This is a genomic window from Roseibium sp. RP-7 (genome assembly GCF_053005225.1).
Genome location: NZ_JBRKQA010000002.1, coordinates 1,140,143 through 1,255,485 on the forward strand (window position 1 = coordinate 1,140,143; position 115,343 = coordinate 1,255,485).

At 60.2% G+C, this 115,343-nt stretch carries 107 protein-coding genes (2 of these 107 running past the window's edge); 54 read left to right on the top strand and 53 right to left on the bottom strand.

All coding sequences use genetic code 11. The annotated features are described in order from the left end of the window. A protein-coding gene (locus ACVDG9_RS19915; RefSeq protein WP_075282361.1) for a GcvT family protein crosses the window boundary here: on the top strand, positions 1-876 show its 3' end. 1,686 nt of this gene lie to the left of the window's left edge; 876 of the gene's 2,562 nt are visible here — the last part of the coding sequence; its start codon lies beyond the left edge, outside the window; it ends in the stop codon at positions 874-876. 135 nt (positions 877-1,011) lie between these two features. On the opposite strand, the gene ACVDG9_RS19920 is transcribed toward ACVDG9_RS19915, so the two are convergent. From ACVDG9_RS19920 to ACVDG9_RS19940, 5 genes are all read right to left on the bottom strand, one after another. Then, positions 1,012-2,247 (bottom strand): Tm-1-like ATP-binding domain-containing protein, encoded by a 1,236-nt coding sequence (locus ACVDG9_RS19920; protein WP_152505714.1) that lies wholly within the window; start codon positions 2,245-2,247, stop codon positions 1,012-1,014. Between the two features lie 8 nt (positions 2,248-2,255). Then, on the bottom strand, positions 2,256-3,743 hold the full coding sequence (locus tag ACVDG9_RS19925; protein WP_447238782.1) for an aldehyde dehydrogenase: 1,488 nt from the start codon (positions 3,741-3,743) through the stop codon (positions 2,256-2,258). An 8-nt stretch (positions 3,744-3,751) separates the two neighbouring features. After that, on the bottom strand, positions 3,752-5,272 hold the full coding sequence (locus ACVDG9_RS19930; protein ID WP_447238783.1) for a tripartite tricarboxylate transporter permease: 1,521 nt from the start codon (positions 5,270-5,272) through the stop codon (positions 3,752-3,754). A gap of 7 nt (positions 5,273-5,279) precedes the next feature. Further along, the gene (locus ACVDG9_RS19935) at positions 5,280-5,819 is read right to left on the bottom strand and encodes a tripartite tricarboxylate transporter TctB family protein (RefSeq protein ID WP_447238784.1); all 540 of its coding nucleotides are present in this window, start codon (positions 5,817-5,819) and stop codon (positions 5,280-5,282) included. Positions 5,820-5,885: 66 nt separating this feature from the next. Then, positions 5,886-6,821: a tripartite tricarboxylate transporter substrate binding protein gene (locus ACVDG9_RS19940; RefSeq protein WP_447238785.1), complete on the bottom strand. Its 936-nt coding sequence runs from the start codon at positions 6,819-6,821 to the stop codon at positions 5,886-5,888. Between the two features lie 269 nt (positions 6,822-7,090). Here ACVDG9_RS19940 and ACVDG9_RS19945 point away from each other — a divergent pair, with 269 nt between their 5' ends. From ACVDG9_RS19945 to ACVDG9_RS19980, 8 genes are all read left to right on the top strand, one after another. Further along, positions 7,091-7,876 (top strand): IclR family transcriptional regulator, encoded by a 786-nt coding sequence (locus tag ACVDG9_RS19945; protein WP_447238786.1) that lies wholly within the window; start codon positions 7,091-7,093, stop codon positions 7,874-7,876. After that, positions 7,866-8,546 (top strand): HAD-IA family hydrolase, encoded by a 681-nt coding sequence (locus tag ACVDG9_RS19950; RefSeq protein ID WP_447238787.1) that lies wholly within the window; start codon positions 7,866-7,868, stop codon positions 8,544-8,546. Before ACVDG9_RS19945 ends, ACVDG9_RS19950 begins: the two co-directional genes overlap by 11 nt. Next, complete coding sequence (locus ACVDG9_RS19955) at positions 8,543-9,898, top strand: aminotransferase class III-fold pyridoxal phosphate-dependent enzyme (RefSeq protein WP_447238788.1); 1,356 nt, start codon at positions 8,543-8,545, stop codon at positions 9,896-9,898. Before ACVDG9_RS19950 ends, ACVDG9_RS19955 begins: the two co-directional genes overlap by 4 nt. A gap of 842 nt (positions 9,899-10,740) precedes the next feature. Then, on the top strand, positions 10,741-11,883 hold the full coding sequence (locus ACVDG9_RS19960) for a helix-turn-helix transcriptional regulator (RefSeq protein ID WP_447238789.1): 1,143 nt from the start codon (positions 10,741-10,743) through the stop codon (positions 11,881-11,883). A 25-nt stretch (positions 11,884-11,908) separates the two neighbouring features. Beyond that, on the top strand, positions 11,909-14,164 hold the full coding sequence (bcsA, locus tag ACVDG9_RS19965) for a UDP-forming cellulose synthase catalytic subunit (protein ID WP_447238790.1): 2,256 nt from the start codon (positions 11,909-11,911) through the stop codon (positions 14,162-14,164). An 11-nt stretch (positions 14,165-14,175) separates the two neighbouring features. After that, positions 14,176-16,458 carry a cellulose biosynthesis cyclic di-GMP-binding regulatory protein BcsB gene (locus ACVDG9_RS19970; protein ID WP_447238791.1) on the top strand — a complete coding sequence of 761 codons (2,283 nt, stop codon included), beginning with the start codon at positions 14,176-14,178 and terminating at the stop codon, positions 16,456-16,458. A gap of 1 nt (position 16,459) precedes the next feature. Beyond that, entirely contained in the window at positions 16,460-17,557 is a 1,098-nt protein-coding gene (locus tag ACVDG9_RS19975) for a family 8 glycosyl hydrolase (protein WP_447238792.1), read from the top strand. Then, positions 17,536-19,329, top strand: coding sequence for a hypothetical protein (locus ACVDG9_RS19980; RefSeq protein WP_168684981.1), 1,794 nt, complete (start codon positions 17,536-17,538; stop codon positions 19,327-19,329). The genes ACVDG9_RS19975 and ACVDG9_RS19980 overlap by 22 nt, the downstream gene beginning before the upstream one ends. A gap of 175 nt (positions 19,330-19,504) precedes the next feature. On the opposite strand, the gene hpaR is transcribed toward ACVDG9_RS19980, so the two are convergent. Then, entirely contained in the window at positions 19,505-19,957 is a 453-nt protein-coding gene (gene hpaR, locus ACVDG9_RS19985; protein ID WP_447238793.1) for a homoprotocatechuate degradation operon regulator HpaR, read from the bottom strand. 102 nt (positions 19,958-20,059) lie between these two features. Between hpaR and ACVDG9_RS19990 the strand changes: the two genes are divergently transcribed. From ACVDG9_RS19990 to hpaI, 8 genes are read left to right on the top strand one after another with little or no spacing between them, the layout of a single operon-like run. Further along, a complete protein-coding gene (locus ACVDG9_RS19990) occupies positions 20,060-20,446 on the top strand; it encodes a 5-carboxymethyl-2-hydroxymuconate Delta-isomerase (protein ID WP_023003266.1) in 387 nt (128 codons plus the stop codon). Positions 20,447-20,449: 3 nt separating this feature from the next. Continuing rightward, positions 20,450-21,961 (top strand): 5-carboxymethyl-2-hydroxymuconate semialdehyde dehydrogenase, encoded by a 1,512-nt coding sequence (gene hpaE, locus ACVDG9_RS19995; RefSeq protein ID WP_447238794.1) that lies wholly within the window; start codon positions 20,450-20,452, stop codon positions 21,959-21,961. A 41-nt stretch (positions 21,962-22,002) separates the two neighbouring features. Next, entirely contained in the window at positions 22,003-22,857 is an 855-nt protein-coding gene (hpaD, locus tag ACVDG9_RS20000) for a 3,4-dihydroxyphenylacetate 2,3-dioxygenase (RefSeq protein ID WP_447238795.1), read from the top strand. 20 nt (positions 22,858-22,877) lie between these two features. After that, positions 22,878-23,858, top strand: a complete 981-nt coding sequence (gene hpaD, locus ACVDG9_RS20005; RefSeq protein ID WP_447238796.1) for a 3,4-dihydroxyphenylacetate 2,3-dioxygenase — start codon at positions 22,878-22,880, stop codon at positions 23,856-23,858. 29 nt (positions 23,859-23,887) lie between these two features. Beyond that, positions 23,888-25,306 carry a pyridoxal phosphate-dependent decarboxylase family protein gene (locus ACVDG9_RS20010; protein ID WP_447238797.1) on the top strand — a complete coding sequence of 473 codons (1,419 nt, stop codon included), beginning with the start codon at positions 23,888-23,890 and terminating at the stop codon, positions 25,304-25,306. After that, a complete protein-coding gene (locus ACVDG9_RS20015; RefSeq protein ID WP_447238798.1) occupies positions 25,303-26,157 on the top strand; it encodes a fumarylacetoacetate hydrolase family protein in 855 nt (284 codons plus the stop codon). Before ACVDG9_RS20010 ends, ACVDG9_RS20015 begins: the two co-directional genes overlap by 4 nt. After that, positions 26,154-26,960 carry a 2-oxo-hept-4-ene-1,7-dioate hydratase gene (gene hpaH / locus ACVDG9_RS20020; protein ID WP_075282345.1) on the top strand — a complete coding sequence of 269 codons (807 nt, stop codon included), beginning with the start codon at positions 26,154-26,156 and terminating at the stop codon, positions 26,958-26,960. Before ACVDG9_RS20015 ends, hpaH begins: the two co-directional genes overlap by 4 nt. A gap of 11 nt (positions 26,961-26,971) precedes the next feature. Beyond that, positions 26,972-27,760, top strand: coding sequence for a 4-hydroxy-2-oxoheptanedioate aldolase (hpaI, locus tag ACVDG9_RS20025; protein ID WP_209169901.1), 789 nt, complete (start codon positions 26,972-26,974; stop codon positions 27,758-27,760). A 352-nt stretch (positions 27,761-28,112) separates the two neighbouring features. Here the strand turns inward: hpaI and ACVDG9_RS20030 are convergent, their stop codons facing one another. From ACVDG9_RS20030 to ACVDG9_RS20040, 3 genes are all read right to left on the bottom strand, one after another. Continuing rightward, a complete protein-coding gene (locus tag ACVDG9_RS20030; protein WP_023003258.1) occupies positions 28,113-28,775 on the bottom strand; it encodes a L,D-transpeptidase in 663 nt (220 codons plus the stop codon). Between the two features lie 171 nt (positions 28,776-28,946). Then, complete coding sequence (locus ACVDG9_RS20035; RefSeq protein ID WP_447238799.1) at positions 28,947-29,891, bottom strand: sugar kinase; 945 nt, start codon at positions 29,889-29,891, stop codon at positions 28,947-28,949. After that, positions 29,888-30,580 carry a GntR family transcriptional regulator gene (locus ACVDG9_RS20040; RefSeq protein ID WP_055656081.1) on the bottom strand — a complete coding sequence of 231 codons (693 nt, stop codon included), beginning with the start codon at positions 30,578-30,580 and terminating at the stop codon, positions 29,888-29,890. The genes ACVDG9_RS20035 and ACVDG9_RS20040 overlap by 4 nt, the downstream gene beginning before the upstream one ends. Before the next feature lie 92 nt (positions 30,581-30,672). On the opposite strand from ACVDG9_RS20040, the gene uxaC reads away from it, so the two are divergent. From uxaC to uxuA, 9 genes are all read left to right on the top strand, one after another. Continuing rightward, positions 30,673-32,115 carry a glucuronate isomerase gene (gene uxaC, locus ACVDG9_RS20045; RefSeq protein ID WP_023003255.1) on the top strand — a complete coding sequence of 481 codons (1,443 nt, stop codon included), beginning with the start codon at positions 30,673-30,675 and terminating at the stop codon, positions 32,113-32,115. 23 nt (positions 32,116-32,138) lie between these two features. Further along, complete coding sequence (locus tag ACVDG9_RS20050; protein ID WP_023003254.1) at positions 32,139-33,119, top strand: TRAP transporter substrate-binding protein; 981 nt, start codon at positions 32,139-32,141, stop codon at positions 33,117-33,119. 152 nt (positions 33,120-33,271) lie between these two features. Beyond that, on the top strand, positions 33,272-33,769 hold the full coding sequence (locus ACVDG9_RS20055) for a TRAP transporter small permease (RefSeq protein WP_088665314.1): 498 nt from the start codon (positions 33,272-33,274) through the stop codon (positions 33,767-33,769). A gap of 1 nt (position 33,770) precedes the next feature. Next, positions 33,771-35,051, top strand: a complete 1,281-nt coding sequence (locus tag ACVDG9_RS20060) for a TRAP transporter large permease (protein WP_055656087.1) — start codon at positions 33,771-33,773, stop codon at positions 35,049-35,051. A 10-nt stretch (positions 35,052-35,061) separates the two neighbouring features. After that, on the top strand, positions 35,062-35,379 hold the full coding sequence (locus tag ACVDG9_RS20065) for a cupin domain-containing protein (RefSeq protein ID WP_447238800.1): 318 nt from the start codon (positions 35,062-35,064) through the stop codon (positions 35,377-35,379). A gap of 27 nt (positions 35,380-35,406) precedes the next feature. After that, a complete protein-coding gene (gene kduI / locus ACVDG9_RS20070) occupies positions 35,407-36,231 on the top strand; it encodes a 5-dehydro-4-deoxy-D-glucuronate isomerase (protein ID WP_055656091.1) in 825 nt (274 codons plus the stop codon). Next, positions 36,228-36,956 carry a 2-dehydro-3-deoxy-D-gluconate 5-dehydrogenase KduD gene (gene kduD, locus ACVDG9_RS20075; RefSeq protein ID WP_447238801.1) on the top strand — a complete coding sequence of 243 codons (729 nt, stop codon included), beginning with the start codon at positions 36,228-36,230 and terminating at the stop codon, positions 36,954-36,956. Before kduI ends, kduD begins: the two co-directional genes overlap by 4 nt. Then, positions 36,946-38,400: a mannitol dehydrogenase family protein gene (locus tag ACVDG9_RS20080; RefSeq protein ID WP_447238802.1), complete on the top strand. Its 1,455-nt coding sequence runs from the start codon at positions 36,946-36,948 to the stop codon at positions 38,398-38,400. The genes kduD and ACVDG9_RS20080 overlap by 11 nt, the downstream gene beginning before the upstream one ends. After that, a complete protein-coding gene (uxuA, locus tag ACVDG9_RS20085; protein ID WP_447238803.1) occupies positions 38,397-39,584 on the top strand; it encodes a mannonate dehydratase in 1,188 nt (395 codons plus the stop codon). Before ACVDG9_RS20080 ends, uxuA begins: the two co-directional genes overlap by 4 nt. On the opposite strand, the gene ACVDG9_RS20090 is transcribed toward uxuA, so the two are convergent. Continuing rightward, the gene (locus ACVDG9_RS20090) at positions 39,581-41,137 is read right to left on the bottom strand and encodes a COG3904 family protein (RefSeq protein ID WP_447238804.1); all 1,557 of its coding nucleotides are present in this window, start codon (positions 41,135-41,137) and stop codon (positions 39,581-39,583) included. The genes uxuA and ACVDG9_RS20090 overlap by 4 nt on opposite strands. A gap of 254 nt (positions 41,138-41,391) precedes the next feature. Between ACVDG9_RS20090 and ACVDG9_RS20095 the strand changes: the two genes are divergently transcribed. Then, on the top strand, positions 41,392-42,060 hold the full coding sequence (locus tag ACVDG9_RS20095; protein ID WP_447238805.1) for an OmpA family protein: 669 nt from the start codon (positions 41,392-41,394) through the stop codon (positions 42,058-42,060). Between the two features lie 147 nt (positions 42,061-42,207). Here the strand turns inward: ACVDG9_RS20095 and ACVDG9_RS20100 are convergent, their stop codons facing one another. Further along, entirely contained in the window at positions 42,208-43,419 is a 1,212-nt protein-coding gene (locus ACVDG9_RS20100) for a caspase family protein (RefSeq protein ID WP_447238806.1), read from the bottom strand. A 280-nt stretch (positions 43,420-43,699) separates the two neighbouring features. Here ACVDG9_RS20100 and ACVDG9_RS20105 point away from each other — a divergent pair, with 280 nt between their 5' ends. The 4 genes from ACVDG9_RS20105 to ACVDG9_RS20120 all read left to right on the top strand — a co-directional run bounded on the left by ACVDG9_RS20105 (position 43,700) and on the right by ACVDG9_RS20120 (position 49,318). Then, the gene (locus ACVDG9_RS20105) at positions 43,700-44,686 is read left to right on the top strand and encodes an OmpA family protein (protein ID WP_447238807.1); all 987 of its coding nucleotides are present in this window, start codon (positions 43,700-43,702) and stop codon (positions 44,684-44,686) included. Positions 44,687-44,695: 9 nt separating this feature from the next. Beyond that, positions 44,696-46,300 (top strand): caspase family protein, encoded by a 1,605-nt coding sequence (locus ACVDG9_RS20110; protein ID WP_447238808.1) that lies wholly within the window; start codon positions 44,696-44,698, stop codon positions 46,298-46,300. Next, positions 46,297-47,742 carry a caspase family protein gene (locus tag ACVDG9_RS20115; protein ID WP_055656105.1) on the top strand — a complete coding sequence of 482 codons (1,446 nt, stop codon included), beginning with the start codon at positions 46,297-46,299 and terminating at the stop codon, positions 47,740-47,742. Before ACVDG9_RS20110 ends, ACVDG9_RS20115 begins: the two co-directional genes overlap by 4 nt. Positions 47,743-47,818: 76 nt before the next feature. Beyond that, the gene (locus ACVDG9_RS20120) at positions 47,819-49,318 is read left to right on the top strand and encodes an SH3 domain-containing protein (protein ID WP_447238809.1); all 1,500 of its coding nucleotides are present in this window, start codon (positions 47,819-47,821) and stop codon (positions 49,316-49,318) included. Between the two features lie 52 nt (positions 49,319-49,370). On the opposite strand, the gene ACVDG9_RS20125 is transcribed toward ACVDG9_RS20120, so the two are convergent. After that, complete coding sequence (locus ACVDG9_RS20125; RefSeq protein ID WP_055656110.1) at positions 49,371-50,477, bottom strand: YeeE/YedE family protein; 1,107 nt, start codon at positions 50,475-50,477, stop codon at positions 49,371-49,373. A 125-nt stretch (positions 50,478-50,602) separates the two neighbouring features. On the opposite strand from ACVDG9_RS20125, the gene ACVDG9_RS20130 reads away from it, so the two are divergent. Next, the gene (locus ACVDG9_RS20130; RefSeq protein ID WP_447238810.1) at positions 50,603-51,541 is read left to right on the top strand and encodes an MBL fold metallo-hydrolase; all 939 of its coding nucleotides are present in this window, start codon (positions 50,603-50,605) and stop codon (positions 51,539-51,541) included. A gap of 24 nt (positions 51,542-51,565) precedes the next feature. Here the strand turns inward: ACVDG9_RS20130 and ACVDG9_RS20135 are convergent, their stop codons facing one another. From ACVDG9_RS20135 to ACVDG9_RS20145, 3 genes are all read right to left on the bottom strand, one after another. Further along, complete coding sequence (locus ACVDG9_RS20135) at positions 51,566-52,672, bottom strand: YeeE/YedE family protein (RefSeq protein WP_209169981.1); 1,107 nt, start codon at positions 52,670-52,672, stop codon at positions 51,566-51,568. A gap of 144 nt (positions 52,673-52,816) precedes the next feature. Beyond that, the gene (locus ACVDG9_RS20140; protein WP_023003236.1) at positions 52,817-53,167 is read right to left on the bottom strand and encodes an ArsR/SmtB family transcription factor; all 351 of its coding nucleotides are present in this window, start codon (positions 53,165-53,167) and stop codon (positions 52,817-52,819) included. Between the two features lie 91 nt (positions 53,168-53,258). After that, positions 53,259-53,633 carry a thioredoxin domain-containing protein gene (locus tag ACVDG9_RS20145; RefSeq protein WP_152509759.1) on the bottom strand — a complete coding sequence of 125 codons (375 nt, stop codon included), beginning with the start codon at positions 53,631-53,633 and terminating at the stop codon, positions 53,259-53,261. Positions 53,634-53,725: 92 nt separating this feature from the next. On the opposite strand from ACVDG9_RS20145, the gene ACVDG9_RS20150 reads away from it, so the two are divergent. The 11 genes from ACVDG9_RS20150 (at position 53,726) to ACVDG9_RS20200 (ending at position 63,493) form a co-directional block, all read left to right on the top strand. Next, positions 53,726-54,460, top strand: coding sequence for a cytochrome c biogenesis CcdA family protein (locus tag ACVDG9_RS20150; protein ID WP_023003234.1), 735 nt, complete (start codon positions 53,726-53,728; stop codon positions 54,458-54,460). Positions 54,461-54,492: 32 nt separating this feature from the next. Further along, positions 54,493-55,086, top strand: coding sequence for a SoxW family protein (locus ACVDG9_RS20155; protein ID WP_023003233.1), 594 nt, complete (start codon positions 54,493-54,495; stop codon positions 55,084-55,086). Positions 55,087-55,263: 177 nt separating this feature from the next. Beyond that, positions 55,264-55,743, top strand: coding sequence for a sulfur oxidation c-type cytochrome SoxX (soxX, locus tag ACVDG9_RS20160; protein WP_075282328.1), 480 nt, complete (start codon positions 55,264-55,266; stop codon positions 55,741-55,743). Positions 55,744-55,766: 23 nt separating this feature from the next. After that, the gene (soxY, locus tag ACVDG9_RS20165) at positions 55,767-56,216 is read left to right on the top strand and encodes a thiosulfate oxidation carrier protein SoxY (RefSeq protein WP_023014500.1); all 450 of its coding nucleotides are present in this window, start codon (positions 55,767-55,769) and stop codon (positions 56,214-56,216) included. Between the two features lie 97 nt (positions 56,217-56,313). Beyond that, the gene (gene soxZ / locus ACVDG9_RS20170; RefSeq protein WP_023003230.1) at positions 56,314-56,640 is read left to right on the top strand and encodes a thiosulfate oxidation carrier complex protein SoxZ; all 327 of its coding nucleotides are present in this window, start codon (positions 56,314-56,316) and stop codon (positions 56,638-56,640) included. Between the two features lie 173 nt (positions 56,641-56,813). Then, on the top strand, positions 56,814-57,644 hold the full coding sequence (gene soxA, locus ACVDG9_RS20175) for a sulfur oxidation c-type cytochrome SoxA (protein WP_082809675.1): 831 nt from the start codon (positions 56,814-56,816) through the stop codon (positions 57,642-57,644). A 212-nt stretch (positions 57,645-57,856) separates the two neighbouring features. Next, positions 57,857-59,551 (top strand): thiosulfohydrolase SoxB, encoded by a 1,695-nt coding sequence (soxB, locus tag ACVDG9_RS20180; RefSeq protein ID WP_447238811.1) that lies wholly within the window; start codon positions 57,857-57,859, stop codon positions 59,549-59,551. Positions 59,552-59,584: 33 nt separating this feature from the next. After that, on the top strand, positions 59,585-60,859 hold the full coding sequence (gene soxC / locus ACVDG9_RS20185; RefSeq protein ID WP_023003227.1) for a sulfite dehydrogenase: 1,275 nt from the start codon (positions 59,585-59,587) through the stop codon (positions 60,857-60,859). Beyond that, on the top strand, positions 60,843-61,964 hold the full coding sequence (locus tag ACVDG9_RS20190) for a c-type cytochrome (RefSeq protein ID WP_447238812.1): 1,122 nt from the start codon (positions 60,843-60,845) through the stop codon (positions 61,962-61,964). Before soxC ends, ACVDG9_RS20190 begins: the two co-directional genes overlap by 17 nt. Positions 61,965-62,057: 93 nt before the next feature. Continuing rightward, positions 62,058-62,495, top strand: coding sequence for a DsrE family protein (locus tag ACVDG9_RS20195; RefSeq protein ID WP_447238813.1), 438 nt, complete (start codon positions 62,058-62,060; stop codon positions 62,493-62,495). A gap of 251 nt (positions 62,496-62,746) precedes the next feature. Then, complete coding sequence (locus tag ACVDG9_RS20200; protein WP_447238814.1) at positions 62,747-63,493, top strand: Crp/Fnr family transcriptional regulator; 747 nt, start codon at positions 62,747-62,749, stop codon at positions 63,491-63,493. Positions 63,494-63,551: 58 nt separating this feature from the next. Here ACVDG9_RS20200 and ACVDG9_RS20205 read toward each other — a convergent pair whose 3' ends face one another. Further along, a complete protein-coding gene (locus tag ACVDG9_RS20205; protein WP_051990105.1) occupies positions 63,552-63,914 on the bottom strand; it encodes a response regulator in 363 nt (120 codons plus the stop codon). Positions 63,915-64,100: 186 nt separating this feature from the next. Here ACVDG9_RS20205 and ACVDG9_RS20210 point away from each other — a divergent pair, with 186 nt between their 5' ends. Further along, positions 64,101-64,406, top strand: coding sequence for a hypothetical protein (locus ACVDG9_RS20210; protein WP_055656123.1), 306 nt, complete (start codon positions 64,101-64,103; stop codon positions 64,404-64,406). Between the two features lie 321 nt (positions 64,407-64,727). Here the strand turns inward: ACVDG9_RS20210 and ACVDG9_RS20215 are convergent, their stop codons facing one another. The 4 genes from ACVDG9_RS20215 to ACVDG9_RS20230 form a co-directional block, all read right to left on the bottom strand. Then, the gene (locus tag ACVDG9_RS20215) at positions 64,728-65,861 is read right to left on the bottom strand and encodes an AI-2E family transporter (protein ID WP_075282323.1); all 1,134 of its coding nucleotides are present in this window, start codon (positions 65,859-65,861) and stop codon (positions 64,728-64,730) included. A 42-nt stretch (positions 65,862-65,903) separates the two neighbouring features. Continuing rightward, entirely contained in the window at positions 65,904-66,332 is a 429-nt protein-coding gene (locus ACVDG9_RS20220; protein WP_023003219.1) for a hypothetical protein, read from the bottom strand. Then, complete coding sequence (locus ACVDG9_RS20225) at positions 66,332-66,676, bottom strand: ElaB/YgaM/YqjD family protein (protein WP_023003218.1); 345 nt, start codon at positions 66,674-66,676, stop codon at positions 66,332-66,334. Before ACVDG9_RS20225 ends, ACVDG9_RS20220 begins: the two co-directional genes overlap by 1 nt. Positions 66,677-66,877: 201 nt before the next feature. Next, positions 66,878-67,138 (bottom strand): DUF7218 family protein, encoded by a 261-nt coding sequence (locus ACVDG9_RS20230; protein ID WP_075282322.1) that lies wholly within the window; start codon positions 67,136-67,138, stop codon positions 66,878-66,880. Positions 67,139-67,495: 357 nt separating this feature from the next. Here ACVDG9_RS20230 and ACVDG9_RS20235 point away from each other — a divergent pair, with 357 nt between their 5' ends. Beyond that, positions 67,496-68,011, top strand: coding sequence for a Dps family protein (locus tag ACVDG9_RS20235; protein ID WP_055656126.1), 516 nt, complete (start codon positions 67,496-67,498; stop codon positions 68,009-68,011). Between the two features lie 112 nt (positions 68,012-68,123). Beyond that, positions 68,124-68,360, top strand: coding sequence for a hypothetical protein (locus ACVDG9_RS20240; protein ID WP_023003214.1), 237 nt, complete (start codon positions 68,124-68,126; stop codon positions 68,358-68,360). A gap of 66 nt (positions 68,361-68,426) precedes the next feature. On the opposite strand, the gene ACVDG9_RS20245 is transcribed toward ACVDG9_RS20240, so the two are convergent. Beyond that, on the bottom strand, positions 68,427-70,229 hold the full coding sequence (locus tag ACVDG9_RS20245; RefSeq protein WP_075282321.1) for a sensor histidine kinase: 1,803 nt from the start codon (positions 70,227-70,229) through the stop codon (positions 68,427-68,429). Between the two features lie 179 nt (positions 70,230-70,408). Here ACVDG9_RS20245 and ACVDG9_RS20250 point away from each other — a divergent pair, with 179 nt between their 5' ends. Further along, a complete protein-coding gene (locus tag ACVDG9_RS20250; protein ID WP_023003212.1) occupies positions 70,409-70,606 on the top strand; it encodes a CsbD family protein in 198 nt (65 codons plus the stop codon). Positions 70,607-70,761: 155 nt separating this feature from the next. On the opposite strand, the gene ACVDG9_RS20255 is transcribed toward ACVDG9_RS20250, so the two are convergent. After that, positions 70,762-71,562: a response regulator gene (locus ACVDG9_RS20255; protein ID WP_035908044.1), complete on the bottom strand. Its 801-nt coding sequence runs from the start codon at positions 71,560-71,562 to the stop codon at positions 70,762-70,764. A gap of 185 nt (positions 71,563-71,747) precedes the next feature. On the opposite strand from ACVDG9_RS20255, the gene ACVDG9_RS20260 reads away from it, so the two are divergent. The 3 genes from ACVDG9_RS20260 to ACVDG9_RS20270 all read left to right on the top strand — a co-directional run bounded on the left by ACVDG9_RS20260 (position 71,748) and on the right by ACVDG9_RS20270 (position 73,976). Beyond that, on the top strand, positions 71,748-71,954 hold the full coding sequence (locus tag ACVDG9_RS20260) for a NepR family anti-sigma factor (RefSeq protein ID WP_023003210.1): 207 nt from the start codon (positions 71,748-71,750) through the stop codon (positions 71,952-71,954). Then, the gene (locus ACVDG9_RS20265; protein WP_023003209.1) at positions 71,951-72,505 is read left to right on the top strand and encodes a sigma-70 family RNA polymerase sigma factor; all 555 of its coding nucleotides are present in this window, start codon (positions 71,951-71,953) and stop codon (positions 72,503-72,505) included. Before ACVDG9_RS20260 ends, ACVDG9_RS20265 begins: the two co-directional genes overlap by 4 nt. Before the next feature lie 160 nt (positions 72,506-72,665). Beyond that, positions 72,666-73,976, top strand: a complete 1,311-nt coding sequence (locus ACVDG9_RS20270) for a DUF2254 domain-containing protein (protein ID WP_447238815.1) — start codon at positions 72,666-72,668, stop codon at positions 73,974-73,976. 141 nt (positions 73,977-74,117) lie between these two features. Here the strand turns inward: ACVDG9_RS20270 and ACVDG9_RS20275 are convergent, their stop codons facing one another. Then, entirely contained in the window at positions 74,118-74,288 is a 171-nt protein-coding gene (locus ACVDG9_RS20275; RefSeq protein ID WP_023003207.1) for a DUF1328 domain-containing protein, read from the bottom strand. Between the two features lie 158 nt (positions 74,289-74,446). Here ACVDG9_RS20275 and ACVDG9_RS20280 point away from each other — a divergent pair, with 158 nt between their 5' ends. After that, the gene (locus ACVDG9_RS20280; RefSeq protein ID WP_023003206.1) at positions 74,447-74,632 is read left to right on the top strand and encodes a PLD nuclease N-terminal domain-containing protein; all 186 of its coding nucleotides are present in this window, start codon (positions 74,447-74,449) and stop codon (positions 74,630-74,632) included. 126 nt (positions 74,633-74,758) lie between these two features. After that, on the top strand, positions 74,759-75,688 hold the full coding sequence (locus tag ACVDG9_RS20285; protein WP_168685037.1) for a PRC-barrel domain-containing protein: 930 nt from the start codon (positions 74,759-74,761) through the stop codon (positions 75,686-75,688). A 264-nt stretch (positions 75,689-75,952) separates the two neighbouring features. Here ACVDG9_RS20285 and ACVDG9_RS20290 read toward each other — a convergent pair whose 3' ends face one another. The 26 genes from ACVDG9_RS20290 to ACVDG9_RS20415 form a co-directional block, all read right to left on the bottom strand. Further along, positions 75,953-76,540, bottom strand: coding sequence for an exopolysaccharide biosynthesis protein (locus ACVDG9_RS20290; RefSeq protein ID WP_447238816.1), 588 nt, complete (start codon positions 76,538-76,540; stop codon positions 75,953-75,955). A gap of 119 nt (positions 76,541-76,659) precedes the next feature. Beyond that, entirely contained in the window at positions 76,660-77,145 is a 486-nt protein-coding gene (locus tag ACVDG9_RS20295) for a DUF992 domain-containing protein (protein ID WP_447238817.1), read from the bottom strand. Positions 77,146-77,253: 108 nt separating this feature from the next. After that, on the bottom strand, positions 77,254-78,537 hold the full coding sequence (locus tag ACVDG9_RS20300; RefSeq protein WP_296601868.1) for a TRAP transporter large permease: 1,284 nt from the start codon (positions 78,535-78,537) through the stop codon (positions 77,254-77,256). Then, a complete protein-coding gene (locus tag ACVDG9_RS20305; protein WP_447238818.1) occupies positions 78,537-79,085 on the bottom strand; it encodes a TRAP transporter small permease subunit in 549 nt (182 codons plus the stop codon). The genes ACVDG9_RS20300 and ACVDG9_RS20305 overlap by 1 nt, the downstream gene beginning before the upstream one ends. A 17-nt stretch (positions 79,086-79,102) precedes the next feature. Then, a complete protein-coding gene (locus tag ACVDG9_RS20310; protein ID WP_447238819.1) occupies positions 79,103-80,140 on the bottom strand; it encodes a TRAP transporter substrate-binding protein in 1,038 nt (345 codons plus the stop codon). 25 nt (positions 80,141-80,165) lie between these two features. After that, positions 80,166-80,987 (bottom strand): putative hydro-lyase, encoded by an 822-nt coding sequence (locus ACVDG9_RS20315; protein ID WP_447238820.1) that lies wholly within the window; start codon positions 80,985-80,987, stop codon positions 80,166-80,168. Between the two features lie 73 nt (positions 80,988-81,060). Continuing rightward, positions 81,061-81,969 (bottom strand): LysR family transcriptional regulator, encoded by a 909-nt coding sequence (locus ACVDG9_RS20320; protein ID WP_447238821.1) that lies wholly within the window; start codon positions 81,967-81,969, stop codon positions 81,061-81,063. Between the two features lie 193 nt (positions 81,970-82,162). Further along, the gene (locus ACVDG9_RS20325) at positions 82,163-83,737 is read right to left on the bottom strand and encodes an acyl-CoA dehydrogenase family protein (protein ID WP_447238822.1); all 1,575 of its coding nucleotides are present in this window, start codon (positions 83,735-83,737) and stop codon (positions 82,163-82,165) included. A 214-nt stretch (positions 83,738-83,951) separates the two neighbouring features. Next, positions 83,952-84,407 (bottom strand): DUF3237 domain-containing protein, encoded by a 456-nt coding sequence (locus ACVDG9_RS20330; protein ID WP_447238823.1) that lies wholly within the window; start codon positions 84,405-84,407, stop codon positions 83,952-83,954. Next, the gene (locus ACVDG9_RS20335; RefSeq protein WP_447238824.1) at positions 84,404-85,276 is read right to left on the bottom strand and encodes an amidohydrolase family protein; all 873 of its coding nucleotides are present in this window, start codon (positions 85,274-85,276) and stop codon (positions 84,404-84,406) included. The genes ACVDG9_RS20330 and ACVDG9_RS20335 overlap by 4 nt, the downstream gene beginning before the upstream one ends. Positions 85,277-85,292: 16 nt before the next feature. Beyond that, a complete protein-coding gene (locus tag ACVDG9_RS20340) occupies positions 85,293-87,107 on the bottom strand; it encodes a feruloyl-CoA synthase (RefSeq protein WP_447238825.1) in 1,815 nt (604 codons plus the stop codon). Positions 87,108-87,132: 25 nt separating this feature from the next. Continuing rightward, positions 87,133-87,603, bottom strand: coding sequence for a MarR family winged helix-turn-helix transcriptional regulator (locus tag ACVDG9_RS20345; protein WP_370198883.1), 471 nt, complete (start codon positions 87,601-87,603; stop codon positions 87,133-87,135). A gap of 19 nt (positions 87,604-87,622) precedes the next feature. Further along, positions 87,623-88,390, bottom strand: coding sequence for a crotonase/enoyl-CoA hydratase family protein (locus ACVDG9_RS20350; protein WP_031270371.1), 768 nt, complete (start codon positions 88,388-88,390; stop codon positions 87,623-87,625). Positions 88,391-88,400: 10 nt separating this feature from the next. Further along, complete coding sequence (locus ACVDG9_RS20355; RefSeq protein ID WP_447238826.1) at positions 88,401-89,165, bottom strand: SDR family NAD(P)-dependent oxidoreductase; 765 nt, start codon at positions 89,163-89,165, stop codon at positions 88,401-88,403. A gap of 88 nt (positions 89,166-89,253) precedes the next feature. After that, the gene (locus ACVDG9_RS20360; RefSeq protein WP_023003190.1) at positions 89,254-90,570 is read right to left on the bottom strand and encodes a TRAP transporter large permease; all 1,317 of its coding nucleotides are present in this window, start codon (positions 90,568-90,570) and stop codon (positions 89,254-89,256) included. Then, positions 90,567-91,154 (bottom strand): TRAP transporter small permease, encoded by a 588-nt coding sequence (locus tag ACVDG9_RS20365; protein ID WP_023003189.1) that lies wholly within the window; start codon positions 91,152-91,154, stop codon positions 90,567-90,569. Before ACVDG9_RS20365 ends, ACVDG9_RS20360 begins: the two co-directional genes overlap by 4 nt. A gap of 66 nt (positions 91,155-91,220) precedes the next feature. Beyond that, positions 91,221-92,261, bottom strand: coding sequence for a TRAP transporter substrate-binding protein (locus ACVDG9_RS20370; protein WP_023003188.1), 1,041 nt, complete (start codon positions 92,259-92,261; stop codon positions 91,221-91,223). A gap of 563 nt (positions 92,262-92,824) precedes the next feature. Then, positions 92,825-94,471 carry a dihydroxyacetone kinase subunit DhaK gene (locus ACVDG9_RS20375; protein ID WP_055656154.1) on the bottom strand — a complete coding sequence of 549 codons (1,647 nt, stop codon included), beginning with the start codon at positions 94,469-94,471 and terminating at the stop codon, positions 92,825-92,827. Positions 94,472-94,482: 11 nt separating this feature from the next. Beyond that, a complete protein-coding gene (locus tag ACVDG9_RS20380; protein WP_023003185.1) occupies positions 94,483-95,478 on the bottom strand; it encodes an ABC transporter ATP-binding protein in 996 nt (331 codons plus the stop codon). Further along, complete coding sequence (locus tag ACVDG9_RS20385) at positions 95,471-96,568, bottom strand: ABC transporter ATP-binding protein (protein WP_055656157.1); 1,098 nt, start codon at positions 96,566-96,568, stop codon at positions 95,471-95,473. The genes ACVDG9_RS20380 and ACVDG9_RS20385 overlap by 8 nt, the downstream gene beginning before the upstream one ends. 5 nt (positions 96,569-96,573) lie before the next feature. Then, entirely contained in the window at positions 96,574-96,765 is a 192-nt protein-coding gene (locus ACVDG9_RS20390; protein WP_023003183.1) for a hypothetical protein, read from the bottom strand. Next, the gene (locus ACVDG9_RS20395; RefSeq protein WP_023003182.1) at positions 96,762-97,703 is read right to left on the bottom strand and encodes a carbohydrate ABC transporter permease; all 942 of its coding nucleotides are present in this window, start codon (positions 97,701-97,703) and stop codon (positions 96,762-96,764) included. The genes ACVDG9_RS20390 and ACVDG9_RS20395 overlap by 4 nt, the downstream gene beginning before the upstream one ends. Beyond that, on the bottom strand, positions 97,700-98,647 hold the full coding sequence (locus tag ACVDG9_RS20400) for a carbohydrate ABC transporter permease (RefSeq protein ID WP_031270370.1): 948 nt from the start codon (positions 98,645-98,647) through the stop codon (positions 97,700-97,702). Before ACVDG9_RS20400 ends, ACVDG9_RS20395 begins: the two co-directional genes overlap by 4 nt. A 199-nt stretch (positions 98,648-98,846) precedes the next feature. After that, positions 98,847-100,166, bottom strand: a complete 1,320-nt coding sequence (locus ACVDG9_RS20405) for an ABC transporter substrate-binding protein (RefSeq protein ID WP_062487385.1) — start codon at positions 100,164-100,166, stop codon at positions 98,847-98,849. Positions 100,167-100,391: 225 nt separating this feature from the next. Continuing rightward, positions 100,392-101,420 (bottom strand): LacI family DNA-binding transcriptional regulator, encoded by a 1,029-nt coding sequence (locus ACVDG9_RS20410; protein WP_447238827.1) that lies wholly within the window; start codon positions 101,418-101,420, stop codon positions 100,392-100,394. Positions 101,421-101,763: 343 nt separating this feature from the next. Beyond that, positions 101,764-102,723: an NAD-dependent epimerase/dehydratase family protein gene (locus ACVDG9_RS20415; protein ID WP_447238828.1), complete on the bottom strand. Its 960-nt coding sequence runs from the start codon at positions 102,721-102,723 to the stop codon at positions 101,764-101,766. 411 nt (positions 102,724-103,134) lie between these two features. Between ACVDG9_RS20415 and ACVDG9_RS20420 the strand changes: the two genes are divergently transcribed. Beyond that, positions 103,135-109,446 (top strand): beta strand repeat-containing protein, encoded by a 6,312-nt coding sequence (locus ACVDG9_RS20420; RefSeq protein ID WP_447238829.1) that lies wholly within the window; start codon positions 103,135-103,137, stop codon positions 109,444-109,446. A gap of 49 nt (positions 109,447-109,495) precedes the next feature. Then, positions 109,496-111,469, top strand: a complete 1,974-nt coding sequence (locus ACVDG9_RS20425; RefSeq protein WP_447238830.1) for an O-linked N-acetylglucosamine transferase, SPINDLY family protein — start codon at positions 109,496-109,498, stop codon at positions 111,467-111,469. 31 nt (positions 111,470-111,500) lie between these two features. Here the strand turns inward: ACVDG9_RS20425 and ACVDG9_RS20430 are convergent, their stop codons facing one another. The 4 genes in view from ACVDG9_RS20430 to ACVDG9_RS20445 are tightly spaced (each overlapping or abutting the next) and all read right to left on the bottom strand, a layout consistent with a single transcriptional unit that may run on beyond the window. Next, complete coding sequence (locus ACVDG9_RS20430) at positions 111,501-112,619, bottom strand: DegT/DnrJ/EryC1/StrS family aminotransferase (RefSeq protein WP_447238831.1); 1,119 nt, start codon at positions 112,617-112,619, stop codon at positions 111,501-111,503. Further along, positions 112,616-113,533, bottom strand: a complete 918-nt coding sequence (locus ACVDG9_RS20435; protein ID WP_447238832.1) for a Gfo/Idh/MocA family protein — start codon at positions 113,531-113,533, stop codon at positions 112,616-112,618. Before ACVDG9_RS20435 ends, ACVDG9_RS20430 begins: the two co-directional genes overlap by 4 nt. After that, entirely contained in the window at positions 113,530-114,861 is a 1,332-nt protein-coding gene (locus ACVDG9_RS20440) for a glycosyltransferase (protein WP_447238833.1), read from the bottom strand. The genes ACVDG9_RS20435 and ACVDG9_RS20440 overlap by 4 nt, the downstream gene beginning before the upstream one ends. Continuing rightward, a protein-coding gene (locus ACVDG9_RS20445) for a beta-keto acid cleavage family enzyme (RefSeq protein WP_447238834.1) crosses the window boundary here: on the bottom strand, positions 114,851-115,343 show its 3' portion. It continues 350 nt past the right edge of the window; the window shows 493 of its 843 coding nt (coding positions 351-843); its start codon lies beyond the right edge, outside the window; its stop codon occupies positions 114,851-114,853. The genes ACVDG9_RS20440 and ACVDG9_RS20445 overlap by 11 nt, the downstream gene beginning before the upstream one ends.

The window sequence follows — 115,343 nt, forward strand, 5'->3', positions numbered from 1 at the left end:
ACGGTCTTCCGCATGGCAGACCGCTGCCGCATCGTCGACGGTGCAGACGCCGGCCCGCGCGACTATCACTATGTGAAGCGCATCGCCGAGGACAAAGGCTTCGACGTCACGGTGACCGACGTCAGCGAGCAGTACACCACCATCGGCATCTGGGGCCCGAACGCCCGTGAGAACCTGAAGAAAGTGGTTGCCGATCCGGCAGCACTCGATCCGGAAAACTTCCCCTTCGCGGGCATCCGCCAGATCGAGATCGCCGGCAAGTCCGTCATGGCCCTGCGCCTGTCCTATGTCGGTGAACAGGGCTGGGAACTGCACATGAAGTACGAAGACGGCCTGGCGGTCTGGGACGCTCTGCGGTCCACAGGTGTCATCGCGGTCGGCGTCGAAACCTACGCCAACTCGCGCCGCATGGAAAAATCCCTGCGCCTGCAGAACGCCGATCTTCTGACCCAGTACAACCTCCTGGAGGCTGATCTGGCCCGTCCGAAGGTCAAGGAAGCGGATTTCCGCGGCAAGGCAAAGCACGTCGAGTACCGGGAGCGCGACAAGCAGCCGGCCATGCTCTGCACGCTGGTGATGCTTGAAAACACAGATGCAAGCGGCGTCAAACGTTACCCGGTCGGCGCAATGCCGGTGCAGGATCCGGACACGGGCAAGACGCTGGTCGACAGCCTGGGCCGTATTTCCTACACGACCTCGGTCGCCTATGGCCCGACCATCGGCAAGAACATCGCTCTTGCCTACCTGCCGCAGGAGTATTGCCAGGTCGGCCGCAAGCTGAATGTCGAGTATTTCTCGGAAACCTACCCGGTCGAGGTCGCCGGTGTCGGCTATCAGCCGCTCTACGATCCGGAAAACCAGAAACCACGGTCCTGATGACCAAGGCCCGTGACAGGCAACGACGTGCCACGGGCTGACCTCAGATCACAAGAACAAGCTAAAGCCCCATCTCACGACCCCAAAAAGCGCCGCTCGCCGGCGCTTTTTCCTTTCGTGGCACGCGCAGCGGCCTTAGCCACCCCGCATGACAATCCCTTCTTCGACCCATCTGTCGAAAACGCCAAGCGCAGCATCCGCAAACGCCTTGTCGTTGATATGCGCCGAAACCTCGGTCGTCTCGATACGGCCCGGGAAGACTGTCCTGACTTCGTCGATGAAGGCCGCCAGCCCCTCCGGATCGTGGGCTTCCTCGCCCTCCTTGTCCCAGGCCTCGATACCGCCAAGCGGCAACAGGAAATGGGTCGGCCCCTTGGCCGCCTCCAGCCGGTCGGCGAGTTCATTGGCCCACTGACGGCGCTCCTGCGGGTTGAAGACGGAGCTCTTGATCAGACGATTGTGCTCGTGAAACGGCCTGTCGGCATATTGCGCCGGGATTTCCTGCCAGCCGGCAAAATCCACCAGATCAAGCGCGCCCGGCGCCACGATCTGCGGCGTGCCCAGCCTGCCTGCATTCTGCAGCCGGTCCGGCCCGCTGCTGACCAGCGACCCTGCCAGGAGATTGCCGAATTCCTGCAGGCAGAAATCCATGACGCAGCAGAACGCCCCTTCCCGCGCCAGGCTTTCGAAGGCCATGCCGCCCATGCCGGTGGAATGGAAGACAGCGACTTCATACCCCCTGTCTTCAAGTGCCGGTTTCAGAAGCTTCATATAGGACAGGCAACTGGAGCCAAGCGATGTCATGCCGACCAGCGGCTTTGAGCGATCCGGCATCTGCGCGGCCCTGGCGGCACCCAGCACGGCGCCTGCGGCCTGCGCCAGCGACGACTTGCAGATTTCGTTGAGGCCATAAAGGCCACCGGCCCACAGGATCATCTGGATATCGGGCGCCAGCCGTTCCGGCGGGATCAGAGACGAGAAGCTGACCGTGGACACGATGAATTTCGGTACGCCCATCGGCAGCGCCTGGGCACAATCAAGTGCCAGGTCCGTCCCCATGGTTCCGCCAAGCGCGATCATGCCGTCGATGCGGCCTTGCGCATAAAGGTCGGCGACAAGCTTTGCCGCCCCCTGCGCCATCACCTGAAACGCCTTGTTCTCGTCGCCTTGCGCAATCACGTCCTCAATGGACATGCCGCCTGCCCTGGCGACCTCATGCTTGGAAATGCCGGTCGGCCTGGCCGGATCGCCCAGTACGCTGACATCCATCGTCAGCACCTCGCCGCCCTGGTCGCGTATGGTCTGCTCGATGAATTCCAGTTCGGCATTCTTGGTGTCGTAGGTCCCGATGGACAGGATTGTCTTGGTCATGGATATCCTCAGAGCTGGATCCAGGCTGTCTTCAGGTCGACATACTTGTCGAGCGCGTGCAGCGACTTGTCGTGGCCGTTGCCGGACTGCTTCATCCCCCCGAGCGGGACGGACATGTCCGAGCCGCCATAGGTGTTCACATGGATGACGCCGGACCGGACTCCGGAAATCATCCGATGCGCCCGGCCGAGATCGGACGTCCAGATACCGGCGGCGAGACCATATTCGGTGCCGTTGGCGATCCGGATGGCCTCTTCCTCGTCCTTGAAGGCGGTTACGGCCAGTACGGGTCCGAACACTTCCTTCCGGGCAATCGTATCGCCCGGCTTGACACCACTCATGACGGTCGGAGCCATGTAGTAGCCGCCGGTCTCAGTCAGGATCCGCTCACCGCCGGTGCGGCGCTCGGCACCTTCGGCTTCCGCGGTCTCCACGAATTTCAGGTCGGCTTCCAGCTGGGTCAGCGAGTGAACCGCGCCGATCTGGCTGGAAAGATCCAGCGGATCACCCACCTTGAAAGCTTCCGCTTCCCGGCAGATCGCGGCAACGAAGTCGTCGTGAATGTCCTCCTGCACCAGGAGGCGCGAACCGGCGACACAGACCTGGCCGGAATTGCGGAAGATCCCTGCCGCCGACACCTTGGCAGCTTTCGCCAGATCAGCCGCATCATTGAAGACGATGTTGGGGGATTTGCCGCCCAGCTCCAGATAACAGCGCTTCAGGTTGGATCTGGCGGAATATTCAAGAAGCCGCCGCCCCGTCGCGCCGGAACCGGTGAAGACCAGGATGTCGACGTCCATGGAGAGGGCCAGGGCTTCGCCGACAACGGCACCGGGACCGGTCACGACGTTGAAGACACCGTCCGGAACTCCTGCCTCGGACGCCAGTTCGGCAATCCTGAGCAGGCTGAGCGAGGCGGATTCCGCCGGTTTCAGCACGATGGAGTTCCCCATGGCGAGCGCGGGAGCAATCTTCCAGGCGCCGATCATCAGCGGGAAGTTCCAGGGAACGATGGCCCCCACGACACCGACCGGTGCCCGGTGAACAAGCCCCAGCACATTGTCTGCCGTCGGCGCGATCTCGCCATAGATCTTGTCGAGTGCTTCTGCGTAGTACCGGAAGGTCCCGGCCGCGGACAAAGCCTCGGCCTTGAAGGCCATGTTGATCTCGGTGCCGTTGTCGCGCACGCCGAGAACCGCAAGCTCAAGCGCTTTCGCCTCGATCAGATCCGCCAGCTTCAACAATACCTTCTTGCGGTGGGCCGGGGCGGCTTTCGACCAGCGGCCATCCTCGAACGCCTTGCGCGCGCCCTCAACTGCAACTCCCACATCGGCGGCCGTTCCGCTTGCGATCCTTGTCAGCGGTTTTCCGTCAATGGGGGAAAGCACCTCCAGCGTCGCCCCCTCCCGGGACGCGGCAAAGGCGCCGTTTATAAAATGCCCCTGCTCGGCAACGGGCTGGTTGCGCAAAACGTCGATTGCGGCCTGGTCAAGCATCTTGGTTCCTACCCTTGCTGGGTTGAGGTTTCGGAAGTGTCCTCTTCCCGATCCCGTCGCGCCTTTTGCTCGCGAATGACCGTACGTACGTGCAGGACGAGAATGAGAATGATCGCTGTGAAGAGGATTGCGGCGATCGGCCTGTCGATGAAATCGAGCGGGGAATTCACCCGCGCCATGGCGCTGCGAAGTTTCACCTCCATGATCCCGCCAAGCACCATGCCGAGGATGATCGGCACAATGGGCAGGTTGAGACGCTTCAGCACCAGGCCGAAGACGCCGAAGCCGGCGGCAATCGCGCAGTCGGTCACCGAGTTGCGCAGCGAGAACACGCCGACAAAGGAGAGCGTCATGATCATCACACCCAGGAAACGCGTCGGGATCTGAATGATCTTGAGCAGCAGCCCCGTGGAGGACAGGAGGAAGATCAGGACGATGATATTCAGGAGGATCAGCGCCAGATAGAGCGCGACCACAAAGTCGAGTTGCCCCTGGAACAGCTGAGGCCCCGGGATGACGTTATGAACATAGAACACAGACAGCATCATTGCCGTCAGCGCTTCTCCCGGAATGCCGAGAGCAAGCAAAGGGATCATCGCCGCACCTGGAACCGCATTGTTGGCAGCTTCTGAAGCGATCAGCCCTTCCGGCGATCCCTTGCCGAAAAGGTCCGGGTCCTTCGAGGATTTCTGCGCATAGGTGTAGGACAGGAACTGGGCAGTGAATTCACCCACGCCGGGGATCATGCCCATGAGAACACCGAAGCCGGAAGAAACGGTCGCCACCCGTTTGTACGCGAACAGCTCCTTGAGCCCGGTAAAGAGGTTGCCCTCGACCTTGGCCGATCCGGGTTGATGTTCCTTGTCGACCAGCAACAGCAACGCTTGCGAGATCGCAAAGAGACCGAGCACCACCACGATGAGATCGACACCGGAGGTGAGCCAGCTCTGGTCGAAGGTGAAGCGCTTGGTGTATTTGGCAGGCTCCAGGCCGATGGTGCTGAGGAAGATGCCGAAACAGGCCAGCATGCCGGCGGCAAAAACCTGTCCGCGGTGCGCAACCACAACCAGGATGATGCCCATCAAAGCCGCCAGGAAGATCTCGCGGCTGCCGAAATGCGGTGCGATCATCGCCAGCACCGGCGAGAGGACGATCAGGCACAGGATCGAAAACATGCCGCCGAAGAAAGAAGCCGAATAGGCGAGCGACAGCGCCCGATGCCCCTGCCCCTTCTTGGTCATGGGGTAGCCGTCATAAGTGGTCAGCGCATTGACCGCCGTACCCGGTGTGTTGATCAGCACCGCCGGAATGGCACCGCCATACATGGATGAGCCATAGACGCCGAGCAGCAGGGTCAAGCCGACGATAGGCTCGAAGGAAAAGGTTGCCGGCAGCAGGATTGCGATGGCAACGGCAGCTCCGACACCAGGAATTGCGCCGATGATGACACCACCGATGGAGCCGATCACCAGGGCCGCAAGAACGTCCCATTGGGCAAGCATGGACAGGCTGGAGAGGATCAGTTCCATTCTCGCCTCATAGATAGGTCAGGGCAAAGGCGCGGATGCCGTCAGGCAGCGCCTCGTAGATGTGGCCGGCGGGAACCTTGACCTGCAAAAACGCGCGGAAGATCACCACCACAGAAATGCTGAAGGCAACCGCGGCACCCAGGTTGAGAGGCGTTGCCTCGCCAATCCGGACACACAGAAACAAGGTGAAGGCGAGTGTCGCCGGCAGGTAGCCGATTTGCGGCACCAGGAGCACGTAGATCAGGAAATAGGCCACGAACTCGAACGACTTCAGCCAGAAGCCGACCTCGCGCCATCGACCCGGTATGCGCTTGGAGCAAAGCGAGCCTATGAAATGCAGGCTGGCGAACAGCACCATGCCGCCGATAGCGACTGTGGGCCAGAACCTTGGCTGTGCGTACCACTTGGTCCGCTTGGCCCAGACCGTCTCATCCGGGATCTGCGACAGAAGAAATAGGGAAAATGCCAGGAACAGGATTGCAAACACGATGTCGCCGGGCCGGCGATAGCGTTTGAACAGTTCCTGCAGCGTCTTGATGCGCGCCAAGCCGAACCCTCCTTGGAACCCGAAAGCAACCGGCCGGCGCGAGATGCGCCGGCCGAAATAGTCGCCTTATTGTTCGATCAGCTCGGAGATTTTCTGAAGCGCCGCCGCATCAGCCTCGATCTGCTGTTCGGACTGAACCGGGTCCTGCCAGTAGATCAGGACGCCGGTCTGGCCGATCAGCTCGAGCGCCTGCGGCGACTTGAGCGCAGCTTGCGCAGCTTCGGAAATCTTGATCCGTGCATCTTCGGGAACGTCCTTGTGAACGAACAGCCCGTTCCACAGCGCAACCGACAGATCCGGGTTGATTTCCTGCATGGTCTGTACGTTCGGCGTCAGGGACGTCCGTTCCTTGCCGATGCTGGCCAGGATCTTGACCTCGCCGAGGCACGGCTGGATCTGCTGCAGTGTCGTGTTGATGACGTCGACATCGCCAGAGGCCAGCGTGTTGCAGTTCAGCTCGTCAAAAGCCGCTTCGCTGGCAAAGTCGAAGCCGGAGTTCTTGGCGGCAGCGAATGTGATCTGGGTGGGCGGCAGGAACGAGCCGAAATGGCCGAGCGCGATCTCGTTTTCCTTGGCGTAATCAGCCAGCTCCGCCCACGTGGCGTAGGGCGCGTCTGCGCCAGCTGCAATCACGAACGGATAGGTCATGAAAATGCCGATCGGCTCGAACGGGTTCGGCGAAAGTTCGGGAATTCCGATCTGCGGACCACCAATCGGCACGTCGGTCACGAAAGAGCCGACCGTATAACCGTCGGCAGGCGCCGTTGCGACTTCCACTGCACCAGGGAACGGACCACCGCCGCCACCCGGCTTGTTCACGACCGCTGCCGGCACGCCGTACATTTCCTGGAACTTGTCCGCGATCAGACGGGTCAGCACGTCTTCCAGGTCCCCCGGAGGCCAAGGAACGATGAACGATACAGGCTTTTCCGGATATTCAGCCAGAGCGGCCGTTGCCGACATCAATGTCGCGGCCGTCAGGGCGATCACTTGCTTCTTCATTTCAACAGTCCCTTTTCTGGTCAGGTGACAGCCGGACTTCGCGCCGGTCTTGGTCATTTTTTATTTGCTTTGTTAATTATTGTGATCTTAAATAACAAGATGTCAACCTTCAATCGAAGCGCTGACGCTTTTGTTTACCTCGCAAAACGGTTCAAATAACAAACCATCGGTTTAAAAATATATTGTTTCAAATGAAACTACATGTCAACATCGTCCCGTCGAATGCCGGAGCTTCAATCCGGCGCCTGCGGGAAAGGAACTGCTGAAGCATGGGCACGATCACAAAAGCGCTGAGCCTGCTGAACCACTTTTCCGCCAGCCGTTCGGAAATTGGCCTGACCGAGTTCCGCAACCTTTCGGGCCAGGACAAGGCAACGGTTCACCGGCATCTTACCGAACTCACAGCCAACGGTTTTCTGGAGCAGAACCCGGGCACCAAAGGCTATCGCCTGGGGCCCGCCATCCTGCGTCTTGCAGCAGTCCGCGAACGACTGTTCCCGGCAAGAAGGCTTGTCGCTCCATTGGTGGAACAGTTGGCTGGAGAACTCGGAGAGCTGGTTCATGTCTCCTTGCGGGAAGGCAATCACCTGTCACCGCTCTATCATCATGACGCACTCATTCACGGCACGCGGGTCTATTTCGACGAAGCTGAATTGCTGCCGCTGCACGCAACTGCCTCCGGTCTCGCCATGCTGGCCTTCGGTCCGATCGATCTGCTGCCGAAGCTTCTGAAGACGAAGCTCAAACCCTCCACCGGCTACACGATCATCGACACCGAGCTTTTGAAACAGACTGTCGAACAGGTTCGAAACGACGGCATTGCCTTTATCGACCAGGGTTTTGAAGAGCACGTCTCTTCCTTTGCCTCGCCGATCTTCGGCGACTTGCCAGAGGCAGTCGGCACCATTGCCGTTGCCGCCCCCACCGTTCGCATGACCGATGAGTTGAAAGCAAAAATCCGAATTTCCCTGCCGATCGCGGCGACGGAAGTCACTGAAAAACTCGGCGGCGTTGTCCCGGTCGATTTGAGAAGGATCTGGCGCGATGCCGCATGACACGAAGGCTCTGGTGCTCGATTTCGGCGGGGTTGTCACTCGCACGATGTTCGAGACCCACGACCTGACCGAACGGGCCCTCGGGCTCGCCCCCGGCAGCCTGACCTGGCGCGGCCCGTTTGATCCGGCAACCGACAGTCTTTGGCAGGCAATGCAGCGGGACGAGATTTCCGAACGCGACTACTGGCACCGGCGCACGCAGGAAATTGCCGAATTGACCGGCAACGACTGGACGGAAATGGCCCAATTCGTGAAGGCTGCGCGCGGCGCTGATCCCGATGCCGTCATGCGCCCGGAAGCCCTGGCCGCAATCGAAATTGCCCGGCAGGCAGGCTGCAAGCTTGCGATCCTGTCCAATGAGCTGGACCTTTTCTACGGTGCGGACTTCAGGAAAAAGCTCGCTTTTCTGGATGATTTCGACGTCATCGTCGATGCCACCTACACCAGGATCCTGAAGCCGGATCCGCGTGCATATCAGCTGTGCCTGGACGAACTCAGCCTGCCCGCATCCGCCTGCGTCTTTGTCGACGATCAGCTGCGCAACATTCGCGGCGCGGAGACGACCGGTCTGCAGACGGTTCACTTCGACGTTCTTTCCCCCCGATCTTCCTATGACCAGGCACTTTCGTTGCTCGGCCTGCCAAGTTTACTCCAAGGAGACATGACATGAAGGATTCCAACTTCCTGAAGGAAAACAACGCCCGCCATGTCTGGCATCCGATGGCTCATCCGGCCGACAGCCAGACCAATCTGCCGACGATCCTGACAGGTGGCCGCGATGTTTTCATCACCGACGTTGACGGGCACGAAGTTCTTGATGCCGTCGGCGGGCTGTGGAACGTCAACCTCGGCTACTCCTGCGAACCGGTGAAACAGGCAATCTCCGACCAGCTGAACGCCCTGCCCTACTACTCCATCTTTCGCGGCACATCGAACGACAAGGTGATCGAGCTTTCCTACGAACTGGCCGATTTCTTCGCCCCGGACGGGCTGACGCGCGCCTTCTTCACCTCCGGCGGCTCGGATTCGGTCGAAGTCGCCCTCAAGCTCGCCCGCCAGTATCACCGCATTCGCGGCGAAGCCGGCCGCACCAAGTTTCTCAGCCTGAAGAAAGGCTATCACGGCACCCATTTCGGCGGCGCCAGCGTCAACGGCAACGGCAAGTTCCGCAACGCTTACGAGCCTCTGCTGCCGGGCTGCTTCCACATTCCGGCTCCCTACACCTACCGCAACCCGTTCAACGAGAGCGATCCGGCGAAACTTGCCCAGCTCTGCGCAGCCGCCCTCGAAGACGAGATCGCCTTCCAGGGAGCCGGCACCATTGCCGCCTTCATCATGGAGCCCGTCCTCGGCGCCGGTGGTGTCATGCCTCCCCATCCGAGCTTCATGCCGATGGTGCGCGAGATCTGTGACCGCAACGGCATCCTGCTAATCTCCGACGAGGTCATCACCGCCTTCGGTCGCACCGGCAGCGAGAGCGGTGCACGCCACTGGGGCGTCCAGCCGGACTTCATGTGCACGGCAAAAGCCATCACAAACGGCTATTTCCCGTTCGGTGCGTTGATGATCGCCGGGCATGTGGCCGAAGTCTTTGAAAACGACACCAGCGGGATCGCGTCCATCGATACCGGCTACACCTATTCCGGCCACCCTGTCGGCGCGGCAGCCGCACTGGCTGCCCTCGCAGAGATCCGACGTTTGAAGGTCCATGAAAACGCCGCCGCACGCGGCAAGGAACTTCTTGGTGGCCTGAAGGGGCTCCAGGAACGTTTCGAGGTGATCGGCGACGTGCGCGGCGAAGGACTGATGTGCGCCATCGAACTCGTCTCCGACCGCGCCAGCAAGAAACCTTCGGCAAAGGATGTCCCGCTGAAACTGCAGCAGGCCGCCTATGAGGACGGCGTCATGATCCGGGTCTCCGGAAACAATGCCATCTTCTCGCCGCCGCTGATCGTGACATCGGACGATGTGACAAAAATCCTGTCGGCGGTCGAGACCGGACTGAAAGCCGTTTCCGGCTAATCCCTCGGAAGCATCTCCGTAACGCTCAAGCCTCAACGGCCGGCACCACCACGTTGCCCTGAAGCCCTCTCAAGACCTCGAGGGCTTCGGATCCTCTAAAGGCCACTTGCCATCAGAAGACCAGCACGCGGCGCGCAAACAGCCAACGGGATTTGCGCGCCCTGGCTCTTTTGTTTGTCCCAAGAGCAAGCTACCCGCCAATTTCAGGTCGAATTTTCCTAACGTTTTCAACCGCTGCGCGACATTTCTGGCCGCCGCGTATCAAGTTTCGAAAAATTCGATCACAAATTCGGGCAGGCAAAACGCTCAATTCCTGAGCCTGAACTCAAATTAGCCAAGTCCGCCTAATTTGTCGGCAATCTGAATAGTTAAATCAAACAAGACAAAATTTTATCTCAAACAGATTTCACCGGGAATTTCGCGACATCGCCTCGGGACATTTCGACGCAAACAGTAAAAATCGAAAAACACGACAAATGCTGCAGCGCAGCAATACACGCAAGCACACCACCTTGACTTGCATTTTTCAAATTCAACGAAAACCATCTCCTGAATACAACCCGATGATCTTAATGTATTCATCGATATATCTCATTTAATACTGAAGCATATTCTATAATTATCTTAGAGTTATAAATTAACCAAGACTGTAGTTGCTTTAAAATTGATGCAATTGCACTAGAGCAACGGCATGAAGTTTCCGGTATAAAAGGTTTAATAATTTATTAACCCCCTAAGAAACCAATCGATCGATTTAGATAAAATTCAATTTCAGAGAATGAATCGAGCCAGAACTTAGATCGTCACCACGAATAAAATCCATTTCTACCTGGGAGCAAAAAATGTATTTTGCAGGAAGGGACTTTAACGAAAGTGTTTTATACGGTGGCCAGACAAAAGAACGCCGCAACCGAAGCAATTTAGACTTTCCGTATGCACTGGCCAAACGCTTTGAATTTCTTCTCTTCAGCATCTTTGTTCTGGATGCAAGAAGGAAGAAGATCGAGATTTGCTATACAATTGATGACAATCGTCAAGCCTGGGAAGCCGAACATCTTCTCGGGAACGAAATAGACACGTTCTCCCAAGTAAAAGCCAACTCCTGCACCCCCGTTACACACGACACCGAGATCCTGCATTGCACCGCAACAACACCCGATGGTTTGTCGCGCGATACAACCCTTGAAACCAACCGTGCGGCTGTTCTCATGGTCGAATTGGGAATGGGTTTGCAGCTCTATCTTGCCGCCCACGTTCCAGTCGGCTTTTCAGACAGTCTTTTCCAAGGTGTTGTTGCTTACGCGGATGACATCTTCGGCGGCTTCGAGGCTTATGCCGAGGATCTCGTTTACGGGCGAAACCGCACCGAACTGACAAGCGCGCAATACTGGATCAAACACATCAAGTCGCCAGCGCTTGTGTTCTTCGGCAATGGCTCAGTCCTTGTCAAAAACCCGGCGATGGAAAAGGTCCTGCAGAAAGGCGGCGATCTTCGCCTCATCGACGGCAGGATCCAGGCACCGCTAAGCCTGGCACCGTTCTTTGCCCGCAACTCTCGCGACTTGCCCGTCGATGCCCCGGCAAACACCGGATCAACTCGGCAGGAACAGGCACGCGTCATGAGCATTGCCGGTGGCCCCCGCTACTTCGTGGAGGCCATCCCGTCCCAGGTGTCCGACGAAGAAACCCGGGATCCCGTCAGATCCTATTTCCGCAAGAAGGTCCTGATCACCGCGGACACCACCTCCAGCGAGGTAAGCCCCGAGACGATCAAAGCCGCGACCGGGGTCACGCATCAGCAGGCGCGCATCATCAAGAAAATAATAGACGGCAAAACCGTAAGACAAGCCGCCGAGGAAATCGGGATCAGCTACAACACTGCAAGAAATCACCTTGCGATGGCACAGCAAAGAACCGCAACAAGCTCACAAATAGAGCTCGTTAACTCGGTGACGAAAGCAATTCAAATAGCACCAGACCAATAACGTACAAAGTACAGGAACTTAGGCTATGCTGAACTTACTTTTATACGTATTCGCGACGATAGCGACCATCGCTACATTTTTCATCGTCACGCTGCCGCTTTCGGTTGAAGTTCAACTCTTTCTCGGCCTCTTCGTTCTGGTTGCGATGCAATTCACGAAGGTCTTGCCGGGCACTCTGGGACGCGTCACGTTTCTGACCCTCGGAGGGGTGCTCGTCGGCCGTTACGTTTACTGGCGCGTGACACAGACGGTTCCGCCGATTGAGAACTTTTACGATTTCGTTCCCGGCGTCCTGCTGCTTGTTGCAGAGCTCTTCTGCATCTTGATGTTCTTCCTGTCGGCGCTCATCGTCTCCGACCGTTATGAGCGTCCCCGCAAGGTGCAGAACTCAGACGCCGATGCTCCGACCGTCGACGTGTTCATTCCCAGCTACAACGAGGATCCGGGCCTCGTCGCCTGCACCATCGCCGCCGCCAAGAACATGGACTATCCGAAGGACAAGTTCCGTGTGTTCCTCCTGGACGATGGCGCCACGCTTCAGAAGCTGAATTCCACGGACCAGAAGGCCGCCCTTGCCGCCTATGAGCGCAGCCAGGAATTCAAGCGGATCTGCGAAGATCTCGGTGCGACATATCTTGCTCGTGAGCGCAACGAACATGCCAAGGCCGGAAACCTCAACTACGGCCTGTCGCGGTCGGAAGGTGATCTCGTGGTGGTCTTCGACGCCGATCACGCACCGTCACGGGAGTTCCTGCGCGAAACCGTCGCCTACTTCAAGGACCCCGAACTGTTTCTGGTTCAGACGCCGCACTTCTTCCTCAATCCGGATCCGATCGAGCGCAATCTGCGCACCTACAACATCATGCCCTCGGAGAACGACATGTTCTACGGCATGATCCAGAAGGGTCTCGACAAATGGGACGCCACCTTCTTCTGCGGCTCCGGCGCCGTCCTGCGGCGTGCAGCCCTCAATGAAGTCGGCGGTTTCTCGGGCGTCTCGATCACGGAAGACTGCGAAACCGCTCTCGAGCTGCATTCGCGCGGCTGGAAGAGCGCCTATGTCGATCGTCCGATGATCGCCGGCCTGCAGCCTGACACTCTCGCCTCGTTCATCGGCCAGCGGTCCCGCTGGTGCCGGGGCATGCTGCAGATCCTGATGCTCAAGAACCCGATGTTCAAGCCGGGCCTGAGCTTCATGCAGCGCGTCGCCTACATGTCCAGCGCCATGTTCTGGCTGTTCCCGTTCCCGCGGCTGGTGTTCCTGCTGGCGCCGCTGATGTTCATCCTCTTCAACATGAAGATCTACATCGCATCGCCCCAGGAATTCCTGGCCTACACGATGACCTACATCCTTGCGGTGGTGACGATCCAGTCCGGCCTCTATGGCAAGCTCAGATGGCCCTGGATCTCGGAACTCTACGAGTACATCCAGTCAATCTACCTGTTCCCGGCGATCTTCTCCGTGCTGATGAACCCGCGTGCGCCGAAGTTCAACGTCACGACCAAGGGTGAAACACTCGAAGAAGAACAGCTGTCGGTCATCGCATGGCCCTACATCATCGTCTTCGCGGTCATGCTCCTCACGACCGGCGTGCTGGCCTGGCGCCTGCAGAACGACACCGGCCAGACTGCCCTGCTTGGTGTTGTCGGCATCTGGCATGTCTTCAACCTGATCATTGCCGGTGCAGCCCTTGGCGCCATCCTGGAACGGAAGGAAGTCAGAACCGCACCGCGTATCCGGGTCCATCGCAAGGCGACGCTCCGCCTTCGTGACGAGACCATCCCGGTCAATCTGGTGGAATCCAACACCAACGGCCTGCTCCTTCAGCTTGAAAGAGCACCAGCTTGGGGGAACGTGCTCGGCGACAACGGCCACCTGACATTCCATCCCCGTCAATCTCTGGACCGGTCCGCCGATGCGACGCCAGAACCTGACGCCGCGCTTGCCGACACAGGCATCAACATTCGTGTCGCCTCCCAGCGGGCCGGCTCGAAGGGAATTCTGATCGGCGCCGCCTATCTCGACACCGTCGCAACGCGAGCGATCGTTTCCAGCGACGTGATGTTTGCCGACCTGACAATACCGAGAGCCCTGCACAACAGGAAGCTGACGGGATCCTCGGTCGTCGCGGGCATGATGCGCCTGACCAGATGGGCACTTTACTACGGCATTCGCGTCCCGGTCCTCGGCCTCATGACAGCCCTGCGGTCCGGCCTGAAACGCAAGCCGGCACCTGTCGAGCAGGACCTGCCTGAATCCGTCCTCGCACCTGCAGAATGAGGATTGAAGCAATGAAAACTCTGTATCACCTCAAAGCCGCAACCTGCCTCAAGGCAGCGGTTGTCGCCTCAACCTTGGTTGCTCTGCCCGTTTCGGCAGTTGCCCAGCAGCTCGACGTATCGGTGCTCGACACCAAGACCGAAGACCGCAGCACCATCCGCCGACTGACGGCAACCGCCGACCAGCTCCGGATGGAAGGCGAACAGGCAGAAATCCGGCTGGCCGTCTACGCTCCCCGGGACGAGGTCCTTCTCTATCGCAAGCTGCAGGTGGACTACCTGACCGCGGTTTCGACCGCCCCGGAACATTCCAGCATGAGCATCATGGTCAACGGTCAGCCCGTTGGCGACATTGAACTCAACGCAGGCGCTCAAAGCTCCATGCGCAGCTTCGATCTCCCTCCCGGAATGATGGTCGAGGGGTTCAACGAAATCCGGTTCATCGCGAAACACAAGCACCGCGTGGACTGCACGATCCCCGCCACCTATGAACTGTGGACGGTGCTGAACCCGGCAAACACGGGTATCGTGTTCGATCCGGGCCCGGACAACTCACCGAAGGTGTCGGCCAGCCTTGAACTGCTGCGCGCGGTCCCGAACGACAAGAGCGGCGCCACCAACATGCGCCTGCTGCAACTGGGTACGGCGAGCGCCGGAAATCTGGACCGGGCCCTGGCAGTTGCACAGACTGTCGCGGCTTTCGGGAAATACCATAACCCGGACATCCAGATCAGGAACGAGCCGGGCAACGATGCCGGCCTGGATATCATTGTCGGCACTCGGGCCGAGCTTTCGCACGCAGGCTTTGCCGTTGGCGACACCGGCTCGGAAATCCCTGGCCTTGCTATCGTCCACCGGCCGGATACGGGCAGGGTTTCCCTGTTTCTCGCGGCAGAGAACCGCCCGGCTCTGGACAAGTCCATCGAAGCCTTCAAACAGGCCCTGCAGGCCAAGCCGATGCTGGGAAGCCGCCGGGGTATTGCCGCCTTCGAAAACAAGTTCGGCTACGAGATCGAACCCGGCGAAACGGTTTCCCTGGCAAAGATCGGCGTCAGCAGCAAACGCTTCGACGGCCGCCTTCTCCGGCAGGACTTCTCGATCCGCCTGCCGGACGACTATTTCGTCGGAGACTATGGCAAGGCCAAGCTCAGCCTGAACATCGATGCGCTGGCAAACCTGTCCAATGCCAACCGGCTGCAGGTTTTCGCCAATGGTGCCGCACTTGCGTCTGCGGAACTGACGCGTGACGGCATTTCTTCCCGCAATCCACTCGATATCCCGCTTGGCGGCTTCTCGCCCGGCTTCAACGACCTGCGCATCGAAGTGTCTTCCCTGACAGAAGATGATGCCAGCTGCGACGTCGCGACCGGCCTCAACGGCGACCGGCTGTCGCTTGATGCGGACACATCGACGATCGAGTTCGATGCACTTGCCAGAATGCGCGTGACACCGAGCCTGTCTCCTTCCGACCTTCTGCCGAAAAATCCTGCAGAAAACCGGCCGACCACCATTCAGGTGCTTGCCGACGACCCGAAAAGCCTGGAGGCCGCTGCACAGCTTGCCGTGGCAACGGCAGCAATCACACAGCAGGTCCGGCCGATCGCCATCACGACGGCCTCCGCCTCGGTCGGCAATCAGCCGGGGCTGATTGTTGCCCCGGTCAATCGCCTGTCGGGCATGGCCAAGGAAGCCTATCTGGACACGCTCGACCCGGAAAGAACGCAGGGCTCGCGCAGTCAGGTGGGCCGCTTTTTCGGGCTGAAGTCTGTTGACGAAAACGACACCAGCCTGATGGCAAGCATCCAGCGATACGCCGGATCCGCCTGGCGCAGCGTCGGCTTCAAGCTCAATTCCGAAGTTAGTTCCGACCGCAGCTTCGCGCTGCAGGGCAACAGCATCCTGATCGCACAGCGCACCAAGACGCTGACATCCAAGGAAAGCTGGGTTGCCTTCATGGGAGCCCCGGTCAAGCAGGACACCTGGACCGTCGTGACCGGCCTGACGAGTGACGACATCAAGGCCAGCACGGAAACGATGCTGCGCGAAGGCAAGCTTGCCTGGCTCACCGGCGACACGTCGCTCTATAACGCGACCACCAACCGGTTTGCGTCCGAACGCCTGTCCGATCCGAACTACTTTGCTTCGCTGGCAAACCCGTCCGAGTTCAGGAACAGCCGGCTCGTCGTGGCAGGATTGGTCTCGCACAACATGCTCGACTTCGTCGTGTTCATGCTGGCGTTCTGCCTGATCCTCGGCTTCAGCTACTACGTCTCCCTCAAACGGTCCGGACGCTGACATGCTGAGGCTTTGCATGACAACCGGCATGGCACTTTTCCTGTCGCTTGCCCCCGCTCACGCCGAACCGGTGTTCGGCGCCAGCGCGCGCAGCAAGGAAGCCGTGTCGCTCTGGCTGGGGTCGGCGTGGCGGGACTATACGAGCCGCCACATGACCCCGGAAGGAGCCGTCATCGACGATGCCAATGAAGGCATCAGTCACAGCGAAGGCCAGGGTTACGGCATGGTTCTGGCCGTCGCGGTGGATGACCGCGAGACCTTCAAGCTGATCCGCGACTACACCTACGAGAACCTGCAGGTGCGCAAGGATCACCTGTTTGCCTGGAAGGTGCTGCACACGCCGGAAGGTCCCAATGTCGCCGACACCAACAACGCGACGGACGGGGACCTGCTGATCGCCTGGGCGCTGATCGAGGCCTACAAGAACTGGGGAGACCCTGAAGACCTTGCCTCGGCAAAGGTCGTTCTGGCGGATATCGCCGCAACGCTCCTTCAGCAAACCGCTCTCGGACCGGTTCTTGTTCCCGGCAGTGAAGGGTTCGTCTCCGGCGATCATCAGACCGTCACGGTCAACCCGTCCTACTGGGTCTATCCGGCCCTGGAAACCATCGCCGAGTTCGATACGTCCGCGAACTGGGGCGAGATTGCAGTTGTCGGAGAGGACGTCCTGGACCTTTCCCAGAGGGCTCCAAGCTACCTGCCACCGGATTGGGTCGATATCGGCGGTCTCAAGCTGGTTCCTTCCGATAAGTTCACACCTGAATTCGGCTACAATGCCATCCGGGTTCCGCTCTATCTCGCGCTGTCCAGAAATGCCCTGCGCGTGAAAAAGGCGGCGGATTTCTCAACGCTACGCGGCTTTGCCGATCCCCGCGGCCCATCAGTTACGCAGATCGTCACGGGCGAGCCGAAGAGTGTCATGGGTGGTATCGGTTTTCGCGCAATTGCCGCCCTGACCAGATGCATGGACAAAGCCGAGCCATTCCCGTCCGAACTGCTGCAGATCGGCACCGACGACTATTACTCCACAACACTTCAGATCTTCACGATTCTCGCAATTGCAGAGAGGTATCCGCAATGTCTTTCACCAGAATGGTAATTGCCTCCTTCGCGCTGGCGTTTGCGACCAACGGTTCCCTGGCGCAATCCGCTCCGTGGGAAGCCGCGCCGCAACAACAACTGCCCGGCGGCTCTCCGTTTGTCCTGCAGGCACCTGAAACCGGTGTTTTGCCGGTCCAGCAGGCCAATGTTTCGCCTTTCGCGCTTTCGGTCACCCAGCCAGGAGCCGCACAGTCCGCCGCCCCGGCAGCCCCCGCGACTGCCAAGGTCGATGAAACGGCTCTGCGCTACTACGCACAGAACGGTGAGATCGGCCGTGTGTCTGCGGAAATCAAGCGGCTGAAGTCCCTTCATCCGGACTGGCAACCGCCGGAAAACATTTACGACCGCAACCGGATCGAGGTGAACGAACAACCGCTCTGGGATCTTTTCGCCACCGGCCGGACCCAGGAGCTCTACGCCAAGATCCGGGAATACATAAATCTCTACCCGGGCTATGAGCCTTCAGCCGAATTGCGCCGACAGATCATCAATGCCGAAGCGCGAAAGACCCTCATTCAGGCGTCCGAACTGGGCAACGCCCAGGAGGTCATCAAGATCGCGGTGAAGAACTCCGATCTTCTGACCTGCCAGGAAATCGACATTATCTGGCGGACAGCCAGGGCTCTCAACGAGACCGGTCAGGACGTCAAGGCGCTCGAAGCCTACAAGTACATCCTTGCCAACTGCGCCAATGAGGACGAGCGCAAGGCCACCGTGCAAAAGGCTGCCGAAGTGCTGCCGCGCAACGCGGTGGAGCAGCTTGTCGCCTACGGCAGAACCGGATTGGACGGTCGCTCGGAATTCAACGAAATCTACCTGGACCTGTTGCGTGGTGAAGTTGGCGAAGGCGCCACCGATCCCGCCATGCTGGTCGACAAATCGGATCTGGACGCGCTCGCCAATTCGGCTGCAAAACTCCAGAACCCGAACGATGCCGAACTTCTGGGCTGGTATTACTATTCCCGCGAAGAGTTCAAGACCGCCACCAAATGGTTCCAGACAGCCTACAAGCTTCGCCCCTCGCCAAAGGCCATCGAAGGCATGGTTGTTTCCATGAAGGAAGATGGCGAATACGAGGAAGCCGAGGAACTTGCCTACAAGAACCGGCGCAAGGATCCGCTCATCCTCAAGGCATATCTGGAAGTCGTTTCGATCCAGCTTCTGGAAGGCTACGGCACCGAGATGGATTTCAAGCGCCTGTCGAGATTTGCGAACGTCGTCCAGGATGCGCAGTCACCGATTGCCGCCCAGGTGTTCGGCTGGCACTTCTACAACATGCTTGAACTCGATGAAGCTGAAATCTGGTTTGCCAAGTCGATGGAGTTCCAGCCGAACGAATCCGCGGCCGTCGGCCAGATCGTGGTTGCTCAGCGCAAGAAGCAGAAAGCCCGCGAACGACAGTTGATCGCGCAATGGTCAACCAAATTCCCGGCGATCAAGACCCTCGGCGGCGCACAGCTTGCGTCCGCTTCCGAAGAACGCAGCCGCTCCTCTGGCGGATCGCGCTCCTCCGGGTCTTCCTACCTGCGCTCTGCCGAACAGGAGATCAGCACCGGAGATTATGCAGGCGCTCTGCCGTACCTTGAAAGAAACGCAATGAGCGGGCGCGAAAGCCGCAAGGCAAAACTGCTTCGGGCCTGGGCGCTGTATCACACGGGCCGGTCGAAAGAGGCGCACAAGCTCTTCGCGGAAGCCGACAAGGCGGGGTCCACGACAGAAACCCGGCAGGGCAAGTGGTTCTCTGAAAAGAAGATGTACCGCTACAACTAAAACAACTGGTCTCTTCCCGCACGAGACCAGAAGCCCGGGCTCCTTTCCAGCTACACAGGCTGAGGGGAGCCCGGGCCGTTTCCGGCCCATAGCCGGCATCCAGTGCCGAGCCTTTAGCGCGAAAAGCGGCCTCAATCCGAAATCCGGCCCAGCCCCAGGCTCAGTCCCAGGCCTCTTACAGCTTCTGGAAATCCTCCAGAATGTCGAGCAGCTGTGCCAGTTTCTCCTTGCCGATGACCTCTTCTATGCGCGCCGCGATTGCCTTGGCGTCATCGAGCTTATCCTCGATGATTGCCTGTCCGGCCGGCGTAATCGCCACCGTTTGCTTGCGCCGATCCTTCTCGTCCGCCTGACGGGTTACCAACCCCTTTTCCAGAAGCGTCTGTACGATCCGGGTCTGACTGGGCAACAGAAGGCAGGCGCGGTCGGCCAGGGTCGAGGCATCCTGTGGACCGAATTCTTCCAGCACTCGCAGGATGCGCCACTGCTGTTCGGTGATGCTGCAGTCGGAGAGCATCTCGCGGATCGGGCCCATCACCTTCTCGCGCGCCCGGATCAGCGCAATCGGGATGGAGCGTCTTGTGGACGGCAGCGCCGGGCCGTCAGCGGGTTCAGTGTCGTCGATCATGCAAGGTCCATAGCGAATTGGCAGATTATTAGACACAAAAAGTTTGACAGTTTCGATCTCATATATTTAACATAGCAAATATTGCACTGTTAAGGAAATCCCATGCCGCACATATCGCTGGAATATTCCGCCAATCTGGAACAGCGGGCCGACATAAAGGCCCTGTGCGAGCATCTGCGTGCGCAAGCCGCGACCATCGATGCTCTTCCCATGCCCGGTCTGCGGGTGCGGGCTATCCGGTGCGACCACTATGCAATCGCCGACGGCGACCCGAAACATGCCTTCATCGACATTTCCGTACGCCTTCGCGCCGGACGGCCGGACGACGTCAAGCGCGACGCAGCGGAGCGTCTGTTCAAGGCCGCAAAGGCTTTCCTGGAACCGGTCCTGGCCACCAGTTCGCTCGCGCTATCGCTTGAGATGCGCGACATCGACCCGGACCTTTCGCCCAAGACGGGCACCATTCGCGACCATTTGGGGACTGTCTGACCCATGTCTGACCTTCAGAACAACATCGAAAAACTTGAGACCTACCTCGCAAGGTTCCGGGAGACCGGCGTGCTGAACCAGATCGGCGGCAAGGCCTGCCCCGCGGCCTCCGGCGCGACATTCGAAACCACATCCCCGGTGGACGACAGCCTGATCTGCAAGGTTGCCAGGGGGAACGCTGCCGATATCGATGCTGCAGCCAGGGCCGCCAAGGAGGCCTTTCCGGCATGGCGCGATTTGGCTGCGACGGAGCGCAAGAAAATCCTTCACAAGATTGCCGACGGCATTGTCGCCCGCGCCGAAGAAATCGCCTTTTGCGAATGTTGGGATACCGGTCAGGCCCTGCGTTTCATGTCGAAGGCCGCCCTGCGCGGCGCCGAGAACTTCCGCTTCTTCGCTGACAAGGCGCCAAGTGCCCGCGACGGTCAGGCCCTGCCATCACCGACCCTCATGAACGTCACGACGCGTCTTCCGATCGGACCGGTCGGTGTGATCACGCCCTGGAACACGCCTTTCATGCTGTCGACCTGGAAGATCGCACCGGCGCTCGCTGCAGGCTGTACCGTGGTCCACAAGCCGGCGGAATTTTCTCCAGTCACTGCACGCATCCTGATGGAAATTGCAGAAGAAGCCGGCCTGCCGAAAGGTGTCTGGAACCTTGTCAACGGCCTCGGCGAAGAAGCCGGCAAGGCCCTGACAGAACATCCTGACATCAAGGCCATCGCCTTCGTCGGCGAGAGCCGCACCGGGTCCATGATCATGCGACAGGGGGCGGAAACCCTGAAGCGGGTGCATTTCGAGCTCGGCGGCAAGAACCCCGTGATCGTTTTCGACGATGCCGATCTCGACCGGGCGCTGGATGCGGCAATCTTCATGATCTATTCGCTCAACGGAGAGCGCTGCACCTCGTCCTCGCGCCTTCTGGTGCAGGACACGATTGCCGAGGAATTCGAGGCAAGGCTCATCGAGCGGGTGAACAACATCAGGGTCGGTCATCCCCTCGACCCAAAGACCGAAATCGGCCCGCTGATCCACAAGACCCATTTCGACAAGGTGACCGGCTACTTCGAAACCGCCCGCCAGGACGGCGCAACGATTGCCGCTGGCGGCAGCCGCGTCGGGACGGAAGGCTGCTTCGTACGCCCAACCCTCTTCACCGGCGCGAACAACTCCATGAAGATCGCCCAGGAAGAAATCTTCGGCCCGGTCCTGACCTCCATCCGCTTCAGTTCGGAAGACGAAGCACTTCAGATCGCCAATGACATTCCCTACGGCCTGACCGGCTACGTCTGGACCAACGACCTGACGCGGGCGCTGAGGTTCACCAACAGTCTGGAAGCGGGCATGATCTGGGTGAACTCGGAAAACGTCCGCCACCTGCCCACCCCCTTCGGCGGCGTCAAGGCCAGCGGCATCGGCCGCGACGGCGGCGACTGGTCGTTCGAATTCTACATGGAACAGAAACACATCGGCTTTGCGACCGGCCAGCACGCCATCCCGCGCCTTGGTGCGTGAGGAATGTGAACGACATAAGATCGCAGTAACGAGAGGAGACTATGGGAGAAATCGTTCTCGCGGCCAAGGTCACGCATGTGCCGACCATGCTGATGTCGGAACAGCCCGGACCTGTGGAGGGCAAGCGTCAGCCGGCTATCAACGGTCATTACGAAATCGCGCGCCGGGCAAAAGCGCTCGGCGCGACGACGGCGATCGTCTGCGACACGCATTGGGTGATCAACGCAGGCTTTCACATCAATGCCAACAATCGGTTCGAAGGCCTGTTCACCTCGAACGAATTTCCGCATTTCATCCAGAACCTGCCTTACGCCTACGAGGGCAACCCGGAGATGGGAGATGCCATCGCAAGAGAGGCAACCGAGCGCGGCGCTTTCACGCTCGCCCATCATCTCGACAGCCTGGAACTTGAATACGGCACGCTGGTGCCGATGCGGTTCATGAGCCGGGAACACGACATGAAGGTCGTCTCGGTCGCCGCCTGGTGCACGGTGCACGGCCATGACGAGAGCCGCATCGTCGGCGAAGCGATCCGGGCGGCAGTCGAAGCCAGTGACGAGAAGGTGCTGCTGCTTGCCTCGGGATCCTTGTCTCACAAGATCTGGGCCAACAAGGACTACGCCGCCAACAACGGCACTTTCACCATCTCGTCCGAGTTCAACCGGCAGGTCGATCTGCATGTCCTCGACATGTGGCGGAGGGGCGATCATGCCACCTTCCTGAAGATGCTGCCGGAATATGCCGACCATTGCTGCGGCGAAGGCTCCATGCACGACACCGCCATGCTCTACGGCGCGCTCGGCTGGGACAGCTACACCGCCGAATGCGAGGTCGTGACCGACTATTTCCCCAGTTCCGGCACCGGACAGACCAACGTCATCTTCCCGGTCCAATAGGTTTATCGCAGGAGCCTTCCATGCCCATTCCGGCCCCCAATCTCTATCCGCCCTTCAACATCATCCGGCTCAGCCATGTGGAACTGGGCGTCACGGATCTGGCCAAGAGCCGGGCCTTCTATGTCGACACGCTCGGGCTTCATGTCACGGACGAATCCGATGAGGCGATCTATCTGCGCGCCATGGAAGAACGCGGCCACCATTGCCTTGTCCTGCGCAAATCGGCAGATGCCGCTGCCCGTGATCTCGGCTTCAAGGTGTTCGACGAGGAAAACCTCGACAAGGCCGCACACTTCTTCAAGGGCAAGGGGTTGCCGGTGGACTGGGTCGAGCGGCCCTATCAGTCGCGCACATTCCGGACCCGCGATCCGCACGGCATTCCGCTGGAGTTCTACGCCAAGATGGACCGCCTGCCGCCAATCCATCAGAAATACGCGCTCTACAAGGGCGTGAAGCCGCTCCGCATCGACCACTTCAACTGCTTCTCGCCGGACGTCGATGCTTCCGTTGCCTTCTACAACGAGCTTGGCTTCCGGGTGACCGAATACACGGAAGACGAGGCAACCGGCCGTCTGTGGGCCGCCTGGACACACCGCAAGGGCGGCGTCCACGACATTGCCTTCACCAACGGCAAGGGCCCGCGCCTCCACCACACCGCGTTCTGGGTGCCGACACCGCTCAATATCATCGACCTGCTCGACCTGATGGCAACCACTGGCTGGGTATCCAATATCGAGCGCGGCCCGGGCCGACACGGCATTTCCAACGCCTTCTTTCTCTACATTCGAGACCCGGACGGCCACCGGATCGAGATCTACTGTTCGGATTACCAGACGGTCGATCCGGATCTGGAACCGATCAGGTGGGACCTGAAGGATCCGCAGCGGCAGACCCTCTGGGGCGCGCCGGCTCCCAAGAGCTGGTTCGAGGAAGGATCCCTGTTCGAAGGAACCGAAGTTCAAGCCCCCAGCCTTGCCGCACAACCGATTGTTGCGCCATAGGTGAAACAGACAATGGTTGGAAGAATGCGATGAACTGGACTGACTTTGCCGGCTGGGGCCGGAGGGTGGCCGACTGGGCCGCAGACTATCACCAGACCCTGCGGCAGCGGCCTGTCCGCGCCCAGGTAAAGCCGGGCGAAATCCTCAACGCCCTCCCCGAGGCACCTCCCGAACTTGCCGAGGAGATGGAGAAGATCTTCGCGGACTTCGAGAAGATCGTGCTGCCGGGCATGACCCATTGGCAGCACCCGCGCTTCTTTGCCTATTTCCCTGCCAATGCGTCTCCACCGTCAATGCTGGCGGAATATCTCGTTACCGCCATGGCGGCGCAGTGCATGCTATGGCAGACCTCTCCGGCGGCAACCGAGATGGAAACCAGGATGATGGACTGGCTGCGCCAGGCCGTCGGTCTGCCCGGGTCCTTTTCCGGAGTGATCCAGGACAGCGCCTCCACCGCAACTCTGGCCGCCGTCCTGACCATGCGCGAGCGCGCCCTTTCGTGGGATGGCAACAAGGTCGGCCTCAGCGGGCAACCGCGCCTTCGGGTCTATTCCTCCAATGAGGTTCATACCTCCATCGACAGGGCAATCTGGATCTCCGGCATCGGCCAGGACAATCTGGTGCGTATCCCTGTTCTGGGCCCACGCCGCTCCATGGATCCGGACGCGCTGCGTGCGGCCATCGAAGCCGATCTTGCCGCAGGTTTCCGGCCCGCCGGCATCATCGCCTGCACCGGTGGCACCGGCGTTGGCGCGTCGGATGATGTTGGAGCGGTCGTCACGGTCGCGAAAGACTTCGGCCTCTATGTGCATCTTGATGCGGCCTGGGCAGGCGCGGCGATGATCGTCCCCGAGTACCGCGAGCTCTGGGAAGGCGTCGACGGCGTCGATTCCATGGTCTTCAACCCGCACAAATGGCTTGGAGCCCAGTTCGATTGTTCCGCCCATTTTGTTCGCGATCCGGAAGACCTTGTGCGTACTTTGGCGATCCGGCCGGAATATCTGAAAACCCACGGCCACGACGGGATCGTCAATTATTCCGAATGGTCCGTTCCACTCGGCCGCCGTTTCCGGGCCTTGAAGCTCTGGTTCCTGATGCGCTCCTACGGTTTGGAAGGCCTGCGAGGGCGCCTGCGCAACCATGTCGACTGGTCGGCCGCTCTTGCCGAGCGTTTGCGTGCAGAACCGGATTTCGAAATCACCTCCGAGCCCGTCCTTTCCCTGTTCAGTTTTCGCTTTTCCCCTGAAGGTGCAAGGGACCTCGACACGCTCAACCAGCGCCTCGTCGATACCATCAACGACGATGGCCGGATCTACCTGACCCAGACCCTGCTGGATGGTGCCAAGGTGGTCCGCTTCCAGGTCGGGCAGTTCGACTGCACACAGGAAGACGTCGCCTTTGCCTTCGACGTCATTACCGAAATTGCCAGAAACATGGAGACCGCATGACCCGGCTCGCAACCTACAGCGCCGACGGACAGGAATTTTACGGAGCCGTCACTGATACCGGCATGATTGCCCTGTCGCCGGACTTTCCGCAGTGGCCGACGCTTTACGACGCCATTCGCGCCGGCGGTCTGCAGGATCTTGTCACTGCCGCAAAGGACAAGCCGGTTAGGCATTCCGAGTTCACTTATGAAATGGTGCTGCCGAACGCGCCGCGGATCCTGTGTGTTGGCGTCAACTTTCCCGACCGCAATGCGGAGTACAAGGACGGCAGCACCCAACCGAAATACATGTCCTTGTTCCCCCGCTTTGCCAGCGGGTTCACCGGCCACGACCGGCCGCTGATCCGGCCGCCCGAAAACCACACGCTCGATTACGAGGGCGAAGTGGCCATCGTCATCGGCAAGACCGGCCGACGCATCAAGGCGGAAGATGCCTATGATCATATCTGCGCCCTGACCCTGTGCAACGAAGGCACCATCCGCGACTGGGTCCGGCACGCGAAATTCAACGTCACCCAGGGCAAGAACTGGGACTGCTCCGGTTCTATCGGTCCCTGGCTCGTGCCTTTCGAAAAGGCGGAGCAACTGGATGAGGCCCGCATTCAGACCCGCGTCAACGGAGAGTTGCGCCAGGACGATTACCTGAAGCGCATGACATTCCCGATCCGTGAGGAAATCGCCTACATCTCGACTTTCATGACACTTCAGCCCGGCGACATCATCGTCACCGGCACACCGACAGGTGCCGGCGCCCGGTTCGACCCTCCCCGCTATCTGAAACCCGGCGACGTGGTCGAGATCGAGGTCGATGGCATAGGCATCTTGCGGAACGGGGTGGAGGACGAAAAATGAGCCTGAACGAAGCAGACATTTCCAAAGCCGCAAATGATCTCCTGAACGCGGAAAAGACGCTCGAGCAGATCGGTCTTCTCACCTTGCGCCATCCGAACCTCGACATGGACGGGGCCTATGCAATCCAGAAAGAACTTGCCAGGGCGAAGCTTGCCGAAGGCCGCAAGATCATCGGCTGGAAGATCGGCCTGACGTCGAAAGCCATGCAGGACGCGCTCAAGATCGACATTCCGGACAGTGGTGTCCTCTTCGACGACATGCTGTTTGAAACCGGAGCCACTGTCCCCAAGGGTCGGTTCATCCAGCCGCGCATCGAAGCGGAAATTGCCTTTGTCATGAAGGCCTCTCTCGGTGGCGCCAACGTCACGCGCGAGGATGTACTTGCGGCAACGGATCACGTGTGCCCGAGCCTGGAGATTCTCGATACACGCATCCAGCGCGTCGATCCGGAGACGGGACAGGCTCGCAAGATCTTCGACACCATTGCCGATAACGCCGCCAATGCCGGCCTGGTTCTGGGCAACGAAAAGCATGATCCCGGAGCAATCGACCTCCGTTGGGCCGGCGCCATCGTCACCAGGAACGGTGAAGTGGAGGAGACCGGCCTTGGTGCGGGCGTCCTCAACGATCCGGTCGAGAGCGTCGTTTGGCTGGCGCGCCGCATGGCCGATTACGGACAGACAATCGAAGCCGGACAGATTATTCTGTCCGGATCCTTCATCCGGCCGGTGGAATGCCCGTCCGGTTCGAAGGTCCACGCCGACTTCGGCCCGTTCGGGTCTGTATCCTGCTCCTTCGCCTAATAGGGAAAACCATGCCAGCGCCTCAAAACGCCTTCAAAGCCGCCTTGAATTCCGGTCAGCCGCAGATGGGCTGCTGGGTCGGGCTTGCCGATGCCTACACGGCGGAGATTACCGCGAGTGCCGGCTTCGACTGGCTGTTGATCGATTGCGAACACGCGCCCAACGACCTCAGATCCATGATGGCGCAGCTGAAAGTGGTCGAGGCCTCTGGCAGCAAGCCGGTCGTGCGGGTACCCATTGGCGAGACCTGGATGATCAAGCAGTTCCTGGATGCCGGTGCGCAATCGTTGCTGGTCCCGATGGTGGAAAGCAAGGCGCAGGCAGAAGAGCTCGTCAGTGCAGTACGTTATCCGCCGGTCGGTGTGCGCGGCGTTGGATCCGCGCTTGCCCGCGCGTCCGGCTTTTCCGCCATTCCCGACTATCTGGCGACTGCCGACGGTGAGATCTGCCTGCTGGTTCAGGTGGAAAACCGCGCCGGCCTGGCAGACCTCGACGGCATCCTGTCGGTCGACGGTGTTGACGGTGTCTTCATCGGACCCTCGGATCTGGCCGCCGATATGGGCCACCTCGGTGACCCGATGCATCCTGAAGTCGTTGCCGCGATCCTCGACGCCATGAAACGCATCAAGGCTGCCGGCAAGGCACCGGGTATCCTGACCACCAATCTGGATTTCGCCCGCACCTGTCTGGAGCTCGGCGCAACCTTCGTTGCCACGTCGATCGACGTCACCCTCTATGCCGCGGCCATCCGCGGTGCAGCCCGGCAGGCAAAGGAGTTACTTGGGTCGGTCGAAGGCTAAAGGCCAGAGGCTCGATGCAGTCTCTTGAACAAGGTGCCCATCCTTCGAGACGGGCCTGAAGGCCTTTCTCTGGATGAGCCTTGGGGCGGAAGTATGAGCTGTCCTTGACTACTCGGATCCGAGACGCCTGCCTGCCAGAATCCCGGTTACTACGTCAGACAGGTCACCATGTCGGACTTTCCACCCCCGGGAGCCCTTTCACCGAAGAGCCTCCCAACCACCCTCCTCATCCTGAGGAAGCGCGAAGCGCTGTCTCGAAGGATGGGCCGCGTGAACGAAAAAGAGCCGCCAGTCCATCTGCGGGGACCTGCGGCTCTTCAAACATGAGGCCGTAGCGGACGGTGCCGAAAACCTAGCCCAGCACAACCACCTTGGCGCCGACATTGACGCGGTTGTAGAGATCGATGATGTCCTGATGCCACATGCGGATACAGCCGCTGGAAGCATTGGTACCGATGCTGGAGGGCTGGTTGGTGCTGTGGATGCGGTAGAGCGTATCCTTGTTGCCCTGCCACAGATAAAGCCCGCGCGCGCCGATCGGATTGCTCGGACCGCCGTCCTGCCCGTCACGATATTTTTCCAGTTTCGGATCCCGTTCGATCATCTCGTCCGGCGGAAACCATTTCGGCCACTCGCGCTTGAAGCGGATTTCCGCCTCACCGTTCCAGGCAAAACCGGCGCGACCGACACCGATGCCATAGCGGATGGCACGACCACCGGGCTGGATCAGATAGAGATACTTGCTGCCGGGATCGACAACGATTGTGCCGGAGGGATATTTGCTCGGATAGAACACCACCTGGCGCAGATATTTCGGGTCGAACTTCTGATACTGGATCGCCGGTATCGAAAACCCGCCATCGGTTCTGGCGGCATAGGCCGTCGCGTAATCCGGTGTCCCGTCGGCCAGCGGGGTCAATCCCGCCTGCACGGTTGAACTTTGCTGGCTCTGGCAGGCTGCCAGCAGCAGGGGTATTGCAGCAACAAATGTGCGTCGGCTCATCGTGGAAGCCATATTCGCGTCCTTTCAGCGGCGTGCTCGAACCGTCAAACTTGCAATAATACGGTTCTGACCGGATCAGAAAATTCTAAAGACACATCACGCGATCCAGGAGCGAAAGCAACATATTTATGGTAAACAGTTGATTAAAATTGGGGCTTTTCTGCCGTTAGGTTACACAAACAATCAGGCGCTCAACCTGTTGCGGCAGGCAATCAGGTCCATTCTTGTGACAGGCACCAGCGCTCCACGGCTGCCGATCACATGCGCGGCAAGGGCACAGCCCGCACGAACAGCCTCACGCGTTCTTGCCCGTTCCATGTATTCGACCAGGAACGCCGCATTGAAACTGTCGCCTGCTGCCGTCGTATCGACGACCGTGCTTGCCGGTTCCGGCTGATACTGAAAACTGTCGCCATCGGCCCCGCGCACAAGGATCGGCCCCGCCCCGTTCTTGACCACGACCAGCCGCGCCCCATTGGCGAGATAGCGCGCCGCGGTCGCCGCTTCGTCAGTATCCTTGAAATGGCTGGCTTCATCTTCAAACGACGGCAGCACGATGCCGGCGACGCTCGCCGCCTTCATCGTCCAGCGGCACATTTCGTCACTGGCCGGCCACAGGCGCGGCCGCAGGTTCGGGTCGAAGACGATTTCCGCGCCGCGCCCGGCAGCCGCCTGCAGGGCGGCTAGCAGCCGGTCCCGGGCTGCTTCGGCAAGAATGGCCACTGTGATACCGGAAAAATAGAGCAGGTCCCCTTCCCCGGCTGTCTCCAGTGCTGTGAGATCGTCGGCAAGATGCCGGGCCGCGGACTGCGAGCGCCAGTACTGAAAGCTTCGTTCGCCTTCGCTCAGGAAAATCATGTACATGCCCGGCGCAGCACCTGGCACCCTGGCCATCACGGGCCTGATTCCTGCAGCTTCGATAAAGTCCGTCAGTTGTCCGGAAAGTGCGTCATCGCCGACAGCACTCAGGTACCCGACATCCAGCTTTTCGGTGTCCGTCAGTTGGCGCGCGTACCAGGCCGTGTTGAACGTATCGCCGGCAAAGCCGACGGCGTAGGTTCCTGACGGTGTCGGTGAAAACTCGACCATGCATTCGCCGATGGCGAGAAACCGCATCGGCATACTCATTCCTCGAAATGGTCCAGGTTCTCGGCGCGGATACGGCCGAGAATAGTGGCAATCCGGCCCAGGTGTTCGGTCAGCATGGATTCGGCCAGTTTGCCGTCCCGCCTGCGAATGGCCGACATGATACGGAAATGGTCGTCCAGTGCGACTTGCGCGCCGGACGCCAGCGACAGGAACCGCACCCGGTCCATATGCGCTTTCTGCTCGCGGATCAGCGCCCAGACATAGTCGTGGCCCGAGATTTCACAGATCCTCCGGTGAAACGTATCGTCAAGCGTGTGAAACAACTGGCGTTCATTCGCATCCACCGCCGCCTGCTGCTGTGCAAGCAGCTCGTCCAGATCGTCGATCTGTGCGTCCGTGATGACTTCGATGGCGGCTCGCATGCAGGCAACTTCCAGCGCCGTTCGCACGAACTTGGCCTTCAGCACCGCAACTTCCGAGATCTTGGAGATAACCGTTGCCCGTTGGGGCCGGATCAAAAGGAACCCGAGTTGCGACAGCCGGTAGAAGGCATCGCGCACGGGTTGGCGAGACACGCCGAAGGCCTTGGCCACTTCCGCTTCCGACATGCGCGTACCCGGCGCCAGGTCCAGTGACAGGATCTGCTGGTGCAATTCCTCGAACACCGTATCTGCGACGGTCGGGATCTTGATCGGCTCGAGCACCTTCAGGGCGCTACTTTCTGACATCAGCGTTGTCTCCGTTGACTCGTCTACTCAACTAGCATATCAGTTTACTAGTAGCAACATCAGCCTGCCCAAAGGCGCCACGGGAGAAACGAATGTCACTGGAAAGAGCGGATGCACCGGATATTTCGGAACAGGGCCTTGACCCGCACCGCCTGTTTCCCGCCGATGCGACCTCGCGCAAGATCGCGACGGAGCTTTATGCCACCGTCAAGGATCTACCGATCGTCAGCCCGCACGGGCACACGGATCCGCGCTGGTATGCCGAAAACGAAGCTTTCCCCGATCCTGCGCAACTGTTCATCGTTCCCGATCACTACGTCTTCCGCATGCTGTTCTCGCAAGGGATCGACCTCAGCCAACTGGGTGTACCGCGCATCGACGGCGGCTTGAGCGAGACCGACAGCCGCAAGATCTGGCGCACCTTTGCCGAAAACTTCCATCTTTTCCGGGCCACACCTTCACGCATGTGGCTGGAGCATTCCTTCCAGGAAGTCTTCGGCTGGACCAAACGGATCTCCGCCCAAACCGCGGATGAAGCCTACGACCACATTGCCGATTGCCTGAGCCGCCCGGAATTCCGGCCGCGTGCGCTGTTCGAGCGCTTCAACATCGAGGTGATCGCAACCACGGAATCACCGCTGGACGACCTGAAATGGCACCGACAGATCCGGGACAGCGGCTGGAAAGGGCGGGTCGTCACGGCTTATCGCCCCGATGCCGTTGTCGACCCGGAGTTCGAGGGATTTAGCGCCAACGTCGAAAAATTCGGCGAGCTCGCCGGTGAAGACACCACAAGCTGGCAGGGTTACCTCAATGCCCACCGGGTGCGCCGGGCCTATTTCAAGTCCTTCGGCGCAACGTCGTCCGATCATGGTCACGCCACCGCACGCACCGAGAACCTGCCGGCTGCGGATGCTGAAGCCCTGTTCCAGAAGGCCCTGAAAGGCAATTGCTCACCAGCGGAAGCCGACGCATTCCGCGGCCATATGCTGACGGAAATGGCACGAATGAGCCTCGAGGACGGGCTGGTTCTGCAGATTCATCCGGGCAGCTACCGCAATCATTCGTCCGGCATCATGGCAGCTCATGGCCGGGACAAGGGTTTCGACATCCCAACCCAGACCAGCTACGTCAAGGCGCTCAAGCCGCTGCTGGACGCGGTCGGTCTGGAAAAGGACCTTTCGATCATTCTCTTCACGCTGGACGAAACGGCCTATTCTCGTGAATTGGCCCCGCTTGCCGGCGTCTATCCGACGCTCAAGCTCGGTCCGGCCTGGTGGTTCTACGACAGCCCGGAAGGCATGCGCCGCTACCGGGAACTGACCACGGAAACCGCGGGTTTCTACAACACAGTCGGTTTCAACGACGACACCCGCGCCTTCTGCTCGATTCCGGCCCGCCACGATGTGGCCCGCCGTGTCGATTGCGCTTACCTCGCATCGCTCGTGACATCCGGGAGGCTGGACGAGGACGAGGCATATGAGGTCGCTCACGACCTCACTTACAGGCTTGCCAAGCAGGCCTATCGGCTCTGACGAGCCAATTTCGGGAGGAGACTATGAAAGTATTGAAGACCCTTGCGGCATCGCTTCTGGCTACCGCCGCGCTCACATCCGCATCGCTTGCATGCGAAGTGACACTGAAATCGTCCGACACCCATCCGGACGGCTATCCGACGGTTGAGGCCGTCAAGCAGATGGGCAAGCTGCTGGAAGAGCGCACTGACGGCCGCATCTGTGTCGAAGTGTTCCATTCCGCGCAGCTTGGCGAGGAAAAGGACACCATCGAACAGACCAAGTTCGGCGTCATCGACCTGAACCGCGTCTCCATGGGCCCGTTCAACAACCTGGTCGAGGAAACCAAGGTTGTCTCGCTGCCTTACATCTTCAAGGGCGTCGATCACATGCACACAGTGATGGACGGTCCGATTGGTGACGAGATCCTGGCAGCGTTCGAACCGCACGGCTATGTCGGCCTTGCCTTTTACGACGGCGGGTCGCGCAGCTTCTACAACAAGGTCAAACCGATCAAATCGATTGAAGATCTTGAAGGCATGAAGGTTCGCGTCATGCAGTCCGACATCTTCGTCGACATGATGTCGGCGCTCGGTGCCAACGCGACGCCGATGCCCTATGGCGAAGTCTATTCGTCCATCCAGACCGGCGTTATCGACGGTGCGGAAAACAACTGGCCGTCCTACGAATCTTCCGGTCACTTCGAAGTTGCCGGCTACTACACTCTGGACGAACACCTGATTGTGCCGGAAGTGCTGGTGATGTCGAAGAAGTCCTGGGACAATCTGTCTCCGGAAGACCAGGCAGCAGTCCGCCAGGCTGCAAAGGACTCGGTCCCCTTCATGCGCGAACAGTGGCAGGCCCGCGAAAAGGCGTCTGAAGAAAAAGTCCGCGCTGCCGGTGTCGAAGTCGTCACGGAAATCGACAAGGAGCCGTTCATGGCAGCCATGGACAGCGTCTACGAGAAGCACGTGACCTCCGAAAATCTGAAGGATCTCGTCGCCCGCATCCGCGCGACCGACTGATCTTCGCAAGCCCGCAGCCGGCAAAGCTGTTTCGCGGTCCATCGACCGCGGAACGGCCCGGCTGGCTGCTGGCCGTTTTTCAGGATCCGCCTTGACCCGGTTCCCTGCTTCAGGATCTCGACGTGCAGCCTCATCTCAAGTTCACCGCGCAGATGTTGCGCCATGTCTCCACGGCAGCGCTCTGGCTTGCCGGAGGCGGCCTCATTCTCATGACCGTGTTCATCACGGCGCAGGTCTTCATGCGCTACGTCATGAACGACAGTCTCGTCTGGTCGGAACCTGCTTCCGTCATCCTGATGGGCTGGTTCATCTTCCTCGGCGCCGCCGTCGGCATCCGTGAAGGTTACCATCTCAGCTTCGACGTCCTGCTCTACTTTCTGCCGCAGGGAGCCAAACTGGTGCTTTACAGCATCTCCGATGCCGTGGTCGCCGCCTTTGGCGCGGGCATGGCCTGGTACGGCGCGGAACTGGCGCTGTCGGCCTGGGATGTAAAACTGCCGTCGCTCGGCGTTTCAGGCGCGGTTGATTTCCTGCCGCTCGTTGGCGGCGGTTGCCTGGTTTTTCTCTTTTCCATCGAACGCCTGATGCGTCGCGCAGCCGGTCTGCCGACCGCACGCTTCGGCGAAGATCCCATCGAAGAGGCTGCTTGATATGGAACCCGTAATCCTCTTCGGCACTTTCACGGTCCTGCTCCTGATCGGCACACCCGTTGCCTTCTGCCTGGGCGCAGCGTCACTGGCCACCGTGCTCTACATGGGCCTGCCGCCCGTCGTCGTCTTCCAGCGTCTGAACTCGGGTGTCTCCGTTTTCGCGCTGATGGCGATCCCCTTCTTCATTTTTGCCGGCGAACTGATGGTGCGCGGCGACATTGCCCGAAGGCTGGTGGCGCTCGCCGGGGCCGTGGTCGGGCATATGCGCGGCGGTCTCGGTCAGGTAAACATCACCGCCTCCGTGCTCTTCGGTGGCATCTCCGGCTCCGCCGCGGCGGATGCAACCGCCATCGGCGGCCTGATGATCCCGCAGATGAAGGAAAAGGGCTATTCGGTCGAATACGGTGTCAATGTCACCGTGGTCTCCTCGATCATTGCGCTGATGCTGCCGCCCTCGCACAACATGATCATCTATTCGATCTCGGCTGGCGGGCGTCTTTCCATCGCCGACCTGTTCACCGCAGGCATCCTGCCGGGCCTCTTGCTCGCAGTTTCCCTGATGGTCACAGCCTGGTTCGTTGCCCGCCGTGCCGGTTATCCGACGGAACGGTTTCCCGGCCTGTCGGCTCTTGGTGCGATGTTCATCAACGCCATTCCAGGCCTGCTGTTGATCGGCATCATCTTCGGCGGCGTGCGCTCCGGTGTGTTCACCGCTTCCGAAAGCTCCTGCATCGCGGCCGTCTACGCGCTGCTGGTGACCACGCTTGCCTACCGCACCATGCACTGGCCGGAGTTCGTCGCCGCCACGAAAGCCGCGGTGCGCACCACCGCCATGGTTCTGCTGGTCATCGGCTGTGCGGCTTCCTTCGGCTGGCTGCTGGCCTTCCTGCGCATTCCTGCGGAACTTGTGGCATTCATGAAGGGCATTTCCGAGAACCCGCTGATCATCCTGCTGATGATCAACATTGTGCTGCTCTTCCTCGGCACCTTCATGGACATGTCGCCGCTGATCGTCATCACCACGCCGATCTTCCTGCCGGTTGCCACCGCTTTCGGGGTCGACCCGGTCCATTTCGGTGTCATCCTGGTGCTCAACCTCGGGATCGGCCTGTGCACGCCGCCGGTCGGCACAGTGCTCTTTGTCGGCTGCGCCGTTGGCCGGATATCGGTCTGGGATGCGATCAGGACGATCTGGCCCTTCTATGGTGCCGCCATCTTCACATTGCTCCTGGTGACCTACATCCCGTCCCTGTCGCTGTGGCTGCCATCCCTGTTCCATTGAGGCAAAACCAATGTTCGTGAAATCCTTTCCCGAAGTGACCGCCGACCCGGGCATCCGCCGGCAGGTGCTGTCCGACAGTCCCGACCTGATGGTCGTCGCCTTCCGCTTCCAGCAGGAAGGCGCGGAAGGCAAGCTGCACAATCATCCACACGTTCAATCGACCTATGTCGAAAGCGGCCGTTTCCGCTTCACCATCGACGGCGAGACCTTCGACGTCAGTCCCGGCGACAGCTTCGTCATCCCCTCCAACGCCCTGCACGGGTGCGTGTGCCTGGAACCGGGGACACTGGTCGATACCTTCACGCCGCGCCGCGACGACTTTCTTTGAACACCGCCTGCACCCAAGGACTTTGCCATGTTGACCGTTGAAACCCGCTACGCCATCGACCCGGACACCGCCAAGACCCTCGACACCACGGGTCTTCGCAAACATTTCCACGCCGCCGGCCTTTTCCAGGATGGCAAGATCAACCTTATCTACACCCATTACGACCGGCTGATCCTGGGCGGCGCCGTCCCCGGAACTGGCGAACTCGTTCTGGATGAAGTGAAGGAAGCCGGCACCCCGTCCCTTCTCGATCGCCGCGAACTCGGCATTCTCAATATCGGGGAGGCCGGCACCGTAAAGGCGGGTGGCGAGACCTATCAGGTCGGCAAGGGAGATGTGCTCTACATCGGCATGGGCTCCGGACCCGTCACCTTCTCCGGCCCGGGCCGCTTCTACATCCTGTCAGCGCCCGCGCACCGGGCCTGCCCAAGCAGGCTGATCACCGTCAAGGACGCGCGCCGGGTGGAACTCGGCTCGGCGGAAACCTCCAACGAGCGCGTCATCCTGCAATTCCTGCATCCGGAAGTCGCCGAAAGCTGCCAGTTGCTTATGGGCTACACCCAGTTTGCGCCCGGCTCGGTCTGGAACACCATGCCGGCCCATGTCCATGACCGGCGCATGGAAGCCTATCTCTATTTCGAACTTGGCCCGGACCAGCGTGTGTTCCACTTCATGGGCAAGCCGGACGAGACCCGGCACCTGGTGATGGCCAACGAGGACGCCGTGGTCTCTCCGCCCTGGTCTATCCATTGCGGCGCCGGCACGGGGGCCTACACGTTCTGCTGGGCCATGGCCGGCGATAATGTCGACTTCACCGACATGGACATGGTCGCGATGGGAGACCTGCGATGAGCCCGTTTTCCCTGGAAGGCAAACGCGCCCTGGTGACAGGCGCCAACACCGGCATCGGCCAGGCCATTGCCATCGCCATGAGCAAGGCAGGCGCCGAAGTTCTGTGTGCGGCCCGGCGCGACTGCGACGAAACGCTGGCCCAGATAACCAGGGGTCGCCATGTGCACCTCGATCTGTCCGACCCGATGGCTGCGATGCCACTGTTCGAGGCGGAACAGATCGACATCCTGGTCAACAATGCGGGCATCATCCGCCGCGGCACGGCGGACAGCTTCAGCGAAGACGACTGGGACGACGTGATGGACGTCAACCTGAAGTCCGTCTTCTTTACCTGCCAGGCTTTCGGCAATGCCGCGTTCAACGCCGGCCGGATCGGGGCAATCGTCAACATTGCCTCGCTGCTGTCCTTCCAGGGCGGTATCAAGGTCGCGTCCTATACCGCGGCCAAACACGGCGTTGCCGGCATCACCAAGCTGCTGGCGAACGAGTGGGCGGCGCGGGGCATCAATGTCAACGCCATTGCACCGGGTTACATCGCCACCAACAACACCGAAGCCCTGCGTGACGACCCGGAGCGCAGCCGGCAGATCCTGGAACGCATTCCGGCCGGCCGCTGGGGTGAAGCCAGCGACATTGGAGAAGCCGCGGTCTTTCTCGCTTCACCGGCTGCAAAATACATTCACGGCGCTGTCCTCAATGTGGATGGAGGCTGGCTTGCACGCTGACTTGCCGCGCCTTTCCAGAACAACACCGGCGGCAAAAGCCGGCATCGTTCATCTGGGGCTCGGGGCATTCTTCCGGGCCTTCGGAGCGATCTACATAGAAGAAGCCATGAAGGCCTCTGACGGCACCGGACAGAACAACTGGGGCATTATCGGCGTTAGCCTGCAAAGCCCGCGCATGCATGACCAGCTGGCTCCGCAGGACTTTGTCTACACAGCGCAGGAACTTGGCCCGGAAGGCGAAACCCTTCGCCAGGTAGAGATCATCCGGGATGTGCTGGTCGCACGGGAAAACCCGGAAGCCGTGCTGGCCGCGATGGCGGATCCGGACGTCAGGATTGTCACCCTGACCGTGACGGAAAAGGGTTATTGCCACGATCCGGCAACCGGCAGACTGTATGCCGATCACCCGGACATCACACACGACCTGAAAGCCGCGCTGCCTGTCTCCGCTCCGGGTTACCTCGTGCGGGCGCTCGCAAGGCGGAAGGCCGCAGGCCTGCCGCCCTTCACAGTGCTCACCTGTGACAACCTGCCGGACAATGGCCGCCTGGTCCGCCGGATTGTGCTGGATCTTGCCGGGAAGCTCGATCCGGAACTGGCCGCCTGGATCGAAACCGAAGGCCATTTCCCGGCAACCATGGTCGACCGCATCGTGCCTGCCACAAAACCAGAGGATATCGACGCCCTGGCCTGCAAGACCGGCCGCTACGATGCAGCCCCTGTGCTGCATGAGCCGTTCCGGCAGTGGGTGGTGGAAGATGACTTTGTCCCGGCTTACGGCGCCGATGCCAGGCCAGACCTCGGTGCCGTAGGTGTCGAGCTTGTTGAGAGCGTCACCGCGTTCGAGCACATGAAGTTGCGTATGCTCAACGGCACGCATTCCTCGCTGGCTTACCTCGGCTATCTCGCCGGGCACGAGACGATTGCCGAAACCGTTGCAGATCCGCTGTTCGCCCGGTTCGTGAAAAACCTGTGGCGCCAGGAAATCATTCCGTCCTTCGAGGCTCCGTCGGGTGTTGATCTGGAAGCCTACGCGGATGCGCTTTTCGAACGCTATGCAAATCCCGGCATCCGGCACCGCACCTGGCAGATCGCCATGGACGGCAGCCAGAAACTGCCTCAGCGCATTCTCGGCACCGTGCGCGACAACCTGACGAACGGTCGAAACTGCCCGGGCCTTTGCCTCGCGATTGCCGCCTGGATGATCTATGTCGGCGGCGCCGATCTTGAAGGCAAGCCGATTGACGTGCGCGATCCGCTGAGTGATCGCCTCAAGTCTCTTGTCGGAGAAAGCGATGGCGACGCCGGCAAGGTGGCAGCGCTTCTGGGTGTCACCGAAGTCTTCGAACCCGGCCTCGCCGCTGCCATTCTGGCGCCCGTCACCGCCGCCTATGCTGCCTTGAAGGCTGACGGTGTCGGCAAATCAATCGGAACCCTGTCATGATCGAAGGTTGGCGCTGGTATGGCGGCTATGACCGCATCTCGCTTTCTGAAATCGCCCAGACCGGTGCTGTCAGCATCGTCACGGCACTGCACGAAATTCCCTACGGCCAGATCTGGCCTCGCGAAACAATCGAGAACACCAGGACCCGGCTTCACGCTGCCGGTTTCGACTGGACCGTGGTGGAAAGCCTGCCGGTTCACGAAGCCATCAAGCGCGGGGAAGGCGATCTTTCGGAACTCTTCGCCAACTACCGGCAATCGATGGCAAACCTGGCCGCTGAAGGCATAAAGGTCATCTGCTACAACTTCATGCCGTTGCTCGACTGGACCCGGACAGACCTGGCCGCGCCCGTGGCACGTGGCGGTACCTGCCTTCGGTTTTCCGCTGCCAGGATGGCGGCCTTCGAAATCTACATGGTCAAGCGCCCCAAGGCGGAAGACGATTATTGCGAACAGGTTCTGGTCGAGGCAAAACGCTGGTTCGATGCCGCAAAACAGCCGGACCTCGACCGCTTGACCCAGGCCATCATGGCGGGTCTGCCCGGGGCCTATGATCGTTACGACCCCAACGGCCTGCGTGAGGCTCTGGTGCCCTATCAGGGGCTCGACCGGGCGGCTCTCAGACAAAACCACAAGCGCTTCCTGGAGGAAGTGATCCCGGCGGCCGAAGAGCTTGGCCTGAAACTGGCGGTGCATCCGGATGACCCGCCCCGGGACCTGCTCGGTCTTCCGCGGATCGTCTCGGACGCGGACGACATCGACTGGATCCTGTCAGCGGTGGACAGCCCTTCCAATGGCCTGACGCTGTGCTCGGGCTCTCTTGGCGCCAACCCGAAGAACGATGTCCCTGCAATTGCGGAACGCTTTGCCGGCAAGATTCATTTCGCCCATCTGCGCAATGTCGCGAAAGATCCGGATGGCTCGTTCGAGGAAGCAGCACATCTTGGCGGCGACACCGACATGCCTGCATTGCTCGGCGTTCTTCTTGGCGAAGAAGCCAGACGGCGACACGCGGGCCGTAAAGATGCCGAAATCGTCTTCCGGCCAGATCATGGCCACGAGCTGCTGAGCGATGCCGACCGCGGTGCGCACCCTGGCTATCCCCTGATCGGGCGAATGCGCGGACTGGCGGAACTGCGCGGCGTGATCGCAGGTTTGACGGCTCGCCGCGCTGTCCAGGCCTAGCCGTTACACAGGACGTGCCCGCGGACTTCGTCTTCGGGCACGCCCAGCGCCTTCAGAAGAGACGGATCGATAACGGTTTCGGAGCGGTTCAGCAGATCCTTGTTGGCCCGCCCGATTGCCTTGCGCGTGTTCGGCCCGAGCGACCCGTCCGGAGTGCCCACGTCAATGCCGCTGTTGTTGAGACCGGCCTGCACCAGCCGCACAAGACCGGCATCATATTCATCGACCTGACCGCAGAACTCCCGAGGCACCTCGGCAAAGGCAAGGCTTGCCGGAATGCGTTTGAAGGATGTCTCGAACGTTCCCATGTTTTCAGCGAACAGCTCGACAAAATAGAGCAGCGCCACCCGGTGATTGTACTCCTTCAGCGCCAGACCAACCTCGGTATTGTCGATCCCTGCGGCAATGTTCATCAAGGCCGACGCATCCCGGTCACGAAACCCCGAAAGCTTACCGTTGGCTCCCAGCTCGAACAGCGCCACTTGCCCGAAGTCGCCGAGCAGACATTTCGAACTGCCATCGCAGACGTAGGACCGCCAGCTGTCGCCATTCGGGCTCTTCACGCCCAGACAGACAAAATTCTGCCCGGTGACATAGGTCAGGAAAGTGCGTTCGTTCGATTGCAGATTGGCCAGCAGGTCCGGCGACACGGTGTTGAAACGCCCTTGATACAGGCTGGAACAATAGGACAGCATCTGGCTGCGGCTGAGATTTGACAGATCCTGCGGACGTCCAACGACGAAGATCCCTTCGGCCGCCATTTCCGCCAGGGACAAGTGATACATGGACCCGGGTTTCGTGCCGTACATGTTGCGCATGAAGCCGATGCCGATACCTGTGCTGAGGAAATAGTCCGTAACCTCGTTGACGCCCCGATTGATCAGCTGAACGACCTGCCCGACCTGTTCCGCGCTGTAGTTGCCCTCAGGAAGCTGGATATAAGGCTGATGAATGCCGAGACGGGCGGTTTCATGAGCAAAACGGCGAGGAAAGAAGAACCCCTCGTATCGCGTATAACCCGCCAGAAAGACCAGGGAACAGGCGGACTCGCAGACGGCATTTTCCGGCAGCAGCGTGATGAAGTTCTGCTCCGCGATGTATTTGCCGATTTCCAGCGCCTCGCGCAGGTTGCCGCCCGGGCTGTTGAGCGAAATCACGTTGTTATAGGGGCAGTAGCCGGGCCTCAGGCAGTCCGAAAAGCCGGTGCGTTCCACAAGAGCCTTCAGGTGATCGAGGTCCCCCTTCTGGATCTGTCCCTCGAGGGATATGACCTTGCCCGTCTTGAGCCCACCCCAGGCCGGCACGATATGCAGTGTCTCATAGGTATGTGCGCCATCGCCTGCGATGCCGTTTTCGAAATAAGGCAGTGATCCGTCCTTGACGGCGCTCTTCGATGTGAAACCGTCTTCAAGGCCCTTGGCGTGACCGACGGCTTCTGCGCTCACTGTCCCAAGGTCCAGAAGCTGGTAGCCGGCGGCGGCTGCAGGATTGCTGTCGAGAAGACGCATTTCGGCAGCATGGGCCGCCGAAAAGGCAGGAAAACATACAGCCACCGACGCAAGCGTCTGTATTAGGCTTCGGGCAAAGCCTTTTCCCGCCACCGCTGCTACAGCGTTTCGCAACATGATCAGCCCCTCATTCAATCCGATTGTCTGCAATTTGATTTTGTAAGGCCGCAAATGTGGCAGGGATGATGGGACAGCGTCAAATATCCCACTGACGCAGTGGCCACTTTCATTTTTTGCCAGCCGTATGGTAGAAACGGATCAATCCGTGAAACGACCACGTAACGGTTCGGGATATTGCCATGAAGCCTTTTGCATTTCTTTTGATTTTTATTTCCCTGGCTCTGCCTGCCGCGGCGCAAAGCACTATCACGCTTGAGGATTTCGATCTTGGCGGCGACACCAAGCCTGCAACTTCCGCCTCGCGTGACGCCAGTGCCCCGGCGGAGACCGACATGGAAAAATGCCTGCTTGATCAGGCCGCCTGCAGCAACTCGGAATTCAAGTCAAACACCGCCCTGTCGATGGACGATGTAGTGAATCTCAAGCTTGTCGATCGAGAAGGTGCTGCCTCCACCCCGCCACCAGTCGGCGGCTCTTCGGAAACCACGTCATCGGCACCACTGCCGACGATCGACATGGAAATCCTGTTCGACTACAACTCGGCATCGCTGCGTCCGGACCAGGCCGCGAAGATTACCGAACTCTCGCGCATTCTGAGCCAGGACAAGTTCAAGAACTATCGTTTCCTGCTGCTTGGCCATACGGATGCAAAGGGCAGCGCACAGTACAATCTGGCCCTCTCGCAGCAACGCGCCCAGACGGTCGCAGGTTTCGTTGCAGCCTGGGGTGGGCTTTCAGAGCAGCGTGTTCTGGCAAGCGGAATGGGCGCCTCCAGATTGAAGGACCAGAGCGATCCCTACGGCGAACAGAACCGCCGCGTCCAGCTGGTCCTGCTGCCGGTCAACTGATCCTCACAAGAGGACCTGCCTACACAGTCGCCTCCCCGACGTCCTCCCGGCCAATCGAGGCGCGGGCTGGGATCGGGGATGCACAGACCTGTCGGTTTTAGAGCGCGGGCGCATCTTCGTTGAAAGCGACCCGCCTCTTCTCCTGCGTCAGTTGATCTTGAACTCGGCAAAATGATAGGCGACCCGTTCCGGGTCGGACCCGATGGTCCCGGACATCTCGTTTTGCGCGAGCTGTCCGTTGATCCGCCTGAGCACTTCCTTCTTCTGCTGATCGGAAAGAGCCGGTCCCATTGAGCAGAAGAAGCCGATGCGGTTCGCCCCCTTCTCGTCCGCTTCTTCCACGACCAGCCCATAGCGCGAGCCGGGCGAGATTTCGTAACGGATCTTGCCGCCGCCGAGTTCAACCGTCTTGAAGTACGAAGTCGGGATCGGCGTCACCCGGTTTGACGGTGTTATATTAAAGAAATCCGGTGCGCACTGCTGCGGCACATCCGCCAGAACCGAGACTTCCTCGCCGGCACTGACCGAGCCGGGATAGACTGCCAGCAGGGTCTGCTGATCATCTGTCTCCGGAGCGGCTGCGTTTGTGCGCTTGAAATAGAATTCCGTCTGCATCTGAGACAGCTGCTGCGGCCGCTGCTCGCCGTCGGTCTCAGCCATCACATCACGCGTCACCCGCTTCATCAAGACGGAGACTTCCGCATCCGGTGTGGCAACGTGGCGGGCCAGCGCCTTGGCGAAAGGCGAGTTCTGTCCGGCACCATCCTTTGCAACGGAATTCGGCAAGGTGGCGAAAGTGACCAGCATGTCGCCAACGGTGCGGATGGGGGCAAGCCCGCGGGTGATCCCGGCGGACCGCCCGTCGGAGGAGGACTGCGACAACAGATGTTCGGCAAAGGGGTTGTTGCGGCAGGCGTCAAGGAACAGGAGACTGATCGGCACCTCTTCCATCACCTCCATGAACGAACGCAGACTGACCGTTTCCCGTTCGATCGAGGTCGCAGATTTCAGTTGTGCATCCACGGGGATCAGAAAATTCTCACCATCCTTCTGAATGCCATGGCCTGCGAAATAGAGCACCGCCACATCCAGGTCCGGAGCACGATCGGCAAGATCGTCCAGGACCTTGCCAAGACCATCCTCATCAAGGTCGAAATGAACCGAAACTTCGAATCCGACCCCTTCCAGCGACTTGGCAACAAGATCCGCATCCCGTCCCGGGTTTCCGAGCCGGCCGATCTTCTCATAGGACGAATTACCGATAACGAGCGCAAAGCGGTTTTCGTCTGCCTGCGCCAGACCGACGGCCATCAGAAAAAGACAGCAGAACCCCGTCAGAAACCTGACACATCTCGACATTTGACTGCCCGGCACCACTGCAACCTCATCCTTAGAAATCATCAATTTGAAATACCTCATGACGCCCTGACAATTGACTCAAGCGACCCTGCGTGATGTTGTCTTGCGAACAGATTGAAACGCAATAAGGAACGGAGAAGCAACCGGGATTTTACACCGGTGCGTCAGTTGCAACGTCTGCGAGCCTGGAAACAACCGGCCCTCAACCCTTCGCTGCAAACACCCGCCAGACCGACCTATTTTATAATTTATCATGCAAGAGTTGGAGAGACTTTCCAGCATGCCGCTTATCCGAACTGTTTTACCCGCCCACCTTATGCATCTGGCGGGCCTTGCCGTCTCCGCCGTCATCGCCCTGCCCCTCCTGACCACTGACGCTTCCGCACAACTCGTTTCATGCGAGAGCATTCAGAAGGACTGGCTTGCGATGCCGCTGAGCGCCGGTCACGAAGACCGCGTCAGGATCTACGACCAGGCCTTCAATGACAGCGATTGCGACGGCATGGTGGTGGAAGGCTTCGGCAAGGAAATCATCGATGCGCGGCTCGACGTCATCGCGCCGTTTCAGGATCTTGAAGGCTATACCGGCAACCTTGAAACCCTGAAACAGGACCTGGCCGACCTTCAGGAATTCGGCAGCCACTGGCGTATTTCCTATCTGCTCGGAGAAATTCTGCGCAAGCAGCAGCAAACCCTGCCGGCGTTCCGCGCCTATCAGGAAACCCTTGGCCTGGTGGATGACACCGAGCTGACCCCTGCGGAACCGGCACATGCCATGATCGCCCGGCTGCGCGACCGCCTGGATGAGCTGGCGGTGGTCGTTGCCCAGATTTCAGAGGAACCGGGAGACATCAAGATTCCGGTCACCCGCAGCGGACAGTCGATCTCGCAATACAGCTTTTCCACGCGCGGCTACAAACGCAAGAAGACCCTGGTTCCGATCCAGTTCGTCTACGATCAGGATGTCATGACCAAAGCCGGCCGGACCAGCTTTGAAGACGTGCAGGAAGCCCTGGAAAAGCAGGGTTCCCCGGATATCCAGGTCGTCGGCCATACCGATCCGGTCGGCTCTGATGCCTACAACATGCAACTGTCCATGAAGCGTGCCGAGGCCGTACGTAGCGCCTTGCTGGCAGCCGGATACTCCGGCTCCATCGAGGTGCTTGGCATGGGTGAAAGCCAGCCGTTCCAGTTCGACGATCCATCCCTCTACACCGAGGACGTGCGCAATCAGGCGCACCGGCGTGTTGAATTCGTCCGGAAATAGGCGGCCCGCATGACCAAATCCATTCTGCCGGCCTCCGCGGCTTTCCTGAAAAAGCGGGTGCCGGGATTTGCCCCTGCCCTCGTGCTTGCAGCAGGCCTTGCCGCGCCGCTTCCCGCATTTGCCGGCAATCTCTACGGCCTCGTTATCGGCATTGACGACTATCAGCACATCACTGACCTCAAGGGCGCCGTCAATGACGCGAGAGATGTTGCAGGAACACTGGAAAAGCTGGAGGCCAGCAAGGTCATCCTGCTGACCGATGCCGACGCCACACGGGACAACGTCTTTGCTTCGTGGCGGGAGCTGACGGAACTTGCCGGCCCGGGGGATACGCTGGTGTTTCATTATGCCGGTCACGGTGCCCGGCAGGAAGCGATCCTTCCCGGGCACGAAGAACTCGACAACATGTTCCTGCTGGCGGGCTTCAACGAAACCGGCCCGGGTGTCAACGAGCGCATCATCGACAACGAGGTCGGCCATCTGCTGGCCGAAGAAAAGGAAGCAACCGTCGTCTTCGTCGCCGACAGCTGTTTTGCAGGCGATATGGCCCGGGCAGCCGATTTCCGCGCCGAAGTAAATGTGCGCGTTGCCGATGTTCGGGTCGACAAATCCTCTGACAGAATCGCCGAGCGGGTGAGGCAACTTGGCGAAGTTGAGGAAGATGCACTTCAAAATGTCATCTGGCTTTATGCCCAGGACCGCAACAAGGTCACCCAGGAAGTGCGGATCGGCGAAGAGCTGCGCGGTGCGCTCTCCTATGCCTTTTCCCGCGCTCTTGAGGGTGAAGCGGACGGTGACAGCAACAGCGTTTTGAACACGGCCGAACTGAAGCGTTACGTCAACAGCTCGGTCAAGCGCCATACCGAACGGCGGCAACGGCCGGAAGTCAATGCCGGATCCAGGGACCTGGAAATCCTGCTGCATGATGCTGCCGGCACGCCTGCCCCGAGCGCCGGACTGCCGGAACTGACGCTCTACGCCGCCCCCGGCGAGACAATTCCAGCCCTGTCAGGCATCCGCAAGGTCGACAGCAAGGCTGAGGCCGATCTGATTTATGACGGCGACGGCTCTTCACTGGTCTACAAGACCGGCGACGTGATCGCCTCGTTTCCCGCCCCGCCTTCCGCCGAGGCCCTGCAGGCGACCGTCGACAAATGGCGCTTCCTTGCCTTCCTGATCGGCTTTGCCGAAACTGAAGGTCCGGAACTGGACCTTTCCGACGGCAGCCGGACCTATATCGAAGGTGAGCAGGTGACATTCTCGATCCGCTCGTCCGGCAACGAAAATGTGGTCCTGTTCAACCTCGCTTCAAACGGGGCAGTTCAACTGGTCGGCCCCGTTCGCAGAGGCAAGCGCGGTCTGGCTGCAGGCAAGCTCCGACCTGGCCGGACTGACAGCTTCCGCTCCGCGGTGATCCCGCCCTTCGGCGCCGACCATCTCATCGCCATCACCACACCGTCCCCCATGCCCGATCTCGTGGATGCGGTTCAGGACGCACAACAAAACAACGATCTCGCCGCCCTGGCCAAGGAAATCGGCCACACGCTCGACGGCCAGTCCTTCGGCCTGGACTGGGTCGGGCTTTATACGCGCGCAAAGGGAGACCTTCAGTGAAAACAGGATACCTCAAGGCCTTCGCGGCAACCATGTGCCTGTGCCTGTCCGCCGGCACGGTTCACGCCGCGCAAAAGGCATTGCTGATCGGCGCCGGCGTCTACCCTTATCTGGAACCGGACGCGCAGCTTTCAGGCCCTGCGAACGACGTGCGCCAGATGGCGGATTTCCTCAAGGGCGACTGGGGTTTTGCATCCTCCGATGTCCGCATCCTGGTGGAAGAGGGCGCGGCCAAGAACAACATTCTGGGTTCCATCACCGGTTGGCTCGCCAGTGAGACGCGGCCGGGTGACCGCGTCATCATTTATTATTCCGGTCACGGCTCCCAGGTTCCCGATCGCAACGGCGACGAAGAGGACGGCCTCGATGAAACCTTCGTCCCGACCGATTACGGGCGCAGGGGTGCAAGGGCCGAGGATATGCTCACCGACGACGAGATCGCCTCCGCGCTGTCCACACTGAAGGGCCGCGAAGTGATCCTGATCGCCGATTCCTGTCATTCAGGTACGGTCAACCGCGATGTCGTGCCGGATCTTGTTTCCAAGGGTCTTGATGCGAAAGCGCGTTACCTGCCGTTCTCGGGCGTTTCCAGGTCCCTGCCGGTGGTGCGTGACGAAGAGCCTCTGGCACGCGAAACCAACGTGCACCTGACCCTGTCCGCTGCCCTGCCGCACCAGCTGGCCTGGGAAACCAACGGCTCGGGCATCTTTACTCAGAACCTGATCCGGGGTCTACGCACGCGCGAGGCCGACCTCAACGGCAATGGCCGTGTCACCACCGCGGAACTTCTGAACTATCTGCGTCCTCGCACCGAGCAATGGTGCCAGCGCGTGGAGGATTGCCGTGATCTGCAGTTCACGCCCAACATGTCACCGCGCAACGAAGCCTTCATTCTGCAACCGGCTTCGGCCGAAGGCCCAGTCCAGACGGTAACCGGAAATACCGCCGACGATGTTTCCGACGTGCTTCCGGAACAATCCTCTCAGGAAATCAAGGTTTCCATCCTGCCCGGCTCCGTACACCAGATCGGTGACGAGGTGCAATTCCAGCTCACCAGCGCCGTCGATGGCTACCTGACCCTTTTCGACCTGACCGTCGAAGACGATCTGGTGCTCCTGTTCCCGACCGATGAGGATCGCTCCGCCGGCAAGACCGGCCGCATCCGCGCCAACTCCGCGCTCACGGTTCCCGACCCGTCCTACGGCTTCAGCTTCGAGGCAGAGGCACCGGCGGGCAAGGGCAAGCTGCTGGCGATCGTGACCGAGGATCCGGTGGATCTGGAAAACCTTCTTGCTGCCAACGGTGAATTCGAGCCGATCGGTGACAAGATCGATTTCATGAAGGAACTTTCCGGCCGCCTCAACAAGGTCTGGACCGCGGACAACGCCAATCGCAGTGCCCGTTGGGCGGCCGGTTATCAGGATTATGAAATCCGGCAGTAATCCCTTGGAGGCTGGCACATGCAGGCCTCCAACTTCACTTTCAGGCATCGCAAACGAGCACATTCCCGGACCTCGTTTGGCAAAAATCATCGAGGCGGCCGGCGCCCGCTTCACTCAGCAGTCGACGGTACCCATGTTGCTCAATTCCATCGTTTTCTGTCTTTCGCTGGTTTTCGCGGTTTCGCAGCTTTCCGCCGCCGAGATTACACAGCGGCCCGATCTCGCACCGCGATTGGCACAACTGAAACCGTTGTATCCGGGCAAAGGGTCTGCCGGCAGCGTGGTCAATGAACTGCAGGGAACGATATTCCTGGTTTCCGGCGTCATCGAAAAAGGCGATCTGGAAAAGCTGAAGGCTGCTCTCGACGGCACCTGGGGCAAATACATCGTCTTCGACAGCCCCGGCGGCAGCTTTCTGGAAGGCATCCGCATCGGCCAGTATCTGCAATACAACGTCGGCTCGCAGGACCCGGATCTCAACGGTGTCTTCGTTCTCAACGGTAATGAGTGCCTGTCCGCCTGCGCTCTCGCCTTCACCCTGGCGGCTACCCCGCGCAACGCTGTTTATGGTGGCGACATCCGCTTTCTGGAAGCTGGTGCGGCACTCGGATACCACATGGCATTCCTGCCAGAGGAGAAGGCCAACCAGCTTGTGGCCGTCAAGGAAGCCATGAACCTGGCCTATGAACTGACACAGACCTACGTCAAGCTGATCAAGGGCGGCATTGCCCCGTCCATCTTGTTGCAGGAAGCCCTGTCCCACCGCACTGCCGACAGCTTCTTTTATCTGGCTGGCGGCATTCGGTCCTACGCGATGGGCCTGACGCCGGTTTCTGCCGGCACTATTGCCGACCCGATCAACAAGAGTGCCCTTTACATGGACACGGTTGGCGCCATGTGCACCCAGCTTTTCCAGGCCGACAATTCAATCAGGAAATCTGAAGTCGAATATGAATTCGGCGCAATTGACGGATCTGGCCCGAACCCGCAGGAAACCAAGCTGGAAGATCTGATCCAAGAGTTGGGGTCACGCCGTATCGCCGCCAGCCATAACGGCGTTGCTTATTGCACGGTCGAACTTTCCGAAGACGGCACCGTCGGCATGCGCATCACCTCCGGTTCGCTACCCTGTGCGAAGGGCGGGTATGACGCCCCCACATGGTGCGCAATGCCGGGGCCCTTCGACGATACCCTGCCGAAAGTGACCAACGCGCTGCTTGCCGACGCAGCCAGTTGCCACGGCGGCACGCTGACGACCGAATACGCCTACTGGACGAGCGATGTCATCGACTACGACATCGGCGAGGAAACACCGACCGCTCTGACGGACTGGAATTCGTGGGAGCGCACCATCGCGCGGGACGTCAACGTTCGCCAGAACCCTTCTCTCGACTCGGAAGCCGTTGGCCGGGTGCAGATCGGTGACAAGGTCAAGATTTCCGATTGCCGTATCGTCTCGGGGCCGCAAGGTGTCTGGTATCAACTGTCCACCGGCGGCTGGATCAGTGCCCGCTTCGTTTCCGAATTCGATCAGTTCACCCGTCCGGCAACAGAACAAACCATGATAGGCCGATAAGGGCCTTGAACCCGTCAGCTCCTGGCAGGCAAGGCCCTTTCCTGTTTTGCCTTCAGGCAGCGGTTTTCACCTGTTCTGCTGCAGGAGACCCACCGACTGTCTGCTGCCGGGCGTCATAGCTTGTCAGCAGGCGATCGGCAACACCGGCAGACAGCCAGATGGCGGTCAGGGTGATCCACGCCGTCAGCGCGAAGATGGAAGCTCCCGTGATACCGGCCCCGACGGCACAGCCACCGGCAAGCATGCCGCCGAACCCCATGAGCGTTGCTCCGGTGAGGTAGCGCGCCATCGACTTGCCGCCTTCGAACCCCTGCAGGGCGAGTTCCCGCGTTACGAAAGCCGCCAGGAACGAGCCCAGAAAGACACCGGGCACCAAGCCGACATCGAAATCAAGCAGATCGCCCGGTGGTGACAGAACCAGCATCAGGGCATCGGCGGATGGTCCGGTGAAGGTTACCCCTTCCACCTGCACGGGGTCGAAAGCCTGCCGGGCCATGGCGGATGTGAACCACCAGGCCAGGGGAATTGCCAGCCCAGCGCCCGCTGCCGCCACCAGCTGCCAGACCTTCACCCTCGACCGCCAGGCAAAGACAAGCCCCGCCACCAGCCAGAGCGCCGTGAAACCAAGCGTCACGGATGTGCTCAGTCCCAGCATCTCGGTCAGATTGTTGCCGCCGATATCCCCTGTCGTCCAAAGACCTGCAAACCATTCGCGCACCGGTTTCAACAGGCCGCGCAGGCTCGCCTGGGCGACAACCGCAAAGACGAGTCCTGAGAGCAGCGCCCTCAGATTGCCCGTGGCCGAGAGCACCAGCAGGCGGCTGGCGCATCCGCGCGCCAGCACCATGCCGGTGCCGAACATCAACCCGCCCAGCAAAGCTCCGGAGAGGCTTTGCGGCGATGCCAACTGGCGGGCTTCATTTGCCTGCACTTCGCCCAGGTGGATCAACACTTGCGTGCACAGAACCGCCGCGGAAAAGGTCAGGAGCCAGACAGGCAATCGGTCCTTCGGCGCACCGCGAGAGAATTCCAGGCTGGCAGCGCGCAGGCAAAAGCGGCTTTGCTGGGCAAAGGCGCCAAAAAGGACGCCGACAACCAGCCCGCCGATTGCCAGCAACCAGGGCTCGGAAATTTCGTCCAGAAGAAATGTCAGGTCCATGGGCCCCTCCCGGGCACACTGCGTCCTCGATTGCCACCAGCTTGGAGCCCTTTCGCTTCAACGGGCATTGACCTCTCTCAATGAAACATAGATAAATTCAAAAGTTTGAATATGTGGAGGATGCCATGTCCGGGCAATTTCGGAAAGATCTGACGAGACGCAACGTTCTTGCCGGAGGCCTCGCGTTTGCGACCGCGGGTTTTGCCAGCCGGATAACGCCTGCCTTTGCAACCGCGAACCTGACCCTCGGCGCACACGACATCACCGTCTTTTCCGACGGTCATCTGACCCTGCCGATGAACTTCATTTTGCCAGAGCAAAGCGAAGAAGAGATCGCGGCGCTGCTGAAACCCCATGGCCTTGCCACGGACGCTCTGACGCCGGATTGCAACATCACATTGCTCCGCACCGGCGACCGCACAGTCCTCTTCGACGTCGGATCAGGCGCCAATTTCCAGTCGACGGCAGGTGAGTTGCCGGGCCACCTGGCGGAAGCCGGTATCGATCCGTCGGACATCACCGACATTGTCTTCACCCACGCCCACCCGGACCATCTTTGGGGCATCCTGGACGATTTCGACGATCCGCTTTTCCCGGAAGCGCAGATCTGGATGCCACAGGCCGAATGGGACTACTGGCGCGCCGACGATACGCTGGCCAAGACGCCGGAGGTGCGCAAGAGTTTCGTGGTCGGGGCACAGGCGCGTTTCAACGTGATCGAAGACCGGGTGAACATGATCAAGCCGGGCCAGGAAGTGCTTCCAGGCGTTGAGGCAGTCGACACGGCGGGCCACACTCCGGGGCACATGTCCTACATGCTGCACGGCGGATCCGAGAGCCTGCTGGTGGTGGGCGACGCGATTTCCAACACAGTGATTTCTTTCGAAAAACCCGGCTGGGCTTCCGGCTCCGATCAGGACCGCGACATGGGCATTGCCACCCGCAAGGCGCTGCTCGACCGCCTGGCGCAAGATGGCTCCCGCGTCATCGGATACCACTTCCCCCACCCCGGTGGAGGGCACGTGGAACGCACCGGCGATGCCTACAGTTTCGTCGCAGCCTGAACTGCCGGATGAAAGGTGCCGGTATCACTCCGCCGCCGAGTGATGGGCACTGCCCTGGTTGCGCTGGAAGGCGGCAAGGACGTTGCCTTCCACAAGCCAGGCAAGCCCGACCCGTGCACCGAGTGCCATGGATACCATCACGATGGGCGCAGAAATCGCAAGCGTGGAAAAGCCGGTAATGCCCTGCCCCACCGTGCAGCCCATGGAAAACACCCCGCCGACACCCATCAGGGTGCCACCCAGAAGATGGCGGCCGAGTTCGCGTGCATCGTCGCATGCTTCCCAGCGGATATCCCGTTTCCACATGGCCGCGACCACGGCGCCGACCAGCGTACCGGCAATCAGACCGACACCATAGTCCGGCAGGGTCCCCGTATAGGTGATCAGCTGCATGATGGTGTCGCCGACCGGCACTACGAAGGATCCGGCCTCGATCTGGATCGGATCGAAGGAGCGTCCCGCAAGGAAGGTTGTCGCCCACCAGCCGAAGGCGATCACGCTGCCGATGACAACACCGGTTCCGATCTTGCTCCATTGCCGGCGATAGGACGCCGATTTGAAGATCCAGAACAGACCGGCCAAAGCGAGCGCGATGGCAACCACACCCTGCAGCTTCATGCCCACCAGGGTCGAGACAATGTCGCCCATGGACTGGCTGCCGCTTGCGGTGAAGGAAACGGCAAGATCATCGACGATCGGCACCCGCACGATGCCGACGATGCCCCTTTGGGCGGCCAGTGCCGACAGGCCGATGACCGTCAGCACCACAAGCGCCCGGAGGCTGCCGCCACCCAGACGCAGAACCGCGCCGAAACCGCAGGTGCCGACAAGCGCCATGCCGATGCCGAACATGAAGCCGCCGAGAATGGCGCCCGTCCAGGCAAATTCCGGTGACAGGTAAAAGGAGGCAGCCGTGTCGGCCATGCCGAAGGCGACGAGCAGCTGTGTGCCGATCAGTGCGGATACGGAAGCAAGCACCCAGGTCCTGAGCGCGCTGCTGTCGCCCGCGTACCAGTGCCTTTCCAGGGCCGACAGCGTACAGAAGTGGTTTGACCTGGCAACGAACCCCAGCACGCACCCCGCGAGCACACCGAGAAGCGGTGTCAGCACCGCCGGATCGAGATTGACCATGCGCGTCCTACCCTCCGCCGGTTATTCCGGCCGCGTTTCCCGTACTCGCTCTTTCGGCGATTTTTCAAACCGTAGCAGGCAGCGAAATTTGCAGCAATCGATCTCGTTGCTGCATCGCACGCCCGTATGTTGCGCTACCTGCGTTTATTTTTCAGGTGCACGCACGTCCTTGCAGAACAGCTCGTAAAGGCTCGAAATGATCGAACTTACCTCATCGTTCATGAGGCTGTAGTAGATCATCCGCCCGTCGCGCCGCGACTGCACAAGGCCTTCCAGGCGAAGCCGTGCAAGCTGCTGGGAAACCGCGGCCTGCGGCATTGTCAGGATCTCTTCGAGCTCGGAAACCGACTTTTCGCCTTCAGACAGCAGACACAGGATGACAAGGCGCACTTCGTGCGAAAGGGCCTTGAGCAGATCGCTCGCCTTCCGCGCCTGCTCCATCAGCAGGTCGAGGTCCTTCGCATCCAGGTTCTTGTCAAAGGCCGGCAGTATCATCCGGAACCCACACCCTTTTCAGCATTGCCATTGCAGCGCACAAAACCGCTTTTCAGATTCATGCCTCAACTTCAGCACCGGATCAACAGCATCACTTGCTCGTGTCCGGAAGCTTTCCCAACATATCGGTCAGTAGCGGCCAGAAGAAGTGTTCTCCCGGATAGCCGCGCAGACGGTCGATTTCAACGCCGTCGGCCACCAGAATGAAGGTTGGCGTCATCCGCTCTTTCGGTATGCCGGCCAGGTCCTGCGGCCAGGTGTCGGTAATATCGACGCGGCGCAACGGCGCTTGCCGGCCTTCCGACGTCTTCGGATAGGCGATGCCGATTTCCTCGTTCCAGCGCTTGCACCAGACACACCCCGGCTGCTCAAGCATGACCAGCTCGGCACTCCAGGCGGGCAACGCCTGAAACAGGCCGGAAACCAACACTCCGGCAAGGATCATCGCACGTGTCGCGACGGACATTTTGCAGTCTCCACATTTCTTCCATTGCAATATATAGGAACTTTTGAATATTTTAAAGCAACCGAAGATCGAGTTTCTCTGGGAGGAAATGAATGCTCGATGTTTCTCTGGGCGCTGCCTTTCTGGCAGGGCTGCTTTCATTCATTTCGCCTTGTGTCTTGCCGATTGTGCCGCCCTACCTGTGTTACCTGGCCGGTGTCAGCGTCGATGAACTGAAGGGCGATACGGCCACGGCCGAAACGGGTCGCCGGGTGATTCTGGCGGCGATCGCCTTCGTGCTCGGCTTTTCGCTCGTCTTTGTCGCCCTCGGTGCAACGGCCAGCGTCATCGGCCAGTCGATCGCCCGCTACTACGATATCCTGTCTTATGTTGCAGGCGCGATCATCATCGTCATGGGCCTGCATTTTCTCGGTGTCTTTCGCATCGGGCTTCTGTTCCGCGAAGCCCGCATTCATGTGGAACGCAAGCCCGCGGGCCTGGTTGGAGCCTTCGTCATGGGCCTGGCGTTCGCGTTCGGCTGGACACCGTGCGTCGGCCCGGTTCTGGCGGCAATCCTGTTCGTTGCCGGATCGTCGGACACCACCTGGCACGGCGCCGGACTGCTTGCGGTCTATGCACTCGGCATCGGCCTGCCTTTCATCCTGGCGGCAGCATTTGCCAGCCGGTTCCTGAAACTGGCCGGACGTTTCCGCAAACACATGGGCACGGTGGAAAAGATCATGGGCGGCCTCCTGGTGCTCACCGGCCTGCTGTTCATCACCGGGCAAATGTCGGCAATCGCCTTCTGGCTGCTCGAAACTTTCCCGGTTTTCTCACAAATCGGCTGACCGGCCATTTCCGGTCCAGGGAGGACAATGACATGCGTATCTGGAAACAATTGGTGCTGGCAGTCGAGCTCTTGGCGGCCCTGACCACAACGGCGCTCGCCGCAACGCTCGGTGACGACGGCCTGCACAAGCAGCCCTGGTTCACCGTAACCTTCCGCGACATAGGCGAAGACATTGAAACCGCGGCAGGAGAAGGCAAGCGCCTTGCCATCATCTTTGAACAACGCGGCTGCATCTATTGCCGCCAGATGCACGAAAAGATCCTCTCCGACCCGGAAGTGACCGACTACATCAAAGAGAACTTCATGGTCGTGCAATACAACATGTTCGGCGACGAGGAAGTGATCGACCTGGACGGCGAAGAACTGACCGAAAAGACCGCCGCGCGCAAATGGGGCTATGTCTTCACACCCACTATCGTGTTCCTGCCGGAAGAGGTTCCGAGCGAGGGAACCGTGTCGGAAGTGGCCGTTGCAACGATGCCGGGCGCCTTCGGCAAGTGGACTTTCCTGAACATGTTTCGCTGGGTTCAGGAAAAAGGCTACGAAGGCGACGAGCATTTCCAGAAGTATCATGCCCGCATAATCAACGAGTTGCGCGAAAAAGGCCGCCTCGACGCGGAATAGGAAGAGCGGATAAAACAGGTTTATGCCGGATACGGCAAAAGGCCTATTGCATAACATATGCAAAAAATCATATCTTTTAATATGAGGAGGACAGGCAGGCTGGGGAATCGGACCTGCCGAAGGAACGCAAACGGCACCACAGCCGGCCGTTCCGCACTGAGGAGGAAAGCCGACACAATGTTCAAGGGCGCGACACATTTCAGCCTGCCGGCGGCCTTTGCCGGCCTAGCCGTCCTGGCCGCTTCCGCAGCGGCCGCCGGAACGGTTGCTCCGGACAGCGTTCCCATCGTCGATATGGAACTGTCCGAATCTCTGACGGGCGTTCAGGGAGACCCGCAGGCCGGACGCGAAGCCTTCGCCGATCGCAAGAAGGGCAACTGCCTGGCTTGCCATGCCAATGCCGATCTCAGCGACCAGCTGTTCCACGGCGAAGTCGGCCCCGTCCTCGACGGTGCCGCCGACCGCTGGAGCGAGGCGCAACTGCGCGCCATCGTGGTCAACAGCAAGGACGTCTTCGGCGAACAGACCATCATGCCCGGTTTCTACACCCTGAAGGTGGGCATCAACGTCGACGAGGAATTCGCCGGCAAAACCATCCTGTCAGCGCAAGAGGTAGAGGACGTCGTCGCCTATCTCATGACGCTGAAAGAGAATTGATCTCGGGTTTCAAGGAGCAAGAGATGAGCTTTACAAGACGCCAGGTGTTTGGTCTCACGATCGGAGCCGCTGCATTCGTGGCCGCCGGATCGCGGGTTTCCTTCGCCGCAACCGACCAGACCGAAGAGGCCATCAAGGCCTTCACCGGCGGAGCAGATCCCAAGGAGGGAACAGTTTCCCTCGACACGCCGGAAATTGCCGAGAACGGCAACACGGTGCCGGTCGGCGTATCCGTCGACAGCCCGATGACGGCAGACAGCTTCGTTGAATCTGTCCTGATCCTGGCCGACGGCAACCCCAACCCGGCTGTTGCCACGTTCCACTTCACTGCCATGAGCGGTGTTGCCGAAGCCAAGACCCGCATCCGGCTCGCCAAGACGCAGAACGTCATCGCGGTCGCCAAGATGAACGACGGCTCCACCTTCATCGACCGCAAGGAAGTGAAAGTCACCATCGGCGGCTGCGGCGGCTAATCCGCAACAGCGCAAGCGGCTTGTCCGCAGGACCGGCACCGGCCTTTAGCCGAACCGCCGCCCGGCAAGCAGATCAGGGATACGAAGGAACCAAATCATGGCAGATCCGAAACCGCGCGTGAAAGTGCCCAAGAAGGCAGCTGCGGGCGAAGTCATCACCATCAAGACGCTAATCAGCCACCCGATGGAATCCGGTCAGCGCAAGGACAAGGAGGGCAACCTCGTTCCGCGCCAGATCATCAACAAGTTCACCTGCGAGTTCAACGGACAGGTGGTGTTTTCCTGTGACATGGACCCGGCCGTCTCGGCGAACCCCTACATGGAGTTCAGCGCCAAGGTGAATGAAACCGGCACGTTCAAGTTCACCTGGGTCGATGACGACGGCAGCGTCTACGAATCCGAGAACAAGATCACTGTTGAATAGGCGGCTGCCCTGCATCTGCGGCTGTGACGTCCGCATGGACTGAAAAGCCCGGGACAGGGTGCATCGAGAGTGTCGGGACATCGTATCTGCAGTCGGTTGAAGGCAGGATGTTCCAGGGATCGCTCAAATCGGGAGGAGACGATTTGGCCAATAGAACGAAACGCATAGCCACCATGTTCGCAGTAACGATGGTCGGCACAAGCGCAAGCCTGGCCGGGGGGCCGGTTGACGAAAAGCTCGTTATCGACGGGGAAGTGGAGATCATGACCCGTGTACCGGCGCCGGAAGGGCACCCGTTCGACGAACTGATCTCGGGCTGGCACTACCGCACGGAAGAAACGCGTGATCTGGAGGCCGACAGCTTCCAGAACCCGGGTATGCTCTATGTGGAGCGCGGCGAGGAAATCTGGAACACCGTGGACGGTGCTGCTGGCAAGTCCTGCGCCTCCTGCCACGAGGATTCCGAGGAGTTCCTCAAGGGTCTCGGCGCCAGCTATCCCAAGTGGAATGAGGACGCCGGCAAGCCGTTCAACATCGAGCTTCAGATCAACCAGTGCCGTGAACAGAACATGCAGGCTGAGCCCTACAAGTTCGACGCGGCCGATCAGAAGGCTCTGACGACCTACATCAAGCACCAGTCGCTTGGCATGCCGATGAAAGTCGATCTGAGCGAAGGCGAAATGCAGACCTGGTGGGACAAGGGCAAGGAACTCTACTACACCCGCACGGGTCAGCTGAACCTGTCCTGTGCTACCTGCCACGAGAACTACAACGGCAACTACATCCGGGCTGACCATCTCAGCCAGGGCAGCGTCAACGGGTTCCCGACCTATCGTCTGAAGCAGGCGGACCTTGTCTCCCTGCACAACCGCTTCCGCGGATGTATCCGCGATACGCGGGCAGCCTTCCCGGCCGCCTTCTCCGATGAGCTGATGGCTCTGGAGGTCTATGTGACCTGGCGTGGCTCGGGGCTCGGCATCGAAACCCCGGCGGTTCGCCAGTAGGCTGACCGTTTAAACTCCGGCGCGGTCGCAGCCACCGCGCCGGTTTCTTTCCTGTCGCCGGCGAATTCCCCCCCGGCCACCAGGCGGAAACAAAGGGCTGAAAACATCAATGTCCCGAACGTGGGATAACCGGGGTGTACGGCGTTGTCGTGCCTCAACGGGAAAACTGTGCAACCGGCCGGGCGTCGGCCGTTGGTTTGGAGTAACTGAGGATGTTCTCAAGACGTGAGTTCCTGATGGCGGCAACCGCGACAAGTGCCTTGCTCGGATCGGGCATGGCAGGATCGTGGTCGCGGCTGATGGCCCAGCAAGCCCTGACGGAAGACCAGCTCCTGGGGATGGACCCGAACGGCAAGCTCACGCTGGTGCATATCACCGACATCCACGCCCAGCTGAAGCCGATCTACTTTCGCGAACCGTCCATCAACCTGGGCATCGGCGACGTTAACGGCAAACCTCCACACGTGACCGGTGCCGATTTCCTGAAGCTCTACAACATCGAGGCCGGGTCGCCGGATGCCTATGCGCTGACCTCGGAAGACTTCGTCTCCCTTGCCAGGAGCTATGGCAAGATGGGCGGCATGGACCGGGTCGCAACCGTGATCAAGCGCATTCGCGCCGAACGCGGCGCTGACAACGTTCTCCTGCTGGATGGCGGCGACACCTGGCAGGGCAGCTACACATCCAACGTCACCCAGGGCGAAGACATGATCACGATCATGAACTCGCTCGAGCCCGACGCCATGACCGGGCACTGGGAATTCACCTACGGCACCGACCGGGTTCAGGAAGTCATCGACAGTCTGCCCTTCGCCTTCCTCGGCTCCAACATCTACGACAACGAATGGGACGAGCCCGCCTTCGAAGCCTGGAAGATGTTTGAACGTGGCGGGTCCAAGGTCGCCGTCATCGGTCAGGCTTTCCCGTATACGCCTATTGCCAACCCGCGCTGGATGATCCCCGGCTGGTCCTTCGGCATCCGCGAGGAAGACATTGCCAAACATGTGACCGAGGCTCGCGACGAGGGCGCTGAAATCGTCGTGCTGCTGTCGCACAACGGCTTTGACGTCGACCGGAAGCTCGCCTCGCGCGTTGACGGCATCGATGTCATCCTGACGGGCCACACGCACGACGCCCTGCCGGAACCGGTCATCGTAAACAACACGCTGGTGATTGCCTCCGGCTCCAACGGCAAGTTTGTCTCCCGGGTCGATCTCGACGTTCAGGACGGCAAGCTGGCCGGGTACGCCTATCGCCTGATCCCGATCTTCTCCGACGTCATCACGCCAGATGCGGACATGGCTGCGCTCATCGATGAGGTTCGCGCGCCCTACGAAGCGGACCTCGCCCGCGTTCTCGGCAAGACCGAGAACCTTCTCTACCGGCGCGGCAACTTCAACGGCACCTTCGACGATCTGATCTGCCAGGCACTCCTGACCGAACGAGACGCCGAAATAGCCCTCTCACCCGGCTTCCGCTGGGGGACATCGCTTCTGCCGGGCCAGGACATCACCTTCGAGGATGTCCATAACGCCTGCGCCATGACCTATCCGGCCGCTTACCGTTCATCGATGACGGGCCAGATGCTGAAGGACATTCTGGAGGATGTCGGCGACAACCTCTTCAACAAGGACCCCTACTACCAGCAAGGTGGTGACATGGTCCGCGTTGGCGGCATGGGCTACACCATCGATCCCGGCAAGGAAATCGGCGAGCGCATCTCGGGCATGACCCTGCTTGCCACCGGAGAAGCCATCGACCCCGCCAGGGAATATGTCGTTTCCGGTTGGGCCTCGGTCAACGAGGGCACGGAAGGCCCGCCCATTTCCGAAGTCGTTGAAGCCTATCTCACAAGCAATCCCGTGGTCAGCCTGCCGGACAACCAGTCCGTCAAGCTGGCAGGATGACGCCTTTTCTTCAGAGATCCTGAGGACACGATCATGACTGACAAAACCAACTCCAAGACGCCGGGTCTTTCCAGGCGTTCCCTCTTGAAAGCAGGCTTCGCCGCAGGCGCCGTTGCAGGCACGGCTGGTGCCGCGCGCGCGGCCGGCGATCCATTGATCACCGAGATACAGGACTGGAACCGGTACCTCGGTGACGGTGTGCAGGCGCGCCCTTATGGCACGCCGTCGGAATACGAGGCCCATGTGGTCCGCCGCGACGTGGAGTGGCTGACGGCCTCCACCGAGAGTTCGGTGAACTTCACACCGCTGCACGAGCTGGACGGCATCATCACGCCCAACGGCCTGTGTTTCGAGCGCCACCACGGCGGCATTGCCGACATCAATCCTGCAGATCATCGGTTGATGATCAACGGTCTGGTCGACAGCCCCCTCGTCTTCACCATGGAAGACCTGAAGCGCTTCCCGCGCGAGAACCGGGTCTACTTTCTGGAATGTGCCGCCAACTCCGGCATGGAGTGGCGTGGCTCCCAGCTCAACGGCTGTCAGTACACCCACGGCATGGTCCACTGCGTGATGTACACCGGCGTGCCGCTGAAACTGATCCTGGAAGAGGCAGGCCTGAAGACCAATGCCAAATGGGTGATGCCGGAAGGCGCCGATGCCTCGGCCATGACCCGGTCCATCCCGATGGAAAAGGCCCTCGACGACTGCCTGGTTGCCTTCAAGATGAACGGTGAGGCTCTGCGCCCGGAACAAGGTTATCCGCTGCGTCTGGTCGTGCCTGGCTGGGAAGGCAACATGTGGGTGAAATGGCTGCGCCGGATCGAAGTCGGCGACGAACCCTGGCACCAGCGCGAGGAAACGTCCAAATACACGGACCTTCTTGAGAACGGCAAGGCCCGCCGCTTCACCTGGGTGATGGATCCCAAGTCCGTCATCACGTCACCGAGCCCGCAGGCCCCGATCAGCCACGGCAAGGGACCGATGGTCATCTCCGGTGTCGCCTGGTCCGGCAACGGACGGATCAAGCGGGTGGATGTGTCGCTTGATGGCGGCCGGAACTGGAAAACCGCCCGCCTAGACGGCCCAAGCCTGTCGAAAGCCATGCACCGCTTCTACCTGGACATCGACTGGGACGGCTCGGACATGCTGATCCAGTCCCGCGCGATGGACGAGCACGGCTTCTTCCAGCCGACCAAGAACGAGCTGCGTGCCGCCCGCGGCGAAAACTCGATCTACCACAACAACGGCATCCAGACCTGGTATGTCAAAGCAGACGGAATGGTGGAAAATGTCGAAGTTTCTTAAAGCCCTCAGCCTAGGAACCGTGCTCGCCACCCTGCCCCTGCTTGCCGCGATGGCCCAGGCGGGAGATGCCGAAAAAGGCGAGAAGGTCTTCAAGAAATGCGCTGCCTGCCACGCGGTCGGGGAAGGCGCAAAGAACAAGGTCGGTCCGGAACTGAACGAGATTTTCGGCCGTACCGCAGGATCGCTTGAGGACTACAAGTATTCCAAGGCAATGATCGAGGCCGGTGGTGGCGGGCTCGTCTGGGACGAGGCAACACTGACGACCTATCTGACCAAGCCCAAGGACATGGTCAATGGCACCAAGATGGCCTTTGCCGGTCTGAAGAAGCAGGAAGACCTGGACAACGTGATTGCCTATCTGGCCACCTTCTCCAGTGCTGCTGCTCCCGCCGACCAGCAGGGCGCCGCAGAACCTGCTGCCACTGAAACGGAAACCGCCAGCGCCGACACGGCAGCGGAAGCTCCAGCCGTACCAGTGTCCGAAGTCCGTGAAGGTGGCATCTTCGGCCTTGGCCGCGTGGCGACGGAAGACGAGGTCGCCGCGTGGGACATCGACGTTCGCCCAGACGGCAGCGGCTTGCCTGAGGGCTCCGGTACGGTGGCCGATGGGGAAGTGCTATTCACGGACAACTGCGCCGTCTGTCACGGCGATTTTGGCGAAGGCGTCGGCCGCTGGCCGGTTCTGGCCGGTGGCCAGGACACCCTGACCGAGGAACGCCCGGAAAAGACCATCGGCTCCTACTGGCCGTATCTGTCCACTGTCTACGACTATGTCCGCCGCGCCATGCCCTACGGCAACGCCCGTTCCCTGTCGGATGACGACGTTTACGCGTTGACGGCCTATCTCCTTTACCTGAACGACATCGTCGAGGACGAGGACTTCGAATTGTCGAAAGACAATTTCCTGGAGATCCGTCTTCCCAACGAGGAAAACTTCATCGCTGACGATCGCGCCGAAGAGCCGCATTATGCTGCCAAGGCCGAACCCTGCATGAGCGACTGCAAGGACAGCGCGGTCGAGATCACCATGCGCGCCCGTATTCTCGACGTGACCCCGGGATCCGTCGACGACGACGAGGCCTCCGGCATGGGAGGCGTCGACTGACATCGTTTTGCGGCAACGGCCCGTGAAAGAAAGGCCGCCCGCGCAAGGCCGCCGCAGGATATCCTGCGGCGTTAGGAGGAGGAAACGATGGGAATGTTTTCACGACTGGCAGTGGCCACTTCGGCCCTGCTGATGCTTGGCTCTGCCGTATTGGCAGGCGACGGCATTCACAAGCTTGCCCTGCAGATCAGCGACAATGATCCGCAGAAGATGAACACCGTCTTGAACGTCGCGTCCAATGTGGCACGCCACTACTCTGAAATCGGCGAGGAGGCCGATATCAAGATTGTTGCCTTCAATGCGGGCCTGCACATGTTCCGGGCGGATACGTCTCCCGTTTCGGACCGCATGAAATCCTTCGTGGAAAGCATGCCGAATGTCGCCTTCGAGGCTTGCGACAACACCCGCCAGGCCATGGCCAAGAAGGAAGGCAAGGACATCGAGTTTCTGGAAGGTGTCGACGTTGTTCCCGCTGGTGCCGTCACTCTGATGGAGCTGGACGAAGACGGCTACACCATCCTGCGGCCCTAGACAGTCACAAGACCCGCCGTGCGGACAGTTGCAAGGTCCGTACGGCTTCGTCCCTTTCGGCATGTAGCCCGCCGGAACGCCCGACTTTTGCGTTTCCGCAATCAATTGTCAGCCGTTGTAGGTCTTTCTTTTGCACGAAGCATTCGCGTCCGGCATCGGACGGACTTGCTTTCCCCTGTCCTTCTGCCTCAAATGGGAACCAGCAGCAGTTCTAGGCGTTTTGATGGATTGCCAATGGAGATGCCATTTGAATGACCGAAACAGTCCCGTTTCAAACCAATTGCCAAACCTGCCCCCTGAGACGGAAATCCGTATTCCGCTCGCTGGAAGACAAGGAACTGGACTTCATTTCGGATTTCAAGACCGGTGAACTGACGGTCGAAGCCGGAGCAACCATTGTTCAGGAAGAAAACAAGAGCCCGCATCTCTACACCATTCTGGATGGCTGGGCCTTTCGGCACAAGGCTCTGGCGGACGGCCGACGGCAGGTATTGAACTTTGCCCTTCCGGGCGATCTTGTCGGCCTTCAGCTTGCCGTCCTGAACGAGATGCAGCACACGGTCACCGCCCTTACCGACACCACTTTGTGCGTCTTTCAGCGCGACAGGGTCTGGTCGATCTTCAAGGACTACCCGAGCCTGGCCTTTTCAATGACCTGGATTGCAGCCCGCGAGGAACAGATCCTGGACGGGCACATCATCAGCCTCGGTCAACGTTCTGCGCTGGAACGGCTCGCCTATCTCATCCTGCATCTTTACGACCGTGCAGAGACCATCGGCTATGCGAGCAATCAGGCGCTGGATGCACCGTTTTCCCAAAGCCACCTGTCAGATGCGCTTGGCATCACACCGGTTCACACCAGCCGCACGCTCCGCAAGCTTCAGGAAAAGGGGCTGATCAGCTGGGCCAAGGACCGCATCCGGATCCTGGACAGGGATGCTCTGGAAAAACTTGCCTCATACGAGAACATGGCCGATGAGTGCCGCCCGCTCATCTGAGCGGTGGCCGACATCTTCACGTTTGCTTGAAAGGCATCTTCCAGCGAAAACGAGCGCGTCAGATCAGGGCGCTGATCTGGGCTTTGGTGTAGGGCTTGCTCAGGACCACCTGCCCCTCGAACGCCGTGGGCAGCGGGTCGAGATCGCTGTAACCGCTGGCGAAGATGAACTTCGTCCCCTTTTCCAGCAGCTGGCTGGCGAAAGCCAGGCTGGTATCGTCGCCGATCTTCACATCCAGAATGGCAAAGCTGAACAGCTGAGCTGCCAGTGTTTCCGCCGCTTCCGCAAGATTTGCGAGCGTCTGTACCGGCGAGAACCCGAGCTCTTCCAGCATCATCTGCGTATCGAGCGCGATGATCGGGTTGTCTTCGACAACCAAGGCAGCGCCGCGCGTTGCCAGCACGGCAATAGTGGGTTCCATTGTCACGAGGGTTCTCATCGTCAGACTTGTTGACTGTCCGCACGATGACACGAAATCAAACGCTCCGCATTAACATAAGTTATCGCTGCAGTTAATTTTCCACTTTGATCTCAACCTCCTCCTTTATCGAAAAGAGGTGTGAAACCTTTTCTTAACTCGGGAGTTTACTAGGCGGAGGTAGACACCATGTTCACGCATCGCAAACGAATTCCGACCAACGCTCCTACGGCAATCGCCGTTGCCGCCCTTCTGGCTTCCAGCCTGATTGTGGCAGAACCCCTTTTCACCAACGAAGCGGACGCGGAAACCGCTCACAACAGCAACACGCCCGCACCGGTAGAAGTTGAACAGAAGGCCGCTCCCAAAGGCGACCTGAAGGTTGAGCTTGCCGACGTGCATGGCCGCCCGATGCGCTGCGTCTCCGGAACGCGCGTAACCACCTGTACCGGCTGGCCGATTTCCCACGGCATGCTGGCATTCAATACCGAGTAAAGAGTTCATGACGCAAAATCGTTGAAAAGCCGCCTTTTTCAGGCGGCTTTTATTTTGCCTTGATCCGCGACGAACGACAAACGACCCCGCTGGAAGGGCCCCACCCGGCAAGCATTTTGGCAACTGACAAATTGTCCGTATCACCTGTTGGAACCTGGAACAGGTGCCACCCTCACCCACGGCGTCGGACAATTGCAGCCTGGGTGCCACCTTCCATCCGCTCCTGAAAGAAGAAACTAGCGACAACGTTGAACCCGCGGGCATTGGAACGCCGGCACGGGTGGCCTTTGTCATGTCCGCGGGTTCGCAGGATTGCAATTGTCAGTGAGATGCGCCGGCCTCGGGCTCAGGTTCGGAACGCCCGGGCTCTTCGGACTGAGCTGTGTTGTTGATGATCTCCAGCACACTGACCACAACCAGCAGCAACGGCACGGCTATGAATCCGCCGATCGGTCCCCACAGCCAGATCCAGAAGGCAATTGCCAGGAAAACCGCAAAGGGGTTCAGCGTCATCGTCCGGCCGAGAACGGTTGGTGTGACGAACTGCGCTTCGATCAAGTTGAGAACCAGATAGGCCAGCGGCGGCGTCAGGATCTCCACAGCCGTGTATCCCGTCGCAAGTCCGATGCCGCTCATAACCAGGACCATGATCGCCGGCCCCAGATAGACGACGTAGTTCAAGACGCCGGCAAGCATTCCCCACAACAGCGGCGAGGGAACATCGAGCAGCCACATGGTCAGCGCCACGGCCACGCCGAGCCCCGCGTTGATAACGCTGATGGAGATGAGATAGGTGGAAAGACGCGCTTCGATCGTCCGAAACGCGGTCACGATGCAACGTCTGCCTTCACTGTCGGGAGACAACTGGAGCGCTGCCCTGCGCAGATGCGGGCGTGTCAGCAGAAAGAAATAGAGACTTGCCAGGAACAGGACCACCTGGGCCATGAAGGCCGGTGCGAAATAGAAAACGCTTTCTACAGCGGAATTGTCATCGACACTCACCTGCATGCCGCCCTTCTGGCCCATGGCACTGCGAAGGTCTTCCTGCAGGCTCGCGACAGAGGAAAAGAACCCCTGCCAGCTGACCAGCTGCGCCTGCAGCCGTGACCAGATGAGCGGAAGCCTGTCGAGCCAGTCCGACAGCGGCACGACGAAAGCCGCCCCGGCGGTCAGGATCAACGCAATAAAGACGAGCACCATCCCCCCAGCGGAGAGCCAACTCGGCACGCCCAGGCGAGACAATCTTTCCATGGGAAGTCCGAAGATCGTGCCGACAACCACCGACAGGAAAACCGGTGCGAAAAACACTTGGGCAAGATCAAGGGAAGCAATCACCACGATGCCACACAGGATGGCCGCCGAGTAGCGGACAACCGGGTCCGATCTGACAGCCTCGCCCACTGTTACGGGGGGAACAAGTCCTGTTACTGCGGGTCGGTCTGGCTGCGCTGTCATTACTGTTTGCTCCGGTGGCCGGCAAGAAGGCGCGGCAATGGGTTAGCCGCGCTCTTCGTCACCTCGTGCCTGCGCTGCCAGAAAGGCCAGACCGCCCAAAGCGGCGGTGATCATCAGGCCTTTTGATTTTGTGAGCTGTGGCAGAACGGAAATGGCAGCGGCCAGGCCCAGTCGCTGCGCGGCCTGACTATGCGCCTTGCGTCTTCGGTCCTTGTGCTTCAGGAAGCTGAGCACCGCCACGAAGACCAGTCCCGTTACGGCCATGAAGACGGCAATCAGCAAAGCCGCCATCGCAGGGCCGAACACCGGCGCCAGAAAGGCGCCGGCTGCCACCACGCCGGCCACATAGGCTGTCGCGAAACAGACTGCCGCAATGCCGCCCAACACGGCATTCCGCTTGGCACGGTGAACCATGCCATTGAAGTCTCGCGAAACAGCCCCGAAGGCCAGCGGTAGGGCGCGCAGGAGCATCAGCGGCGCACCAGCGCTGCAATCAGGAAGCCGACACCGGCGGCAATGCCGATCGACTGCAGCGGACGACGGCGCACTTCAGCAACGAAGGCGCGTTCGTAATTCTGCAGCTCAGCAGACAGGTCGCTCAGGGCGTCCTGGGACAATTTGGTCAGATCCTGCCCTGCTTCGGCGGCCTTGGTCTTGTATTCATCCGTCTTGCCGGCGCCGTACTTCTTCAAGGAGCCGGCGAGAGAGGCAATATCGCCGCGAATGCGTTCGATGTTTTCCTCGATCTCACGAGCGCTAACGGTGTCATTGGCAGGATTGGCGGTCGATGCCGTGGCAGTCTTCGCAGTTGCCATCTTGTCGCTCCTGTTTTCAATCGCGTGAAGCCCTGATGACGGGCGACACGCATCGCGTGAATGGGGATCAAGCCCGGAATTCGGACACTTGGACACCGCGCTGAACCAAATTGCGCGGTCTGGCTTGTAAACGGCCTTGCGCTCATTTGGTTCCAGACAACACAGCATGAATTGTTGCAGCGGCGTCTTCACGGCTGCCCGTCAGCCGCGCAAGGCCTCGATCAGATCGGATTTGTTCATTGAAGACCTTCCGCTGATGTCGAGCTCCTGCGCCCGTTCATAAAGCGCATCCCTGGTCCAGGTTTCATAAGGTGCGGCCTTGCCACCCTTGCGCGACGGCGCTTGGTGGTCGCTTGCCTGCGCATTGGCAATTCTTGCCGACTTTTCCTTGCTGTAGCCCTTGTCGCGCAGGGCGTCGTAGGTGTCTTCCTTCTTGATGCTGGAGCTGTTTTTGGAAGCCATGGCCGTGTCCTTTCATTTGTTGTTCCGCTGTTTTCAAAACAACCTCAAATGAAAAACGCCGTCTCGCGCGGGATCGTTCCAATATCTCTTCGATGAAAGGACTGGATAGAGAACTTTATAACGACGTGATAAAAATGAACTATGCCGCCCGGAAGCTCAGACTTATAAAAAATACAAATGCTATTCTTGAAATAATTTCAGATCACATTTTCCATACTGTCAAAAATCGAAATATTTTCAAAAACATGGAACTGAGGACGAGCTGAAGACTTTTCCTATCGAACGTCCGGGCCACGCTCTTGTCAGCAGCACACCCGGACACATCGATCGCCAATCGAAAGCACGAAAGGAAGAACTATGTCGACGTCTCAAGTTCTGAACATCGAAACCCCGAAGGTCGACCCGATCAAGACGGGTGTTTCTGCCGAGGTGCGCGAACAACTGGCGAAGCATCTCTCGGTCATTCTGGCCGAAACCTACATGCTCACGGTGAAATCGCACCTTTATCACTGGAACGTCGTTGGACCGCTGTTCAAGTCGATCCATGACCTCACCGAAGAGCACTATGAAAATCTCTTTGCCGCGACAGACGACCTTGCCGAGCGCATTCGTGCCCTTGGACACCGGGCGCCGGTGAATGTCGACGAAGGCAAATTGAACCTGACCGTCAGCCTGCCGGCCGGCGGCATGCCCAATGCCTTCGAAATGATCGAGGATCTGGTTCGCAGTCATGAAATGATCGCTGCCGAAATGCGCGACATGGCTGCCTACGCCGGCGACAATAGCGACCCGGTGACGGAGGATCTTCTGACCCAGCGCATCACGTTCCACGACAAGGCAGCCTGGATGCTGAGGGCCGTCATTACCGAATGACCGTTCCTCACCGGCATCCCGGATAACTTGCAAGACGACAAAGGTCCGTCTGCCGCGAGACGGCAGGCGGCCTTTGGCGTATGCACCAACTCAGTTTCAACCGTGTGATACCATGATCAGCGTATCGAAACGATTTGCCGGGTTCCGGACGCCTGCAAGCGTCCTGGAAGACCGGCACCTTTCGAATGAGCAAAAGCGGACAGCCTTGCTGGCCTGGCGGGCCAGCCTGCGCAAGGCACCTCGGGCAATTTCTCGGGACGGACGGTCTCCAGCCGAACTGATCGAAGAAATCGACGAGGCCCTGAAGGCGCTTCGCCGCGAAAAGACTTCGCTCGGCAAAGGGTCATAAAGCTTCGCTCGTCGCAGGACGTAACGCACCTCTGTCGGCCCTGCCTGCAGTTAACGGCACGGGCGTCTAAGAAGTTGTCTTCCTGACAGGAAACTCGATGACGCAACTCACGCCTTCGGGAGCGAAGTCGATGTTGACGTCGCCGTCGAGCGCCGGCCCCACCAAACGCTCAAGCAACATCCGCCCGAAGCCGTTGCGCCTTGGCGGCACCACTTCCGGACCGCCACGTTCCTTCCAGACCAGCCTGATCTTTCCGTCTACGGTCGTCCACGACACCGACAGTTTCCCCCCGAGCACTGACAAGGCGCCATATTTGGCGGCATTGGTCGTCAGCTCATGCAGAGCAAGGCCAAGGTTCTGCGCCGCATCCGCCGTAATCGAATGCGGATCGCCCTCGATCTCGATCTGCGGGCTTCCCGGGTCGATCGATTGCGCCAGATGCGCCAGCACGAGTTCTTTCAAGTCAGCGCCGTACCAGGACTGCGACACCAGAAGATCATGACTGGCCGCCATCGCCTGGAGTCGTGCGGCAAAACTTTCGACAAATTCCTCGGTGTTGTCCGAACGCGCTGCTGTCTGGCGTGCCATCGCCTGAATGACCGCAAGCAGGTTCTTGGAGCGATGCGTCAGTTCCCGCATGACGAGATGCATCTGGCGTTCGTTTTCCCGCTTGTGGGTCAGGTCGATGGAGATGCCGATCAGGCCGGCAATCCGGCCTTCCTTGTCGCGCGAAGGCTCCATGCGCATGTTGTAGCTGCGATTGACCCCGTTCATGTCCATGTCGAATTCGATGACGGCGCTTTCACCTGTCTCAAGGACCTTCTTCTTCACCGGAATGAGTTTCAGCTGATCTTCTTCCGGAAACAGCTCATCATCGCTTTTGCCGATGAAGAAATCCGGTTTGAAACCGGGCGACGGATTGACGACATGAATATATTTCAGGTCCAGATCCTGTTCGAACACAGTTGTAAGCGAGCCGTCGAGCGCCTTTTCGAAACGCCGGTTTGCCTCCGCGAGCTGGCTTGCCAGCGAGGCGAGACGGATCTCATAGAGATTCTTCTCGGTCATATCGATGGCCGTGCACAGCACACCATCAATTTCGCCACTGCTGTCGCGTGTCGGATGCACGATCAGGTCCAGTGAAACTGTTCCCGTTTCTTCGCTGTCGAGCGCGAAATAGGTGGAAGCGGTCTCGCCGGTTTCCATTACCTGGCGCTTGACCGGTTCCAGTTCCGCCGCGGTCTCTTCCGGCAGCAGATCCTGATCGGTGCACCCGATGACGTCATCGGCTTCCTTGCCGAACCGCGGATTGTGGATCCACGTGTAGCGCAGATCCTTGTCCTGTGTGAAAACGGAGATGTTGGATCCGGTCAACGCGGTCTCGAACCGCTCGTTGATCCGCCTTATCTCCCGCCGCGATCTGCCGACCTTGTCGGAAAGCTGGAGATTTTCAGCCTTCAGCATATCGTTGGCCCGCTCCAGATCCTTGAGCGAGGGAATGGCCAGCAGCATCGGCCGCACCCGCCAGACAACCACGGCTGTTGCCACCGAGACAAGGGCTGTTACCAGCTTGATCAGACCTTGTGCGCCGTAGATCGGCCACCAGAGCGTTACCAGGGCTGTAAGATGGGTCAGCGCACACGCCAGAATGAAGGCAATGAACAGGTAACCGATCTTGCGGGAATTGCCTTGAATGTCCGGACGCTTGCGCAGAAACCCGAAGATCATCAGGGGAATGGCAATATAGGCCAACGCAATCAGGGCATCGGAGATTGCATGAATGGCCACGAGATCCGGACGCCAGAGCAGGCAGTATCCATGCGGCATGAAGGCGGCCGCACCAAACAGATAGGACACGATTTCAGACATTTCGAATTTGCTCCGTCATCCGGGCATATAAACTTTCGCGGCCGTCCCGCATCGGAAAAGCCGCTCCCGCGCCGGTGCGCCAGCAAACATTCGAAGCTGGCAGCAACCGCAATTCATTCGGAACCTTTGACCTCAGGAACCGTTTTCCAGATGTCAGAAAGACAAGGAGAAAACGACCGATGAATTGGGACCGGATTGAAGGAAACTGGAAAGAATTCAAAGGCAAGGCCATCACCCAATGGGGCAGGCTGACCGACGATGATGTGGATCGTGTTGCCGGCAAACGGACCGAACTCGCAGGTCTGATCCAGCAGAAATACGGCAAGACCCGTGAAGAAGCCGAGCGGGAAATCGATACCTGGATCTCGCGGCACTGATGGAAGAAGGCGGGCAGTGCCCGCCTCTTCCTCCCGCTACGGGATCTGTCGTTATCGCGCACTGAAGGGCAGATGCCGAAAACGGCATCTTGCTTCGCTCTCGAAGAACGAAAGCAGCGGAACACGCCCCCCTTGCTCATCGCGCAGCGCTGCCCTCAGGCAGCTGCCACCTCTTCCGCCCCTTTGAAGAACAGCGCCTGGCTGATCCCCGCCTTCACCGTATTCGGATTGAACGGCTTGGTGATAAGGAACGTCGGCTCCGGCCGTTCGCCTGTCAGAAGACGCTCGGGGAACGACGTGATGAAGATGACCGGAACGGACATTTCAGCAAGGATATCCTTGACCGCATCGATGCCGGACGATCCGTCGGCAAGCTGGATATCGGCAAGCACAAGACCCGGGGCCTGCGCCTTGGCCGCTGCGATGGCATCGCTCGCTGTCCGGGCAACGCTGGTAACGCCATGGCCGAGCGACTCCACGATCTGGATGAGATCCATGGAAATAAGCGGCTCGTCCTCGATGATCAGCACATCCGTCTTGGTCTGCCTGTCAATTTCCGCGATCGCATCCTGGACGAGCTGGGTCACTTCATTTTCGCTACGCTCGATGATGAGGGCGGTTTCGGGAAGCGAAAACCCTTCCAGTGTGGACAGCAACAGGGTCTGCCGGCTTTCGGCCGCCATGGTCGCCAGCCGCTGCTGAGCGGTCTGCTCGAAGATGGAAACCGTCCCGTCATTCGCGATGGGCGGAACGACGCTCGCGTTCCAAAGGACATGGAAAAGCCGGTACAGACCGATTTTCACGCCATGAGATGTATCGATAATGGTCTGATCTGCCACCAGCGCCTGCAGGCAGGCCCTGACATAGGCATCGCCACTTTTCTGACTTCCCGCCAGTGCTCTTGCATATCTACGCAGATACGGCAGGAGCGGCGCGATTTCTTCCGAAAGGCTCACGGACATAAATTAGTTCCTCAATAGTTGCCGCCTGAAAGCGGTCGACGGGCCCGCGTCAAGCGCACCCATAAGTTGGAAATGCATTCGGCAAAAAAAAGTTCCATACTCGAGGAACTTTTTTTTTGCCGCCGCGTTTACGTCGCAAATCAGCCTATCGTCGAAGACGCAAATATCGGGAATCTGCCATGGCAAGCAAGCTTAACCCAAGTCGGCCCAACGCCGGATTTGGTGTAATAACACCGGCCGCCGGAGCCAAGTCCAAAGAAGACTGGATCGGCAACCAGCTCAAGAAGGTTTACGACGAGGCCCTATCGGAAGACATACCGGATGACATGATGGACCTGCTGTCCGCCTTGGACGACAGAGGCTCTGACGAGGAGGCCGCCGAATGAACGTCGCAAAGTTCAAGCAGGATCTGGTCGACGCCATACCGCGATTGCGCGCCTTTGCCAGATCGATCAGTGGTGACCGCGACCGTGCGGACGATCTGGTCCAGGAAACACTGGCAAAGGCGATCGCCAACAAAGACAAGTTCACCGAAGGTACCAACCTCACCGCCTGGCTGATTACCATTCTCCGTAACCAGTATTATTCTGTTGGCCGGAAGATGCAGCGCGAGGTCGCCGACCCTGACGGTGAACACGCCGCCAGCCTGGAAAGCAAACCGCAACAGGCAGGCCATCTGGAACTGAAGGATTTCCTGAGCGCCCTTCAGGTTCTTCCGGACGACCAGCGTGAAGCCCTTATCCTGATCGGTGCCAGCGGCTTTTCCTATGAAGAAGCAGCCGACATCCTCGGCGTGAAGGTCGGCACGGTCAAAAGCCGCGTCTCCCGTGCACGCCTTCGTCTGGATGACCTCATGAACGGGACCGAGAAATTTGAACGGTCCGAAATCGCCGCCGCCGAATCCGCCTCCCTGATCAGGGACGCTCTGTCCGTCTGATCATTCTCTTCTACACCGGAACCTTTCCGCTTCTGCGTCCGTTACAGGCCGGCGCACTGCATCCGGTGTGATCAGGCAAGCCGGTTGGCGCACGATAGCTAACAATGACCGGCAGGGTTCCATCGACGATGGAACCCTGCCGGTTTGAGGGGGAACGGGAATGGATCTGGCCTATCGGGAAAACGCCCGCGAACAAGCCCTCGTCCGTCTGGCCAAGGGCTTTCTGTTCATCCCCGTCTGCATCACACTTCTGGGGGCTGTCCTCGCATTCGCAGCCTTCCTGATCGATGACCTGCAACTCCTGACCGGTGTCTTCGACTTTTTCGGCTACAGCTCCATCAGCATCGATGGTGCCCGCTCGGTTCTGTCGACCATTGCCGGCGCGATGATGTCGGTCATCAGCCTTGTCTATTCCCTGACGCTGGTCGTATTCACACTCGCCGCGGGCAATATTTCGGCCCGCCTGCTGGAAACCTTCGCCAGCAACAGAACCACCCAGATTACCATCGGCCTTCTGGGCGCGACCTTCCTTTATTCCATGCTTGTCCTTTTCGGTGTCGACGACACCAAGGATCTCCGGTTTTCCGTCATCCTCTCGATAATCCTAGCCTCCAGCAGCTTTTTCTGGCTGGTCTATTTCGTCAACGACGTTGCCGGCCGTATCCGGGTCGACGCCGAAATCGGCCGCATTCATGCAGCGTTGCGATCCTCGATCGACGAGCTTCTGGCGCACGAACCGCGTGAAAAGCCGAATGACCGCGAGGAGATACCCGACCTGCCGGTCTGCACCTTCAAAGCCGCGCGCAGCGGCTACATCACCTTCATCGACAGCGAACGGCTGATAAACATCGCGAAGTCTCTCGACGGTTTCATCGAAGTGTCCGTCATTCCCGGAACCTACGTCATCGAAGGCATGCCGATCGCAAAGGTGCGCACGGAGGCCGAAGACCCTGATCTGAAGCCCTTGAACGGTACCTTCAAGATCGAAAAGGCCCGGGCTCCCGAAGGGGATATCCAGTTTTCGGTGCACCTGATGGTGGAGATCGCGCTGCGAGCGCTCTCCCCCGGCGTCAACGACAGCTACACCGCGATAAGCGCGATCGATCACCTGTCGGCCTCCGCCGCGCGGATCCTGCAGCGCGGCGCTCCCAGCTCGCTCATTACGGATGACGACGAGACCCCTCGCCTGTGGTTGACGATCCTGGAAGTGCACGATCTCCTGGACACGGCGATCAGTCCGCTCAGGCAGGCTTCAAGAGGCAACATCCTAGTGCTCGACCACCTCATTTGCGCTTTGGAAAAGGCGTCCCTGGTCTGCCGCAAGGAGCACCTGCACCTTGTCTCGAAGCAGCTATTCAATATAGCCCAGGATGCAGTTTTCTCGATCGAGAGCAGACCGGACAGACACCAAATCGCCCGCCGGCTCTGGACTGCCCGCAATACGCTGCGCATTCAGGCCGAAGCCCGCTAGCCACCGGATACCGGCAAGGCGACTGAATCACCTATTTCATTGAACGAGGAAAGCGTTGTCTTGTCAGGCGTTTGACGTCGCCTGAGTGCCTGTTGGGAAAGGCACAAAAAAGGGCGCCGAAGCGCCCGTTTTGTTCTCGTGTCAGACCCTGCGGCCTCTGATGGCATGTGCGACTGCCGAAATCAGGAACAGCGCAATGGCGACAAAGAAGATCAGTTTGGCAATGGAAACCGCAGTACCGGCAATACCGCCAAAACCAAGTACGGCTGCAACAATAGCAACCACCAAGAACAACAATGCCCAGGAAAGCATAGCAACCTCCGATATTTGAGATACGGAGATGAAACGCCTCGTTTTCGAAATCGTTCCAAATATTTTTGAAAATTATCTCGGAAACTTCAAGACCACCGCAGGGAACCTTCTTCGCGCCCGGCCGTTTCCGTCACAGTCACCAGCATCGGAGATCTGTCATGGAATATGGAATTGTCGGCCTGTTGATCCTCATCCTGGACGTCTACGCGATCATTCAGGTCCTCGGAAGCGGCTCCTCCACCGGGGCAAAGTTGCTTTGGGTTCTCGGGATCCTGATTTTCCCGGTCGTCGGCTTCATTGTCTGGCTGCTGGCCGGTCCGAAAAGCGCAGGCAAACTCGCCTGATTTTTCGCGTCACGGCTCAACGCCCCCCAGGCGCAGCCGTGACGCCTTCTCCCGGAACTTCCCGAAAGTTCAACCATTTACCTACTGCACTTTCAACTTTTCAGAACACGAAAGGGAGATGCTGAAATGCTTCGCCATCTACTCGCCACCACCGCAATCGTAGCTGCCATTTCAACGGCGGCTGTTGCCGGTGAGACCGCTGCGATGAAAGACGGCGGTCAGGCCGGTGCAAGTGATGACACCGGCGTATACGAATTCGAACTCCACACCCTTGCACCGGATACGACCACCGGCATTCTCGCCACCAACATGGTCGGCAAGCCTGTGGTGACCAGCAGAAATGCTGAAGGGGAAGAAATCGGCGACATCAACGACGTGGTCTTCGGCCGCGATGGCTCCGTGCATGCGGTGATTGTCGGTGTCGGCGGTTTCCTCGGCATCGGCGAAAAGGAAGTTGCCCTCGATTTCGCCCGCCTCAACTTCGTGGCTGGTGAGGACAAGCGACTCATCGTCGTCAGTGACGTCTCGCGCCAGGAACTGGAAGCGGCAACCGCCTATGAGCGCCCGGATTACATCCCGTACTGGATGACGACGGAAGGTGCGCGCGAGCAAATGGACAAGGTCACCGAAAACGCCAGGTCCACCTATGAAACAGTTAGGAAAGAGGCCATCGACCCCGCAAGGCAGCAGCTGGATGAAGCCATGTCCACCGGCTGGACCGAGGAAAAGACCGAGGTCGATGCAGCCAGCGTGTCCACCGACGAGCTGATCGATTCAACGGTCTACACCAACCAGGACACAAACATCGGTGAAGTCGCCGAGGTCCTGATCGGCAAGGACGGCAAGGCCCAGGCAGTTGTCATCGATGTCGGCGGTTTCCTTGGCTTCAACGCAAAGCCGGTTGCCGTTGCCTTCAACAGTCTGAAGATGTTCGAAACGGAGAACGGCGACCTTCTGGTCACCGCCCCTTTCACCAAGGAACAGCTAGAAAATGCGCAGACCTATGAGCCTGCCACCTATAAGGCCAATCCTGATGCGGTTCTGCTGAAAGGCTGAACGGCTGTCTGAAAAACACCAAGGAAACGGGTCGCTTCGGCGGCCCGTTTTTTTTTGCGTACCCAGAGGTCGTGGCTCTTCCAGCGAGGAGGAGCTGGCTTCAAGACAGAAGGACAAGGGAAAACTGGCTCACATCGGAGCTTCTTTCGTGCCGTGGACGGACGGATCACACACCTGTCCTGATCCACGCTCCCCCGTTGTCCGTCAAGAGGAGGCCTCGCGGTTTCGGGGCGAACTCATGGACAAGGTCGTCACGAGAAGCCCTCAGGCAAGCCAGTAAACGACGGTGGCGACCGCTGCCAAGGCCACCATCAACCCCACCAGCGTCACGATACCATCGCGCACCAGCAACCCGAGGCTCAGGAGAAGTATTGCCGAGCCGGGCAAGGCGACAGCAAAGGGCAGCAGGGTGGCGGGATAGACAAGAAGAGACAGAAAGATGCAAAACGCCGCGACGATCCGGCTCGCGGTTTCGCCGGCGAAGATGGCCAGGCGTTGCCCGAGGTAACGGTCGGCGCGTTCGGCATAGGGGGTGAGCTTGTCGATGATCGACTTCACCTTCTGCTTGGGGAAACCGCGATTGCGCACGAAAGACGGTAACCAGATCGAGGTTCTGCCAAGCACAAGCTGTCCCGCCACCAGAAGCGTCAATGTTGTGAGAACAATCGGCACACCTGGTATGGCCCCGATGGGAGATATCATCACAAGGGCCGGCAGAAACAGAAGAGGTCCCGCCGCACGGCTGCCAGAAGCATTCAACAGCGAGCCGACATCGGCGCGGCCTTCCTTTTCAATTTCGTCTTCCCAGTTTGTAAGAACTTCCTTGATTGTCTCCGACTGACCTGTCGCCATCCAGGTATCCCTCCAGTTCTCATTGTCGTCGGACGTCCGCACTCTTTTCAGCCCAATCTGCGTCCGGAATGCAAAAAGGGCCGGCAAAGCCGACCCTTCTTGACGTCATGTCACTGTGTTCACTTGATCGCTTCCAGTGACAGCCGACTGACACCCACCGTGATGTTCGTGCCCGTCTGGCTTTCGACACTGAGCGGGTTCAGCGCAATCGACTTGTCGAAGCCGCCAATAAGGGCATTGGCCTTGATACCCGCACCAAGGCTCGCACCTGCGGTCACGCCAGCATATTCACCTTCAAGAGCGCCCACCTCCAGGTCGGCGGTCGGTGCAACGACGCCCCATATCAGCGTGGCCGAGTCGGTGGTCCCGATATCAAGCCCGTACTCGCTTACGGTCGCCGTGTAGTAGCTGGCAGGGCCGTCACCGACCCGGTCGAAGGTGCAGTTCATGACGGCCTTGGAACCGACGATGAAATTGGTTTCCTGCTCGACAACGCATGTCAGTTTGCCAACTTCAACACCAGCAGGCTTGTCCTGGGCCATCACAGGGGTCGCAAGAAGCGTTGCTCCCGTCAGGGCCAGGGCGAGTTTGGTAAACCGTGTCATCAATGTCTCCTTCGTGTATGTGGCCTCCGGATTGCTCCGGTCCGCCTTCATCACGGTGGAAACGTCTGCCCGGTCTGTCAGTTCCAAAATAATTCTGCTCTTGTCCCCTCAGCGCATGGCCATCGGCAGATAAAGCGCAATCTGCGGCAGGGCGATCAGCGCCGCGACCATGGCCAGCATCGCCAACACGTAGGGAATGGCTCCCAGCATCACCTCGGCAATGGATCCGCCGCGCCGCGCACTCTGGACGACGAAGAGATTGAGCCCCACCGGCGGTGTGATCAGCGCCATCTCGATCAGCACGATCATCAGGATTCCGAACCACACCGGATCATAGCCCAGGCTGATGACGATCGGCACAACGATGGGAATGGTGATGACCATCAAAGACAAGGTCTCGATGAAAAAGCCGAGCACGATATACATCGCGACGATCACCAGCAGCGTCTGCAGGGGACCGAAGCCGAGCCCCTCCAGAAAGCCGCGCAATTCCTGCGACAGGCCGGCGGCCGAAAGCGTGAAGTTTAGAAACGACGCCCCGATAACCACCAGCATGATCATCGCTGTGACCCGCACTGTGCCGATCAGCGCTTCGCCGATCATGCGCGTGTTGAGTCCACCGAAAAACGCGGCAATCGCCAGCGCCCCCGCAACCCCGACAGAGGCGGCTTCGGTTGGTGTTGCCCAGCCCTTGTAGATCGAGCCGATGATGGCACTGAACAGAAGAATGATCGGCAGTAGATCCGCGAGCCCGAGTGCCATTTCCCGCAAGGGGAACGTCCGCCGTGCCCCGCCGAGCTTCGGATTGACCAGACAAACCAGCGCAGTCACCGCCAGAAAGGCCATCGCCAGCAGGATGCCGGGCAGAAGCCCTGCCAGAAAAAGCTGCGGGATCGAGGTCTGTGTCAGAAAACCGTAGACGATCAGGTTGATCGACGGCGGGATCATGATGCCGAGCGTACCCCCGGCGGCGATCGCACCGGAAAAGAGCTTCTGATCATAGCCCAGCCGATCAGCCTGCGGCATGGCCACCGTCGCCACTGTGGCAGCCGTTGCCACGGAAGATCCGGACGTGGCCGAGAACATGGTGGCGGTTGCCACATTGGCATGCACCAGCCCGCCCGGCAGCCAGGAGACCCAGCGGTCGAGCGCCGAGTAGGTGCGTGCGGCAATGCCGGTGCGCACCAGGATCTCGCCCAGCAGCACAAAGAACGGAATGGCGATCAGCGCCGCATTTTCCGACGTCGACCAGACCATCGACCCGAGACCGCGTGTCAACGGAAAGGCGCTGAAGAACTGGTCAATACCGAACCCCAGCAGGAACAGCACGATGCCGACGGGAATGGAAAGGCTGAGGAGCCCGAGAAGGCCTACGGAAACGAAGGAAAGCATCAGGCCGTCTCCCCTTCCGGAAAGGCACCGATCGCCTGCTCGGATTTTGCAAATTCACCGCGCAGGACCAGCAGCACACCGGCGACAAAGGTCAGCCATGCGGTGACCGCGAACCACGCCCACCCGGCAAACCAGGGCAATTGCACCAGCGCGAGCGGAGTTTCCAGGGGTGTGTTCGCCCTTGAGGAATTGCGCAGTGTCGTCTCCACCACCGGCCAGCACTTCAGCGCGACGATCGAGACGGTCGAGGACAGGGCAAAGATCGACAGAAGATCCAGCACCGCCCGCCATTTTGGCAGACCGACCGAACGGCGCAGGAAATCGATCCGGATATGCGAAAGTTCGCTCAATCCGAAAGCCATGCCCCAGGCCGTTCCGATGGCCATCACGTAGCCGGAGATTTCGTCGGTGCCGCCGAAGGAGGCACCGACACGGCGGAGACAGATATCAATCAGAACAAGACCTGCACAGGTGAGGAACAGAACGCCGACCGAAATCGCTATCGCCCGGTTGATCCTCGACAGGATTGACAGGAGTTTCTCCGCCACCTCGATGTCTCCCGGGCTTAGTTGGTCTTGATCTGCACACCGACGACGGTGCCGACGCTGTCGTTCCAGCGCGCGGCCCAGTCGCCACCGGCCCGCTCTGCCCATTCCGGCAGAACATCGGTTTCCAGGATCTGGCGTGCCCGCTCGATGTCACCGTCGCTGGCTTCGACAAGAACCATGTCCCGCACGTCGCCCGAGGCGCATTCCCCCTTGCCGGTCAGGCAGGCGATGTCATTGCTCAGCGCACCTTCCGCTGATGCCCAGGCGGGGGCTTCGAACTTTTCGGCAATTTCCTTTTCGATCAAAGCCCGGGTCTCGCCGGACAGAGCGTTCCACTTGTCGAGATTGATCGCCGTCACCACCGGGTCCCAGCCGCCAAGGGGGATCGGCAGAAGATGCGTGCTGACTTCCCACCAACCGGCGCTGTAGCCCGAACCTGCCCCGGTCACCGCACAATCGACGACGCCCTTCTGCAGCGCGCCCGGCACCTCGGAAAAGGCAACCGTAATGCCTTCTGCTCCGAGCGCTTCCAGGAACTTGGCCGTCATGCGGCCGGATGCGCGGATCTTCTTGCCCTTCAGGTCGTCCAGCGAACCGACTTCAGCGTTGCAGAACACCACCTGCGGCGGATAGGGCGCAATGGCGAGCACCTTGGAATTGAAGCGTTTTTCGAAGATCTCCTCGACCATCGGCCGGGCAGCATCGACCGCGGCATGGGCCTTGTCGGCAGACATGGCCACCAGCGGCACATCGAGGCCTTCCAGTTCCGGTGCATCGGCAACTGCATAATCGCCCACCGTCATGCCGACGTCGAAAACACCCTGGCCAAGCAGGCGGAACACTTCGCCAACGCCGAGGTTCATCTGGTTGTGAGTGGTGACGGTTGTGTTGATGGTGCCACCGGATGCCTCAGGCAAGGCGGTCTGCCAGAACGGCGCCTCGTAGTCCTGGTGCAGAGGCAGGCTGGACCAGCTGCCGACGACCGACAGGTCTTCCGCGGCGGCGGCCGAGGACATGGCGGCACCGGCCATGAGGAAAGTCAGAATCTTTTTCATGTGTCCACTCCGTGAAGGTTCGAGCTTACAGCGTCTTTTTTGTTATGATTGGAATTTCAGCGTCATCCGGGATGTCCGTGATCAGCATGTGTCCCGGTTTATGGGTAATCAGCAGCGGCAGGGCAGCGTTCTGGATGATGGCCTGGGGCGTCACTCCGCAAGCCCAGAAGACGGGTGTGTAACCGGCCTCCACCGGCACCGCATCGCCCCAGTCCGGATTGCCGAGATCGGAAATACCGATGGCCGCCGGATCGCCGATATGGACCGGTGATCCGTGCGCCAGCGGAAAGCGGGCCGAAATGGCTACCGCGTCCCGCACCCGCTCATCCGGGATCATCCGCATGGAAACCACCATCGCTCCCCGGAAGGGCCCGGCCGGTGTCGTTTCCATGTTCGAGCGGTACATCGGCACGGTGACATTGTTTGAAATGTGCCAGAGGTCGATCCCCGCCTCGATCAGCGCATGTTCGAAAGTGAAGGAACAGCCGAGCGCAAAGGCGACGAGATCGTCTGACCACAAGGCGCTTATGTCCGTCACCGAGCCTTCCAGCCGGCCATCGCGATAGATATTGTAGGCGGGGACGTCGGTACGAATATCGAGGCAGTGTCCCAGGGTGAACAGGAGGGGGTTTCCCGTGTCCGAAGCACCGATCAGCGGACAGGGTTTCGGATTGCGCTGGCAGAAGCGCATGAAATCCAGCGCATAGGCTTCCGGAATGATCGCCAGATTTGCCTGAAGCAGGTTCTTGCCCAGCCCCGCCGTGTGCGAGCGATAGCTGCCGGACCTTATCTGCGCCCGAAGCGTCTCGATGTTTTCCTGTCGAAGGGTTTCATAAGATTGCAGCACTGGGGCTCTCCTCCATTGGAGAAAGGCTCCCGCATTGCGGTTATAAACTCAAATTGAATGATTTTAGCAGATCTTATAAATGATTTTTATAATCAGAGTAGGCGACCGCAACCTCAAGCGCCTTCTTCGCAGCAGTCGCGACGATGTGGCTGCGCGGGTCACCGAGATAGCTCGCCGAAAACCTCAGGGCATCCGGTACCCATCCCGGATCGAACTCGACGATGCTTCCTCCCTCGACATAGGGCCGTGCCAGCGCCCTCGGCAGTGCCGCGACCCCGAGCCCTGCTTCCACCAGCCTGAAACAGGCAGACAGAGACGAGGACGGGAACATCTGCACGTCCGGCGCAACCCGTTCGAACAACAGTGTTTTCAGCTCGCGGTAAGGCCGCGTGTGCCGGGCGTAGGTGATTACGGGTTTTTCCCGCAAAAGCGCCTCGGCTTGCGCGCCCTTGGCCGGACTGTCCGCCGCCACATACCAGCCGAGGTCGAAACCGGGCAGCTCGATGTTGTCGACCGAATATTCCGAAATCGGCCCCAGCAACAGGGCCAGATCGATTTCCCGGTCGAGCAAACCGGCGCGCAGGTTCACGGAAATATCGACGTTGATTTCCACGATTAGATTGGGAAAGTCGGCCCGCAGCGCGGCAACCAGATCCGGCAGCCAGCACTGCGCAATGGTTTCCGAGGCTCCAATGCGCAGATGCCGGTCAATCCCCTCACGGGAGACTACCGTCTCCTCGACCTTGTCCGACAGACGCTCGAACTGTTCGGCAAATGTCTGAAGCAGCTCGCCGCGCTTGGTCAGCTTCAGCCTGCCGGGCGAGCGTTCAAACAGCTCGGTCCCCAGGGCCTCTTCCAGCCGTTTGATCCGCGTCGTCACCGCCGGCTGCGTCAGGTTCAAACTTCCCGCGGCCTTGTTGACCCCGCCATGGCGGACAACGGCCAGAAAGGCCCTCAGCTGATCGAGATTGAGCGGATGCATGAAACGTCCCGGCGTGATCGGTTTGGGCTACTTTGCGCGAAGCTGCGGACATTGAAAAGGTTTCGGGAACAGACCAGCGTGCAAAAGCAGAACGAGAGAGAACCTCATCCCCGGCCTTTTTCGCGAGACATTGCTGCCCAAGGGGCTCGTGTCCGTTGCCCCTTGAGGAAAAGAATTTTGCTGCTGTGCAGGCTCAGGCGCTCAGCGCCAGTTCCGGCCTTTCAAGCACTTTCACCGCAAGCCGCCTGATCCGCTCAGGGTCTGGATGGAGGTCAGACTTTTCCGCCATGCGTGCCCACAGGACCTTCAACAGGGTCTTGCTCGTCAGTTTCATGAAGTCATGGGCAAGGGCTGTCGGGTCCTCGCTCTGCAACACCCGATCCCTAACCCGGCACCAGTTGGCGACAACCTCGCCCAGTTGCGGGTAAATCTTGTCGTTCCGCAGACATTCGGCCCGCAGGAATTCCTCGAATGCCTCGCTTTCCTTGCCCGGCAACAGACGCGTGACCAGTGCTCTTTCATGAATGGCGTTGGCGCCTTCATAAATCGCGGTGATCCGCACATCCCGGTAGCACTGTTCCAGGACGTATTCCTTCAGATAGCCGTACCCGCCGAGCACCTGCATGCCAAGCTCCGTTGCCTGCATGCCGGCTTGCGTGCAGTAAGCCTTGGCGATCGGTGTCAGGAATTCCGCTAGCGCCCCGTTCTCGCCTGCTTCGACCGTGACCAGCGCAAGGTGCGCGATTGCTCGTCCGCCAAGGGCAAGGGCATCGATCTCGTTCAGCATGCGACGTACGTCGGCATGACCATCCAGCGTCACCGGCTTGCCCGCGGCATCCCTACCCTGCTTGCGTTCCGCCGCATAGGTGCTGGCGATATCCGCAGCGCGGGCGGCATGGGCAACACCCTGCAAGGCCACATCCACGCGGGCATGGTTCATCATCGTGAACATCGCCTTCAGGCCTTCTCCTTCCCGGCCAACCAGTTCGGCGTCGGCGCCGTCGAACGCAAGCTGGCAGGTTGGCGAAGCATGCAGGCCCATCTTTTCCTCAATGCGGGTCACGGTCACCGCGTTGCGGCTGCCGTCCGCGCGGGTGCACGGGCACAGAAACAGCGACAGGCCCTTCACGCCATCGTCTGACGTGCGGGCCAGCACCAGATGATGGATCTTCTCGCTCATGTCCTGATCGCCGCCGGAGATGAAGATCTTCTCGCCGCTGATTGACCAGCCATCACCAGCCTGCACAGCCCGGCAACGGATGCGGGAAAGATCGGATCCCGCGTCCGGTTCGGTCAGGCACATGGTGGCGAGGGCCTCGCCGGAGGCAAATTGCGGGATCACGCGCGCCTGCTGATCTTCCGTGCCAAAGGCCAGCAAGGTGCGGGCGGCACCCGCAGCAAGGCTCGTCACCATCTGCAGACTGTGGTTGGCGCCGGTGAAGATTTCCGAGGTGATTGCAAGTACGCCGGCATCGAGCCCCTGCCCGCCAAGTGCTTCCGGGATCGTCAATCCCGGCCAGCCCTGCTCCGCATAGGCGGCATAGGCTTCGCGAAACCCGTCCGGCATGCGCACCCGCCCCTCCACCAGCCGGCAACCCTGGCTATCCCCCGGTTCGTTCAACGGGGCCAACTGCTCTTCTGCAAAGGCAGCAAAATGACCGCCGATCTCGGCGGCAAGATCCGCATCGAAGTCCGGCAGATCGGCTGCCCCGGCAACATGGGTAAGGCAGAACAGGATATCGTCAAGCGGTGCGGTGAAGGGTTTCATCAGTTCCAGGCTTTCAACAGATACTCAATCGGATAGTCGCTTTGTATTCCCCCTCATCCTGAGGAGGACCTTCAGGTCCGTCTCGAAGGATGGGCCGCTTGCGCCGGAGATTGCCGCCCATCCTTCGAGACGGGCTGTCGCCCTCCTCAGGATGAGGAAGCAGCCGGACAAAGGCTTCTGGCAAAGAGGCGTCCAAGGCCAAGTTGTTGCTCCCTCACCCCACCCGAAACAAGGACACAAGCACGGCGGAGGCAAGCCGCCGGCCGGTGCCGACGAAGAGAGTATTGTTGACCCAGTCATAACGCGGGTCTCCGGTCTCCAGCCGCGCCGCCGTGCGGAAGTAATAGAGCGCAGGGTCGATATCCTCGCCGCGGGCAAGCGCTTGCAGCACGTCCGACGGACCATGGCGAACACCCTTGTTGATGATCTCGATCACCGCGCCGTCGTCTGTCTCGAAGGCGTAGCGGGTGTCGATATCGGCCGAACCGTCCGCCAGGATCGTCTGCCAGTCAGCGCCCATGTCCAGCACCGTTCCGGACACCTGACCTGTCACCCGGCCACCGACAATCGGGATGATCCGCCGCGCACCTGCCCTGCCCTGGCCTAGTTCCCGGACAGGGCCAAGTTCGACCTCAAGGTCGCAGAAATGGGAGAGCTGCGGAGTGATCATGCCAGCCCCAGCAGCCTTGCCGCATTGCCCTTGATGATGTCCGGCCGCAGCTCGTCCTTGATGGCGATCTTCTCGAAATCCGTCAGCCAGCGCTCCGGCGTGATCATCGGCCAGTCGGAGCCGAACAGCACCTTCTTCTTCAGGATCGAATTGCAGTATTTCACCAGGATTTCGGGGAAATACTTCGGCGACCAGCCGGAGAGGTCGATATAGACATTGGGCTTGTGCTGGGCGACCGCCAGGGCTTCCTCCTGCCAAGGGAAGGAAGGATGCGCGAGGATGATCTTCATGTCGGGAAAATCGACCGCGACATCGTCCATATACATCGGGTTGGAGTATTTCAGCCGCATGCCGTTGCCGCCGCGCATGCCGCTGCCGACGCCCGTCTGGCCGGTGTGGAACAGCGCGATGGAGCCTTCTTCCGCAATCGCCTCGTAGAGTTCGTAGGCCATGCGATCGTTAGGGTAAAAACCCTGCATCGTCGGGTGGAACTTGAAACCCTTGATGCCGAAATCCCTCATCAGGCGCCGCGCCTCGCGCGCACCCATCTTGCCCTTATGCGGATCGATGGAGGCGAAGGGGATCAGCACATCGTCGTTTTCGGCGGCAAGCTCCGCCACTTCCTCGTTCTTGTAGCGGCGGTAGCCGGTCTCGCGCTCGGCATCGACCGGAAAGATTACCGCCGCAATGTTCTGTTCGCGGTAATGGGCTGCCGTTTCCGGCACGGTCGGCGGATGGCTCCAGGGCGCGCGGAAGTATTTCGCCATCGTCGCCTGCAAGTCGTCATAGCCATCGTCGGAATGACAGCCGCAGGGCTCTTCGGCGTGAGTGTGGATGTCGATGGCGCGAACCTTGGTGATGTCGACCATTTCAAGCGCTCCTCAATCAGAGTGTGACCACAGCAGGGTCATCGTCGGTGTAAAGCCGTTCCAGCAGGGCCTCGCGGCGCGCCAGAACCTTTCGGATGTTCAGATTGCCCTTGGCGGTCATCTCGCCTTCGGGCATGGAAGCCGGCTGAGACAGCACGATGGCGCGGGACACCAGTGTCGAGCTGCCGCTGATCTCGCGGGCGCGCGCCGAAAGCCGGCGGTGGATTTCGCCCTGCAGCAGCTTGCAGCGGAAAGCACCGTCATCATCGTTGAGGTCAAAGCCTTCCCGGGTCAGCTCCGCGACATTCGGGAAGATCATCACCCCGATCTGCTTCCGATCGGCACCGGTGATGATCAGGTCTGCGGCAAGCGGCGCGAGACGGGACAGCATGTCCAGCTTCAGCTGCGCCGCCCGCACCCAGGTGCCGGACTGCAGCTTGAAGTCCTCCGATATCCGGCCGTCAAAGCGCATGCCCTTGTTTGCGTCTGCTGGATCAAGAAACAGCATCGCATCCCCGGTGATGAAGAACCCTTCTTCATCGAAGGCTGCGGCGGTCTTTTCAGGATCGTTGAGATAGCCGGGCATCACGTTGGGGCCCTTCACGCGGACTTCGCAGCGCATGTCCGCATCGGGTAAAAGCTTGACGGTGACGCCGCTCACCGGAACACCGACAATGCCGGAGTGGGGGGCAGGTTCCTGCTGCATCAGGGCCGAGGGCGCTGTTTCGGTCAGTCCCCAGGAAGACGTCATCAAGGGCACCTCGCCCTTGACCTCCATCGCCATGCGCTCAAATCCGGACCAGACCTCCTGCGGCAGGGAGGCCCCTGCATAGAAGATCAGGTCCAGATCCTCGAAGAACCGCTGACGCAGATCCGTATCTGCTTCCAGTGCCTTCAGCAGCATGCCGAAGCCAAGCGGCACGTTGAACACCAGCGTACCGGTCTTCAACGACAGGTTCTCCACCGTCCGTTCGAACAGGCCCTTCACCGGCTTGCCGTCGTCAATGTAGAGACTGCCGCCGTTGGCCAGCATCATGTTGAAATTATGCGAGCCGCCGAAGACGTGGTTCCAGGGCAGCCAATCGACGATCACCGGCGGGCGCTTGCGCAGGAACGGCATGGAGTCGGCAAGCTGGGCCTGGTTCACGCACATCATCCGGTGGGTGGTCAGAACGCCCTTCGGGCTGGAGGTCGAGCCGGAGGTCATCAGGATCTTGCCGACCGTATCCGGCGTGACGGCCGCGAAGGCACTGTCGACGTCGACGCCGCCGTCTCCCTTCAGAAGGTCGGCGAAGGCGGTAACGTTCCGGCTTCCCGGTCGGCTGGCGACAATCTCGACCGACGCAAGATCTTCCAGGTTCAACGCTTCGCCGTATTGGTCGGCATCCACCACATAGGCCATTTTCGGCTTGATCAGGTTGATCGCCTCGCGCAGGCGGCCATGGGCACCGTGAATGAGCGAATACTGCTCGGCCACCGGCACCACCGGCACTCCGACATACTGGGCGGCAAGCGCAAGAATGCCGTGATCGACGCCGTTGCCGGACATGATCAGGATCGGCGTATTCGCCCCCATGCCTCTTGCCAGGAGCGCAGCACCGATCGCCCGAACCTTTTCCAGGATGTCCGCATAGCTTTCCTCGCGCCAGCCGGCACCGCTGCGTTCGGCCAGAAACACCCTGTCCGGAGCTTCCCCCGCCCATTGGTGCAGCCAGTCTCCCGTCCGCTCGACCACCGGGCTCAGCGGATAGGTGGACCGCAGCAGAATGCTGCCATCCGGGCGGTCTTCCCGCTCGACCGAGTGGCGCAGAAATTCCGTGGTGCGCTTCATGATCGTCTCCTCCCGAAACTTCATGTCAGTCTTCCCGTTGGCGGTTGCTTTCAATCATCTGCATCACCTTGGTGGCGACACTCAACGCGTCCTTGCTGATACCGTTGAGCAGCATCTTCTCGTGCTCCATGACCGCGGCGATTGCCTTTTCACACAGCCGGCGACCGGCCAGTGTCGCCTTCAACGCATAGGCCCTGCGATCACTCGGCAACCGGTCACGGATGATCAGGTCACGCCGCTCCAGTTCGTCGACAATCACGACCAGGTTGGGCCGTTCGATATCCATGGCCTCGGCCAGTTGGGACTGGCGCAAGCCCGGATTGTCGACGATCAGCACAAGGGCGGTATAGGTCAGCATGCGCAGGTCGAACGGCTTCAGGGTGCGGCTCAGGTCCGACTGAATGACGTTGAACGTCCGCTTCATCTGATAGCCGTAAAGCGCGCGCAGGGTCCTGTCGCTGACGTTGACAATTCCGGTCTCGCTCTCCGGTTCCATCGCGGTTTTCCTCATGAGATCACCTGAAGGTCGGGTTGCGCTTTTCCAGGAAGGCGGCAAGGCCTTCCAGCGCGTCCGGGCTGGTCTGTGTAATCGCGGCGCACAGGCTCTCGGTAAAGAGACCGTCCGTCTTGGACATGTCCGCAATGCGCGCCAGCGCCTGGATCATGATGTAGTTGGACAGCGGCGCGTTGGAAGCGATCCGGCCTGCCAGGTCCTGTGCCTTGGCCAGCGCCTCTCCCTCGCCGACAGTGTAATGAGCAAGGCCCAGAGCCAGGCCTTCATCCGCGTTGTACTTGCGGCCGGTCAGCATCATCTCGGTCATCCGGTCCGCTCCCAGAATGCGGCCCACGCGCACGGAAGCGCCACCACCGACGAAGATGCCCCGGCGGCCTTCCGGCAGCTGGAAGAACGCGGAGGTTTCGGCAACGCGCACGTGGGTGGCACTGGCCAGTTCCAGACCGCCGCCGATGACGGCGCCGAACATGGCGGAAACCACCGGCAATCCGCCGAACTGGATCCGGTCCATCACCTGGTGCCAGCCGCGCGAATGGCGCATGGTTCCTTCCGCGTCGCGGGCCACATGCTCGGACAGATCAAGGCCCGAGCAGAAATGCCCGGCCGTGCCGGTGATGACCACGGCCTTCACCTCGGCGGGCGGAGACAGGAAAAAGCCGTCAATGGCCCCAAGCAGCTCGTCGCACATGGCGTTGCGCTTGTCCGGACGGTTCATGGTCAGGGTCGCGACGCTATCGGAAATCTCAATTTTCAGCATCGGTTCTGTCATCGGTGTCTCCTCAGCGCGGCGGCAGACGCACGGCGCCATCCAGGCGGATGGTCGTGCCGTTCAGGAACGGGTTGGTCACGATGTGCCCGGCAAGCAGGGCGAATTCCTCCGGCTCGCCAAGACGTGGCGGGAACGGAATGTTGGCCGTGATCTTGGCTGAGACCTCTTCCGGCAGGCCTTCCATCATCGGCGTTCTGAACAGGCCCGGCGCAATGGCCATCACGCGGATGCCGTGCTGGGCAAACTCCCGCGCTGCCGGCAGGCACATGGCGGCAATGCCGCCCTTGGACGCCGAATAGGCAGCCTGGCCCAGCTGGCCGTCCTCGAAGGCGACCGATGCCGTATTGACGATCACGCCGCGCTCGCCGTTTTCCAGCGGCTCCACGTCCATGAGGCGTCTTGCGGCATGGCTCATGACATTGAACGTGCCGAAGAGATTGACCTTCAGCGTCTTTTCAAAGGTATCGAAGGAGAGCTTCCCTTCTCGGCCGACGATGCGTGCGGCAAAGCCGACGCCGGCGCAGTTGACGACAACACGCGGCGTTTCACCGAGCAACCCGACCGCCTTGTCGAGTGCAGTCCCTACGGCTGCCTCGTCGCTGACGTCGGCCTGAACGGCGAAGCCGCCGATTTCTTCCGCCACAGTGCGGGCCCGGTCGATATCGAAATCAAGGATCGCAACTTTCGCGCCCTGGCTCGCAAAATGACGGGCTGTCGCGGCCCCGAGGCCACTGCCGCCACCTGTCACGAAAGCCGCTTGTCCGGATATCAGCATGGCACAGCCTCTGAATTGGTTTTAGTCATCATTGTTATATCTCATACCTATTTTGATACGCCGAAAGGGCGCACTCCTTCCGGTTGGGTTAGCCAGCCAGAAGGAACAGGGTGATTGACGGAAAGAGGACCAACAGGATCACGCGGACTATGTCGGACGTTACGAACCAGAGAACCGCCTTGTAGGTCTCCTTCATCGGCGTCGACCGATCCATCGCGTTGATGATGAAAAGGTTCATGCCGACGGGCGGTGTTATCAGCCCCACCTCGACAACGATCAGCACCAGGATACCGAACCAGATAGCAACGTGTTCCGGGCTCATACCGAAGTCGAGCACGCTGATCACCGGAAAGAAGATCGGGATGGTCAGAAGGATCATCGACAGGCTGTCCATCAGGCAACCAAAAACCAGGTAGAACAGCAGGATCAGTGTCAGAACGACAAGCGGACTGAAGCCCTGGCCGACGACCCAGCCGGAGAGTTCCTGCGGCAGCTGGCTGAGTGCCAGGAAGCTGTTGTAGAAGCCGGCACCGAGCACGATGAAGAAGATCATCGCCGTGCTCATGGCCGTCTGGATCATGCTGTCGACAAAGACCTTCCAGGTCAGGTTACCGGAAATGAGCGCGATGATGCCCGTTCCGGCCGCACCGACGGCAGCGCCCTCGGTCGGGGTGAACCAGCCCAGATAGATGCCGCCGACCACGAGACCGAAGACCAGCAGCACAGGCCAGACGTCCATCAGCGCACGCATGCGCTCCGCATAAGGCACCGGCTCACGCGTTCCGGCGGAGCCGGGGTTGAGGCGGACATAGATCGAGATGGTGATCATGTAGCCGATGGCCGCCAGAATGCCCGGAATGAAGGCAGCCAGGAACAGCTTGGCGATGTTCTGTTCGGTCAGGATGGCATAGATCACCAGGATGACCGACGGTGGAATGAGAATGCCGAGCGTGCCGCCGGCGGCCAGCGTTGCCGTCGAAAAGCCGCCGGAATAGCCGTAGCGGCGCAGTTCCGGCAGGGCGACACGGCTCATGGTGGCGGCGGTTGCCAGTGACGATCCGCAGATGGCGCCAAAGCCCGCGCAGGCCCCGACCGCAGCCATGGCAACACCGCCCTTGCGATGGCCGAGCCAGCTTTCGGCGGCCTTGAAGAGAGACGACGACATGCCGGAGTGGGTCGCGAACTGCCCCATCAGCAGGAACATCGGAATGATCGTCAGCGAGTAGCTGGAGAAGGTGGAATAGGTCTCCGACTTCAGCTTGGCGAGAATGATGTTGGAACTGCCGGTCGCAAGATAGAGACCACCCAGACCGCAAATCATCATGGCAAGGCCGATCGGCGCCCGCAGGAAGATAAGCAGCAGAAGAACGGGAAACGACAGATAGCCGAGTTCAAGCAGGCTCAATGGACCCCTCCCTCGGCATCGGGCGTGAAACGCCGGCCGGTGATCAGTTCAAGCACCTTGGCGACGGCGCAGTAGAGCGCAACGACGGAGGCAACAGCGGCGGCGGCAAAGCTGAGCGCGAAGGCCCACCAGATCGGAAACTGCAGCAGGAAGGTGGTTTCGTTGTAGCGCATCTTGTCTTCCATGCCGACGAACAGCCGCCAGGTGATCAGGAAGATCAGCAAGCTGAGGAGAACCTCCCACACGACTTCCAGCCACCGGTTCATCCAGCGCGGAAAACTGCCGGCGAAAACGTCCACGGTGGCGTGCCCCCGCTTAAGCTGACAGATGGGCAGAAAGGCGAAAATGGTGAAGCTGATCCCCGCTTCGACCAGCTCGAAATCGCCGGAAACCGGACCGACACCGGTCGCGATCAGCGCGTTGGCGGCGCTTTCGGACAGCGAGGTCATAAATTCGGAATGACCGAATGTGTTCAGCCCGCGGCCAAGCACGCTGACACAGGTCAGCCCGATCAGCGCTGTCAGAACCAGACCGCCAAGGATCGCCATGAAGCGCGCGAGACGCTCCACCAGAGTGAGCAGCATTTTACGTGTATCCTGTCGAAGGATGCCCTCCGGAACACCAGGTTCCGGAGGGCTGCTTCATGACGGTCAGTTGGCCATCAGCGCTTCGGCACGGGCCTGCAGCGCCTTGCCGTCGATGCCCTTGGCATCCATTTCGGCGTACCACTCGTCGATGGTGCCCTGAGCGGCGGCTTCCCACTCGGCAGCCTGCTCGTCCGTCAGCGTGATGATGTTGTTGCCCATCTCCACGGCTGCGGCCCGCGGGCCGGCATCATCGGCCTGCATCTGCTTGCCGGCGAAGGCAGAGAATTCCTCACCGGAGTTTGCGTCGATGATGGCCTTCAGGTCGTCCGGCAGGCTGTCGTACTTGTCCTTGTTCATCCCGAAGATGAAGGACGTGGTGTAGAGCGCCTTGCCCGGGAACTCGGTGTGGTTCTTGACCAGCTCGTTCACCTTCAGCGCGCCGACGACTTCCCACGGAATAACCGTCGCATCGACAACACCCTTGCTGAGCGCTTCCGGAATGGCCGGAACCGGCATGCCGATCGGCGTTGCACCCAGATTGGAGAACAGCTTGTTGGTGACACGGGTCGGTGCACGCAGCTTGACGCCGTTCAGGTCGGACAGTGCGACGATCGGCTTGCTGGAGTGGATGACACCAGGACCATGAACCCAGAGGGCCAGCGGCTTGAAGCGCGCGAAGTCCTCATCCATCATCGTTTCTTCGGCAAGTTTCCAGTAGGCACGGGACATGGTCTCCGCATCCGTCATCGTGAACGGAAGCTCGAACACTTCTGCGCGCGGGAAGCGACCCGGGGTATAACCGGCAACGGTCCAGACGATATCAACGACACCATCGACCACCTGATCGATCAGCTCCGGCGGCTTGCCGCCCAGCTGCATGGCCGGATAACGCTCGATCTTGATGCGCCCACCGGATTCCGCTTCGATCTTGTCGGCCCAGGGGTCGAGAACGTTCTTGGGTACATTGGCCTGAGCCGGCAGGAACTGGTGCAGGCGCAGCGTGACTTCCTGCGCAAGTGTGGACGACATGCTCCCGCCAAGTGCGATTGCGGAGACAGTCGCAGCCACAGCCAGTTTGGCAAACTGCTTATGCAAGTTGATCATGGTTTCCTCCCTGTTCGATCAACTTCAAAACCTGACCGGATTCCTCCCTCCGATCAGATGATGATCTATAATAGTTATATTACATAACTTTTTTCAAGCTCTATTTGGCGACCTGGTTCACTCCCTTCGCCTTGAGCTTTGCATGCAGGCGACCAATCGGAAAGTTATACATTCTGGTCAGCCGCAAAAGCATCACAAGATCCCGTAAAATTTGCCGGAGTTTGTGATGGATCAATCCCGAAGGCAAGGGTTTCCGTGAGAAGAATGGACAGAAAACGTCTTTATCATCAACCCTGCCACTTCCTGCAAAGGAAGACCCGCCAGCCGGCATGACGACAGGCACCTTACCTAACGCAAGGGCATCAAAGCGGTAACATCAAGCCAACGGGAATTTGTGGAAAGCCTGCCGGAGATCGCAATGTCCCGGGCCTTGCCGGTTATCCGAACGCCGGAACACCATTGGCGAGGACACGCGACCAGAAGCTGTTTCAATAGAATGGAAAATCAGGGAAAGCACCGGCAGGCCGTGGGCTCGAAGCCCGGCCTGCCGGTCAGGTGCCGGCCTACGCGGACTTGGAGGTAAGGGCCGGTGAGAGGGTCAGTTGCTCGAACAGCCGGGCGACGGCCTCCGCGCCCGGATCGTTGTGACCGGAGAGGTTCGCCTCCGAGACGTAGGATGCCCTGCCCGCCCGCGCCCGCGTGATCCGCGACGTGGCGTCCGCGCCCTGACGGGCTTCGGCAGCAGCCGCCTCGACACCGTTTTCCAGAGCGTTGAGCGCCGGCAGCAGAGCGTCGATCATGGTGCGGTCACCCGGCTGGGCGCCGCCCACCTGCATGATCCGGTCAAGACCGGCCTTCAACGCCCCAATGGCCCCACGGCCGCTGGAGGACGCATCGCCGGCAGCGGCAAAGAAGATCGCCAGCAGGACACCGGAAGACCCGCCCATTGTCTGGCTGAGTTCCAGACCGATTGCGCGATAAAGCTGAGTGAGATCCGCCAGCGGCAACCGGTCGAGTGCCTTCACCAGCGCCCGGGCCGCGGTGGCAAGCGTGCTGCCGGTGTCGCCATCGCCCGATTTGGCATCAAGCGCATTGAGATCGTCCTCGGCCGCGATCAGGATGTCGCAACACCGTTCGATGAACTTACGCGTCTCCGGGTTCTTGGACGGCAGCGGCTGGATCGGCGTCAGGCCGTCCGGCAGGGGCAGGACCGAAACCGCGCCAAGCGCAAGACAGCCGGGCCACGCCCAGGGTGCGACCGGCGCCTGCAGCAGGGCTTCTTCCGTCTTGCCGACCGGTAGCAGCGACACGGAGAACCCATGCATGTCGAGCGAGGTCATCATCGCCGCGGGGCCGATGACCCAGCGGATCTGGCTGCCGATGCGCGAGGCCGTGAGCTCTTCCAGAAGCACCGACATTTCAAGAGGTGTCGTGCTGCCCAGGTTGTTCACGATCGCCACATGAGGTCCGGGTGCGAGGTTCGGTGCTAGCCGGTCCACCACCATGGCCATGGCGGCGCGGGCATTCGAATAATCAACCTGCTCGATCCCCGCCTCGCCGTGAATGCCAAGCCCGAGTTCCGCCTTGCCATGGGCAATCCGGTCTTCCTTGGGCGAGCCAGGCACCGTGCAGGTGTCCAGCGACATGCCGATCGAGATCGCACCGCCGATGGTTTTCTTCGCCGCCTCGGTAATCGTCTCCAGATCCGCGCCCTGATCGGCGAGCGCTCCGGCGATCTTGTGCACGAACAGCGTACCGGCGACACCGCGCGCCTGCGGCAGGTCCGGCAGGGCAACGTCGTCATCGACAATCACCATGTTGACCTTCAGTCCGAAGGAGCGGGCCCGCTCGGCCGCCAGACCGAAGTTCAGCCGGTCGCCGGTGTAGTTCTTGACGATCAGCAGGCAGCCGGCCTTGCCGGTGACGGCCAGAATGCCCGCCAGTACCGCATCCACGGAGGGCGAGGCAAACACCTCGCCGCAGACGGCCGCCGTGAGCATGCCCTGGCCGACGAAACCTGCATGGCTTGGCTCATGACCAGAGCCGCCGCCGGAGACAAGCGCCACCTTGGATTTGTCCCAGTCGGTGCGCACCACCACCTTGATATGCGGATAACCGTCGAGACGGGCGAGCCGTCCGCCGGCCGTGCGCAGCATGCCGTCAATCGCTTCGGTGACGAGCGTTTCCTTGGTATTGATGAATTGCTTCATGTCCCGTCTCCTCAGGAAATGCGAGCGCCGCTGGCGTCGAAGAAAAGCGGATTTCTTGGTTGAATGGCGAGAGTGTCGCCCGGTTCCAGGGCGGTGTGGCTGTCTGACAGCGTTACGACGGAATGTCCATCCAGAGATAGATGCAGCCGGGTCTGATCACCCAGATGTTCGACCCGGCGAACTTCCGATACCTTGCCTTCGCCTTGCGCGATATGCTCCGGACGCAGACCGATGGTCTTGGCACCGCTCGGCGCACCGGCGAAAAGATCGGCCGGCAGCACGTTGATGCGTGGCTGGCCGAGACGCCCGGCGACATAGAGATTGACCGGGTTCTCGTAGATCTCGCGCGGCGATCCGAATTGCACCAGGCGGCCATGATCAAGAACGCCGACGTGCGTTGCCATGGTCATGGCTTCAATCTGGTCATGGGTCACGTAAAGCAACGTCGCCCCCAGGCTTTCCTGGATGCGCTTCAACTCGATGCGCAGGTCCGACCGCAGCTTGGCATCGAGCGAGGAAAGCGGTTCGTCCATCAGATAGATGGACGGATCGCGCACCAGTGCCCGGCCGATGGACACCCGCTGCATTTCGCCGCCGGAAAGGTTGGTTGCCTTGTTGGCAAGCTTGTGCGAAATGCGCAAGACTTCGGCCACTTCGGCAACCTTGCGGTCGATCTCGTCCGCAGGCGTCTTGAGCAAGGGCGAGCGAAGCGGAAATGCCAGGTTCTCCCGCACGCTCATGTGCGGATAGAGCGAATATTGCTGGAACACCATGGCGACGTTGCGCTGCGCCGGCGTGTCTCCAACCACCGACCGCCCCGCGATGACGACGTCGCCGGCGTCCGGCTGTTCCAGTCCCGCGATCAGACGCAGGATGGTGGTCTTCCCGGCCCCTGTCGGCCCCAGCAGCGTCACGAAGGCGCCATTGGGGATGTTCATGCTCACCTCATCGACAGCGAGCGTATCGCCGAACCGCTTGGTGAGGCCTGACAGCCTGACTTCAGCCATGAGCAAGCACTCCCTCGTTCAGTTCCGACCGCAGCGCCCGCCCCGACTGATTGTCGAACAGCGTCACCGTTGATCCGTTGAATTCGAGGCCGACAAATTCACCGGCGCGAACAGGCTGGTCTGAGGGAATGCGGGCCTTCAGCTCACCGGAGGCGGTCTTCAACGTGACGATCTGCGTGGTGCCGAGATATTCGGCGGCCAGAACCTCACCCCGGTAGGATCCGCTGTCGTTGAGCGTGATGTGCTCCGGACGGATGCCGAAGACCATGTCACCTTCAAAGGGTTCCATCAGCCGCGGTACGTCCAGCTCCTCGTGATGCATCATCACCTTGGACGCGCCCGCATGGACCTCGCCGTGAAAGCGCAGGAAGTTCATCGGCGGCGAGCCGATGAAGTCGGCAACGAACATGGTTGCCGGCTTGTCGTAGATATCCTGCGGCGTGCCGAACTGCTCGATGACGCCATGGTTCATGACCACGATCTTGTCGCCCATCTGCATCGCCTCCAGCTGGTCGTGGGTGACATAGACAGTGGTGGCGCCCATGCGGTCATGCAGGGCCCGCAGCTCCTCCGCCATATGCTCGCGGAACTCCGCATCGAGCGCACCGAGCGGCTCGTCCATCATGAAGGCTTTCGGATCCCGGACGATGGCCCTGCCGAGCGCGACGCGCTGGCGGTCGCCGCCGGAAAGCCCGCCCACCGGCCGGTCGAGGATCTTCTCGATCCCGAGAATGCGGGCAACTTCCGCCACCTTCTCGGCAACCTGATGTTTCGGCATGCCCTGGCTGACCAGAGGATAGGAGATGTTCTTGCGCACATTCATGTGCGGGTAGAGGGCGAACATCTGGAAGACGAAGGCGATATCGCGCTGGCTCGCCGGCCGTTGGCCGACCTCCTCGCCGTCGATATAGATCTCGCCCGACGTCGGCAGCTCCAGCCCGGCGATCATGCGCAAGGTGGTGGTCTTGCCGCAGCCGGACGGGCCGAGCAGCATGAAGAACTCACCGTCCTCGATCTTGAAGGAAGACGACTGCACGGCAGTGAAGTCGCCGAATTCCTTCCGAAGGTTTCTGATTACGATCTCTGCCAAGACAGTCACTCCGGAAAGTGGCTGACGATGATGAACATGACTGTTCCGGTCAGCGTGACGATGAAGGAATAGGTGTAGGCCCACAGGAAGACCGGCTGCATCAGCATGATCACACCAATGGCGATCAGAAGGGATGCGAGCATTTCCCAGGACCCGCGGCGCAGGCGGACGAGGCCGCTCATGAAATCGCTGATCATTTGCGGACCGCTCCGAAGGTGATGCCGCGCAGGAGATGTTTGCGAAGCAGGATGGTGAAGACCATGACCGGCACCAGGAACAGGGTTGCCCCTGCAGCGACCGCCGGCCAGTCCTGGCCGCCGACGCCGATGATGGTCGGAATGAAGGGGGGAGCCGTCTGCGCCGTACCGGAGGTCAGCAGCACCGCGAAGGCATATTCGTTCCACGAGAAGATCAGGCAGAAGATGGCCGTCGAGGCGATGCCCGTTGCCGCCTGCGGCAACACCACCTTGTAGAACGCCTGGAAGCGGGTGTAGCCGTCGATCAGCGCCGCTTCCTCGTATTCTCGCGGGATCTCGTCGATGAAGCCCTTCAGCAGCCAGACCGCAAGCGAGATATTGACCGCCGTATAGAGCAGGATCATGCCCAGGTGCGTATCCGACAGCCCAAGGGTGCGGAACATCAGGAAGATCGGGATCGCGACCGCGATCGGCGGCATCATTCTTGTCGACAGGATGAAGAACAGCAGGTCGTCCTTCAGCGGCACCTTGAACCTTGAAAAGGCATAGGCGGCGAGTGTTCCGAGGAACACCGACAGGAAGGTGGAGCCAAATCCGATGATGACCGAATTCAGGAACCTTTCGCCGTAGCGGGAGGGGCCCGCGATCACCATGTCGCGGTTACGCACGATTTCCTCGTACCAGGTAGCGGGCGGCGGCAGCGCCTGAAGTTGTTCCGGCGACACGCGGGTGCGGGTGGTGAAGAGGTTGACGTAGCCTTCCAGCGACGGCTCGAAGAGCACCTTCGGTGGATAGGCGATGGCATCGACCGGAGACTTGAACCCTGTTGTCAGGATCCAGACCAGCGGCAGCAGGGTGATGACCGCGTAGGCGATGACCAGCGACCCGGCCACCCACTTCTGCCGCGAAGACGGTTCTGTGATGGAATAGCTGCTCATCTTTCCTTCACCTTGTTCAGAGCTTTGACGTAGATCGACGCGAGGCCGAAGACAGTCACGAAAAGGACGATCGCGTAGGCGGAGGCATAGCCGGTGCGCCACTTCTCGAAGGCTTCACGCTTCAGGTTGATGGAGGTGAGTTCGGTCACGGAGCCGGGGCCACCGCCGGTGAGCTGCACCACAAGATCGAACATCTTGAAGTTCTCGATGCCGCGGAACAGGACTGCCAGCATGAGGAAGGGCAGCACCATGGGCACAGTGATCGTCCAGAACTGGCGCCACTTGCTGGCCCGATCGATTTCCGCGGCCTCGTAGATATAGTCCGGTATCGATCGGAGGCCTGCCAGACAGATGAGCATCACGAAGGGGGTCCACATCCAGGTATCGACGATCACGATGGCCCAGGGCGCGAGCGCCACGTCGCCGATCATCTGGAAGGATGCCGGATCGACCCCGGTGAAGAAGGACACACCGTAATTGAAGAGACCGATCTGCGGCTGGTAGAGAAAGGTCCAGAAGTTACCGACAACGGCCGGCGACAACATCATCGGCAGCACGATCAGGGTGGTCCACAGATCGTTGCCCTTGAATTTCCGGTTGATCAGCCAGGCCAGGGTGAAACCGATCAGCACCTGCAGGACGATGGTCCAGAACAGGAAATGCGCGGTCGCCTGCATGGTCAGCCAGATGTCGCCATCGGTCAGGATGCGCTCGTAATTGCGCAGGCCGATGTATTCGACATCGCGGTTGGGCCGATTGGCCCGGAAATTCGTGAAACTGAGATTGATCGTCCAGATCAACGGGAAGATATTGACCGCAAGCAGCAGGAAAATTGTCGGAGCGACAAAAAGCCAGGCAATCGTACGGTCGGAAAGCCCTCGGATTTTCGCGGCAACGGTGGGCGGCGTTGCCTTTGCTACTCGGTCTATCGGGGTGTCGGACATGAGACGCTCTTCTTGAGAAACGGTTCCGGAAAGCACGGGCCGGGCCGGCCGGTCTTTCAGGGTGAGACAGCCCGCCAGAAGGCGGGCCGTCCGCAGAGGCAGGATCAGGACATGGCCGCCAAAAGACCGGCCATCCGCCGAGACAAGGACAGGTCAAACCCTGACGCGCATTGGTATCGTCAGGGTTCGCCTCGAGCCGTCAGAGCTTGCCTTCGTCCTCGAAGGTTTCGGTCCAGTCGGCGATCAGCTTGTCGAGCGCTTCCTGTGCGGTGCCCTGGTCGGCAACCACATAGTCATGAAGGCGTTTTTGCATCGCCAGCAGCAGTTCGGCGTAAGCCGGCTCCTGCCAGAAATCCATCACGTTATCCATGGCCAGAAGGAAGTCGGACGCAAACGGCGCACTGTCCGGGAAGCTCGGATCGCTGAGGACGCTGACATGGCAGGAATAGCCGCCGAGATCCCACCACTTCTTCTGAACGCTCGGCTGCGCGAACCACTTGATGTACTCAAGCGCCGCATCCTGCTTGTCGGAATAGGCCACCACGGAGATGCCCTGCCCGCCGAGCGTCGAGGCTTCCCGGTTCTGGCCGGGATTGACGAAGAAGCCGATCTTGTCGCCGCCCACATCCGGGTCGGCATAGAGGCCGGGGAAGAAGGCGAACCAGTTCATGGCCATGGCCACCTGCCCCGACTTGAAGGCATCGAGGGACTGTTCCATGTAGCTGTCGGTGTAGCCCGGGGGCGTGCCGGTCTTGTAGAGTTCCTTGTAGAACTCCAGTCCCGCCACGGCCTCGGGCGAGTTGACCGCACCTTCCATGTCGTATTTGCCCGGTGTCATCTCGTATTTGAAGCCGAACGGATAAAGCGCGCTGGTCGCACCCATGGTGATACCTTCTGAGCCGCGCTCGGTGAAGATGGACGCGCCGTACCGGGTCTGACCGTCGATCTCGCGTCCCTGGAAGAACTGTGCGACTTCCAGAAGCTCAGCTTGCGTCTTGGGCGGAGCCAGGTCACGGCCGTGCTTCTCCTTGAAGGCAGCCTGAATTTCCGGCATTTCGAACCAGTCCTTGCGATAGAACCAGCCGTTGGCATCGCCCATGGCCGGCAGCGCATAGTAGTTCGGCTCGCCCTTGGGCCAGGTGGAATAGGCGTAGACGGTCGCCGGAGCGAAATCGTCCATGCTGATGCCTTCCTTCTCGAAGAAGTCGTTCAGCTTGACGTAATGGCCGTTTTCCGCGCCGCCGCCGATCCACTGGCTGTCGCCGATCAGCAGATCGCACAGTTTGCCGCCGGAGTTCAGCTCGTTCAGCATACGGTCGGCGAAGTTCGGCCAGGGCACGAATTCGAAATTCATGGTGTGGCCGTACTCGGCTTCAAATTCCTTCGACAGCTCGACCAGCGCGTTGGCCGGATCCCAGGCCGCCCAGCACAGCGTCAGCTCATCGGCCTGCGCATTGGAAACAGATAGTCCGCTAACCGCAACAATGGCGGTTGCCGCGAGAAGTTTCGCAGTTTTCATGGGTGAAGTCCTCCCGAATGGTCGCGTGCCGGCGCATGCCGGACCGCAGCACTCCTCCAAGTGCAGGCTCACGCTATCTGACATACGTATGTCACGTCAATCAAAAAACTGACATACGTCTTTCTTTTTGAGGCCAATCAGACCTGATTCATGCCGACAACACAGGACATGATATTGATTTTACTTATTTTTAGGGGACAGAACTCTTGGCCGGAGCGGCCAGCCTCAATAGAGGTTTTCGCGCATGATGATCTCGATCCGGATCTTTTCCTGCGCCTCATAGATGTCCGTGCCGTCGCATTTGGCCCGCAAGACCCGCAGGGCACTGCGCACGAGATGACCGACATTCTGGGCGATGACAGCATCAAGTTCGCCATCGGCAAGAGCCTGCCGCGTTACGGGCGTCAGATCGTGAGCGATCACCACAAACCGTCCGGAAACGCCATGCTCACGCAATGCATCCAGCATGGCCGCATTGCCCGACCCCATGGAATAAACCGCCTTCAGCTCCGGATGTGCCTTGAGCGCGTGGTCAAGGGTTTCATGGATCCGGTCCGGATCGTCGTAGAATTCGATCGTCGGCAGGGTTTTCAGTTGCGGAAAGTCCCGCGACAGCACTTCGTCCAGACCGAAGCGGCGCTCGATACTGTCACGCGCCACCATGGAATTGGTCACCACCAGGATGCTGCCGGTCTCGTTGCGCAAGAACTTGCCCAACAGCGCCCCTGCGGTCTTGCCGGCGGAGAAATTGTCGACACCTGCAAAATAGTGGCATTTCGAGTTCGGCAGGTCCGACACCAGCGCGACGACGTAAACACCTGCACTCTTGATATGCGCGATGGCATCGCGCACCTGCGGTGTTTCCGGAACCATCATGGCAACGCCGTCCAGTTCGGACAGGTCCAGGGTCTTCAGCTTGTCGACAACCGCGTGCGGATCGGCGGCGTCGACCAGCAACACGCTGACGTCGGTCCGGTCCGCCACCTGCGCACCGGACGCTTCTTCGACCGCGGCCACCAGCGTTTCGACGAAATGATTGGGCCCTTCGGGAAGAACGAACACGAATTTGTACTGGCGCTGCCTGGCGAGATTGGCCGCATTGGTATCGCGCACATAGCCGAGCTTGCGGACAGCTTCCTTCACCCGCTCCGCGTTCTTCGGGCGCACATCCGCACGCCCGTTCAAGACCCGGTCGACGGTCGACAGGCTGACCCCGGCCTCCCGGGCGATATCGTGTACGGTTGGCTTGACCATTACGTCTCCCGGACCATCCCGCGTTCTCGTGAACGCAGACAAGATGATCCACCACTTCAACGCCGATCAGCGTCCGGGCGCCCCCGCGGGATCGACCGGACACCCGCTGACCGACAGGGAGACAATGTCGCGCAGCATTCTGACATACGTCAATCAAAAATCCGCTTTACGGCGATTGACGGAAGAAATTTCCCCAAGGATATCAGGCAATTGCAAATCGCGGGCAAGCGTTGCAGAAGCAATATGGCGCCATTGGCCACGCTTTCCTGCAGCTAATCCGATTCATGGCAACAGGGCAAGCCAGGCCGGTCGTTTCAACCGGCACCGGCTCAAGGAACAGCAATCAAACAGCGGACAGACCGGGGTCAGGAGCACCTGCACTGAAGGCACATGCAGGCTCTGCAAGCTGCGCCTCGCCATTTGCATCCGCAAAGGCCCGGACCATATGCGCAAGCCCATCCTCTATGCTTGTCTTCGTTTGCCAGCCAAGCAATTGCCGGGCGCGTTCCCCCGATCCGACGAAGCCGTTGACGTCGAAGCTGCGCGGCCCGACATGGTGGATTTCGGCGGCCGTTCCGGCAAGCCGTACGCTGGCTTCGGCAAGTTCGGTCAGGCTGGTGCCGACCCCGGAGACGAATTGCACAGGCGGCGGCGCCTTCCGTTCCGCCTCGATGAAAGTGACCATCTTCAGGATACCGTCAACGACATCATCCAGATAATTGAAGTCGAAGACATGATTGCGGCCCTCGACCTGCAATCTGCGCCCTTCGGCGGCGGCTCTTGCGAAGGCGGGAACAACACGGTCCGCATGATCGGAAATCCGGCCATAGACGTTCGAGAACCGCAGGATAGCGGCCTTGACACCGGCCTCCTGGGCTGCCTCCACCAGCTTCTCGCCTGCCAGCTTCGACCGTCCGTAGACATTCATCGGGCAGCGTGCAGTGTCTTCATCTGCCGGAAATCGGGTGACCGGCCCATAGGCTTCCCGGCTGCTGCCGAAGAGAACCCAGGGACGGCTCCCGCTATTTGCAGCAGCTGCAAGAACGTTGCGGGTTCCCCCGACATTCACGTCCCGGCACAGCACGGGATTATGCTCACCCCAAAGCACCCGGGACACTGCTGCCAGGTGAATAACGCCGCCACAGCCCCGCACTGCGTCTTCAACCGCAACGCCGTCGCGGCTGTCCTGCCCAGCATCGGCAATATCAAACGTACGGACAGGACGGCCCAGCGCCGTCAGCGTGTCCACAAGGGCGGACCCGATAAGGCCGGCACTTCCGGTGATCAGTATGGGAAGGGACATGACGTGGTGTGTTCCAGGGTAGCTGCGAAAGCCCGGCCGCCTACCCGCTCGGCCGTTAAATCGCGCCTAGCACACGCCGTGCCAAAGACGCCCGGCAGTATTACAAAGCTGCCGCGGATCAAAATCTCTCGGCCAATTCCGCCAGACAGCTTCTCCATCAAGCTGCGTTTGCTCGGAGACCCCTCAGCCAATGCCGGCCCATGGCATGGCCGCGCCAGGGCATTTCCTGCCGAGCGCACCACCAGCACCGGGCGAATTTTACCTGGGGACAGCGGAAGATTTTGTCCGACGCGACCAACAGCCAGCATCCATTCAACAGGAGAAATCAGCGTTTTTCGCAAAAACAGGCACTGGCACGGAAGTTGCTGAGCAGCCTTCGGCCCGCTATGGGGCTTTCTGGAACCTCCTTAAGTGACGACAATCAACGCCACGCCCAGCGCGGCAACCTTCTACGTCTCACCTGCAAGCACGTCGGTGTCTCCGGCCACGGAGGAGCCATCTTCCGATACAACTTCCGGACAAACGGCGACGGGACCTGGAACCAGCACCCTCACCTCGTCCCAGACGCTCGCCAGTTACGATGCGATCACCTACCAGGAAGTCAGCACCGACGACGCGGACCATATCCGCGCGCTGACCACCACCCAGATCCGGCAACTGACGGCGGAGGACCTTGCCGCCTTCTCCGCGAGCGAGTTGCAGGCGCTGACGGCACCCCAGATCGCCGCCCTTTCGGCCACCCAGATCCAGGATCTTTCCGGAACACAGATCGAGGCGTTTTCGCCCGGTCAGGTCAAGAGCTTTGCGACATCCGTCCTTGCCGGGTTTTCCGACAGCCAGTTTTCGCATTTCGGCTCTGACGATATTTCAGCACTGACCAGCCTGCAGGTGAAGGCGCTTTCACCCGCGAGAGTGGCGGGCCTGAGCCTGGAACAGTTTTCCGGCATGGCCAGCACCCAGCTTGGCATGCTGAGCGTGTCGCAATTCCGCAATCTGACCGTGGACCAGGTTGCGGCAATGACGGCGGAACAATCCGGCCAGCTGACGACCACCCACATGGGCAGCCTGACGATGCCGCAGGTGAAGGCGATCAGCGTCGACACGCTGCTGTCGCTCGCCAGCACCCAGTTCCGCGCCCTCAGCAGCCAGAGCATCGCCGCACTGACGACGACCCAGTTCGGCGCCCTGACCGCCACCCATATCGGCACGCTGTCGACCACCCAGGTGAAAGGGCTGACACTGCCGGAAATATCCGCGCTGACGTCCTCCCAGCTAGCCGGGCTCACAGCCCAGCAGGTCTCCGTGCTGTCGACCAGGCAGGTTCAGTCTTTCTCCGAGGACCAGATCCAGACCTTCAGCCCCGGGCAGATCAGGTTTTTTTCCGGAACCTCCATCGGCGCCATGACGACCACGCAGATCGGTGCGCTGACGGCTCCGCAGATCGCAAATTTCAGCAAGGCCCAAATCCAGGGCCTTACCCAGACACAGACGCGCTACCTGAACGAGACCCAGCTCGGCGCGCTGAACTTCTCACAGATCGGTCAATTGACCCGGACGGCGGTGGCTGCCCTCGGGGCTCAGCAGGTCGCCTCCCTGACTGCGGACCAGTTCGCGTCTTTCTCGGCAACGCAGATCACCTCGCTCAACAACGAGGTCATTTCCGGCCTCAGCGAGACCCGCATCGCCAGTCTGACCACCACACAATTCCAGGGACTGACCGCCGGCGACCTGTCGCTGTTTTCCGAAGACCAGTTCAAGGCGCTGACCGAGACCCAACTGACCTCGATCACCGCGACACAGGGCAAAGCGCTGAAGGAAACCCAGATCGCGCTTCTTACCGGCACACGCCTGAGCGCCCTGTCCAGTTTCGTGATCGCTGGGTTCAACGAGACCCAGTTCGACGCCCTGTCGACCGACCAGATCGGCGCCTTGAGCGTCAACCAGGTGCGCGGCATCGGCACCACGATGATCGCCGCACTGGATGAAACCCAGATCGGCGCTCTCGGTTCACTGCAGGTCCGCTCGCTGACCGCTCCCCAGATGCGGGCCTTTTCCGCCGAACAGCTCCGAACTTTCAGCACCGAGCAGATCGGCTCGATGGGCTATGCTCAGGCGCTAGCCCTGAATGGCACGACAATCCGCCAGCTCAGCAGCGACCAGATCGCCGCCTTCAACAGCACAGCCATCAAGGGCTTTTCCACCACCACGATTGCCGCTCTCGGACCGGAGCAGATGGAAGCGCTGTCGAGCAGCTTCCTGTCGAACCTGTCGACCAGCCAGTTGCGAAGCCTGACCGAAACCGCCTTCGCAAGCCTGAGTGCCGAGCAGTTTGCGGCGCTCGGCAACACGCAACTTGCCGATCTTGCCCCGGCGCAGATCCGCGGTTTGAGTGAAAGCCATATCGCGACCCTGACGCCAGACAGGCTGGAAAGCCTGACTGCCACTGCCCTGTCGGGCCTGACCGGCTCCCAGATCGGGTTCTTCTCGACGAGCCAGCTCAGCCAGCTTGCCCCGACCCAGATTGCCGGTCTCTCGGGCCAGGCAATCGCCGCCCTTGGAACGGACCAGCTTGCAGCGCTGTCGATAACGCAAGTCGCGGCTCTCACCGGCGCACAGGTGAAAAGCCTGACCGCATCGGCGGTTTCATGGCTGTCGTCCGATCAGTTCCAGGCGTTGTCCACGACCCAGATTGCAGCCCTTGCCGGCAACACTGCCGGCCTGACGGATGCTCAGGTTTCCGCCCTGCGGGGCGAGCGCCTGAACGCCCTTTCGGCAGCCGGCATTTCTTCCCTCGGCTCCGGCCAGATCGCTGCTCTGACACCGGACCAGATTGCGGCGCTGAGCAACACACAGGTTTCAGCTCTTTCCAGCACCGCCGTCGGCCAGTTGAGTACGGTGCAATTCGACGCCTTCACGACAACGCAGATCACATCCCTTGTCGCCAATCAGGCCAAGGGCCTGACCCGGGACCAGATTGCCTCCCTGTCGACAACACAGGTGGCAAGCCTTGCACCTGCCGCACTAGGCGCCCTCGACAGCACCCAGACCGAAGTGCTCTCTTCGACCCAGGCGGCCGTGCTATCTGCCAAACAGATCAGCTCGCTGTCGGCCTCCGGGCTTGCCGGCCTGAACAGCGACGTTATTGCGGGGCTTGAGAAAACCCAGATTGCCGGACTGACAGCCACACAGACCGCATCTCTCGGCGCAACCCAGATCGCCGCATTGTCCGCGGACCAGCTGGCCCAGTTCAGCTCCCTGCAATTGCGTGCCCTGACCCAGACGCAGATGGCGGCGGTGACGGCGACCAAACTCGGCTCTCTGTCGAACGCGCAGTTTGGAGAACTGACGGCAGCCGCAATCGGCGGTTTGCGTGAAGAGACCATCGCCGCCCTGACGACGACACAACTCGGCTCCCTGACAACAACACAGATGAAAGGCCTGACCGACGATCAGGTCGATGCGCTGTCGCCCGAGCAGATCCTGGCGCTGAGCGACAAGCAGATCGGCGCTTTGTCTGCAACAGGTCTCGCAGGTCTTTCCGCCTCCGACGTGTCGGGCCTGACAACAGCCCAGTTGCACGGCCTGACAGGGGTTCAGTTGAAGGCCTTGAACGCAACCCAGTTCGAAGCCCTGGTGCCAGGTCAGATCGCGGCGCTGACAGCAACCCAGATCGCCAGTTTCAACGCGGCGCAGGTGACCCGCCTGACAACGGCACAGGTGGAAGCGCTGACCACCACCCAAACCGCAGCCCTTTCGGCCACCGGGATCAAGGGCCTGACACGAACCGCAATTGCAACCTTGAGCGATGCCCAGCTGGCCGCCTTGACCGGCACGGCGATGGCGGGCCTGGCCACGACGCAGATCCAGTCTTTCAGCACCGGCCAGATATCCGCCTTGTCGGCAACACAGGTGAAAAGCCTCAGCGCCGGAACGATCGGCGCGCTCAAGGCCACTCAGGCAGCCGCCCTCACCAACGAACAGCTTGCAGCCCTGAGCACCACACAAATTGCGGGCCTGGGTGATGAAGCCCTTGAAGCCTTTTCGAGTGAGCAGATCGCGGCGCTGTCACGGTCGCAGATCAGCAGTCTGAGCACCGCGGCGCTGACCGGACTAACCACCACACAGACCGCCTCCCTCTCCACATCACAGATCAGCGCGCTCACGAGAACGCAGATCGGATCGCTGTCGGCTGATCAGATCGGCGCTTTCACGACCAGCCAGATTGCCGGGCTGACGACCACCCAGGTCAGCGCCATATCCGGAGACGCTGCTGCAGGCCTGAGCCCGGCGACCTCCGCCTCCCTGTCGACAACACAACTGAACGCGCTTTCAGCCGCAGCCTGGAAAGGCCTTGCTCCGGCAGCTGTTTCCGCACTCTCGACCAGCCAGATATCCAGCCTCGCTGCAATCACCATCGGCCTTCTGAACGGCGATCAGGTCGGAGCGCTATCGACCACGCAGATCGAGAGCCTGTCTAAAACGCAGATACAGCGGCTTTCCGCCGAAGGTCTCGGCGCCATGAGTGCCGGGCAACTGGGTGTTCTTACCGACAGGCAGATCTCCGGCCTGTCTTCGAAGGCCCTTGCCGGTCTGACCCCGACCCAGGCAGACCAGCTTGGCCCGGACAAACTGCTGTCGATGACCTCCGAGCAGATATCAGGGCTCTCCACGAGTGTCATTTCAAGCCTGGCGCCGGGCACGATCGCCAGCCTCAGCACGCATCAGGTAAAGGCCCTCACGGCAAGGCAGACAGGTGCCCTGACAACTGAGCAGACCGCCGCCCTCACCGGAAATCAGATCGCTGCCATGTCGACAGCCGGTATCGGCGGACTTTCGTCCACGGTCCTCTCGAGCCTTTCGCAGGAACAGATCTCCCGGTTCGATCCGGATCAGGTAGCCGCGATTGCTCCCGGAGCCCTGGCAGGAAGCGGTACTGCCGTGCTTTCCAGATTGTCCGGGGAGCAGTTTTCCGCATTGACCGCCGGTCAGCTCGCTGCACTCAAACCAGCGCAGATCGCGTCCCTTGAAAGCGCAACGATAGCCGGACTGGCAACGACACAGATTGCGGGATTGTCGGCAGCGCAAGTCGGCGCTCTCACCCAGGATCAGATCGGAGCGCTTGGCACACGTCAGGTTGCGGCGCTGACACCTTCCGGTCTGTCCGGTCTGGCGGCCGATCAATTCTCCTGGTTGTCAGCCGGCCAGCTCGCCATGTTCAGCGGAAAGCATGTTGCCGGGCTTTCGACAACAACGATTGCCGCACTCGATGCAACGAGCCTTGCAGCTTTCTCCGGCGGACAATGGGCGAGCATGACCGCCACCCAGGCTGCAGCCTTGACGGCAACGCAGATCGGCACACTGACGCCACTGCGGGTCTCTCAATTGTCGCTGATCGAGATGGGTGGCCTTTCCAGCTCGGCAGCCGGTGCCCTGTCCGCCCCTCAACTGGCCGCGCTGACAACAGGACAGGTTTCGGCCCTGTCCCAAAATGCTGTTGCCGGCCTGAGTGCGGCACAAATCAGTGCACTGTCGGAAGACCAGCTCACAGCTCTGACGACCAGCCAGATCGAGGGATTGTCCGGAGCAGCACTTGCCGGGCTTTCGCCAACGACGCTTGCCACCTTCACAGATCCGCAATTCGGCGCACTGTCGGCCACCGCGCTCAGCGGACTGAGCACCGGCCAGATCGCCTCCCTTTCCAGCACACGCATCGGCCTTTTGACGCCCGCCGCAACCGGCGGCTTGACAGGGGCACAGGTCGCCTCCCTGACCACCGACCAGTTGGCCGCGCTCAAGCCCGCACAGATTACGGCTCTTTCGGCCAGCGGCATCAAGGGACTGACGGCAGCGCAGCTCTCGCAGTTCAACTCAGGTCAGCTTGGCGCCCTCGGTTCGACCGGACTGGAGGCCCTGACCGCCACCGCCATTGCCGGCCTCACGCTGTCGCAACTGAGCTCGCTCTCCACCTCGCAGATGGAATATCTGTCGGCGTCGGCGATCTCCGGTCTGAGCGCGGACCAGATCGGTGGTCTGGCGACAGCACAGCTTCTCGCTCTTGCCAGAGAGGCGGTCTCCGGCCTGACGGCAACCCAGATTGGCGCCTTGTCTGCAGACCAGTTCACCGCCTTCACCTCGACCATGATCGGTGCGCTTTTGCCGTCGACGATTGCGGGGCTTTCGGAAAACCAGATCGAAGCGCTGACCCTGACCCAGATCAGCGGCTTGAGCGCTGCGCAGGTCGGATCCATTTCCACTAGCGCGCTGGCCGGTCTTTCTCCGGATGAAATCGCCGAAATGAGCGCGTCACAACTTGCCGGTCTCGTGCGTGTGCAGTTGCGCGCCCTGTCAAACGCGCAATTCACGGCTTTGACCCCATCCCAGATCGCCTCCCTCAGCGCAAACCAGGTTTCCAACCTGACCAGCAGTGAAATCTCGATTCTGTCCTCTACCCAGTTCGGAGCGCTGACCTCGCGCCAGGTCGGAGCACTGACAGTCACTCAGCTGGGTGCCCTGGCACCGGAACGCATCGGAGCCATGTCTTACGCCCAGCTGTCCGGCCTCACCGGAACCCAGATCCGTTCGCTCAGCGCGCAGGCGATCGCTGCCCTCGGCCCGCAGTCGATCGAAGCGCTCGACGCTGACCAGATCGGACACTTCACAGAGACACAGATCGCGACCATGACACCTGAGCAAATCGCCGCCATGGCTGTAGCGGTCTCCTGATCCTTGCGCCATCATTCCGACTCACCAGACACACCCAGGACCGCCACGAATGGCAAATGAAACCAGCCTGTCGATCGTTGAACTCATCGGCGCGGCCGAGGCCCTGAAAGGCAACGGCTCCTTTGGTGCCGCGGAAGTTCTCTATGGCACCTGGGTGGCACAGAACCCGGATGACCCACTGCTGTATGCAGTGCTTTTCAACCAGTCTGTGCTGTTTTCCGAAACCGGCAAGCTGGCAGCTGCGCGCGAGACCCTGGAGCGCGCGCTGAACCTCAATCCGAGCTTTCATGCGGCCCATATCAACCTCGGTCGTGTTCTGGAACAGCAGGGTGATATCGGCGCGGCGGTTGGCCAGTGGAACACAGTGCTGGAACAGACCCTTGCGGTGACGCCGGCTTCGCTCTCCGTTCGTCTGACGGCCCTCAACCAGATCGCCCGCACACTGGAAGCCGCCAACCAGGATGTTCTAGCCGAAAGCATGCTGCGCCAGAGCCTGGAACTCGACCCGCACCAACGGGAAGTCGCGCAGCATTTCATTGCCCTTCGGCAGCGCCAGTGCGAGTGGCCGGTGGTGCAGCCGCTGGAACGGGTAACGCCTTCACAGCAGGTGCGGGCCATGTCGCCCCTGTCGGCGGCGGCCTTCAGCGACGACCCGCTGTTTCAGCTTGGCCTTTGCGCCGACTACAGCCGCCAGGACGTCGGAACGCCCACCGCCCCCATGAAGGCATGGCCAAAAGCCATGGAGCACGACGGCCCGCTGCGGATCGGTTACCTGTCGTCCGATCTTCGCGAACATGCCGTCGGCCACCTGATGGCGGAAGTGTTCGGCCTGCATGAGCGGTCCAAGGTCGAGGTCTTCGCCTATGATTGCGGCCCGACAGCGGATGATCCGCTCAGCCGGAATTTCCGGGAAACCACCGACAACTGGCGCACCATTTCCGGCATCGACGACGAAGCTGCCGCACGGTTGATCGCCGAAGACGGCATCCAGATCCTGATCGATGTAAACGGCTATACCCGGGAAGGCCGCACGCGGCTGGTCGCACTGCGTCCGGCTCCGGTCATCGTCAACTGGCTCGGTTTTCCGGGCACGACGGCCAGTCCGTTCCATCACTATGTCGTCGCCGACGACATCATCATTCCGCAGGACCACGAGATCTATTATTCCGAAGAGGTTCTGCGCCTGCCCTGCTACCAGCCGAACAACCGCAAGCGCGTCGTTTCCGAGCGCATCTGGCAACGCTCCGATTTCGGACTGCCGGAAGACGGCACGGTGTTCTGCTGCTTCAACGGCAGCCACAAGATCACGCGGTTCTGCCTGGACCGCTGGTTCGCCATCCTGAAGAAGGTACCGGGAAGCGTTCTCTGGCTGCTGACCGGCGGAACGGAAACCGACCAGCGTCTCAAGGCTTGTGCCGAAGCGGCAGGCATTGCTCCGGACAGGCTGGTATTCGCCGGGAAGATGGCCAACCCCGACCATCTGGCACGTTATCCGCTTGCAGACCTCTTCCTCGATACCACCCCCTATGGCGCCCATACCACCGCCTCCGATGCCCTCTGGATGGGCGTGCCGGTCCTCACGATTGCCGGAAAATGTTTCGCCGCACGGGTCTGTGCGAGCCTGGTCACTGCCGCCGGTCTTCAGGAGCTCGTCTGTCCGACGCCGGAGGATTACGTGAAACGCGCAGCAGACCTCGGCAAGGACCGCCAAGCGCTGCGGGATCTTCGTCAACGCCTGACCGAGAGCCGGGACGACTGCCTCCTCTTCGACACGCCGCTTCTGGTTTCGAAACTGGAAGGTCTTTATGCTGAAATGTGGCAGGCATGCCGCAGCAATACGCTTCCCAAACCCGATCTCAGCGATCTGGACGCCTTGCTCGAAGTTGCCCCCGGCATCGACCACGAAACGACAGACATGCTGGCCGTGGACGATTATCCCGCCGCCTGGCGCGATCTTCTCATCGCACGTCACGAGGCAAGGCCATTGTTCAGCCGCCGGTTTCTGGACTTTACCGGGGCCTGACCGACATCAGCCTCGGGAACGAGTGGGGTGTTCAGGCTTGGACGAGCGCGCCAAGTCGTTCCACGGTGAGGTTCACCTGTTCATCCGTCAGGCCGGGATGTATGGGCAGACACAGGATCCTTTTTGCCAGCATGGACGCAGTTTCCAGGCGACCAGTCCGGCGGCAATGCTGCAGAACCGGCTGGTCGTGCAACGGAACCGGATAATGAACTGCCGTTTCTATGCCTGCCTCGCGCAGACCTCTGGCAAGCGCTTCGCGATCCTCCAGAACGACGGCATATTGCGAACGGGCACTGCCTGCCATGTCCGGACTGCTGACATAATCCAAACGACCAGTCTCCCGGAGTGGTTCGAGGAGCCTGTCGTATAGCTCACCGATACTGCGGCGACGATCCAACGCCTTGCTGAACCGGTCGAGCCGCGCCAGCAGGGCAGCTGCGGCGATCGAACTCATCCTGCCGTTCATCCCCAGCCGCAGGTGATGGTACTTGCCGCCTTGTCCATGGTCACGGATCTCGCGAAGCGCGCCGGCCATCACTTCATCATTGGTGAAGACCGCTCCGCCGTCCCCTGCCCCGCCGAGCACCTTCGTCGGAAAAAAACTGGTGCATCCGAGCCCCGCCAGATTGCCGCTCCGCCTGTTTTCCAGCCCCGCCCCCAGGCTCTGGGCAGCGTCTTCGATCACCGGGATACCGTGCCTTGCGGCAATCGAATTGATGGCTTCGAAGTTGGCAGGCAGTCCAAAAAGCGAGACCGCGACGATGGCCTTGGTGCGGCTGGAAATCGCTGTTTCCAGTTCATCCGGGTCAAGCAGGCCGGACGGGCGCAGGACGTCTACCAGAACCGGCTCCGCACCGAGCACAAGAGCGCTTTCCGCCGGCGCGATGAAGGTAAAGTCCGGAACAATGACTTCATCACCCGGCCCAATGCCGAGAGCCATCATGGCCATTTGCAGGGCCGTCGTTCCCGAAGCACAGGCGACTGCAAACCTTGCACCAGTTATCCCGGCAAGCTTTTGTTCCAGCTCGGCAATTTCCGGACCGCCGACAAAACGCCCATGTGAGAACACCCTGTCGATACCTTCCAGAGCCTTGGCCCTGACAGGTTGCCATTCGCCAACCACATCGGCGAAGGGAACAATCACCTTCACGCCGCACCTTCCGGTAGCTTGGAGGTCTCGAATGCGCATCGTCTGATTGCGTCCGACAGTCGAAGTACAGCGAGCGCCTCTTCAGCTGTCGCCAGTTCAGCCGCGTCACCTGCTCTGCTCATGACAAAAACTTCGGCCTGCCGCGTCAGTGGGTCCGGCCGCCCGTCGGGCGACAACGCAAGAAGATCGAAACAGCGCGTTTCATCTCCGTCCAGCCTGACGTCAAGGCTGCGCTTCCGTTCGCTGGCTTCATGGACCGCAGCCAGCTCATAGGATCTGTCGCCAAAACCGAGACGGCAGCAGACATAATCCAGGCAGCCTGCCGTCCTGCGGCTCTCCAGCACCGTTATCTCGCAGTCACTTGTTCCCTCGAGTTTCACGATCCAGTCCAGATCATGCACCATCAGGTCGGCGATCACGTCCGGGCCGCCGGAAACGCTTTGCATCCGGGACAGCCGTTGCACGCGCACCTTGCCTGAGCGCTTGCGCAAGGCAGCCATCGTGCTTTCGATGGCCGGGTTGAAACGTTCGACCTGCGCGACCGATAGCCTGGCGCCGCCGGTGCGGGCCGCGGCAATCATCGTCTCTATCTCTCCCGGGCACAGCGACAAAGGTTTTTCGACAAGGCAATCGATGCCGCGCGCGAGCAACGGAACGGCAGCCTCGGCATGCCTTTCGACAGGAACCGCAATAACGACAGCTGCAAAGTCGTTGGCGAGACCATCGATCGATCGCGCGAACGGGATCCCGTTTGCAGCAATCTCTTTGCCCTCATCTTCATCGACGATACCGACAAGAGAAACGCCGGGCATTTTGGACAGGCATTCCATATGGAGCTGGCCCATCTTGCCAAGGCCAACCAGCAGCACGCGCAATGGTTCCTCGGAGACAATTTCGGCAAGATGCAGGGTCACGATTTCGGCTTCCTGAAGGACGCTATCTGCCGGCGGCACCGTTTGAGAACCTGCTTCTCAAACCCCTGCCAGGCCATCCGGACAGCCAATCCTGGAAATCTGTGTCTTTCCAGTTCCCTCTTCCGACCCTGCAATTCCCTCCTCAGGCCCTGCACTTCTCTTTCCAGTTCAGCGATCCTCGCCTTGTGTCGCGCATCGTTGTTGGCAGCTACTGCCGTATCTCGCTCCAACTGAGCTTTCGCCGCCCTGAGGTCTGCTTCAGCCAGGTTTTTGCAATGTTCCGCCTGTTCCTTTGCCTTCACCCGCGGTGCAAGCTGACTGACATAGCGCGATGCGGAGGTCAGTCTCTCGCGATCGTGCAGCGTACCGGCAACATCACTCCAGCGTTCGATGGTCCTGTAGTAGATTTCCAGCCATTGATCCACGGCAGCTTCCAGGCCGGCGTTCGCCCTGATCCACTGTGTCACCGCGCGCGCATCCGGTGCGTCGTAACGCTCCAGTTCAAGCTCGATCTTGTCCTGATGCAAAAGCTGGTTCTGCAAGGTTCGGATGCCGAAATTCAATCCGCGCATGCTTTGCAGATTGGAGGAACTGACAAGCCCGCCAAGTTGACCGTAATCCATGACGACAACGGCACATCCGGATGCCATTGCCTCGATTGCAGCACGCGCCTTTGCAAAGACAACGTCATAGTCCGCCAGGATGGTCTCCGGATGTGCGGCGGAGCGGCCGGAGTTCTGCCCAACGATATCGACGCGCTCGATGCCCATGCGGGTGCAGGCGTCGCGTATCGCCTTCGGGACCTGAGCCGCAGAATTGCTGAAGACAAGTGCGGACTTCGGCTTGTCCGGAAGGTCCCGCACCTTTCTGAAACGGTCGAGATCGACAAAATTATGCAGGACCGAGATCTGGTCAGCCGGTACGCCCGCACTGGTCAGAAGACGTTCCCGGCACAGGTCATCAACCGCGACATAGTGCAGGATGTTCGGGAAGACCGGTGGCCATTCCTGCCAGGGAATCCAGCCGTGACAGGTATAGGTGACCGGCACTTGCGGAAAACGAAGCGCGGCCGTCATCGTTTCCAGATGATGCTGCCCGTGGATCACATCGGGCACCGCGGACAGGTCCCGCAGGTCGTCAACGACAGGAATCGTCGCCGCTCGGAGACGGTCGGCAACCGGGCCAAGGCTCTGGCTGTAAGCAACCGGGAAGTGCCCGCACCGCATGAGGGCCAGCGCCAGATCCCTTAGATAAAGCTCCGACCCGGCTGGTTGATCCAGCGTGTTGTTCGTCATCAGGATCCGGAGCGGACGACGGTCAGCCTGCATGACGCGTCATCCCGAGCGCTTCGCGAACCTGCGAGGCAGAGGCAAACCGCTTGCCAAGGAGCGTGCAGAGCTCGCTTACCCGGCTAACCAGTTTCTCGTTTGTAGCCGGTTGCGTTCTGTCCGCATCAAGCCACAGAAAATCCTCCAAACCGGTTCGCACACCGTTTCCGAACAAGAGCCCCAGCGTGTTGGCGGCAAGCTGGCTTTCGCCGATCCCGCCTGCACACCAGACGGATTCTGGAGGCAGATCCTGCGTGATCGCCGCCAGATGCAAGGGCGTTACCTGTGCACTGCTGAGATTTCCGAGCAGCACATTGAAATAGAAGGGAGGCTTCAATATCCCGCGGTCTGCAAGATACCTGGCGTAATTCACCATGCCCGCATCAAAGACCTCCAGCTCGGGACGAATGCCGCGGTCTTCCATGGTCTTTGCAAGGCGGACAACCATGTCCGGTGCATTGATACTTTCGGTGCGGGCAAAA

Bases quoted from the DNA above. Each gene is read 5' to 3' on its own strand.
- ACVDG9_RS19920 (WP_152505714.1), bottom strand. From the start codon at position 2,247: ATGACCAAGACAATCCTGTCCATCGGGACCTACGACACCAAGAATGCC.
- ACVDG9_RS19925 (WP_447238782.1), bottom strand. From the start codon at position 3,743: ATGCTTGACCAGGCCGCAATCGACGTTTTGCGCAACCAGCCCGTTGCC.
- ACVDG9_RS19930 (WP_447238783.1), bottom strand. From the start codon at position 5,272: ATGGAACTGATCCTCTCCAGCCTGTCCATGCTTGCCCAATGGGACGTT.
- ACVDG9_RS19940 (WP_447238785.1), bottom strand. From the start codon at position 6,821: ATGAAGAAGCAAGTGATCGCCCTGACGGCCGCGACATTGATGTCGGCA.
- ACVDG9_RS19945 (WP_447238786.1), top strand. From the start codon at position 7,091: ATGGGCACGATCACAAAAGCGCTGAGCCTGCTGAACCACTTTTCCGCC.
- ACVDG9_RS19950 (WP_447238787.1), top strand. From the start codon at position 7,866: ATGCCGCATGACACGAAGGCTCTGGTGCTCGATTTCGGCGGGGTTGTC.
- ACVDG9_RS19955 (WP_447238788.1), top strand. From the start codon at position 8,543: ATGAAGGATTCCAACTTCCTGAAGGAAAACAACGCCCGCCATGTCTGG.
- ACVDG9_RS19960 (WP_447238789.1), top strand. From the start codon at position 10,741: ATGTATTTTGCAGGAAGGGACTTTAACGAAAGTGTTTTATACGGTGGC.
- bcsA (WP_447238790.1), top strand. From the start codon at position 11,909: ATGCTGAACTTACTTTTATACGTATTCGCGACGATAGCGACCATCGCT.
- ACVDG9_RS19970 (WP_447238791.1), top strand. From the start codon at position 14,176: ATGAAAACTCTGTATCACCTCAAAGCCGCAACCTGCCTCAAGGCAGCG.
- ACVDG9_RS19975 (WP_447238792.1), top strand. From the start codon at position 16,460: ATGCTGAGGCTTTGCATGACAACCGGCATGGCACTTTTCCTGTCGCTT.
- ACVDG9_RS19980 (WP_168684981.1), top strand. From the start codon at position 17,536: ATGTCTTTCACCAGAATGGTAATTGCCTCCTTCGCGCTGGCGTTTGCG.
- hpaR (WP_447238793.1), bottom strand. From the start codon at position 19,957: ATGATCGACGACACTGAACCCGCTGACGGCCCGGCGCTGCCGTCCACA.
- ACVDG9_RS19990 (WP_023003266.1), top strand. From the start codon at position 20,060: ATGCCGCACATATCGCTGGAATATTCCGCCAATCTGGAACAGCGGGCC.
- hpaE (WP_447238794.1), top strand. From the start codon at position 20,450: ATGTCTGACCTTCAGAACAACATCGAAAAACTTGAGACCTACCTCGCA.
- hpaD (WP_447238795.1), top strand. From the start codon at position 22,003: ATGGGAGAAATCGTTCTCGCGGCCAAGGTCACGCATGTGCCGACCATG.
- hpaD (WP_447238796.1), top strand. From the start codon at position 22,878: ATGCCCATTCCGGCCCCCAATCTCTATCCGCCCTTCAACATCATCCGG.
- ACVDG9_RS20010 (WP_447238797.1), top strand. From the start codon at position 23,888: ATGAACTGGACTGACTTTGCCGGCTGGGGCCGGAGGGTGGCCGACTGG.
- ACVDG9_RS20015 (WP_447238798.1), top strand. From the start codon at position 25,303: ATGACCCGGCTCGCAACCTACAGCGCCGACGGACAGGAATTTTACGGA.
- hpaH (WP_075282345.1), top strand. From the start codon at position 26,154: ATGAGCCTGAACGAAGCAGACATTTCCAAAGCCGCAAATGATCTCCTG.
- hpaI (WP_209169901.1), top strand. From the start codon at position 26,972: ATGCCAGCGCCTCAAAACGCCTTCAAAGCCGCCTTGAATTCCGGTCAG.
- ACVDG9_RS20030 (WP_023003258.1), bottom strand. From the start codon at position 28,775: ATGGCTTCCACGATGAGCCGACGCACATTTGTTGCTGCAATACCCCTG.
- ACVDG9_RS20035 (WP_447238799.1), bottom strand. From the start codon at position 29,891: ATGAGTATGCCGATGCGGTTTCTCGCCATCGGCGAATGCATGGTCGAG.
- ACVDG9_RS20040 (WP_055656081.1), bottom strand. From the start codon at position 30,580: ATGTCAGAAAGTAGCGCCCTGAAGGTGCTCGAGCCGATCAAGATCCCG.
- uxaC (WP_023003255.1), top strand. From the start codon at position 30,673: ATGTCACTGGAAAGAGCGGATGCACCGGATATTTCGGAACAGGGCCTT.
- ACVDG9_RS20050 (WP_023003254.1), top strand. From the start codon at position 32,139: ATGAAAGTATTGAAGACCCTTGCGGCATCGCTTCTGGCTACCGCCGCG.
- ACVDG9_RS20055 (WP_088665314.1), top strand. From the start codon at position 33,272: ATGTTGCGCCATGTCTCCACGGCAGCGCTCTGGCTTGCCGGAGGCGGC.
- ACVDG9_RS20060 (WP_055656087.1), top strand. From the start codon at position 33,771: ATGGAACCCGTAATCCTCTTCGGCACTTTCACGGTCCTGCTCCTGATC.
- ACVDG9_RS20065 (WP_447238800.1), top strand. From the start codon at position 35,062: ATGTTCGTGAAATCCTTTCCCGAAGTGACCGCCGACCCGGGCATCCGC.
- kduI (WP_055656091.1), top strand. From the start codon at position 35,407: ATGTTGACCGTTGAAACCCGCTACGCCATCGACCCGGACACCGCCAAG.
- kduD (WP_447238801.1), top strand. From the start codon at position 36,228: ATGAGCCCGTTTTCCCTGGAAGGCAAACGCGCCCTGGTGACAGGCGCC.
- uxuA (WP_447238803.1), top strand. From the start codon at position 38,397: ATGATCGAAGGTTGGCGCTGGTATGGCGGCTATGACCGCATCTCGCTT.
- ACVDG9_RS20095 (WP_447238805.1), top strand. From the start codon at position 41,392: ATGAAGCCTTTTGCATTTCTTTTGATTTTTATTTCCCTGGCTCTGCCT.
- ACVDG9_RS20100 (WP_447238806.1), bottom strand. From the start codon at position 43,419: ATGTCGAGATGTGTCAGGTTTCTGACGGGGTTCTGCTGTCTTTTTCTG.
- ACVDG9_RS20105 (WP_447238807.1), top strand. From the start codon at position 43,700: ATGCCGCTTATCCGAACTGTTTTACCCGCCCACCTTATGCATCTGGCG.
- ACVDG9_RS20110 (WP_447238808.1), top strand. From the start codon at position 44,696: ATGACCAAATCCATTCTGCCGGCCTCCGCGGCTTTCCTGAAAAAGCGG.
- ACVDG9_RS20125 (WP_055656110.1), bottom strand. From the start codon at position 50,477: ATGGACCTGACATTTCTTCTGGACGAAATTTCCGAGCCCTGGTTGCTG.
- ACVDG9_RS20130 (WP_447238810.1), top strand. From the start codon at position 50,603: ATGTCCGGGCAATTTCGGAAAGATCTGACGAGACGCAACGTTCTTGCC.
- ACVDG9_RS20135 (WP_209169981.1), bottom strand. From the start codon at position 52,672: ATGGTCAATCTCGATCCGGCGGTGCTGACACCGCTTCTCGGTGTGCTC.
- ACVDG9_RS20140 (WP_023003236.1), bottom strand. From the start codon at position 53,167: ATGATACTGCCGGCCTTTGACAAGAACCTGGATGCGAAGGACCTCGAC.
- ACVDG9_RS20145 (WP_152509759.1), bottom strand. From the start codon at position 53,633: ATGTCCGTCGCGACACGTGCGATGATCCTTGCCGGAGTGTTGGTTTCC.
- ACVDG9_RS20150 (WP_023003234.1), top strand. From the start codon at position 53,726: ATGCTCGATGTTTCTCTGGGCGCTGCCTTTCTGGCAGGGCTGCTTTCA.
- ACVDG9_RS20155 (WP_023003233.1), top strand. From the start codon at position 54,493: ATGCGTATCTGGAAACAATTGGTGCTGGCAGTCGAGCTCTTGGCGGCC.
- soxX (WP_075282328.1), top strand. From the start codon at position 55,264: ATGTTCAAGGGCGCGACACATTTCAGCCTGCCGGCGGCCTTTGCCGGC.
- soxY (WP_023014500.1), top strand. From the start codon at position 55,767: ATGAGCTTTACAAGACGCCAGGTGTTTGGTCTCACGATCGGAGCCGCT.
- soxZ (WP_023003230.1), top strand. From the start codon at position 56,314: ATGGCAGATCCGAAACCGCGCGTGAAAGTGCCCAAGAAGGCAGCTGCG.
- soxA (WP_082809675.1), top strand. From the start codon at position 56,814: ATGTTCGCAGTAACGATGGTCGGCACAAGCGCAAGCCTGGCCGGGGGG.
- soxB (WP_447238811.1), top strand. From the start codon at position 57,857: ATGTTCTCAAGACGTGAGTTCCTGATGGCGGCAACCGCGACAAGTGCC.
- soxC (WP_023003227.1), top strand. From the start codon at position 59,585: ATGACTGACAAAACCAACTCCAAGACGCCGGGTCTTTCCAGGCGTTCC.
- ACVDG9_RS20190 (WP_447238812.1), top strand. From the start codon at position 60,843: ATGTCGAAGTTTCTTAAAGCCCTCAGCCTAGGAACCGTGCTCGCCACC.
- ACVDG9_RS20195 (WP_447238813.1), top strand. From the start codon at position 62,058: ATGTTTTCACGACTGGCAGTGGCCACTTCGGCCCTGCTGATGCTTGGC.
- ACVDG9_RS20200 (WP_447238814.1), top strand. From the start codon at position 62,747: ATGACCGAAACAGTCCCGTTTCAAACCAATTGCCAAACCTGCCCCCTG.
- ACVDG9_RS20205 (WP_051990105.1), bottom strand. From the start codon at position 63,914: ATGGAACCCACTATTGCCGTGCTGGCAACGCGCGGCGCTGCCTTGGTT.
- ACVDG9_RS20210 (WP_055656123.1), top strand. From the start codon at position 64,101: ATGTTCACGCATCGCAAACGAATTCCGACCAACGCTCCTACGGCAATC.
- ACVDG9_RS20215 (WP_075282323.1), bottom strand. From the start codon at position 65,861: ATGACAGCGCAGCCAGACCGACCCGCAGTAACAGGACTTGTTCCCCCC.
- ACVDG9_RS20220 (WP_023003219.1), bottom strand. From the start codon at position 66,332: ATGCTCCTGCGCGCCCTACCGCTGGCCTTCGGGGCTGTTTCGCGAGAC.
- ACVDG9_RS20225 (WP_023003218.1), bottom strand. From the start codon at position 66,676: ATGGCAACTGCGAAGACTGCCACGGCATCGACCGCCAATCCTGCCAAT.
- ACVDG9_RS20230 (WP_075282322.1), bottom strand. From the start codon at position 67,138: ATGGCTTCCAAAAACAGCTCCAGCATCAAGAAGGAAGACACCTACGAC.
- ACVDG9_RS20235 (WP_055656126.1), top strand. From the start codon at position 67,496: ATGTCGACGTCTCAAGTTCTGAACATCGAAACCCCGAAGGTCGACCCG.
- ACVDG9_RS20240 (WP_023003214.1), top strand. From the start codon at position 68,124: ATGATCAGCGTATCGAAACGATTTGCCGGGTTCCGGACGCCTGCAAGC.
- ACVDG9_RS20245 (WP_075282321.1), bottom strand. From the start codon at position 70,229: ATGTCTGAAATCGTGTCCTATCTGTTTGGTGCGGCCGCCTTCATGCCG.
- ACVDG9_RS20250 (WP_023003212.1), top strand. From the start codon at position 70,409: ATGAATTGGGACCGGATTGAAGGAAACTGGAAAGAATTCAAAGGCAAG.
- ACVDG9_RS20260 (WP_023003210.1), top strand. From the start codon at position 71,748: ATGGCAAGCAAGCTTAACCCAAGTCGGCCCAACGCCGGATTTGGTGTA.
- ACVDG9_RS20265 (WP_023003209.1), top strand. From the start codon at position 71,951: ATGAACGTCGCAAAGTTCAAGCAGGATCTGGTCGACGCCATACCGCGA.
- ACVDG9_RS20270 (WP_447238815.1), top strand. From the start codon at position 72,666: ATGGATCTGGCCTATCGGGAAAACGCCCGCGAACAAGCCCTCGTCCGT.
- ACVDG9_RS20275 (WP_023003207.1), bottom strand. From the start codon at position 74,288: ATGCTTTCCTGGGCATTGTTGTTCTTGGTGGTTGCTATTGTTGCAGCC.
- ACVDG9_RS20280 (WP_023003206.1), top strand. From the start codon at position 74,447: ATGGAATATGGAATTGTCGGCCTGTTGATCCTCATCCTGGACGTCTAC.
- ACVDG9_RS20285 (WP_168685037.1), top strand. From the start codon at position 74,759: ATGCTTCGCCATCTACTCGCCACCACCGCAATCGTAGCTGCCATTTCA.
- ACVDG9_RS20290 (WP_447238816.1), bottom strand. From the start codon at position 76,540: ATGGCGACAGGTCAGTCGGAGACAATCAAGGAAGTTCTTACAAACTGG.
- ACVDG9_RS20295 (WP_447238817.1), bottom strand. From the start codon at position 77,145: ATGACACGGTTTACCAAACTCGCCCTGGCCCTGACGGGAGCAACGCTT.
- ACVDG9_RS20300 (WP_296601868.1), bottom strand. From the start codon at position 78,537: ATGCTTTCCTTCGTTTCCGTAGGCCTTCTCGGGCTCCTCAGCCTTTCC.
- ACVDG9_RS20310 (WP_447238819.1), bottom strand. From the start codon at position 80,140: ATGAAAAAGATTCTGACTTTCCTCATGGCCGGTGCCGCCATGTCCTCG.
- ACVDG9_RS20320 (WP_447238821.1), bottom strand. From the start codon at position 81,969: ATGCATCCGCTCAATCTCGATCAGCTGAGGGCCTTTCTGGCCGTTGTC.
- ACVDG9_RS20325 (WP_447238822.1), bottom strand. From the start codon at position 83,737: ATGAAACCCTTCACCGCACCGCTTGACGATATCCTGTTCTGCCTTACC.
- ACVDG9_RS20330 (WP_447238823.1), bottom strand. From the start codon at position 84,407: ATGATCACTCCGCAGCTCTCCCATTTCTGCGACCTTGAGGTCGAACTT.
- ACVDG9_RS20335 (WP_447238824.1), bottom strand. From the start codon at position 85,276: ATGGTCGACATCACCAAGGTTCGCGCCATCGACATCCACACTCACGCC.
- ACVDG9_RS20340 (WP_447238825.1), bottom strand. From the start codon at position 87,107: ATGAAGCGCACCACGGAATTTCTGCGCCACTCGGTCGAGCGGGAAGAC.
- ACVDG9_RS20345 (WP_370198883.1), bottom strand. From the start codon at position 87,603: ATGGAACCGGAGAGCGAGACCGGAATTGTCAACGTCAGCGACAGGACC.
- ACVDG9_RS20350 (WP_031270371.1), bottom strand. From the start codon at position 88,390: ATGACAGAACCGATGCTGAAAATTGAGATTTCCGATAGCGTCGCGACC.
- ACVDG9_RS20355 (WP_447238826.1), bottom strand. From the start codon at position 89,165: ATGCTGATATCCGGACAAGCGGCTTTCGTGACAGGTGGCGGCAGTGGC.
- ACVDG9_RS20365 (WP_023003189.1), bottom strand. From the start codon at position 91,154: ATGCTGCTCACTCTGGTGGAGCGTCTCGCGCGCTTCATGGCGATCCTT.
- ACVDG9_RS20370 (WP_023003188.1), bottom strand. From the start codon at position 92,261: ATGATCAACTTGCATAAGCAGTTTGCCAAACTGGCTGTGGCTGCGACT.
- ACVDG9_RS20375 (WP_055656154.1), bottom strand. From the start codon at position 94,471: ATGAAGCAATTCATCAATACCAAGGAAACGCTCGTCACCGAAGCGATT.
- ACVDG9_RS20380 (WP_023003185.1), bottom strand. From the start codon at position 95,478: ATGGCTGAAGTCAGGCTGTCAGGCCTCACCAAGCGGTTCGGCGATACG.
- ACVDG9_RS20390 (WP_023003183.1), bottom strand. From the start codon at position 96,765: ATGATCAGCGATTTCATGAGCGGCCTCGTCCGCCTGCGCCGCGGGTCC.
- ACVDG9_RS20395 (WP_023003182.1), bottom strand. From the start codon at position 97,703: ATGAGCAGCTATTCCATCACAGAACCGTCTTCGCGGCAGAAGTGGGTG.
- ACVDG9_RS20400 (WP_031270370.1), bottom strand. From the start codon at position 98,647: ATGTCCGACACCCCGATAGACCGAGTAGCAAAGGCAACGCCGCCCACC.
- ACVDG9_RS20405 (WP_062487385.1), bottom strand. From the start codon at position 100,166: ATGAAAACTGCGAAACTTCTCGCGGCAACCGCCATTGTTGCGGTTAGC.
- ACVDG9_RS20410 (WP_447238827.1), bottom strand. From the start codon at position 101,420: ATGGTCAAGCCAACCGTACACGATATCGCCCGGGAGGCCGGGGTCAGC.
- ACVDG9_RS20415 (WP_447238828.1), bottom strand. From the start codon at position 102,723: ATGTCCCTTCCCATACTGATCACCGGAAGTGCCGGCCTTATCGGGTCC.
- ACVDG9_RS20425 (WP_447238830.1), top strand. From the start codon at position 109,496: ATGGCAAATGAAACCAGCCTGTCGATCGTTGAACTCATCGGCGCGGCC.
- ACVDG9_RS20440 (WP_447238833.1), bottom strand. From the start codon at position 114,861: ATGCAGGCTGACCGTCGTCCGCTCCGGATCCTGATGACGAACAACACG.